The organism is Streptococcus pseudopneumoniae IS7493 (assembly GCF_000221985.1).
Taxonomy (GTDB): Bacteria; Bacillota; Bacilli; order Lactobacillales; family Streptococcaceae; genus Streptococcus; species Streptococcus pseudopneumoniae.
Genome location: NC_015875.1, coordinates 1,083,085 through 1,198,427 on the forward strand (window position 1 = coordinate 1,083,085; position 115,343 = coordinate 1,198,427).

Sequence of the window (115,343 nt, forward strand, 5' to 3'; positions counted from 1 at the left end):
TACCTTATCAATAACCTCTTGAGTCAATTGGCCAGCAGACAAGGCAGCAATAACAGGAGCCCAAACATCAACCATTGTCTTTTCTCCAACTTCTGCTTTCCCACGTTTGACAATCATATCCAAACCGCTTTGTAAGATTTCCTCTATTTTCGAATTAGAATCAGCCTTGGCCATGCCCATAAAAGCAGAGCCATACAGAGGACCAGAAGCACCGCCTACCTTACTCAGTAGTTGCATTGAGACAAGTTTAAACACATCACTGCTTGTTTCAAATTGCTTTCCTTCTAAGTTCTCCATAACTGCAGCCATGCCACGCGCCATATTTCCACCGTGGTCTCCATCTCCTATAGGAGTGTCTAACTCACTAAGGTAATCTTTCTGTTCTTGAATCTTTTCATTAAAAAGCTTCATCCATTCAAGAGCTTGTTCAACATTCATGCGACATTTCCTCCTTGAGTTTACCAAGCTGGGGTAGTAACAGGTGCATTTAGAGCATCCAACCACTCATCATCTGCCAATCGAATCAATGTTAATGACAAACCAGCCATATCGATTGAGGTCATATAGTTTCCAATTTTCTTAAATGCCAACTCAACACCTTTTTCATGGAGTAATTTAGCCACATCATTTGCAAATACGTATTGTTCCATAAGAGGTGTGCTCCCTAAACCATTGATGAGAAGGCCATAGCGTTCGCCAGCTTTAAGTTGGAAACCTTCAGATAATTTTTCAACCAATTCTGAGGCCAATTGTGCTGAAGGTTGCATTTTCTCTTTTTTATATCCTGGCTCACCATGAATACCAACTCCATATTCAAATTCATCATCTTCTAGAACAAAACCTGGTTTCCCAACCTCAGGAACGGTTGCTCCAGACAAGGCAAGACCAATTGTTTTAATTTCTAAGACAAGTTTATCTGCCAAGTCCTTCATTTCAGATAATGATTTACCAGAACGAGCTGCAGCCCCCAAAATTTTATGGACTAATATAGTACCTGCAACACCTCGACGCCCTTGGGTATAGAGACTATTTTCAACAGCGATATCATCATCAACCACAACGCTTGCTACATCAATACCTTCCATTTCAGCAAGTTCTTGTGCAATTTCAAAGTTCATAATGTCACCAGAATAGTTCTTGATGACCATGAAAACTCCAGCACCTTCATCAGCCGCCTTAATGGCTTCTAAAATTTGGTCCGGAGTAGGTGAAGTGAAGACTGCTCCACAAATGGCAGCAGACAACATTCCATCTCCTACAAATCCAGCATGACTGGGTTCATGTCCTGAACCTCCACCTGAAATGAGTCCAACTTTTCCTGTCTTTTCTGCCTTTCTAACGATAACATCAAAACCATCTAAGCGTTGAACCAAGTCATCATGCATGAATGACAACCCCTGCAACATTTCATCAACAACTTGTGTCGGTTCATTTATAATTTTTTTCATGAGAAACTCCTTTCGGCATGTATCTTTGTTTTCGATTTCATTATATACTTTTTATTGCTGGATGATAAGGGACAGATTCTATTATTTGTCCCCTTTTAAACCCGTTTCAAACATTTTTTTGGTAAAATGAAGGAAGTAAAAGAAAGGCTTCCTATGGCATCATCACTCATTACAAAAAAACGGATTGCCAAGGCATTTAGAGACCTATTAGCTACTAGAGAATTTGATAAAATCTCCATTGTAGATATCATGGAATCAGCTGGCATTCGTAGACAGACCTTTTACAATCACTTTCTTGACAAATATGAACTGTTAGACTGGATATTTGAAACTGACTTAACCGAGTATATCACCAATAACTTGGACTTCATTTCAGGCCAAAAACTATTACAAGAATTATTTCTTTATTTCGAACAAGAGCGTGATTTTTATATTCAACTTTTTGATATTCAAGGGCAAAATAACTTCTATGACCACTTTATCAGCTACTGTCGCTTGCTTGTATCAAAAATTTTAAGAGAATATGGTCAGATTGATAGCGATTCATCTGCTTATACTTGTTTTTTGCTAGATTATCACTCACATGCTCTAGCAGAAATCGTGAAGGCTTGCGTCAATAAAAAAAGTCCAGTTCCACAACCAGACTTTCTAATCATGACAATTATTGGAGAGAGACCACAATGACATTTATTTCAAATCATAAACAGAAAATTATTTCAAGTTACATTTCAGCAACTGTCAGCAGTCATCCTGAATTAGAAAAACACCCTACTTTACCACTAGTCTATCAAAAAAATCGCAACCCTCATCAGGTTCCAATCTTGTCGGGTGGAGGTTCCGGTCACGAACCTGCGCATATTGGATATGTGGGAAAAGGAATGCTTACCGCTGCTATCTATGGCCAATTATTTACTCCTCCTACAAGAACTGAAATCTTAGAGTCCATTCGTTTTTTAAACAATGGTCACGGTGTCTTCATCATTGTAAAAAATTTCGAAGCAGACATCAAAGAATTTAGCTGGGCCATTAATACTGCTAGACAAGAAGGAATTAAGGTCGGCTATAGTCTAGCACACGACGATATTTCTATTGAAGCTCACAATAGATTTCAAATTAGAGGAAGGGGGCTTGCAGGGACTATTTTACTTCATAAAATCCTAGGATATGCGGCTCAGAACGGTGCTGACATCGAGCAACTAACTGATTTAGGTTATGAACTTGCTACCGAAATCGCAACAATTGGCTTTGCAACGAAATCGGCTAGTCTCCCCCAAGCCACCCTTCCACTATTTAACTTAGAAGAAGGAAATATTTCTTATGGTATTGGGATACATGGCGAAGAAGGCTATCGTATAGTCCCATTCCAATCATCGGAAATCCTTGCAAATGAAATTATAAGTAAATTAAGATTGCACTATCATTGGAAAAAGGGTGATCAATTTATATTGCTTGTAAATAATCTAGGCACTACCAGCAACTTAGAAATGGGTATATTTATCAATGATCTCCTTCAACTCTTAGAAATTGAAGGAATCACTATTACATTTATAAAATCAGGAACATTTATGACCAGTCTGGATATGGCAGGTATATCCGTAACTCTTTGCCCTGCGAAAAATAAACAATGGTTAGAAGCGCTCAATGCTCCAACAACAGCTTTTTCATGGTAATTTGCTTGTATAACTCAAAAGGGCTACATCACTTGTTAGACCTTTGCTTTTATCTTATACTCAATGAAAATCAAGGAGCAAACTAGGAAACTAGCCGCAGGTTGCTCAAAACACAGTTTTGAGGTTGTAGATAAGACTGACGAAGTCAGTGAGCATATCTACGTTAAGGCGACGCTGACGTGGTTTGAAGAGATTTTGAAAGAGTATTAGACCATACTTTTCCAAAATGCGCCCAAAAAACCTTGCAACTAGGTTACAAGGTTGATCACACATTAATCGAAGTTAACGTATTCTTTTTGAAGTTCAAGAACTTCTTCCATTGTTGAACACTCTGTAAGGGCACGGTTTGCGTACTCTTCCATCTTAGCTGTGTCGAGTTTCTTCATCAAGCTGCGTGTACGAAGTACAGATGTTGCTGACATAGAGAACTCATCCAAGCCCATTCCGACAAGCAGTGGAACAGCTGTTTGGTCACCAGCCATCTCACCACACATACCAGCCCATTTACCTTCAGCGTGAGCTGCCTTGATAACGTTGTTGATCAAGCGAAGGATTGATGGGTTATATGGTTGGTAAAGGTATGAAACTTGTTCGTTCATACGGTCTGCCGCCATTGTGTATTGGATCAAGTCATTTGTACCAATTGAGAAGAAGTCAACTTCTTTTGCAAATTGGTCTGCAAGCATAGCTGCTGCAGGAATTTCAATCATGATACCAACTTGGATGTCATCCGCAACTGCAACTCCTTCAGCAAGAAGGTTTGCTTTTTCTTCTTCATAAACTGCTTTAGCTGCACGGAATTCTTTCAAAAGGGCAACCATTGGGAACATGATACGCAATTGACCATGAACAGAAGCACGAAGAAGGGCACGGATTTGTGTACGGAACATTGCATCTCCAGTTTCAGAAATAGAGATACGAAGGGCACGGAATCCAAGGAATGGGTTCATTTCATGTGGCATATCGAAGTAAGGAAGTTCCTTATCTCCACCTATATCCATTGTACGAACAACCACTGGTTTACCATTCATTCCCTCAAGAACAGCCTTGTATGCTTCATACTGCTCATCTTCAGTTGGGAAGTCTTGAGAATCCATGTACAAGAATTCTGTACGGTAAAGTCCAACAGCTTCTGCACCGTTGTTGTTAACACCTTCCACATCTTTTGGAGTACCGATGTTAGCAGCCAACTCGAAGTGTTTACCGTCAGCAGTCACTGTTTGAGCATCTTTCAAAAGTGCCCATTCAGCTTTTTGTTTAGCATAAGCTTCACCAGCTGCTTTAAATTCTGCCGCTTGTTCATCTGTTGGGTTGATAATCACTTCACCAGTAATTCCGTTAACGGCAAGGATATCACCGTCTTTGACGATTTCAGTGATGTTATTTGTTCCCAATACAGCTGCAATTTCAAGTGTACGTGCCATAATAGCTGAGTGGCTTGTACGTCCACCGATGTTTGTTACAAAAGCTTTTACAAAGTTTTTGTCCAATTGAGCTGTATCAGATGGTGTCAAGTCATGCGCAATCACGATTACTTCTTCATTGATAGAAGCTGGGTTTGGCAATTTCTTACCAAGAAGGTTTGCCAATACACGTTTTGTCACGTCGCGGATATCCGCTGCACGTTCTTGCATATATGGGTTGTCTTCCATGCCTTCAAAGATCGTGATGAACATATCAGTCACTTCTTTAAGACCTGCTTCTGCATTGACTTTCTTAGCACGAATTGTTTCTTTAATCTGACCAATCAATTCTGGGTCAGAAAGAACCATCAAATGAGCGTCAAAAACTTGAGCCGCTTCTTCACCAAGCGTACCTACAGCTTTCTCGCGGATAAGAGAAAGCTCGTTTTGAGAAGCTTCAAGAGCAACATCCAAACGAGCCTCTTCTGCGTTTGTATCTTCGACTGAAATAGTCTCGAATGACAAATCCGGTTGAACGAGTAGATATGCTTTTGCAACTGCAACACCGTCAGATGCCGCGATTCCTTTAAGCATTTCTGTCATTTCCCTTATGCCAATCCTTCTTTTTCCATTGTTTCTGAGATTGCAGCGATAGCGTCATCTGCATCTGCACCTTCAGCTGAGATAGTTACGTCAGCACCTTGGCCAACACCAAGACTCATAACACCCATAATTGATTTAAGGTTAACTGATTTACCTTTGTACTCAAGAGTGATATCTGAAGCAAATTTGCTAGCAGTTTGTACCAACAATGTTGCTGGACGTGCGTGAATACCTGTTTCTGCCACTACGTGGAAATCTTTAGAAGCCATAGTTTGACTCTCCTTTTGTTCTTTCTTTTTTGAGTTATATGTGATAACCCTTACAATTTGGTATTATATCATCTTCTAGGATTTTTTTCAAGCATTTTCTGGATTTTCCTTCAATTTCCTTTCAGATAACTTGCTGAAAATCTTCTATCCTAGATAACAAACACAGGATATAGTTTCTTTAAAAACAGTTTATAGGATAATCATTGCTGTTTTATAAAATAAACACTACATATTGTGTTTTGTGAGCTTGACTATAAAAAAAGACCACTATATTTAGTTCAAATCATTGACAAAATTTTATTTTCTGATATACTAAGATAGTATTAAATTTTGAAGAGGAGTTACACAATGGTAACCGTTTATTCTAAAAACAATTGTGTCCAATGTAAAATGACCAAACGTTTCTTGGACAGTAATAATGTCTCTTATCGTGAAATCAATCTTGATGAGCAGCCTGAGTACATCGATCAAGTTAAAGAGCTCGGTTTCAGCGCAGCTCCTGTTATCCAAACACCAACTGAAGTCTTTTCAGGTTTCCAACCAGGAAAACTGAAACAATTAGCATAATCTTAGTACATCATCCAGAAGAAACTGCTTCTAGGGCTAACTTAGATGCCTTTCTTTTGTAATTAGATAAGGGAAATTTTATGGGATTAAAACATCTTGAAGACGTGACTTACTTCCGTCTTAATAACGAAATCAACCGTCCTGTTAATGGACAAATCATGCTTCATAAAGATAAGGAAGCCTTGGATGCCTTCTTTAAAGAAAATGTCGTTCCAAACACTATGGTTTTTGATTCAATTAAAGATAAAATCAACTACCTCATTGAACATAACTACATCGAAACAGCCTTTATCAAGAAATACCGTCCAGAGTTCTTGGAAGAATTGTCACAATTTATCAAAGATCAAAACTTCCAATTCAAGTCGTTCATGGCTGCTTATAAATTTTACAATCAATATGCCTTGAAGACTAATGACGGTGAATACTATCTTGAAAGTATGGAAGACCGTGTCTTCTTTAACGCCCTTTATTTCGCTGATGGGAATGAAGCTGTTGCAATCGATATTGCCAATGAAATCATCCACCAACGCTACCAACCTGCTACTCCTTCCTTCTTGAATGCTGGACGTGCTCGCCGTGGGGAGTTAGTATCTTGCTTCCTAATCCAAGTAACTGATGATATGAACTCTATCGGACGTTCTATCAACTCAGCACTTCAACTTTCACGTATCGGTGGTGGTGTGGGAATTACCCTCAGCAACCTTCGTGAAGCTGGAGCTCCTATCAAGGGGTATGAAGGAGCAGCTTCTGGGGTCGTTCCAGTTATGAAGCTTTTTGAAGACAGCTTCTCTTACTCCAACCAATTGGGGCAACGTCAAGGTGCCGGTGTTGTCTACCTCAACGTCTTTCACCCTGATATCATCGCCTTCCTTTCAACTAAGAAAGAAAACGCCGATGAAAAAGTTCGTGTCAAAACCCTATCACTTGGTGTTGTAGTACCCGATAAATTCTACGAATTGGCTCGTAAAAATGAAGAAATGTACCTCTTCAGTCCTTACTCTGTAGAAAAAGAATACGGTGTGCCATTCAACTACATCGACATTACTGAAAAATACGATGAATTGGTCGCAAATCCAAATATCCGCAAGACAAAAATCAAGGCGCGTGATTTGGAAACTGAAATCTCTAAATTACAACAAGAGTCTGGCTACCCTTATGTCGTCAACATTGATACGGCTAACCGTGCAAATCCTGTTGATGGTAAGATTATCATGAGTAACTTGTGTTCTGAGATTCTTCAAGTTCAAGAACCAAGCTTGATCAATGATGCTCAAGAATTTCTTCAAATGGGAACAGACGTATCATGCAACCTTGGTTCAACCAACGTGGTCAACATGATGACTTCACCTGACTTTGGTCGTTCTATCCGTGCTATGGTTCGTGCCCTCACTTTCGTTACAGATAGTTCGCACATCGTAGCTGTTCCTACTATCGACCATGGAAATAGCCAAGCCCACACCTTTGGTCTCGGTGCCATGGGACTTCACAGCTACCTTGCCCAACAATTGATTGAATATGGATCGCCTGAGTCTGTTGAATTTACAAGCATCTACTTTATGCTTATGAACTACTGGACCTTGGTTGAGTCAAACAATATTGCGCGTGAACGTGGTATTACCTTCCACAACTTTGAAAAATCAGACTATGCTAACGGAAGTTACTTTGACAAGTATGTAACTGGTGAATTTGTTCCAACATCAGACCGTGTTAAAGAACTCTTCAAAAATGTCTTTATCCCTGGTGTTGCTGATTGGGCTGAACTTCGCGACAAGGTTCAAGAAGATGGTCTTTACCACCAAAATCGCCTTGCTGTAGCGCCAAATGGTTCTATCAGCTATATCAACGACGTTTCTGCTTCTATCCACCCGATTACGCAACGTATCGAAGAACGCCAAGAGAAGAAAATTGGTAAAATCTACTACCCTGCTGCTGGCTTGTCTACAGAAACCATTCCTTACTACACTTCTGCCTACGATATGGATATGCGTAAAGTCATCGATGTTTACGCTGCTGCGACTGAACACGTGGATCAAGGACTTTCACTCACCCTCTTCATGCGTAGTGACATTCCAAAAGGCCTTTACGAATGGAAGAGGGAAAATAAACAAACGACACGTGATTTGTCCATCCTTCGTAACTATGCCTTTAACAAGGGAATCAAGTCTATCTACTACGTCCGTACCTTTACAGATGACGGTGGAGAAGTCGGCGCCAACCAATGTGAAAGCTGTGTGATTTAGTTTCTAGCATAGAAACATTATTTTTCCCTAAGCAGCACTGATAAAATCAAATCTACTATGTCATAACATAATTTATGTAACATTTTAAAAGTCGGGCTTCCGACTTTTTGTGCGATACTCCTATAGAATTATGGTAAAGTAGAAATAATTGTGAGTTCGCAATACTAAATACAGAAAGAGATTTTAAATGGAAACTTACTACAAAGCCATTAACTGGAATGCCATCGAAGATGTCATCGACAAATCAACTTGGGAAAAACTGACGGAGCAATTTTGGCTCGATACACGTATTCCCTTATCAAACGACTTGGATGACTGGAGAAAGCTATCTAACAAAGAGAAAGACTTGGTCGGAAAAGTTTTTGGTGGTTTAACCCTTCTTGACACTATGCAATCTGAAACTGGGGTTCAAGCCCTTCGCGCAGACATCCGTACACCACATGAGGAAGCTGTTTTCAATAACATCCAATTTATGGAATCTGTCCACGCTAAATCTTACTCATCAATCTTTTCTACCTTGAATACTAAGGCTGAGATTGAAGAAATTTTCGAATGGACCAATACCAATCCTTACCTACAAAAGAAGGCTGAGATTGTCAACGAAATCTACCTAAACGGCAGCCCACTTGAAAAGAAAGTTGCCAGCGTCTTCCTCGAAACCTTCCTCTTCTACTCTGGTTTCTTCACTCCCCTCTACTATCTCGGTAACAACAAACTAGCCAACGTTGCAGAAATCATTAAATTGATTATTCGTGACGAGTCTGTTCACGGAACCTACATTGGTTACAAATTCCAACTTGGTTTCAATGAATTGCCTGAAGAAGAGCAAGAAAAACTCAAAGAATGGATGTACGACCTACTCTATACTCTTTATGAAAATGAAGAAGGCTACACAGAGAGTCTTTATGACGGTGTTGGTTGGACTGAAGAGGTTAAAACCTTCCTTCGCTACAATGCCAATAAAGCTCTCATGAACATGGGACAAGATCCACTTTTCCCAGATTCAGCTGAAGATGTCAACCCAATCGTTATGAACGGTATTTCAACAGGAACTTCCAACCATGACTTCTTCTCTCAAGTCGGAAATGGTTACCTTCTTGGCGAAGTTGAAGCCATGCAAGACGATGACTATAACTACGGTTTAGACTAATTCTCCACCACTCTCAATCATCAAAAAGTAAACTAGAAACATCAAAGTTATAACCCAACAAAAATATCGAAAGTTTTGAAAATAAACCTCGATATTTTTGTTTTTGTTTTATTTTGTTGTTTTTGTATTTGAATGATGAGCTAGTTTATGGTAAGATAGTAGTAGGAAACGAGGTGATAATATGCTCAAACAAGAAAAATTAACCAAAATTTTAGAAACAGTAAATAGTAAAGGAACCATAACGGTTAAACAGATTATGGACGAAATAGCCGTTTCAGATATGACTGCAAGGCGCTATTTACAGGAATTAGCTGATAAAGATTTGCTGATTCGTGTGCATGGTGGAGCTGAAAAACTTCGAACCAACTCCCTTTTGACTAATGAGCGATCAAATATTGAAAAACAAGCCCTCCAAACGGCAGAAAAACAAGAAATAGCCCGTTTTGCAGGCAGTCTAGTAGAAGAAAGAGAAACTATTTTTATTGGACCAGGAACAACATTAGAATTTTTTGCGCGTGAGTTGCCTATTGACAATATCCGCGTCGTGACCAACAGTCTACCTGTTTTTCTGATTTTAAGCGAACGAAAATTAACAGATTTGATTTTGATAGGTGGAAATTATCGCGATATTACAGGTGCTTTTGTTGGCACATTGACCCTACAAAATCTCTCTAATCTCCAATTTTCTAAAGCTTTCGTTAGCTGTAATGGTATTCAAAACGGGGCTCTAGCTACTTTTAGCGAGGAAGAGGGAGAGGCTCAACGCATCGCTTTAAATAATTCTAATAAAAAATATTTACTCGCAGATCATAGTAAGTTCAATAAGTTTGATTTTTATACTTTTTATAATGTATCAAATCTTGATACTATTGTTTCAGATTCTAAACTAAGTGATTCAATCCTTTTTGAACTATCTAAACTTACTAAAGTCATCAAGCCTTAATCAACTGAAAGATTCTGGGTAACAACTCAATTTCAGAAGAAAATGAAGTAAATCTTCCCACAATAAAACGCATAGTATCAAGGTTTTCAACACCTGATATTATGCGTTTTTCTGTATCAAAGACTTTTTGCCCAATTGCTTTATCTGCAACCTCAAAGCTATGCATTGAGAAACCTGCGACTCGCTTCCTAGTTTAAAGTTGCTCTTTGATTTTCATTGAGTATAAGCAAGGTGATTAGATAAGAGTTTTGCAGCGTACTAGGTATAAGATTTAACTTTTTTGGAAATTGGTTACGATTGTTGAAACGGCATAAAATCTGAATCAAAGGAGATAGTATCCCATTCTTCAGGATTGATAAAATTTAAAAATAGATTTTTAAATTCTTCCAGCTCATAGTCTGAATGACAAATCCATTCTTTACCGGTCGAGACATACCATTTCCCAAGGCTTTTCAGTTCTTCATTCGTCAAACACGGTATTTGAGAACATTTTTCAAAGTTGATAATATAAACTTTTTCATAAATAGATTGGATAAAATTTTTGAACATCTTTTTGCCTCACTAAAATTCTATATCTAATGACTCATTCTACTACTCAATCACTTGAGTTTCCGCTACTTTCTTGTACCAATGAGCTGATTTCTTCGGATAACGTTCTTGCGTTTCAAAGTCTACATAGAAGAGACCATAACGTTTCTCATAACCGTTTGACCATGAGAAGACGTCCATCAATGACCAAATAAAGTAACCTTTTATATTCGCTCCATCTGCAATCGCATCAGACAAAACCTCTAAGTGTTGTTTGACATAATCAATACGGCCATCATCGTAAACAGTGTTATCAACGAACTCATCTTTATATCCAAGACCATTTTCAGTGATGTAGATTTTCTTATAATTAGGATAATCTTTCTTCACGCGCATGATTTGGTCATACAAACCTTGAGGGTAGATAATCCAATCCCAATCCGTACGTGGTACATAATCAGGAGCTACACGACGACCAACACCTTTGATTTGGTATTTAGAACTTCCTTTCTCACCCTTACCATTATGGATGATTTCAGTTTCTCCATCAAAGGCTTCCATCCAGTCACTCATATAGTAGTTAATTCCAAGGAAGTCATTCAAGTCTTTTGCGGCTTCTAATACTTCGAAATCTTCGTCACGCAAGTCAAGCTTTCCACCATTGGCAGCCAAGATAGCCTCTACCCCTGCCAGGGTCTTTTCAGAATAGTGACCCAGATAAGTTGCATCCAAGATAAATTTATTGTGAATAATATCTTCCAACTCTGCTGCACGAACATCTGCTGGATTTTTAGGATTCAAAGGATACTTAGTTGGTAGAGCGTGAACAACACCAATTTCACCTTTATAACCTTTATCTTTATATAGCTTAACTGCACGCGCATGAGAAACCATCATATTGTGGTGCGATTGGAAAACTTTGGCAAGGTCGTACTGAATACCTGGAGGGAATTTCCCAACCAAGTATTGACCATCACCAATTGGCCCAATTTCATTAAAGGTTGTCCAATAGTTTACTTCTGGAAATTCTTCAAAACAGAAGGCAGCGTAGTCTACAAAGTGTTCGATATTTTCACGGTTTAAGAAGTCTCCATTTGAGTGGAGAGCTTCTGGCGTGTCAAAGTGATGAAGAGTTACAAAGGGCTCAACATGACGTTTGTGACACTCTGCAAATAAATTATGATAAAACTCAACACCTTTCTGATTTACTTGACCATAACCAGTCGGGAAAATACGTGACCAAGCAATAGAAATTCGAATGCCATTGACACCATACTCTTCTGCTAGCTTGAGGTCAACTGGATATCGATTGTAAAAATCACTGGCTGGTTCGGCAGTGTACCAGTAGTTATCTTCAAGATACTTATCCCACGCAACTGGTCCTTTTCCATCAGTATGTGTAGCACCTTCTGCTTGATAGGCAGCTGTTGCGCCACCGAAAATAAAATCTTTTGGTAATGTTTTTGTCATTTTTTTCACCTATTTCTTGATTTAAATAAAATAAAAGTGAGAGGAGAGGAGTCAGTGAGCCATCCTTCTCCATCTCACTTCTTGTAGCAAGTCACCGAATTGTGACATGGGGAGGTAAAAACGATATCTTTTTACCGACGAATTAATAAGGCGATTAGGAAATTCGCCATAGCGATTTCCGTAACGATAGGAGATTATTTCAGAGTCCCTATTATTAATCGAATTGTGACATGAGGAGGTAAAAACGATAATCTTTTTACCGACGAATTAACAAGGCGATTAGGAAATTCGCCATAGCGATTTCCGTAACGATAGGAGACTATTTCAGAGTCCCTAGCCTTAATCGAATCGAGCTTGTACAAATGCAAGAGCACCTTTTCCATCACGGGTTAATTTGATGTATTGAGCGCCTTCTGTTTTCGCAAGTTTAATACCGAGTTTATCAGTTTCTGCTTTCATGTCTTCAAAGTTTGAAGCAACTTGAGGAGCAAGGATAACAAGATCAAACTCTGGCAACATTTCACGGTGAGCACCATAGCCACCTGCTGCTGCTTTCACAGGGACATTGTATTCTGCTGCTGCCTTATTCAAAGCATTTGCAAGGAGACCACTTGTACCTCCACCTGCACAGAGAACGAGGACATTTGTTTCTTCAGTGATTGTATTTTGTACTGCTTCTACACCCGCTTTCTCAAGAATAGCATCTGCTTTTGCAGTGTTAAAGTTTGCAGCAACTTTTTCTTTCAATTCGTCATTAGATTTACCTGAACGTTCTTCTTCGAGAATTTGTTCATCATAGACTTTAAGGAATGGATAGTAAATGACTACGTCAACCACGATTAGGAGGGCAGCTAGAACGAATGATAGAACCTGGAAGTTCGTACCAAGAACTAGACCTAGTGGAGCTGGAGTTGTCCAAGGTAGATTAGCAGTAAATGAGTTCATTCCAAGAGTTTCGATAAAGAATTTAAAGATCCATACGTTTGCGATTGGAGCAAAGATAAATGGAATGAAGAAGATTGGGTTTAACACAAGTGGTGCACCAAACAAGATTGGTTCATTTACACCGAAGAAGGTAGGAACTACTGAAGCACGTCCGATTGCACGGTTACGTTTTGATTTTGTTAACCACATGAACATGAATGGAACAACTAGTGTCGCACCAGTACCACCCATGGTAACGATAAACATTTGTGTACCAGAAGTAAGAATCTTATCAGCATGCATCCCTTGTTGGAGAAGGTTCAAGTTGACTTCGGCATTGGCATAGGTAATCGCTGCGATTGCTGGTTCAACGATAGATGGACCATGAATACCAACAAACCAGAAGAAGGCAAAGGCACCAAAGATAATCGTAATACCTAGATAACCATCAGCTGCAGAGAAGAGTGGTGCAAAGAATTTACCGATTGATTCAGCTACACTTGCACCCACAAAATGACGAGCTAGTAAATCAAGAGCATAAAGTGAAACAACTGAGAGAGTGAATGGAATCACATCTTTAAAGACTTGTGAGATATTTGGTGGAACTTCGTCAGGCATACGAATAGTGACGTTGTTCTTAACACAGACCTTATAGATAGCTACTGTAACAAAGGCAGCAAGGAAGGCTGAAAGCAAACCTTTTGTTCCAAGGAAATCTGTTGCAAAACCACCTGCAATTGGGTCAGCTGCCAACATCAACAAACCAACAATTGCTGCCAACAATGTTGACATATAGTTGATTTGATTGGTTTTCTCCATGCTACGGTTTACTGAGTCGGTCAATGACTTAGCTGTTGTACCAGCTACCAAGAGAGCTAGAATCCCCATTGAATAGCTGTAAGGTTTCATCAGAAAATCTACAACTTCATCAGACCATTTAAAGCCCCATGAGTTTGGTACAAAGGCAATCAAGATAAAGATACTTGAGAAGAGAATAACAGGCATACCAGCAATAAAACCATCACGAATAGCACGAAGATAGATATTACGAGATAGTTTTTCAAAGAAAGGCTTTCCTTTCTCGATAAATGCAATTAGTTTATTCATTATTTAATTCCTCTCTTGTAGAGTTCGATTAAGTGGTGCATCAAATCTTTTAATAAGATAGTTGTCATCAAGTGGTCTTGGCCATGCATCATGGTTACACTATAAGCCAAATCCTCGCCAGCTGCTTCCTTAGTCAATAGACTTGTTTGCGCGTGGTGTGCCTCTGCGATACAGCTACCAGCTTCCTCTACCAGAGCGTCCGCTTTTTCAAAATCACCAGCTTCAGCAGCCTTCAAGGCTTCCAATAGTTTTGAACGAGCATCGCCAGCATAGGCCACGATTTCAAAACCTAACAATGTTACTTCTTCTCTATTCATGATAGAATTCTCCTTATATAATTTTAAATAATTTTTATGACAATAAACGTTGGATATGTAGAACTAGATAAACTCGTTCACTTTTATACAAATCAAGACCCGTATGTTGCGTAATCACATCATAGATCTTGGAACCAATCTCGAAGGCTTTTGGATAGGATTGTTTAATATGATCTTCCATATCCAGAAGTGATTGGTTATCATCTCTAGATCTGTCTAAATAATCCAAGAAATAATTCAAATGTATCATAAAGCGATCATAGAAATGGTTATTCTCTTTGGTTCGTTGAATTGCATATTCCTTTAGAACTCCCTCAACATTCCTGAGAATTTCTTTCCTCTTATCAATCGACTCCACAAGTTCCACTTCATTTTCACCTTCGGCATTAATGAAATGATAAGCAATCCGAATAATTTCATCCTCAGGAAAATGATCTGCTAACTTCTGACGGTAAATTTCAAAAGCTTCGTTTGCGATTTGAAAAGCGACAGGATACTTGGCAGAAATATCTGGCAGATTACTATCCTTGTACCTTCCTTGAGTTAGAGCTTGGTAAGAACAGTAAATATGATCTGTCAAGGTTACGTAGAGATACTCTTGAATCGGATAGTGATATTTCTTGGAAAGCTTATCAATGATTTCATAGGTCACTGTGATAAAATCAAGCGGAACATCTTTGAGGAGAGCCATAAAATTTTCTCTGGACTCTTCGGTCTTCATCCGAAAGATTTTCTCAACCTGATGTTCAGCAATCAAATCTCCCTTCTTCTTTCCGAATGCAATCCCCTTACCAATCACAATCACTTCTTCTCCTTTATCATTTCTGACAAGCGAGACATTGTGATTCATTGGATTTAGAATTCGATACATGTCAACCTCCTTTTATATTTTAAAGGTATATGAGTATAAAAAATGACCACAAATGAACTAGAAAATCAGCCGATTTCTAATTCACCTGTGATCATGCCTAATATTACTTAGTAACACTCACCTTGTATTAACTTGTGATTTAAGTATAGCACAAGTAAGTTATTTTGTAAACCTTTACATACAACTTTTTTTAAACTTAACTATGTTCTAAAATTCATCAAACAGAGGATCTGTTTTTATTTATTTTTGTAAATCAAAACAAAAACAGGAAGACAGAAAAATAAAAAAGTAGCTACATTTTTAAAATTCATTAAATCTAATAAACAAAGAACACAAGAAACTATAAAACAAAATACGGTTATTTTTTTAAACGAACTATTCATAAAGAAATAACCTTTAAGGTAAATCTATGGTGTAAACAAGGTTTACAAACGGCACTTCTACTGTAGCTACAGCAACTGTCCAATAATTTTCTACAGCAGTTTTTACAGCCCAGCCAATCGCACCACTTATTACAGCAACAAACCCAGCCGTAACAGGATTAACCGCAAATTGTTTTAAATGCCATCCAGCATATCCAGTAGCGAAAGCTCCAGCAGCCCAGCCACCCATCCCCCTCACTTGAGGACCAAGATTGAAACGAAAACCTACAGGACCTCTTTCGTAAACGTTAGGCAACTCTTTTACAGCTTCATACATCAAACTTGCTTCTTGTACAGAAATACCAATATTTTTTGCTAACTCTTCAGGAGTACCTTTTAAATTTATATTTCCAAATTTATCTACATAAAAATAATCTTCCAAAATTTGACCAGCATTTACAATATCTTCTGAAACCGAAACATTATAAAATTTATTCCCATCAACATTCAAAACAATATCATTTGCTTTATCTACTCTAGTTAGGGCACTATCTGCAAATACAGAATGACTAACCATAGGTAAGGCTGATGAGAATATTGAAACAATACCTAGTCCTACAACTAACGCTTTAAAACTCTTTTTAGTAGCCATTTATCTTCTCCTTTTATAAAACAACGAATTGAAATGTGCGTCTAAATATAGTTTATTCTGGCAATATTGTTTCCGTATTATTCCTTCCTAGCTCGTAAAATAAACTATACCTTATTTTTATTATACTTCATCTAGTTACTTTCTAATTCATATTAACTTGTGATTTAAGTGTAGCACAAGTAAGTTATTTTGTAAACCTTTACATACAACTTTTTTAAAATTTTTTTAGATTCATGTTCCTAACCTAGGAGGACTTGCTTACACGCGTTCTTTCCATGAAGTTGCTGTTGTTTGAAGAACTTTGTTGAGTTCGTCAATGTTTTCAAAACCAGTTGTGCGAAGCCATTCACGAGCTGCTGCTTCACCATCTTTGATGTATGCTTCAACTGATCCAGCCCATGTTGCACGGCCACAAAGAACTCCGTTAAAGTTTGCACCTGATTCATGAGCAAATACAAGAGTATCTTGGAAGAGTTTAGCTGATACACCAGCACTCAAGTAGATATATGGCAAGTTAGTTGCTTCATCTTGAGCTTTGAAGAAGGCTGCTGCTTCTTCACGTGTATAAACTACTTCACCTTCAGCGAATCCTTCAACATATTTAATGTTAACAGGAACTTCTACTTTCAAGACATCAATGTTAAAGCGTGGGTCTGAGAAAACTTTCATAGCACCAATAACTTTGTGTGGTTTTACTTTCGCGTATTCTACTGAACCTGCGTCAGCAATTTTTTCATCGTAAGCAAGGATTTCAAGGAAGAATGGAATATCTTCAGCCACACACTCAGAACCGATACGTTCGATGTAAGCTTGTTTTTCTTGGTTGAGTTCGTCTGAACTATCTACATCATAGTAAAGCAAGAACTTAACTGCATCTGCACCTTCTTCTTTAATACGTTTTGCAGACCAAACATCCAAGCAGTCAGGCAAGCGTTTTGTACTTGTTGTGTCATAACCTGTTTTTTCATAAGCAAGGAGAAGACCAGCTTTTTCATCAAGAGCTTTAGTTGCTGGAAGTCCATATTCAGGATCAAGAAGCATAGATGAAGCGTATTTAGTTAATTCATCTGCTACCAAAACTTTAAGTTCTTCCATTTGAGCCACTGTTGGTTCTTCTGTTTGGTGTTGAGCCATGAGGCGTTTTAAAGCACCACGTTGGTCAAATGCAAGAGCTGAGATGATACCATTTTCGTCAGAAAGTTTTTCTAAGCGTGCACGTTTTTGTTCTGTTAAAGCCATTTTATACCTCTTTTACTATTAATTGATCATATAGAGCTTGATAGTTGGCCATGTTGACATGACCAGTCATTTTTTCTTGAGCATTGAGCATACCAAGGACATTTGCCTTGATGAGTAGTTCTGCATCCGATTCTTTATGAAGTAAACCTGAAGAAATTCCAGCAACTGTAGAATCTCCAGATCCGACAGGGTTGACTACCTGAATTCTAGGAATATCTACCTTGTAGAAAGTGTCACCATGTTTGGCAAAGGCACCGTTGGCACCAAGCGAAACGATAATCCATTCAATACCTGCAAACAAGGGTTCTTGAAGGACTTCTTTTAATTCATCCAAATCCTCAGAAACTTCTCTTCCTAGAAGTTGAGACAATTCCTCATTATTTGGTTTGATGACTGTTGGTTTATGGGGTGATTCAAGAACAGCCTGAAGTGCTGCACCAGAGCAGTCCAAGACAACAGGCTTGCCAGCTTGATTAGCAAGTTCTACCAAGCTCGCATAGTAATCAACTGGAAGGCCAGCTGGCAGACTGCCTGAGATAGCTACTACTTCAACTGACTCCAAGAGTTTTTTGAAATGTTCCAAAAAGTCTTGACCTTCCTGTTCCAATACTACAGGACCTTTTTCAAGAACTTCTGTTTGGTTGTCTCCGTGAAGAATAGCGATACAGTTACGAGTTTCTCCCTGAATAGAAAAGAAATCTTTCTTAACATTATCATCAATATTTTCAACTAAAAACTCACCAAGTTTGCCACCTACTAAACCAGTAGCAAGAACTGAATCCCCAAATTCTGAAAGTACTCGGGTAACATTGAGTCCCTTACCACCAGCCGTTTTGGTTACATCCACCACACGATTGACAGTATCAATCTTCAACTCATCCAAGGGATAGGAAATATCAATGGATGGGTTCATTGTGACTGTTAAAATCATAGGTCACCTCTTAGTCGTGGTATTCTCCGCGATCCCATTTTTCAAGGAATTCAGTGAAGAAGTTTGCGTCTGTTTGTCGATTATTGTGACTTTCAAGGTGTTCAATTTTCGCAATCAATTTTTTATTTTCTTCAGATGGTTTGTATTCAGCATGGATGAAAGCTTCGATGATATCACACATAAGCAATTCACCAGTAATCTTACCACCAAAACCAATAACGTTAGCGTTCAATTGTTCTTTAGCATAAAGGGCTGTTGTCATATCACGAACCAAGGCAGAACGAACACCAGGAACTTTATTTACAGCGTTGTTGATACCAACACCAGTACCACAGATACATACTCCAAGATCAGCTTGACCGCTAGTTACAGCTTCCCCTACTTTTTTACCAAAGATTGGGTAGTGAGTACGTGTATGGTCATATGTACCAAAGTCAATAACTTCATATCCTTTTGATTTCAAAAATTCTGAAACCGCCATTTTTTCATCTGTTACGATGTGGTCACATCCAATTGCAATTCTCATTTTTAACTTACCTTTCTTACTATAATCTAATTAGCACATTTTATTCAACATGTCGACACGGATTTGATGACGTCCACCATCGTATTGACCGTTAACAAATCCTTTAGCGATATTTTTAGCCAATTCATCACCAACAAGTTGTGCACCCATAGTGATCATACGTGAGTTGTTGTGGCCACGAGTCATATAAGCTGAACGTTCGTCAGATACTTCTGCAGCAACCATTCCTTTGATCTTAGTTGCGACCATAAATGGACCAGCTCCATAAGCATCAATCACGATACCAAGGTTTTGTTCTTCTTTGTTTACTTCTGCAGCAACAGCGAGAGTCACATCAACAAAGTCTTGACCTTCAGCTGTAACATCCACAAGGTGGAAGTTTTCTTTTTCTAAGAAGTCTTTCACCACTTCTTTCAATCTCAAACCTGCAGCATCTGCACCGATAACAATAGACATATTGTATACTCCTTTTTATTTTTTCTAGGCTGGATTCCAGCAGTGTATTGGCTGTCTTTAAAAAACAGTCAATTAGTCCTCACAAACATAATATACTACTATTGTTTGAAAAAGTCAATAGTTTGTGTTTGTTTTTGTTGTTTATTTTTTTGATTTTTTATAAAACTTCTATCTCAAACCCTAATTCTTCAACCTGATTGGCTTCTAAGAGACGAACATTCTTCTTATCTTCTAAATGATTTTCTGCTGAATTTTAAGCAGAATATCATTTCTCTTTTTAGAATCAAAACGACGAGATTGTGGAATCTCTACAGGAACAATAGGTTGTTGCATTAAAATATCCTCCAATCGTTTTACTTTACGGTAACCGCACCTTCTTAATGTCGGCTTGTCCTGTAGCTTGAGCTGTATCAACAATACCTTGAGCCTCCGTAGCTTCCTCTGGTGTATTCGCATTGGCTGGCTGGTTATCGATGGCTTCTTTCTGCGCTTGAGCTTTGGCTGTTGCGTCTGCCTTTAGCTTTATCTTTTTCATCTTGACTCAACTTATCGTTGTTGTCAATGGCTTGCAGTTTGGCATCCAACTCATCTTGAATAGCTTTTTTAGCCTTTTCTTTTCCTACTGGGTTGATTGCAGTTACTTTAGAGATTGCAGTTACTTGCGCTCGATCAACTCCATCTTGATTATTGGTTTCCTTAGCTTGCTTAATAGCTTCGCCTGCTTCTCTGACAGCCGCCACAACTTTTTCCTTAGCTGCAGTTTTTTCGTCTTCTGATAATTTATCATTATCCTCTATCTCAGCCATTTTCACTGCTGCAGCGGCTGCTATGGCCTCTACCGCCATGTCTATTCCTATTGGATTCACATTGTCTATAGCTGCAGTTCCATCAGTTTGCTTAGTGGTAACGTCATCTTGAGATTGAGCATCCATTATCCCTGTCGTAGCTTTATCCGCTTCCGCCTTAGCTTCTTCCGTAGCCGCTGCTTTTTCTCTTGGGCTTAGCTTGCTATTTTTTTCAATCGCTGTTTCTTTCTCTTTAAGCTTATCTTCTATTGCTTTCTTGGCTTTGTTTTTTATTTGCTGCTCTTCGTCCAGCTGTTTCCGTTTTTCTAGAGCCTCTTCCACTACTATTTTGTAATTAGCAGTAGTAGATGTAATATCCAAATTCCCCTTAATTTTGTTTAATTTTTCTTCATAATCAGCCTTGGTTTCAGGAGTAGACCATTTTGTGTCTTCTTCTTTTTGTCTGGCTAATTCATCATAAACTTTTTTAGCTAAGTCCTTAGCTACTTTCCTAGTGTCCTGAGTAACTGAAAACCCTGTTCCAACAACTGGTAGAGCATAATGGTCCCATGGCACCTGATACCCCATACCTAAACGTAAATTATCCGCAGAACTAATACGAATCTTATAACTCGTATATCCTTTAGGAATGTCAATCGCTTTACTTGTGAAGGTTCCTGCTGTTCCTTTTGGTGTATTTTGAGTTTCCGCTAATTTCTGGTTCAAATCATTTTTATCTGTAGAAGTTCTAGAACTAGTAAAGTTAGTGCTTTGTTTCTCGCTTGCAGCCGTCACCTTCATATCATCAGTACTTTTAGTTTGTGAAGGATCGAAAGTAACATTATAAAGCGTTGCCTCTGCATTTTCTTTGTAACCTATTAATTCGACCTTATATAACGCTTTTTTCCCGTTAATATCTCCTGTATAGCCTGTTTTAAATTGAATCGTTGTACTAGTTCCTACAGTAGGTGAATATACTCCAAATGTTTTTTCTATCCCATTAAAACTTTTTATACCTTTAGCAATACCAGGTCCTTCATTATTTTCCATATATGATGTTCCATCAAAGGTTTGTTCACTTTTAGTACTTAGAGTCCTAACTTTGGACAAAAAGAGGGCATACTCATTACTACGATCAAACACAGATTCAGTTGTCCATGTTTTATTTGTTTTGGTATTTTCTTTTACTGTGTTAACCGTTTCAATTGGAAAGACACCGTCTGCTGTTTTTCTTGCAACAGCAAACTTCCCATTTCCTGCTGAATCTCTTACAGCCTTCCACCCTCCGAACTCATCTAATTCTTTTACTGTACCCGGGTCTATACTCTTGGCAGCCGCAACCTGATCTATGTTTGCAAGTTTTTTCTCATTCTCTACTGTTTCAGGTAGTTCTTTTAATTTGTTCGCCAATGTATCTACACTTGCATCATTCCCTGGAGCTTTATAAGTCTGATTTTCATCTGAATCGTCATCGGTTGGAGTCGCTGTTGGGGCAGGTGCATCACGTCTTTTACGTACTTTTGGCTTGCTGCTTGCTTCTTCTGATCTTGTACCTTCACCTTCAGATTTTGGAGAGCTAGAGTCCCCACTCACAGAGTCTTCATCCGATTGAGTCTTTGTTGTAGTTTCGCTTCTTTCAGATGAGTTGACTTCTTCCTCTTTGGTCCCTGGATGACTCTCTTGCTTGCCTTCATCCCCTGCTTCAGTATTGGTTGCAGATCCTTGTTCTTTTGCAGCAGGAGCAGCGTAGGTTAGCTGTGGATCCTCTGATTTTTTCTCTGTTTCCGAATCCTTATCAGCTGCCACCTCCTCATTTGACTGTATGGTCTGCGCTTCCGCAGCAGATACCGCTCCACTTCCCATAAAGAGATACAGCGCCGCCACGGCTACCGAGGCCGCTCCAAAACTAACCTTCCGAATCGAAAAACGTAATTGTTTTTCTCTATCGTCCTTCTCACTATAAAACATATTAGATGTTCCCCTTTTTAGTTTAAATTTTTTCAAGTGTAATTACTGAGTCCATAACTGTAACACAATGCAAAGGTTTGCCTTGTGAATCAAAAATGCACTCAATCATTCAACCTGATATGACTAAACTATTATACCTTAAATTACTTTAAAAAGATAATCATTTGACTTCTTTATCTCACTTAGTACCAAGAAAAAGACAGCCTATCCATATATATATATATATATATATGGATAGGCTGTACAAAGCTATTCTATCAAGCTTCCTGACGATTCTGTCTTGAGAAACATATACAAATCAAGGTTTTATTACAATTTGATAACATTTTAGTTACGGTTTGTTTCGAAGTGTTTCCACCTGATGTTAAGCAGATCAAAAGCTAATTGATAAAAACAAATCCTAGCATTGTATGCTTAAAAAGCCTCTCTTCTGTAGTAGCCACGCATACTCTCTTTTTTATCATTTATGGATAAAACTAAATCATAGGCCAGTTTATAGATTCTAACCCCTTGCTTAGGGATTCTTATAGATTAGATTATTAGCTAGCTAACTCCGAAATCACTATATTTTATCGAACCCTATCTAGGAGATAGAGAGTTACAAAAAACTCCAACCATGGCTTGCGAACCTCGTCTTTGCTGGTTTCTCTGTATTTTTTTAGGGCTTATTTGTATTTTTTCAATAGCTCCTCAAACTCAGCGACGGTTATGCCCAACTGCTGGCTAGCAACCTCAGAAGTCAGAAGACCTTGGCGGACTAGATTTACTAAACCTACTTTTAATCCCTGTTCTAATCCCTGTTCAAGCCCCTCTGCACGACCTCTCTCCAACCCTTTTTCTTCAGCTTGTTCCAAGGCATAGTCCTGTGCTAATAAGGCTTGTTCTTCTCGCATACGTAGTTGACTAAACATCTCCCTGTCCTCCTCGGACCAGCTCTTGTAATCTAGCAGTTGGTCTGCTTGGCTGATGGCTCGCTCAGGTTCTTGGGTAAAGGGTTTATTCCCGAAAAACTCCAACCATGGCTTGCGAACCTCGTCTTTGCTGGTTTCTCTGTATTTTTTTAGTTCCAAGAATGCCATCTTAACCAGATGGTTTTCCTGTCCATTGTTTGTAATTGTTAAAACCTCACCTGTCCTATCCTCTCGCATGCTAAAACTATGAAAAGCCAAGTCATCTGAGAAGTAGTTACTATCCACAATTGCGATAGCGTATACTGGTGAGATGTGTTTATAACTCTGATGAGTATCACCTTCTCGTTGACGAATTTTTTCAAGATTTTGATTGACCTGACTGCAAAGGTAAGCCCATAAACGATTGATGAAAAAATTCTGATGATGAACCTGAATTTCGATGATAACTTGCGTACCATTATCCAACTCCGCCAAAACATCTATACTGGTATAGAAATCTTGCGCCGAATAGGGCATGGAAGGCAAGACGTGAATGTTACTTCCCTCCAAAATGGTCACATTTTTGGCTGGTAAATCCAGCATATCGCGAATAAATTGACAAGTGATTTCCGGATTGCTAAAAATCTTCTTAGCAACCAAATCATTGGTCGGGCTAATGCCCGGATGACGTACAGTCATATTGCTTCTCCTTTCATTATAGCACATTTTTTAATCTAGATTTGATTATTCTATTTATTTATTCGAAAAAGAGAGGAAAATACAGTCAAGATATGGTCACAAATTTAAAATTTTATAGTGAAATGAAAAAATAAGAACAGGGCAAATCTATCAGGACAGTCAAATCTATTTCTAACAATGTTTTAAAAGTAGAGGTGTACTATTCTAGTTTCAATCTACTATACCATTATTTTCTCCGATTTCTTGATAGTTTATAAAAAAGCAGACCATCTAAGCCTGCTTTACGATTGATTCTTATATAAATTCCTATTAACAAGAAAAACAATTCTGATAACTTATTCTTCATCCATACTCAAGACGCTAAGAAAGGCTTCTTGTGGAACTTCTACTGATCCGATAGCTTTCATACGTTTCTTACCAGCTTTTTGTTTTTCAAGGAGTTTGCGTTTACGAGAAACGTCACCACCATAACATTTAGCAAGTACGTTTTTACGAAGGGCCTTGATATCAGTACGAGCGACAATCTTGTGTCCAATAGCCGCTTGGATTGGAACTTCAAATTGTTGGCGAGGGATGATTTTCTTGAGTTTATCAACGATGAGTTTCCCACGTTCGTAGGCAAAGTCCTTGTGAACGATAAAGCTGAGGGCATCCACCTTGTCTCCGTTGAGAAGGATATCCATTTTCACTAGCTTAGATGGGCGATATTCTGACAATTCGTAGTCAAAACTTGCATAACCACGAGTCGAAGACTTAAGCTTATCAAAGAAGTCAAAGACAATTTCAGCCAGTGGAATTTGATAGATAACATTGACACGGTTATCATCAATATAGTCCATCGTCACAAAGTCCCCACGCTTACGCTGAGCTAATTCCATCACTGCTCCGACGAACTCCTGTGGTACCATGATTTGCGCCTTAACATATGGCTCCTCAATGGTCGCAATTTTAGTTGGATCTGGGAATTCAGACGGGTTGGACACATCCATAGACTCACCGTCGGTCAAATTAACCTTATAGATAACGGATGGAGCTGTCATGATGAGGTCGATGTTGAACTCACGTTCCAAACGTTCCTGAATAACATCCATATGGAGAAGTCCAAGGAAACCACAACGGAAACCAAATCCAAGTGCCTGAGATGTTTCTGGTTCAAATTGGAGACTAGCATCATTCAGTTGCAATTTTTCAAGGGCTTCACGTAGGTCATTGTACTTGTTGGATTCAATTGGATAGAGACCCGCAAAGACCATAGGATTCATCTGTTTGTAGCCATGTAATGGCTCTGCAGCAGGATTGGTTGCCAAGGTAACAGTATCACCTACACGAGTGTCCTGAACCGTCTTAATAGAAGCCGCAATATAACCAACGTCACCAGTCGCAAGGAAATCACGACCAACAGCTTTCGGCGTGAAAATACCAACTTCCGTCACATCAAAGGTCTTGCCATTACTCATGAGTTGAATCTTATCACCAGGTTTAACCACCCCATCCATGACACGCACTTGGAGAATAACCCCACGGTAAGCATCGTAAACCGAGTCGAAAATCAAGGCCTTAAGTGGCGCCGTCACATCACCCGTTGGTGCTGGCACTTTTTCTACGATTTGCTCAAGGATTTCCTCGATACCAATTCCAGCCTTGGCAGAAGCCAAAACTGCTTCACTGGCATCCAAACCAATGACATCTTCAATCTCTGTACGCACGCGCTCTGGATCTGCAGCCGGCAGGTCAATTTTATTAATGACTGGCATGATTTCCAAATCATTGTCCAAGGCCAGATAAACGTTGGCAAGGGTTTGAGCCTCAATCCCTTGAGCAGCATCAACTACTAAAATCGCTCCCTCACAGGCAGCTAGCGAACGTGAAACTTCATAGGTAAAGTCAACGTGCCCCGGCGTGTCAATCAAGTGAAAAATATAAGTTTCCCCATCTTTTGCAGTATAATTCAGCTCGATGGCATTGAGTTTAATGGTAATCCCACGTTCTCGCTCTAAATCCATGCTATCCAAAAGCTGGGCCTGCATTTCACGACTTGAAACGGTCTCTGTCTTTTCCAAAATGCGGTCTGCTAGAGTTGATTTCCCATGGTCAATATGGGCGATAATAGAGAAGTTACGGATCTTCTCCTGTCGTTTTTTCAATTCTTCTAAGTTCATGATTCTCTTCCTTTCAGGGTATCTATTTATTATAAATTGTTTTTGACATTTTGACAAGACCATACCCTGCTAGGAGTACTAATCTTCAGCAACAAAGCCGTCATTTTCGATAAAGTGGTGTTCTGTCATTCCTTGATCTGTAAAGACAATTCCATGAAGGACACCACCATAGACAGCTCCTCCATCCATTCCAATCTTGCCATCTTCTGTAGTCCAAAGCTCAGCAGTACCACGCTCTTGCTGTAACAAACCATAGACCGGTGTATGCCCAAAGACAATGATTTTTCCAGTATGATTTTCTGCTTCGTGGAATGGTTTTCTAAGCCATACTTTCTTGTAATCTGTGGTTTCATGCCAGTCATCCAAGGTCAAATCAATACCAGCATGTACAAAGATATACTTGTCTGTCTCTACTACAAATGGCATTTGACGAATAAATTCGACCAAATCTGCCGCTTCAGTAGCAACACGCTTAGCATCTTCAACCCCGTCAACTGAGGCATCCAAGGGACGACCTAGGATAGAATTAATGGTTGTATCTCCACCATTGCGACGATAGTGGTCATAGCTTTCTTCTGGGTTATCGAGCCAAGTCAAAAACATATACTCGTGATTTCCTGACAAACAGATTGCCCCTTGATTATCGACCAAGTCCTTAACCATCTCTAGGACACGGCGACTATCTTCACCACGGTCAATCAAATCCCCTAGAAAGAGTAACTGGGTCTGACCATCCCATGTTTTGAGAAGGTCTTCTAGCATCCCAGCTTTTCCGTGAACATCTCCAATTACATAATAGTCTGTCATCTTATTTCTCCCTGTTTCTCAACAATTCTCTGGCTTGCATCAGGGCTGCTTCCGTCACATCATCACCGGCCAACATCTTAGCAACTTCTTCCACTCGCTCTTCAACCGTCAAGAGACGAACAGTCGAAACCGTTGAATGGTCATTACTAATCTTCTCAATAAAGAATTGATAATCCGCAATCGCAATCACTTGTGGCAAATGGGAAATAGCCAGAACCTGACCATGTTGGCCAATCTTGTGAATCTTCTGTGCAATAGCTTGAGCTACACGACCTGAAACTCCTGTATCCACCTCATCAAAGACAATGCTAGTCTTGCCTTCTTTACGTGAAAAGGCAGACTTAATGGCTAGCATGAGACGAGATAATTCCCCGCCAGAAGCAACCTTGACCAAGGGTTTAAAGTCTTCACCAGGGTTGGTTGAAATATAAAACTCAACCATTTCATTTCCCTCACGACTGAATTTTCCCTTGCTAAAACGAACCTGAAACTGGGCTTTTTCCATATACAGATCCTGTAGTTCTTGTTTAATCTCTGCTTCTAGCTGCTGGGCCAAATCATGACGAGCAGAGGCAAGCTGACCTGCCAAATTGACAAGATTGACTTCCAACTTCTTAAGCTCTGTTTCCATGTCCTCAGACGAAAGATTATTGCCTGTCAAGAGATTGTATTCTTCCGTGATCTTGGCAAAATAAAGCAAGACATCGTCTACAGTCCCACCATACTTACGGGTAATGGTATGAAGGAGGTCCAAACGATTCTCAACCAACATGAGACGATTGCCGTCAAAATCAAGATCCTCAATAATAGCTTCCAAACGTTTGCTAATATCTTCTAAGACATAGTAGGTCTCAGACAGAGAATTTGAAATTTCACGGTATTCAGGGTCGTACTCTTCAACACTTTCCATGTCATTCATGGCCGAACGAACATTGGCCAGACTCGAGAACTCTTCATTGTCCAACATACTGTAAGCATTAGTCAGTGTATCCGCAATATTTTTATGGTTGAGGAGCTTCTCTCGCTCTTGATTGAGAGCCAGGTCTTCTCCAGCTTGCAAGTTTGCTGCCTCAATCTCTGCCATTTGAAATTCCAACATTTCGATACGTGCCTTGTGTTCCTGTTGGTTTTTCTTAACTTCCAGAACCTGCTTACGCATTTTTCGATAAGCATCAAAACTCGTTTGATAGGTTTCTTTCAATTCCCAAAAAGCTACGTCACCGAATTCATCCAACATTTGAATATGAAGTTGAGGGCGCATTAACTCTTCTTGGTCATGCTGACCATGAATATCTACCAGATGTTGCCCAATAGCACGCAAAACAGACAGATTAACCATCTGGCCATTGACACGACTAATACTACGACCATTTTGCAAGATTTCTCGACGGATGATAATCTCATCACCCAATTCTAAACCTTGCTCATCAAAAATTTCCTGCAAAAAACGACTATTTTCAACTGAGAAAAGCCCCTCAATCTCTGCCTTTAGTGCACCATGACGAATAACATCTGTCGTAGCACGAGCTCCCAACATCATATTCATGGCATCAATGATAATCGACTTCCCTGCACCCGTTTCACCAGTCAGGACTGTCATCCCCTTTTCAAAATTGAGAGAAATAGCCTCAATAATGGCAAAGTTTTTTATCGAAATTTCAAGTAACATATAGACCTACCAATTTTTTACTTGTGCAAAGATTTCCTCAGCTAGACTTTCACTTCTGGCAATGACTAAAATCGAGCTATCATCAGCTAAACAGCTAAAAATCTTGTCCGTAAAAGTCTCGATTAACTGAGCTTTTACAAAAGCCGTATTTCCTGGAATAACTTGGAGATTAATCATCTTATCCATCAATTCAGCTGACTCAATATTGTCTTCAGCCAGTTGCAAACTTTTCACGATTGATTTTGGCAATTCATAGACATAGGTATTGTCTCTCAAAGGAATTTTGACAATGCCTAGCTCTTTGATATCTCGGGATACTGTCGCTTGAGTGGCAGTGATGCCTGCCTCTTTCAAATGTTCTACGATTTCTTCTTGTGTACCGATTTGATAATCTGTCACAAATCGTCTAATTTTTTCAAGTCTCTCTTTTTTATTCATTTTTAAATTGACTATGCGCCCTTTCTACTATTTCTTCAATCTCAGCAAGAATCTGATTGCTTGCTGACTCTTCTTTTTTCAAATACGCTAAAAACTCAATATTTCCATGTCCACCTTGGATGGGAGAAAAGTCCAAACCAAGGACTGAAAAGCCTTCCTCTACTGCCATAGCTGTGACAGATTCAAGGACATTCTGATGGACTTTGGCATCGCGAATAATTCCATTTTTCCCAATCTGCTCACGTCCTGCTTCAAACTGGGGCTTAACCAGAGCCACGACCTGACCTTGTTCAGCCAAGACGCGGTGCAAGGCCGGCAAAATCAGACTTAGGGAAATGAAACTCACATCAATGCTGGCAAAGCTCGGTTCCTTTTCGAAATCAGTCTTTTCAGCATAGCGGAAATTGAACTGCTCCATGCTGACAACCCGTGGGTCTTGGCGTAATTTCCAAGCCAACTGATTGGTACCGACATCGACTGCAAAGACCAACTCAGCACCATTTTGCAACATGACATCGGTAAAACCTCCAGTAGAAGCACCGATATCAATCGTTGTTACCCCTTCTACTGACAAATCAAAGACCTGCAAGGCCTTCTCCAGTTTCAAGCCACCACGGCTAACATATTTGAGTTTTTCACCCTTGAGTTTTAGCTCGGTGTCATCTGGAATTTTCTCTCCCGGTTTGTCAAATCGTTCTCCGTTAAGAACTGCTACGACTAGACCAGCCATGACACCGCGCTTGGCTTGTTCTCGCGTTTCAAACAAGCCCTGTTTATAAGCTAGTACATCCACTCTTTCCTTAGCCATTGATTCTCAAACTTTCTACTACACTTACAATCGATCCTATATCAAAAGGGACCTGCTGGGCAATTTCTTCTAATTTGGCATTAGCTTGATCCAAAGTCTGATTACAAAAGGCAATAGCCTCTTCCAAGCCTAACAAGGCTGGATAGGTTGACTTTTCAGCCTGCAAATCCTTTTGTGGTGTCTTGCCGATTTCCTCAAAACTAGCGGTCACATCCAACACATCGTCTCTGACCTGAAAAGCAAGCCCAAGCAATTCACCAACAGTTTTCAGCTTCACCTGCATCTCAGGTGCCAATTCTGCTAGGATAGCAGCTGCTTGGAAGGGATAGGCTAGCAGTTTTCCAGTCTTATTAGCATGAATGGTCTGGAGTTCTTCCAAAGACAAGTGCTGGTGTTCGCCTTCCATATCCAAAACCTGGCCTGCTACCATACCCAGACTTCCTGAAGCAAGGGATAAGTTGGCAATCAAGTCTACCTTAATCTGACTTGGCAAATCTGCCTGCGCTATCAAGGCGTAAGGATCTAGGAACAAAGCGTCTCCTGCCAAAATGGCCATAGCTTCACCAAATTTCTTATGATTGGTCAATCGTCCCCGACGGTAATCATCATCATCCATAGCTGGAAGATCATCGTGAATTAAGCTCCCTGTATGAATCATTTCCAAGGCTGCAGCCACCTGCGCGTGAGCAGGTTTGATAGCCACCTGCAAGGCTTCCAGAACTTCCAACAAGAGAAAAGGTCGAATACGCTTGCCACCAGCATGAATGGAATAGAGAACAGACTCTCGCAAACTAGAGGCAAACTGCTGGCCTCCATAAAAGTCTTCCAAGGCTGACTCGACAAGAGCTAATTTTTCTTGCTTCTTCATTCAAAATCACTTTCTGTTCCGTCTTCTTGCATGACCTTGACCAAGGTCTTTTCAGCCTTGTCCAGCGTCGCTTGGAGTTCTTTTGACAAGACCATGCCCTTTTGAAAGGCAGCAATCGCATCTTCCAGAGCAATTTCACCATTTTCCAAACTTTGGACAATGGTCTCCAGTTCTGCTAGATTTTCCTCAAATTTCTTTTGTTTTGACATCTTTAACCTCTAATTCTACTTGACCATCTCGCATCAAAAGCGTTACTTGGTCTTTTTTCTTCAAACTCTCAACCGAATCTACAACGGACTCTTCTTTTTTGACAATAGCATAACCACGCGCCAGGATTCGACTGGTATCCAACATCAACAAGGCTTCTGAAAGTCTCTTGACTTCAGCAACCCTGGCATCATAAACCAGCGCCATTTGGCTACGGAGGAGCTTATCCAACTGACCTAGACGGTCTTGATAGCGTTGGATTTTGGTAACAGGTGATAATTGAACCAGTTGATGCGTCCTTGCTTGGACTAATTGCTTGTTATCAGAAATCCGTGTTCGCAAACTTTGTTTCAAACGCAATTGCAGTTGATCCAAGCGTTGCATATAGCCATCATACAAACGTTCTGGTTGTCTAAAGATAACAGATTGACTGCATTTTTTCAAAGCTTCTTGTTTCTTAGATAGGACATTTCGGACCGCTGTTGCCATTCGTTTTTCTTGATTTTGCAAATGAGCTAATAGATCCAACTTGGTCACAGGTGTGGCTAGTTCAGCAGCAGCCGTTGGTGTTGCAGCTCGTTTATCTGCCACAAAATCTGCCAAGGTCACATCCGTCTCATGCCCCACACTAGAAATAACTGGCAAACGAGATTCAAAAATAGCTCGTACCACAATTTCTTCGTTAAAGGCCCAGAGATCCTCAATAGAACCACCTCCACGACCAATAATGAGTAAATCCAAATCGTCCCCTTGATTAGCACGCGCAATATTTCTAGCAATTTCCTCCGCAGAGCCTTCACCTTGCACCTTAGTTGGATAAAGTAGGATATCGACGCCTGGAAATCGCCTGCTGACGGTCGTGATAATATCTCGAATCACGGCTCCACTGCGACTGGTTACTACACCAATTCTCTTAGAAAATTGGGGTAGAGCTTGCTTGAAGCGTTCTTGAAACAGGCCTTCTTCTGTCAATTTTTTCTTGAGTTGTTCAAACTGAATCGCAAGCGCCCCAACCCCATCAGGTTCAGCCTTTTCAATGATGATGGAGTAGCTACCACTTGGTTCATAGACCTGCACACGCCCAATCACATTGATTTTCATTCCTTCTTCCAGGTCGAAGCCTAATTTCTGATAAACCCCAGACCAGATGGTCGCTTGAATAACTGCATGGTCATCTTTTAGGGAGAAATATTGGTGAGTAGGTCGTTTACGAAAGTTGGAAACTTGACCAGTTAAATAGACCCGCTCCAAGTATGGGTCTTTATCGAATTTCATTTTCAGATACTTGGTCAAAGTTGTTACCGATAAATACTTTTCCATCTCCACCTACTATTCATTTTCTTGCTCTTTCATGGGTATTATTATACCAAAAATATGCCTAAAAATCTCCATTTATGTACCATTATGAGGGAAAAATAGAAAAAGGAGGCAAGGCCTCCAATTCTGTTTATTTACTATTTCGAGCTTCTTCCAAAATCTTTGCAATCTTGGTCGTCAACAAATCGATAGCTACTGTATTGCTGACTCCCTCAGGAATGACGATATCAGCATAACGCTTAGTCGGCTCGATAAACTGATGGTACATGGGTTTAACCACACCTAGATACTGGTCAATAACGCTATCAAGGCTACGGCCACGTTCTTCCATATCACGCTTGATACGACGAATAATACGCACATCGTCATCCGTATCCACAAAAATCTTGATATCCATCAAATCGCGCAGACGCTTGTCCTCCAAGACCAAAATCCCCTCAACGATAAAGACATCCTGAGGCTCCTGACGATAGGTCTTGCTGCTCCGTGTATGCTCTGTATAGTCATAAGTCGGGATGTCCACCGGACGCCCTGCTAACAATTCCTTCATCTGCTCAATCATCAAGTCTGTATCAAAGGCAAATGGATGGTCATAGTTGGTTTTGATACGCTCTTCAAAGGTCAAATGAGACTGATCCTTGTAGTATGAATCATGCTCAATCATGGAAATCTTTTCATCAGGAAAATGCGATAAAATGGCTCTTGAAACACTGGTTTTACCACCACCAGAACCACCTGTCACTCCAATAATGATTGGTCTATTTTGCATGCTATCCTCCGTTATTTTATCCGTCGTCTATTCTATCACATTTTTTACAAAATTTATAGTCTCATCAGCAAAAAACACCAGAGCCTTCCCTCTGATGTTCGATAGTTTTAACGAAAGCCCTGTAGGGTTTGAGCAAGCATCTGCAAGAAAGCCAGTCTCCCTCTTTCCTGGCTAGGAGCTTTGGCAATCCATAAACCAAAATCAATGACAGACTTAGGTGCCTGGTAATGATGCGTCATGAGGTAAAGCGACAACCCTTGACTCAAATTGGCCATGACCGATTGGTATTTTTCATTTCTGTCTAAATTTTGTATAGCAAGACGAAACAGGTGACTCAACTCACTATTTTCATTTATTTCTTTTTGTTGAAGAAGTTGCTCCACCCTTTCTCGAAACTCATTTTGCATCATGGAATTATCACACCAAATCCTGGTCTAGGTGCCCATGGACCATAATTAATCCAGCCATTGACTATTACACTTCCCGTGTACCCCCAAAACTCTCCATGATTGATACTGCATTTTGCTCGACCTTTAACGTCTACACAATATACTCCTGGGCCTGAGTTCCCACCAGAACCTGTAATGGACTCTAAATATTTATCTGAAAGAATTTTAAATTGCTTCATTTCACACCTCTAAATTTCTATATAGATTATTTGAGTATCTACAACTCGCAACAATTGGAATATTATAATTCCCAACCCCATTCTACTATTAGTATGGGGTTTTATCAAGCAATTGTTATCTATCACCCGATTTTTATTCCTAAAGGATCTAGCTAAAAACCTTCCTTGGCTTGTAGAGTTTGTCCCGTTTTTCTAGAATGGCTAACAATGTATCATCTTCAAAGGCAGCCAGTTCTTTGTCCGTTTGGTCTAGCTCAATAAAACGACCAAAGCGAACTTCTGTAGCTTCTTCTGGACTTAGGAAAACTTTGACAAGATCACCTGTCCCAATCTCTAAAGGATGGAGAAAATCTAATTGCCCAGCCTCTACTTTTTCAGCAATTTCCTCCAAGGTCAGTGCGTCTTCTAATTGTAAGCCAGCAGCACTAGTACGAGTCAAATGGGACATATGAGCCGCATAACCAAGCTTTTCACCCAAATCAACTGACAAAGTACGGATGTAAGTCCCTTTACTGCATTTTACACGAAAAGTAAAGCGTGCAAGGTAATCATCATAAGAAATCGGACTTGTTCGATCAAATTGATAAATGGTCACCTGACGTTCTGGACGCTCCACTTCCTGACCAGCACGCGCATACTCATAGAGCTTGCGACCATTAACCTTAACTGCCGAGTACATAGGCGGAATCTGACTAATAGGTCCAGTCAAGCTCGCAATCGCTTCATCAACAATGGTTTCATCTAAAGGTGACAAAACAGGCGTCTCTGCGACAACTTCCCCACTAGCATCCTCGGTCGTCGTTGAATAGCCCAGAGTGATTTCCCCCTCATAGACCTTGCCCTCGTCCTGCATAAACTCGACCATGCGGGTCGCCTTGCCAACCGCAATGGGCAAAACACCCACTACATCTGGATCCAAGGTCCCACCATGACCAATTTTCTTGGTGCCCAAAATCTTACGCAGTTTAAAAACCGCATCATGCGAGGTCATTCCTGCTTCTTTTTTTAAGTTGATAATACCGTTCATTTTTGCTTTCTACTCCCCCTTCAATGCTTCAAATTTCGCTTTCATGGTTGGATTTTTCCGGGTCAATTTTTTAACAGAGACATCTTCCAATTTGTTGTTAGCTAAACGGAGTTGGTTTTCAGATGTAGTCAGGAATTTCTTAACCTCTTCCATGCGTTTGATGGCCTTGTCGATTTCATCAATAGCTTTTCCAAAGTTGGTCGAAGCTGAATTATAGTTCTTAGCAAAAGCTAGCTTAAAGGCATCCAAGTCTTCCTCAAAATGTGTAATGTCGATATTTTGCTCGCGAACAAGCGCTAACTCCTGCTTGTATTTTAAAGAATTAAGAGCCGCATTACGTAAGAGCCCAATCAACTGAATAAAGAATTGAGGACGAACCACATACATCTTTTCATACTCGTGACTGACGTCAACAATCCCTGTGTTAAAGTAGTCGTTATCGGCCTCAAGCATGGTCACTAAAACGGCATATTCACAGTTCTTCTCCCGACGGTCCTTGTCCAATTCCTTGTAAAAATCTGCATTCTTATGCTTTTTCTCTGTTCCGTCAGCTTCATTCTTCATCTCAAACATGATGGAAATGATTTCAACACCATTTTCATCGCATTCACGGAAGATAAAGTCCCCCTTAGACCCACGCGCTGAAACCTTATTATCCTTCTCAAAGTAAGCATTTGGAAATGCAAAACTGCGGACCTTGTTAAACTCACTCTCTGCATAGTGTTCCAGACTTTCTCCGATAGCTTTTGTAGACTGCTGGGCTTTGAAATTCTTGTAAAATTCAACCTGTTCACTAGCTGCCTTGAGCTGGGCTTCGTAGTTTTGCTTAACAGAAGCAAGAGAAAGCTCGTTTTCCTTTTCTTGCAGTAGGAGCTGATTTTTAACCTGGTCTCGTTCTTTTTCTAGGTCAGAGAGGGTCTTCTGTAGTTGATTTTCATGTTCCAAACGCAAGGTGGCCAATTGGTTTTCCAAGGCCTGTACTTCCTTGTCCTTAGCCAAGAGAGCCTGATTGCTTGTCTGTTCAACCTCTTTCTTGGCCAATTCTTTTTCTGTATCAAAGTTTTGGATTTGATTCTGCAATTGAGCAATTTCTTTGTCTTTTTGAGCCAGTTTAGACTGTTGTTCATTCATGGCCTTTTGCTCAGCCAAGGCCAGTTCCTGCTTCATGCGATCGTGCAATTCCTTATTAAACTCTGCTGTTCTCACTTGGGACAAAAGTTCAGCATACTGACTTTCATTTACTGTAAAGACTTCCCCACAGTTGGGACATTTGATTTCGTTCATATCGTTCCTCTTTCTAGACTTCTGTAACCATTATATCATGCCTGAGGGAAAATCAAAAACAGTGAGTCGAAACCCACTGTTTATCTTCTTTTTCTTTAAATTTCTTCCAAGGCCAAGCGCAAATCTTCGATCAAATCCTCTACATTTTCAAGTCCGATCGACAAGCGGATTTGGTTTGGTGTGACTCCTGCTGCTTCGAGGTCTTTTTCTGACAATTGACCGTGAGTGGTTGTTGCTGGATGGACAACAAGCGATTTGGCATCTGCCACGTTTGCTAGGTCAGAAAAGATTTCTAAATGATCAATGACCTTGCGTGCTTCTGCCTCCCCACCTTTGACATGGAAGGTAAAGATGGAGCCCACACCTTTTGGCAAGTATAGTAGATTGAAACTAGAATAGTACACATAAACTTCTAAAACATTGTTAGAAATCGATTTGACTGTCCTGATCGATTCGTCCTATTCTTATTTCATTTTACTATATTTTTATGAAAATCTTAAAAAAATCAGTGAAATTCTGGATTTCACTGATTTGTATTAATAAAATTGTTTATATGGTTGATTGAAAGCTGTTAGGATTTCATCAGATGTTTGTGAATAATCTTTTGTTTCTTTCAAATCACCTTTTACAATAATACGTTCTGTAGCAGCAAGGTCTTCACAGGTTACTAATGTAATCTCATTTACCCCATCTCTATCATCAACCTCATCAACACGATCCGGTGTCACACGTTTGACTTCACGGATTTCATAGGTATAAACTTTATTTTTATCAGTTAGATAAATCTTCATACCATTTTTAGCGTTATCTAAAGGAGAAAATAACATTTTATTAGCATTATCAACACCAAAGATATGGTGACTAGCTAGACTATAATTTCCTTCTCCCATTACTTGCTCGCGTTTCATTGTACCAGCGCCGTAGAAGAGATTAACATTATCAAGTCCTTTAAAAATCGGCAAATTCATTTCCAATTCAGGAATTGCAATTCCCCCAATAACTGGTAATTTTTGAGCATCCCATTGAGAAGCTAGAACAGCTTCCGAAGAGATCGCTTTGACCGAATCAAAATCAAAATTTCCTTCTGTATCCTGATTTTCTTCTATTTTTTCTTTTGATACCTGACTAACTTGATACTTATTGGTATTCCAGACCATGAAAATATTTCGAATTTGCGCATTAAAAATCAAAACCAGTGACAGTACTATCAGAAATCCTGCTAGGATATTTGTCAGCAGATTTTTTCGTTTGTTTTTCTTTTGATTATTTTTTTGAGACATTATGCTTCACCTTCTGTTTCATTTTCTGTCCCAACTTCTTCTTTTTCTGCCGCTGCAACCGTTGTGAAGGTCACTATCTGAGCATCTTGATCCAGGCGCATTACTTTAACTCCCATAGTTGCGCGTCCTGTTTGTGAAATATTGGCAAGATTGGTTCGAATCATGACACCTGTATCAGTGATAATCATCAAATCCTCATCCCCTTGAACAGTCATAAGACCGGCCAGCAAGCCATTTTTTTCGGTAATTTTAGCTGTCTGCATTCCCTTACCACCACGACCTTTTGTTGGATATTCAGTAGCAGCTGTACGCTTACCATATCCTTTTTCAGTAATAATAAGAACCTCATCTTGATCAGTAATTACGCTCGCTCCGACTACTGTGTCTCCATCACGGAGATTCACACCTTTCACACCAGTGGCGATACGGCTCATACCACGAACAGCTGATTGATTAAAGCGAACTGCATAACCAAACTTGGTACCAATGATAATATCCATATCTCCTTCCGCCAACAAGACATTGATTAACTCATCTTCATCCTTTAGATTCAGCGCTTTGAGACCATTTTGACGAATATTGGCAAACTCCTTAACACTGGTTCTCTTCACAATACCGTGACGGGTTGTAAAAAAGAGATAAGCATCATCACTGCGATCAGACTCAACATTGATAATAGTCTGAATACTTTCACCTTCGTCCAATTTCAAGAGATTGACTACTGGTAGCCCTTTGGCAGTTCGACCATACTCAGGAATTTCATAGCCTTTCAGACGATAGACACGTCCTTTGTTTGTGAAGAAGAGCAGGTGATCATGGGTGCTAGTTGACACTAACTCACGAACAAAGTCATCATCTTTCACTCCCGTTCCTTGCACACCACGACCCCCACGTTTTTGAGCAGTAAATTCATCCTGATCCAAACGCTTAATGTAGCCTCTGTTAGAAAGGGTAATCAAGACATCCGATTCTTCAATCAAATCTTCATCTTCAAGACTCAAGACTTCACCAACCATCAACTCTGTACGGCGTTTATCGGAAAATTTACGTTTAACTTCATCTAATTCGTCTTTTATGATTTGAGAAACACGTTCTGGTTTAGCAAGAATATCTGCTAAATCCGCAATCAGAGCCAAGAGGTCATCATACTCTGACTGAATCTTATCGCGTTCCAAACCTGTCAAACGACGAAGACGCATATCTAAAATAGCCTGACTTTGACGTTCAGAAAGCTTAAACTTACTCATCAACTCAGCTTGTGCTTCTGCATCTGTTTCACTAGCACGGATGATACGAATCACTTCGTCGATATGGTCTAGCGCAATCAAGAGACCTTCTAAGATATGCGCACGCGCTTCCGCTTTTTCCTTATCAAAACGTGTCCGACGAACAACCACTTCTTTTTGGTGTTCGATATAAGCATCCAAAATCTGACGAAGGGACAAAATCTTCGGTACACCATTTTGGATAGCAAGCATATTGAAACCAAAGTTGGTTTGCATCTGGGTCATCTTGAAGAGGTTATTGAGGATAACATTGGCTGAGGCATCGCGCTTAACTTCGATAACAAATCGAACACCTTCACGGTTTGATTCATCACGAACTGCTGTGATGCCCTCAATACGTTTTTCCTGAACCAAACGAACAATATGCTCATGTACCTTGGTTTTATTGACCATGTATGGAAATTCCGTTACAACGATGCGCTCACGGCCAGTCTTAGTTTCTTCAATTTCAGTACGAGAACGAAGGACAATAGAACCTTTACCTGTTTCATAAGCCTTATGAATGCCTGATTTCCCCATGACAAGGGCACCTGTTGGAAAATCTGGACCAGGCAAGACTTCCATCAAGTCCTTGGTAGTCACTTCAGGATTGTCCATGACCAACTTCACTGCATCAATGGTTTCACCCAAGTTATGAGGAGGAATGTTGGTAGCCATCCCAACAGCAATACCAGTTGCTCCATTAACTAAAAGATTTGGAAAACGAGCTGGCAAGACCAAGGGTTCGCGTTCATTAGCATCATAGTTATCAACGAAATCAACCGTATTTTTGTTAATATCACGAAGCATCTCCAGAGCAATCTTGCTCATGCGTGCCTCAGTATAACGCTGGGCGGCAGCACCATCTCCATCCATGGAACCAAAGTTTCCATGCCCATCTACAAGCATGTAACGGTAACTCCACCATTGAGCCATGCGGACCATTGCTTCATAGATAGAGAAATCCCCGTGTGGGTGGTATTTACCCATGACGTCCCCTGTAATACGAGCAGATTTTTTATGGGGTTTGTCTGGAGTCACACTCAATTCATTCATTCCATAGAGAATGCGACGGTGAACAGGTTTTAAGCCATCTCGAACATCAGGAAGAGCTCGCGCTACGATAACACTCATGGCGTAGTCGATAAAGCTAGCCTTCATCTCCTTTGTCAGATTGACATTCACTAAATTTTTATCCTGCATTAATAAATGCCTCATTTCACAATTAGTAAGTAACAACATTATACCATAAATTTCCATCTATTTCAGCCTCTAAACCACTAAAACGTTTACATAGAGAACTATACGGCATATTCGTGACAAAGTTTTTTAAAAGTGATAGAATGAAGTTGTCTAGGGAAAATCCCCTAATAAAATTAAGGAGATGTTTAGAACAATGACTTCAACTAAACAACACAAAAAAGTTATCCTTGTCGGTGATGGTGCTGTAGGTTCATCTTACGCTTTTGCACTTGTTAACCAAGGAATTGCACAAGAGCTTGGAATTATCGAAATTCCACAATTGCATGAAAAAGCTGTTGGTGATGCGCTTGACCTTAGTCACGCCCTTGCCTTCACTTCACCTAAAAAAATCTATGCAGCTCAATACTCTGACTGTGCAGACGCTGACCTTGTTGTGATCACTGCAGGTGCACCTCAAAAACCAGGTGAAACTCGTCTTGACCTTGTAGGTAAAAACCTTGCTATCAACAAATCAATCGTAACTCAAGTTGTTGAATCAGGTTTCAAAGGTATCTTCCTTGTTGCTGCTAACCCAGTTGACGTTTTGACTTACTCAACTTGGAAATTCTCTGGTTTCCCTAAAGAACGCGTTATCGGTTCAGGTACTTCACTTGACTCAGCTCGTTTCCGTCAAGCCCTTGCTGAAAAAATCGGTGTTGACGCTCGTTCAGTTCACGCCTATATCATGGGTGAACACGGTGACTCTGAGTTTGCCGTTTGGTCACATGCTAACGTTGCCGGTGTAAAATTGGAACAATGGTTGCAAGCTAACCGTGACTTGAATGAAGCTGACCTTGTAGAACTCTTCATTTCTGTTCGCGACGCTGCATACTCAATCATTAACAAGAAAGGTGCTACATACTACGGTATCGCTGTAGCCCTCGCTCGTATCACTAAAGCAATCCTTGACGATGAAAACGCAGTACTTCCACTTTCCGTATTCCAAGAAGGTCAATACGGAATTGAGAACGTCTTTATCGGTCAACCAGCTATCGTTGGAGCACACGGTATCGTTCGTCCAGTAAACATTCCATTGAACGATGCAGAAACTCAAAAAATGCAAGCATCTGCTAAAGAATTGCAAGCTATTATTGACGAAGCATGGAAAAATCCAGAATTCTAAGAAGCTTCTAAAAATTAATTTAACTATAGACAACTCCTTGAATCATCAGGGAGTTGTTTTTTTCTGTATTATAGTAGGTTGAAGTTGAAATAGCACCCTATCACTCTAAAACGTTGTTATAAAATGCTTTAAATTCCTAATTGATTTGTTCATATCTTATTTCAATCCATTATACATCTTCCCACAATAAAACGCATAATATCAAGGATTGTCAATACCTTATCTTATGCGTTTTTTCTGATTTCAAAGAATTTTGACTCAGCCTTCTTTTTAATTATTTTCAAAATAGGAATCAACCAACTTTTGAATGCGCCCTTCTTTAGCCGCTGGAATGGTATCTACTAAAACAAAATTCTTCCTACTGATATCTTTAGAAAGATTGCCAAATATAAAATTAGTGGAAATGTTATAGATAATCTCAGACGGAGCAAATCCATAAACTTGGTTTTCTAAGATATGTTTTAAGCGTTCTTCAGAATTTGGAAAGGCCTCTTTCAAACCTTCGCTATTATATAGTCGCTTAACAAGTTCAGCAATATAGAGACCAGACTTCATGTACAAATCAATAAATGTCTTAAATGGATCATCAAATATTCCTGGATTTTCTTTTTCAAGATCATCTACCATCCTCTTCACTACCCGTTTAGGAGTGAAAATTTGGTTGGTCTTCTGCGGTGGAATATAGTCAAAAATATCTTCTTTTTGGTCTTTAAAATAATCCGCCAACTCCTCTTTCTTACGAAGAAATTCTTGGATAGCTTCGTCAAATGTTGCTCGATCAAAGAGATGTCCTGCAAAATCTTGTCCACCATCTCTCAAATAACGAAATTGGTCAATCGTAATAGCAGTCACTTCAAAGAAAACATGCTCAGGAACAAAGGTATCAAAATTATCAAGTGTTAGAGATTGATTGCCATAGGCCATGATGAAACTTGGAATTGTTCGTGCAAATCCTCGAAGATGGTCACGAATCTCATCTTGAGCTGATTGTTTTAACTGTTCAACACGTTTTATCTCAACCTGTTCGATAAACTTCTCAGGCATTTTTTCCACTTCTTTTTTGAGTGTTTGCTCTAGTTTTTCTTTGTGAATGAGATTATTTTCTTCTAAACGTTTATCAAAATCTTCTTGAATCTTATCCTTTTGCTCCTTATCAACCGCTTCCTTGATTTGTTGCTGCAATTCTTGCTTGATATGAGCTTCAGAAATTTTTCTTTCGATATCATTTTTTCGAATTTCATTCTCAAATATTGCTGTAATTTGTTTCTTGATGTGGTCTGCTTCTCGAGTTTTAAGGTCATCATATCCAACTTTCAATTCCTCTACAATCACTGAAGAAACTGTCTTGCTCAAGTCATTGACTAGTTGCTTTTGAGTTTTATCCTCGTCCTTAGTGACCAGTTCAACAACAGACTGACCGAGTCCATAGACTTTTTCTCCAAAAAGTCGCATTTGTTGATTAACTACGATTTCATGGTCAACTACTGCATTTCCCTCATCATCGACTGTAACATCTGAAAAGTCTAATAAATCAGAACTATCTTGTACCTTCCCTTCCTTTTCAACTGGCAGCTCATTTAAAATATCTAAAACTGTTTGACTTGCTTGGAAAATACCACTAATATTATCAAATAAGAGATTGGACATAAAACCTCGTTTAAGGACTTCTCTAGCTTTTATCTGACGAGGGATGGTTAGAACTGCCTTGGCATCAATTTCAACCATCTTACCAGCACGGTCTTCGGCAATAACTGGAAAGAAGTTTAATAATTCTCTAATATTTTCTTCACGAGTTGTCGAAGTCCCGCCGCCTCCTGCAGTCGCAAGCGATAAGTTGTTGGCAAACTCATCAAAGAGAATCAAGGTTCTTTCCGGCGCAAAGTCAAATACATAGGCTTTTTCTTTGCGGAAATGATTTCCTTTGCTATCGGTCCATGAATATGGGTTCTGAGCACGAAATGCAGCCTGCATATAAAGAGCAGGTGATTTCAAATTTGATAACATCAATACACCTGTCCATTCAGGGATAGTGACCCCTGTCGTCAACTGACCAACGGAGAGGGTAATGGTTTTGTCATTCTCTGCTATCGCTTTTCTAACCAAGTCCAAGGATTTGAGTTTGACTTTATCGTCATCCTCGAACATACGCCCGTCGCCAGCAGCTAACACAATCTCATAATTTTCATAGATGGGATGTTCTTCTAGTAGAGCTTTTAAAGCTTTAGCTGAGGCTACACGTTCTAACAGCCAAAAAGTATGCTTGAGTTCGTTCCGAAGTTCTTTGGTTGAAAATGGATATTTTTCATTGCTTGACAGAGTATCTAACCAATTTCTGACATCTTGTTCATGGATAAATTTCCCTTTATCATCTGTAGCGAAAAATTCACTCAAGTCAAAAGCATAGTCGATATTTTCGCCATCCAGTTGAGCACCTTTTTCTAACTCCTCACCAATCATCTGAGACATTTGATAGGTAAAGAGATTTAACTGAGGCAAGCTTTCATAAGGATTTTCCTCTTCTTGCTCAGGAGACCAGGTCGATTTGGCAGACTGTTCATCCGCATAAGACCAGTTATAGATTTGCTCCTCGGTAAACTCTCCCTTTGCCAATGCTTTAAATGGTGTACCTGACAAATGCAGAGTAAAATTCCGTCGAATCTTGTTAAAAGCCTGGTCTGTCTTAAAGGTATCAACTCCTTCATGAGCCTCGTCAATAACCAACAAATCCCAATGCAGATCAGTCACCCATTTGAGTTTATCGTGCTCTCCACCTAAATAAACAGAACCTTTCAAGTCTTGGAGACTGATAAAAGCAAGTTGTCTTACATCGTCATCTAAAATACCAACAAATTCTTTACGTGACAAAGTTGGACGACTCTTAAGGCTATCTGATTCAGAAACAAACTTGTAAGTCGTCTGACCTGCTATGAATGTTTCAAAATCATCATACCATGAGTTAGCAATGGCAGGGCGGTTTGTTACAATTAGGACATTAACAGCTTCCATTCGACGAGCTAGGTCATAGGTAGACAAGGTTTTACCAAATCGTGGTTTGGCATTCCAGAGAAATTTGCCTCCAGCATGTTCTTGGAAATAAGCTAATGTCTTAGCAACTGCTTCTTCTTGCTCTTGTCGCAGAGTATAGTCCTGTCCTTTTCCAGGTTGATAACCAGACAAATCATGCTGAACAAATTTATCGAATAGATTTTTAGATTTTTCAGGAGTTCCATTAAAATAGAACCATTCCGTCTTAGGACGACGTTCTACATCATGGAAAGACAAGAAATGGTGGAAATCATAATCCTTGAAAGTTTTCCCCTTATCAGGCTCTTCTGTATAAGCTGCATCACCAGTCCATAAGACATCTGTAGCTATATGAGCTGTATGCGTTTGCTCCTTGATACGTTGTGTGACATCACGTTCTGTATACCCAATCTTAATCCAGCCTTCATTACTGGTTACTGTCGGTGTGGTGTAGGCATAGATTTTAGGATGAATCTCTTTAGAAGTTTTAATTTCTACTGGCATAAGTATTCCTTTTTTTAAAGAACTAAGATAATTTTTCTAACTCTGTTAAATCAATTCCCATCGTGTTTAAAATGTCATCAAACACTACAGTTTTAAATTCATCAGCATACTGATTGAATAGATTCATTAAAGCTTTATATAATCTTTGAAAATCTTTCTTATCAAGTACAATTTTTAAAAATAGAATAACCACTATAAAACGTTTATTATCATATCTTCTTATCCCAAAATGATTTGCTATTTGAGATATTCTGACATTTCTTAAATTAACATTATACAGTCGTTCATCATGTGCACAGATATTTCTAACTAGGTTAGCCACTTTCAAACATGCACTTAAATCTGCACTAGATAGTCTAAATGTATTGTCTTTATTTTGTATTCTATATTTATCTGTATAAAATTTTGCAATGATATTCTTTGTACTATCCGTTAAAATATTGTAAAAATTAGCAATGTTTCCCATTGTAAGAAAATTAACTAAAACCCAAAGTGCTACTTCCCCATGTTCCTCAATGTAATGTTTAATAGCGCCAGTTCTATCTACCTTATCATGAATCGTCTTGGTTAAGATAGAGATTTGTTGAAGAACTTTTTTAGGATCATTGTCTACAAAATTTGCAATATCTAAATAAGCATTCTTACGAGGGTGTTTTTTAGAGAATTCATATGCAACTGTGGTCTTTATTGAATTTTCGAATATCAATAAATATTTCAATAATAATATCCTTAGCTCTCTATCAAATAAAAACAAGGCCTTTAGTTCGTTAAAGTGGGTTCCTTTTTGATAAATTTCAGGTTCAACAGGTCGATTATTGCTGTCCTTTACTAAAAATAAATCTTTATAACCGTTTATAACATTGTAATAGTTTTCTTGTTCTAAAAATCTCTTTGGCTTTCCATTCGTTGGGACTACAACACCCCTATTTCTTAAGATTGTTAACTGTTGATTAAATGTTTTATGTTCCTTCAAACTTATCTCCTATAAAATAAAAAGGGTCAGGGCATCGTATGCTTCCTGACCTAATCCTATATATCTATTATAGATCATTGAGCACTATTTGTCAAATAAAAATACTTTTCTAATCCATCTCCCTTACATGATTCTCAATAAAGGAAATTTCCTCAGGAGAAAGGTCATATTTTTGATCAAGCTGGCGGTCAATATCAGCCACTGATTGTGTCCAATCAATGTCCGAATTGACCGTAAAGTCTTGGAGGGGGACGTAATACCAAGTTTTGCGTGAATTATGCTGAGTAACTTTCAAAACACCTAATAATACTCTAGCGAATTTAGTTTTAATAAATTTAATACAAGCATCGGCTTCAAATTTTGTTTTAAAATTACCAATAGATAAAAAAGTATCTGTATGCCCGATTAGGGGTTCCCCGATTAGGGGTGTTGATAAGACTTCACCTAAGGCACCACTTCCATTAGCTTCTGGTACAAAAACATTATAATTTTCGAATGTTTCCGGTAAATCTAAATATTTTTTATTAATATATCGATAAACACGTTCGGAGCCAATTCTTCCAAGTAGAGCAACATGGTCTTTTTCTTCGTTGTTTTTGAAAACAAAATCTAACTGAGTTAGTGATTTCGAAACAATTTTATTTTTTGTTCCTTTTCCTTGCAGCTTTTCAGCATTTGGATAATCAGAAAAAAGTTTATTTGAAAATCTATAAATACCTTGAGGATAAACTAAATCAGAAAAAGTTTCAAATTCTGGATGTTTTTCGATTTTTTTTACAATACCATTCAAAGTTTCAAAAATAGTAAATACTCCGATTGGTCCCAAATCTTTATCAACATCACGATAAGTTATTGCTACTCCACCCTTAATATCCGTTCCTGTAAATACTTTACCGCTTTTAAGTTCATAGAATTGAACTTTTAAATGCTTGTCTTCAAGCATCTTTTCCATCCAATTTTTAGGAGTTTGACCAGCTTTAAATAAAAACCTTGCTGGGGTGATTAGTATAGATTTATCTGCGATTTTATAAGCTTCATCAATAAAATAGTGATATATCGGCTCATCTCTAGCTTCTCCTATTTCCTGATACGGCGGATTTCCTATCACGACATCAAATTTCATTTCACTTTCCTCGCTAGATAGGCGCTCAAAACCTATCATTCTATTCTTTTTCCAGTCTTTGATATGGGTTTTAGATTCTTCTACATCTTGGACCTCTAGCTCATCCGCAAACAAACTCAATTGTTGAGCTTGCCTTTGTTTAGCTGAATAAGGACTACTTTTTTTCAATCCATCCATCTGAAAGACATTGTAAGAGATGATAGTTGCAATCTCTTTCTTCTGCTCTAATGTTGGTTGATTTCCAGTCTTAGCTAGATAATAGTCCTCAAAAGTTGCCAAAAGATTTTCACGCGCCAAAAGGAGAGAATCTCCTTGATACTCATAGCCATAAGAAGCTCGATAAGCTTTTTTTACAAATTCATAAAAGGTGACTTCATCTGAGACCTCACGACTAATGCGCTGCAATTTTCTATCAACAAAACCAACTCGTTCAGATAATGGAATTTCCTTACCAGTCACTGTATCATAGCGAGTTACCATATAAGGTGCTTCACCACAAGTTATCTCTAACCACCGTAAGTCAACATACTCTTCAAGACTTAACGAGCCTAGTTCCGATTCTACATATCCATTTTGCTTTGCGACCAACCAAGTTGGTGTAAACACTTCTGCCCTTATTTTTGTACGATCTTTTTGCTCATATTTGGATTTTTCAGATCTGGGCTGAATCAAGTTAGCATAGTTTCCAGTAACCTTACTTGGACTAATAGCATCACTAGGACTAAAGCCTTTTCCTAACAAGTTATAAGAATGCGTCGCCCAAACTATATTTTTCTTTGTTGTTCTATCTGTTAAAAGTATTTTTAATAAATCAGCAGACTCCTTAGCCAACTGCTCCTCACTAATATCTATTGCCATAAAGCAACCTCTCTTGTATTGTAAGCCCTATTATATCATATTTAAAAAAATGAAAATTTACTTGAAAAAAGTAATTCAATAAATATCTCTCCTATGACCAACTTCTAGAGTAGCAATGACTAATTCATCATCTACAATTTGTACGATAACTCGATAATTACCAATTCTATAGCACCATTGACCAACGCGATTACCAACCAAAGCCTTTCCGTGTCGTCTTGGGTCTTCCAAAACATTGGATTGTAAATAGTTTGTAATTAGCTTCTGCGTATAACGGTCCAATTTTTTCAATTGCTTGATGAATCGTCTTGTCGGAACTAATTTATACAAATTATTCATCCTCCAAGCCTAAATCATGCATCATTTCTTCCCAAGTAATGGGTTCAACTCCTTTTTCCAAGTCTTCTAAATACTCTTGATAGGCTAAATCTGCCACACGAGCATCGTATTCGTCTTCTAGAGCTTCAAGAGTTTTGGTGCGGATAAGTTCCGACAGAGAAACTCCTTCAAACTTAGCCATTGCTTTCATAAATGTTTTATCAGCTTCAGAAACTTTTAATGTAATAGTAGTCATCTTTTGCACTCCCTTTTTTAATGGTAACACCATTGTATTACTTTTTAGGTGTTCAGTCAATATAAAAAGAACACCTTCTCAGCGTTCTTTCTATATGTCCGTCAAGGGTGTTGCGGTATCTGGTGAGGTATCATAAACCTTAAAGTCCACTCCGACTCCCAGATCAGCTTGAGCCAGCTGATTGACCATGGTCATATGAGCCAGTTCCTTGATATTGTTCTCCTTAGATAAATGCCCAAGGTAGATTTTCTTAGTGCGGTTTCCCAAGGTACGAATCATAGCTTCAGCACCGTCTTCGTTAGAAAGGTGACCGAGGTCAGATAGGATTCGTTGTTTGAGTCGCCAAGCGTAAGAACCTGCTCGCAAAATCTCTACATCATGATTGGACTCAATAAGATAGCCGTCCGCATTTTCGACAATTCCCGCCATACGATCGCTAACATAACCTGTATCAGTCAGCATGACAAAACTCTTGTCATCCTTCATAAAGCGATAAAACTGCGGTGCGACTGCATCATGGCTGACACCAAAACTCTCGATGTCGATATCTCCAAAGGTTTTGGTTTTACCCATTTCAAAAATATGCTTTTGCGACGAGTCTACCTTACCGAGATACTTGCTATTTTCCATAGCCTGCCAGGTCTTTTCATTGGCATAAAGATCCATACCATACTTGCGAGCCAAAACGCCTACTCCATGGATATGGTCTGAATGCTCATGGGTAATCAAGATGGCATCCAGGTCTTCTGGCTTGCGGTTAATTTCAGCAAGTAGGCTGGTAATTTTCTTACCAGATAAGCCTGCATCTACTAAAAGCTTCTTTTTTGAGGTTTCCAGATAAAAGGAATTTCCACTGGAACCCGACGCTAAAATACTGTATTTAAAGCCTATTTCACTCATTCTAGTCTTCTACTTCGTCCTCCCATACTTCTTCTTTCACTGCATCCTTATCATAAGGGAGCACAATGGTAAAGGTTGAACCCTTGCCATATTCACTCTTGGCCCAAATAAAGCCCTTATGTTGTTTTATAATTTCTTTAGCGATAGACAGTCCTAGACCTGTACCACCTTGTGCACGACTTCTAGCACGATCCACACGATAGAAACGGTCAAAGATACGTGGTAAATCCTGCTTAGGAATCCCTAAACCCTGGTCAGAAATGGATAAAATCATCTGGTCTTCAGTTGTCTTCATTCTGACAGTGATTTTACCCCCATCTGGCGAATACTTAATAGCATTATTTAAAATATTGTCGACAACCTGTGTCATCTTATCTGTATCAATTTCCATCCAGATAGAATTGATGGGATAATCTCTCACCAACTCATATTTTTTCTCCTTTTCCTGTCCTTTCATCTTGTCAAAACGATTGAGGATAAAGGTAATAAAAGCAGTAAAGTTAATCAGTTCCACATCCAAGTGACTGGTGGCATTATCAATCCGTGAAAGATGAAGGAGGTCCGTCACCATGCGCATCATACGGTTGGTTTCGTCCAGAGACACCTTGATAAAGTCTGGTGCTACAGTTTCACACAAAGCCCCCTCATCCAAGGCTTCAAGATAGGATTTCACGCTGGTTAAAGGAGTCCGTAACTCATGGCTAACATTGGAAACAAAGAGTCTCCGTTCGCGTTCTTCCTTCTCCTGCTCCGTCGTATCATGCAAAACAGCCACCAAACCTGAAATAAAGCCAGACTCTCGACGTATCAAGGCAAAGCGAACTCGAAGGTTCAAATATTCGCCATTGATATCTTGGGAATCTAGCAACAATTCTGGACTTTGGGTAATCAAATCACGCAATTCATAGTCTTCTTCTATCTTGAGTACTTCCAAAATGCTTCTATTCAGAACATCTTCCTGAACCAACCCCAGTTGCTTCTTGGCTGTATCGTTAATCATGATAATCTGCCCCCGACGATTGGTCGCAAGGACCCCATCTGTCATATAAAACAGAATACTATTTAGCCGCTTACTTTCTTGTTCTAGATTTTCCTGAGTGAGACGAATAACCTCCGACAAGTCATTCAAATTATTGGTAATATTGGTGATTTCAGACCCACCTTGCATATCAAGAACCTTGGAATAATCTCCTGCAATCAAATCTTTAACCTTTTGATTGACTTGCTTCAATCGAATATTATCACGTCTATTCTCCAGTAATAAGAGGGTCACAACAAGGATGAAACCTAACAAAATCAGAATAAAGATAAAATCTCTGGTAAAAATGGTTTGTTTCAGTAAATCAAGCATTATTTCTCATGTAATACCCTACACCACGGCGCGTCAAGATATACTCTGGTCGGCTGGGCGTATCTTCAATCTTCTCACGCAGACGTCGGACAGTCACATCAACCGTACGGACATCACCAAAATAGTCATAACCCCAGACAGTCTCAAGCAAGTGTTCGCGCGTAATGACTTGACCTGCATGCGATGCCAAATGATACAAAAGCTCAAACTCACGGTGGGTTAAGTCTAGTTCTTCTCCATATTTTTTAGCCACGTAGGCGTCTGGAACAATTTCTAAATCCCCAATTTGGATAGGTTGAGGTTTACTTTCTGCTTCCTGCCCATCTACTGGCATAGGTTGAGAACGACGCAGAAGAGCTTTAACACGCGCCTGCAACTCACGATTGGAGAAGGGTTTGGTTACATAGTCATCTGCACCAAGCTCTAAACCGATAACCTTATCAAATTCGCTATCCTTAGCTGACAGCATGATAATAGGCACACTACTAGTCTTCCGAATAGTCTTCGCAACTTCTAAGCCATCAATTTCTGGAAGCATCAAATCCAAAATAATAATATCTGGTTGCTCTGCTTCAAATTGCTCTAGCGCTTCACGACCATTAAAAGCAGTTACAACCTCGTACCCTTCCTTGGTCATATTAAACTTGATAATATCTGAGATTGGTTTTTCATCATCTACAATTAATATTTTTTTCATATGTTCACCTTTTTCTCTACTATTATACCAAAAAAATAGCAAGAAGACACAATAGCTAGTCTTTGCTACTGTCTAAGTTGGCTTTTGCATAAGCCTGCCAGATTTTTTGTTGGGGTTTGGCAAGTGGGTAATTCTTAAACTCTTCTGGTGAAAGCCAGCGAACTTCCCTATCTGAAAAATCATGGTAGTCACTCACCTGACCTGCTACAATTTGAACATGCCATTTTCGATGACTAAAAACATGCTGGACTGTATCAAAACAAACATCAAGCCAATCAACTTCTAGGTCATAGTCCTGCTGGAAACTCTCTTCTGGACTGGGACCAAAGTTCACACTTTCTTCTGCAACCTGATGAAAGAGGTCAAACTGCTCCTCTTGCGAAAAGTCATCTACTTCTACCAGTGGGAAATGCCAAAATCCTGCCAATAGCTTTTCGCTTTCATTTTTTTCAAGTAAAAATTGTCCCTGTGTATTTTTGACCACCAAGGCTTTAAGATAAATAGGAACAGGCTTTTTCTTGGGAGCCTTGATTGGATAACGGCCCATGGTTCCATTCTGATATGCCGCGCTAAAGTCCTTCACTGGACTTTCTTCTGGTCTGGGATTTACAGGCGCCTCAATATCTGAGCCCAAGTCCATCAAAGCTTGGTTAAAGTCACCTGGCCGTTCTGGGTCAATCAGGATTTCCATTATTGCCTGAAAAATTTTTCGATTACTTGGAATCCCAATATCGTGGTTGACTTCAAATAGACGCGCCAAAACCCGCATGACATTACCATCGACCGCTGGCTCAGGCAAATTAAAAGCGATACTGGAAATGGCTCCTGCTGTGTAAGGACCAATCCCTTTTAAACTAGAAATTCCTTCATAGGTGTTTGGAAATTGGCCACCAAAGTCAGTCATAATCTGCTGGGCTGCAGCCTGCATATTGCGTACTCGAGAATAATATCCCAGTCCCTCCCAAGCCTTCAACAAACGCTCTTCAGGCGCATTCGCCAAACTTTCGACAGTTGGAAACCAGTCCAGGAATCTTTCGTAGTAAGGGATAACTGTATCCACCCTGGTCTGCTGGAGCATAATTTCAGAAACCCAGATATGATAAGGATTTTTACTTCTACGCCACGGTAAATCTCTTTTGTTTTCATCATACCAACTGAGAAGTTTCTGACGGAAAGAAATAATCTTCTCCTCCGGCCACATGACAATACCGTATTCTTTCAAATCTAACATATCTCTAGTATAACACAGAAGGTTTTAACTGTCCTTTTCCTAGTATTAATACTCTTCGAAAATCTCTTCAAACCACGTCAACGTCGCCTTGCCGTAGGTATGGTTCCTGACTTCGTCAGTCTTATCTGCAACCTCAAAACAGTGTTTTGAGCAATCTGCGGCTAGTTTCCTAGTTTGCTCTTTGATTTTTATTGAGTATAAAAAGCCTCTTCCCAAGGGAAAGAGGACTAAATTTTATTGATGAACTGCTTGCAGCAAATAAGAAATAGGTAGGGCAAAAATATTTAAACTCAAAAAACGCATAATATCCGGTGTTGAAAAACCTTGATATTATGCGCTCTATTATGAGAAAATTTACTTCATTTTCTCCTGAAATTGAGTTTTTACCCAGTCTCTCAAAGTCAATTTCAATCCACTAGAACAAGCCTAGTACAGTTCCATCGCTTTCAACATCCATGTTGAGAGCAGCTGGTCGTTTTGGAAGTCCTGGCATGGTCATGACATCACCAGTTAAGGCAACGATAAAGCCTGCACCTAATTTTGGCACCAATTCGCGAATGGTAATTTCAAAGTTTTCAGGTGCTCCAAGTGCATTTGGATTATCTGAAAAACTATATTGAGTTTTTGCCATACAGATTGGCAATTTGTCCCAACCGTTTTGAACGATTTGAGCAATTTGTGTTTGAGCTTTCTTCTCAAAGTTTACTTTGCTACCACGGTAGATTTCAGTAACAATCTTTTCAATCTTTTCTTGGACAGAAAGGTCATTATCATACAAACGTTTATAGTTAGCTGGATTTTCAGCGATAGTCTTGACAACCGCTTCAGCAAGTGCTACTCCACCTTCTGCACCATCAGCCCAGACACTTGCTAGTTCAACTGGCACATCAATAGAAGCACAAAGTTCTTTCAAGGCTGCGATTTCAGCTTCTGTATCAGATACAAATTCGTTGATTGCTACAACTGCTGGAATACCGAACTTACGGATGTTCTCAACATGGCGTTTCAAGTTGGCAAAACCGGCACGAACTGCCTCTACGTTTTCCTCTGTCAAAGCATCTTTAGCCACACCACCATTCATCTTAAGAGCACGAAGGGTTGCGACAATGACAACTGCATCTGGAGATGTTGGCAAGTTTGGTGTCTTAATATCAAGGAATTTCTCGGCACCAAGGTCTGCACCAAAACCAGCTTCAGTAACTGTGTAATCAGCCAAGTGAAGGGCTGTGCTTGTTGCCAAGACAGAGTTACATCCGTGAGCGATATTAGCAAATGGACCACCGTGTACAAAGGCAGGTGTACCGTAAATTGTCTGAACCAAGTTTGGCTTAATAGCATCCTTTAAAATCAATCCTAAGGCACCTTCAACCTGCAAATCACCTACAGAAACAGGCGTACGGTCATAGCGATAACCAATAACGATATTGGACAAACGACGTTTCAAGTCCTCGATGTCCGTTGCCAAGCAAAGAATGGCCATGATTTCAGAAGCAACTGTAATGTCAAATCCATCCTCACGTGGAATACCGTTTAGAGGGCCACCAAGTCCAACAGTTACATGACGAAGGGCGCGATCATTCAAGTCCACAACGCGTTTCCAGAGGATACGACGTTGGTCAATTCCCAACTCATTCCCTTGATGTAAGTGGTTGTCAATCAAGGCAGAAAGAGCATTGTTGGCAGTCGTAATGGCATGCATGTCTCCAGTAAAGTGAAGGTTGATGTCTTCCATTGGTAGAACTTGAGCATAACCACCGCCAGCAGCACCCCCCTTGATCCCCATGACTGGACCAAGAGACGGTTCGCGGATAGCAATCATGGTTTTCTTGCCAATCTTGTTCAAGGCATCCGCAAGACCAATGGTAATAGTTGATTTTCCTTCACCTGCAGGTGTTGGATTGATGGCAGTAACCAAAATCAATTTCCCAACTGGATTGCTCTCAACTGCACGAATTTTATCAAAGCTAAGCTTAGCCTTGTACTTTCCATACAACTCCAAATCATCGTAAGAAATACCAAGTTTCTCTACAACATCAACGATTGGCTTCAACTCAATACTCTGTGCGATTTCAATATCTGTTTTCATTCAAAACTCCTCTAACCTCTTATATGATAATTCATTATATCACAAAACAAGATTTTTAACATCCTCAAACTCTCTAAACGTTCGTAAATATCCATTTTTTTAAGATTTTTAGAGCCCTTTCTTAAATTTTATATGGCTTTATAGTTTGAAACTATATTCTTTCCTTTTACCAAAATTTTATCGCTTTCATTTTACTTACCGTTTATTTTTGTGTACAATAGTGCTATGAAAATTTTAGTTACATCGGGCGGTACCAGTGAAGCTATCGATAGCGTCCGCTCTATCACTAACCATTCTACAGGTCGCTTGGGCAAAATCATCACAGAGACTTTGCTTGCTTCAGGACATGAAGTTTGTTTAATGACGACAAAACGAGCTTTGAAGCCAAAAGCCCATCCCAACCTAAGCATTCAAGAAATTAACAATACAAACGACCTTCTCCTTGAAATGCAAGAACGTATTCAGGATTATCAGGTCTTGATTCACTCAATGGCCGTATCTGACTACACTCCTGTTTATATGACAGGGCTTGAGGAAGTTCAGGCTAGCTCCAATCTAGAAGAATTTTTAAACAAGCAGAATCATCAGGCCAAGATTTCTTCAACTGATGAGGTTCAGGTTTTGTTCCTTAAAAAGACACCCAAAATCATATCCCTAGTCAAGGAATGGAATCCTACTATTCATCTGATTGGTTTCAAACTGCTGGTTGATGTTACCGAAGATCATCTGGTTGACATTGCACGAAAAAGTCTTATCAAGAATCAAGCAGATTTAATCATCGCGAATGACCTGACTCAAATTTCAGCAGATCAGCACCGAGCTATCTTTGTCGAAAAAGATCAGCTTCAAACAGCCCAGACTAAAGAAGAAATTGCAGAACTCCTCCTTGAAAAAATTCAAGCCTATCATTCATAGAAAGGAAAGCTATGGCAAACATTCTCTTGGCTGTAACGGGCTCAATCGCCTCTTACAAGTCGGCAGATTTAGTCAGTTCTCTAAAAAAACAGGGTCATCAAGTCACTGTCTTAATGACTCAGGCTGCTACAGAGTTTATCCAACCTTTAACACTACAGGTCTTATCGCAGAATCCTGTCCACTTGGATGTTATGAAGGAACCCTATCCTGATCAAGTCAATCATATCGAACTTGGAAAAAAGGCGGATTTATTTATCGTGGCCCCTGCAACTGCTAACACTATTGCAAAACTAGCCCACGGCTTTGCGGATAACATGGTAACCTGTACAGCTCTAGCCCTGCCCAGTCATATTCCCAAACTCATCGCACCAGCTATGAATACAAAAATGTATGACCATCCAGCAACTCAGGCTAATCTGAAAACATTAGAAGCCTACGGCTATCAGCTGATTGCTCCTAAGGAATCCCTACTAGCTTGTGGCGACCACGGACGAGGAGCATTAGCTGACCTCACAATTATTTTAGAAAGAATAAAGGAAACTCTCGATGAAAAAACGCTCTAATATTGCACCCATTGCTATCTTTTTTGCAACCATGCTCGTGATACACTTTCTGAGCTCACTTATCTTTAACCTTTTTCCATTTCCAATCAAACCGACCATCGTTCATATTCCTGTCATTATTGCCAGCATTATTTACGGTCCACGCGTTGGGATTACACTTGGATTTTTGATGGGGCTGCTTAGCTTAACTGTTAACACGATTACAATTCTACCGACAAGCTACCTCTTCTCCCCATTCGTACCAAACGGAAACATCTACTCAGCTATCATTGCCATTGTCCCACGTATTTTGATTGGTTTAACTCCTTACTTAGTCTATAAACTGATGAAAAACAAGACTGGTCTGATTTTAGCTGGGGCTCTTGGTTCCTTGACAAATACTATCTTTGTCCTTGGAGGAATCTTCTTCCTATTTGGAAATGTTTATAATGGAAATATCCAACTTCTTCTGGCAACCGTTATCTCAACAAATTCAATTGCTGAATTGGTCATTTCTGCAATTCTAACCCTAGCCATTGTTCCACGACTACAAACCTTGAAAAAATAAAAACAATCTCCGCTTTCAAACCTGAAGGTGGAGATTTTGCTCTATACAGTTTCTTTTCAGTGAAATCTTTACCAATATTTATACTCAATGAAAATCAAAAAGTAAACTAGGAAGCTAGCCGCAGGTTGCTCAAAACACGGTTTTGAGATTGCAGATGGAAGCTGACGTAGTTTGAAGAGGTTTTCGAAGAGTATTAACTTAAAAACAACCTATAAACCTAAGTAAATCCTTGCTTTATTGTCTATTTTATTGTACTATACTAGTGTATATACAATAAAAAGGAGATTCTTATGAATACACGGAAAAAGACACAATTTATGACAATGACTGCCCTCTTAACAGCTATTGCGATTTTGATTCCAATTGTTATGCCTTTCAAGATCGTCATTCCACCTGCTTCTTACACTTTGGGAAGCCACATCGCTATTTTTATCGCTATGTTCTTGTCGCCCTTAATGGCTGTTTTTGTCATCCTAGCCTCTAGTTTTGGATTCTTGATGGCTGGCTACCCCATGGTTATCGTATTTCGAGCTTTTTCCCATATCTTTTTTGGGACTTTGGGGGCTCTTTACCTACAAAAATTCCCCGATACCCTAGATAAACCAAAATCTTCCTGGATTTTCAACTTTGTTTTGGCTGTTGTTCATGCCCTTGCTGAAGTATTGGCCTGTGTCCTTTTTTACACAACTTCCGGTACCAATGTAGAAAATATGTTTTATGTTCTATTTGTACTAGTTGGATTTGGTACAATTATCCATAGTATGGTAGACTATACATTAGCACTAGCTGTCTATAAAGTGCTTCGAAAACGCCGTTAAAAGGAAAAACTATGACAAAAGATCGCAAACAAGCCCTGCTCCAACTCTTGAAAGAAGCTCCTAAAGCCCTTAATGGCCAAAGTTTGGCGGAACATTTTCATGTCACACGTCAGGTCATTGTACAGGACATTGCAATTTTAAGAGCCGATGGCGCTCCTATCCTATCCACTAATCGTGGCTACGTCTATAAGCAAGTTGATGTCAATCCATACGTCCACAAACTTTTCAAAGTCAAACATGAAGTTGAAGAAATCGGTCAAGAACTCCTGGCTATCGTCGATAATGGAGGGCGTGTCCAGAATACCTTTATTGACCATCCCGTTTATGGAGAAATTGAAACCTTGCTTAAACTGTCTTGTCGCAGAGATGTGCAACATTTTCTAGAACAAGTCGAGCATTCTGACTTTAGACCTCTGTCTGAATTGACAGATGGCATCCATTACCACCTAGTCGAAGCCGAAACACAACAAGACCTCCACTATATCGAGGAGGCCTTGGATCAGCTCGGTTATTTGGTAAAGGATTAGAAAATTTTCTTTTCCCAATCGTCTTCTGTACGGCGAGGGTAGAAAAATTCAGATTTGTCCGGAGCTTCCATCATCTCCATCAGAGGTAGCATATCATAGGCCAGATTCAAGTTTGGAATCTGGTCTTTTTGAATCCAATAGCTCAAATAGTAACAATGATATTTAAAAACTACATTGAATGAAGATGAATAAGTACCTACTTATTAAATATATCACCAGTTATGTTGATCAACATTATCCTTAGTCACAAGATAAATTGGAGAAACTGTTTCTTTTTCTAGTTTTTTCCCTTGATAATGATCAATTGCTGATTGAATAGCAATTTCACCCATCTTAGCTGGTTGCTGAGCAATAGTGGCAGTAATATCACCTTTGGCAATAGCATCATGTGCATCTGGTTGACCATCAATACCAACAATTAATACATTGCTAAGACCAGCTGCTTTTACTGCTTGTGCAGCTCCTAACGCCATCTCATCATTCTGTGCAAAGATTACTTGTACTTCTTTGTTTCCTTGAATCATATTTTGCGCTGTATTCAAAGCTTTTGCGCGATCAAAATTAGCGGATTGACTAGAAAGAACATCTAAATTTGTCTTTGAAATTTGTTCAAATCCTTTACCTCTATCTACTGTTGCAGAAGCACCAGGAACTCCTGATAATTCAAAAGTTTTTGCTTTTTCTCCCAATTGCTTGGTAATAAATTCGGCAGCCATTTTACCTGCTTCTACGTTATCAGAAGCAACAGTTGTCAAGACTTCACCACCATTACTACCGCGGTCAATTAAGATTACTGGAATATTTGCATTATTAGCAGCTTTAATAGATGTAACAATTGCATCAGAATCAACTGGATTAATTAGTAAAGCATCTACATTTTGACTAATAAAATTCTGAATATCATCTGCTTGTCTAGCAGCATCATCTTGTGCATCTGCTATCTTCAAAGTTACTTCTTTTTCTCCTGCAGCTTTTTCAAGACCATCTTTCATAGCCACAAAATAGGGATTGTTAGTAGTCGAAATAGAAACTCCTAATTTTAATTCTTTTGCCGACTTTTGAGTCGTAGATTTATTATCATTTGATGAATTTCCTAAACCAGTTTTTCCACAAGCTGCTAAAGCAAAAATAAATGTTACAAACAAAGCAAAAATGCTAATTTTTTTAATAATTTTCATGTTATTACTCCTCGTAATATATATCTATAGGGATAGTTTCCATCCCGATTATTGTACGTCATCTAATAAATTGTTGCTATTTCCAAAAAAATTGAAAATGATTCTACTGTTTTACAACTTTAAAACGATCAATCAGAACAGCAATTAAGATTACAACTCCTTTTACTACTTGTTGCCAAAATGCTGACACACCGATAATATTAAGTCCATTATTCAAAACCCCAATAATTAAAGCACCTATTAAGGTCCCCAGTATACGACCTTTACCTCCTGATAATGAGGTTCCCCCAAGAACAACAGCTGCAATAGCATCCATTTCATAACTAGCACCTGCTGTTGGTTGAGCAGAACTTAAGCGTGATGTTATAATCAATCCAGAAATTGAAGCCATCATACCTGATATTGAATAAATGATAATTTTCACTTTATTTAATTTCACACCTGATATATATGCTGCTTTTTCATTCCCCCCTATAGCATATACAGATTTACCAAATGCTGTTTTATGAAGTAAAACATATAAAACAATAAATACAATAAACATAATAATTACAGGAAATGGAATTCCTACTATGTAACCTTGCCCCAAAAATTGAAATAAGAATGTATCACTTAATCCTTTTGTAATAGGATTCCCATTTGTATAAACAAGTGTTGCGCCTCTAAAAATAGTCATAGTTGCTAAAGTAACGATAAATGGAGCTAATTTCCCGTAGGAAATCAATAACCCATTCATCATCCCCAGAATGCAACCCAAAATTAAAGAGCTGAGAATTGCTAACGCAACAGGCATTCCAGATCCTAATAAACCAGCTGTTAGCGCACTGGATAAGGCTAAAATTGATCCTACTGATAAATCGATTCCACCTGTTAGAATAACAAAAGTCATTCCAAAAGCAATCAGTGCATTTGATGTTACTTGCAATAGTAAATTTAACAGATTATTTGCTGTTAAAAAATTTGAATTGATAATAGTGATGACAGCCATTAAAATTATCAATGCTATTACTGTTGTCAATTCTGACATATACTTCATAGTATTTTTCACACTATTGTCCTCCTGTAGCTAGTTGCATAACTTTTTCTTGTGTAGCTTCTCGACGTGTTAATTCCCCACTAATTCTACCTTCATGCATGACCATAATGCGATCACTGACTCCAATCACTTCTGGTAAATCTGAAGAGACCATAATAATCGGTACACCTCGTTCAGCCAATTCATTCATTAATTGGTAAATTTCACGCTTAGCACCAACATCTACCCCACGAGTTGGCTCATCTAAAATCAGTACTTTTGGTGCAATACCTATCCATTTTGCTAAAACTACTTTCTGTTGATTACCACCAGAAAGTGTTCCAACTTCCTTATCTGGATAACCTGATTTAATTCGTAGCCTATCAATTAAACGTTGTACAAATATATCACTTGTTTTATTATCAAAAATACCATTTTTAACAAAATCTCGAGTACTAGGTAAAGTCATATTATCTTTAATAGAAAAATCTAAAATCAATCCCTCATCTTTACGATCTTCTGTTAAGAAACCAATTCCATGCTTAATTGCTTCAAAAGGATTTTTAATTATCAGTTGTTCTTCGTTTATTATAATTTGACCAGATTTTAAAGAATCAATTCCAAAAATTGCTCGCATTATTTCAGTACGACCAGCACCCATCAAACCAGAAAAACCAAGAATTTCCCCTTGACGTACATAGAAAGAAATATCCGTAAAAGCATCACCAGAAAGATTCTTAGCTTGAAAAACAATATTCCCAATCTCAGCCTTTTTTTCTGGATAATAATCTTCTAATTCACGACCTACCATCTTCTGAACTAATTCATCCGCATTGGTTAACTTCGTTTTCTTGGTATCAATTACAAACCCATCCCTCATAACAGTTATAAGATCTGTAATCTTAAAGATTTCTTCCATCCGATGTGAAATATACACAATACCTACACCATCAGATTTTAATCCTTCTATCACTTTAAAAAGTGTTTCAGTTTCACGATCAGTTAAAGCTGCTGTGGGTTCATCCATAATTAACAAGGAAACTTCTGATAATAAACATTTTGCTATTTCTATCATTTGTTGTTGTCCGACTGATAATTGACCAATGATTGCATCAAGAGGAATAGAGATATTAAGACGTTTAAATGCTTCTTTAGCTTTCCTTTCCATACTAGCTTTATCTAAAAACCCAATCGAATTTTTTATTTCTCTTCCTAAAAAAAGATTATCAAGTACAGTCATATCTGGCCAAGTATTCATTTCTTGATGAATAAAACTCAGTCCAAACCGTTCTGCCTCTTGAGGATTAGAAAATGTTTTTTCTTTTCCATCAATAAAAATAGTTCCTGAAGTAGCTGGAAAAAGTCCAGTTAAAATATTCATTAAGGTTGATTTGCCTGCACCATTCTCTCCCATTAAAGCATGAACTTCTCCTGAATTAAGAACCAAATCAATACTTTCTAAAACACGATTATTCCCAAAAGATTTTGAAATGTTCTTCATTTCAATTTTCATAGGCAACCCCCTTCTAAATAATAACTCCTGATTGCAAGATTATATTCGAATATGGTGTATCTTCCCCAGTGCGAATAACTGCCTTAACTTTAGTATTCATAGCTTTCAATTCTTCGTGACTAATATATTCAATAATTATATTCGATTCTAAAAGATCTAAAACTGCTTGCCACTGTTCTTTGTTTTTTTCCTTAATTTCTTCTGCTAAGAAAATTTTTTCAATAAGTACATGATCTGAATATTCTTTTAAAACTTCTAAAAAACTTGGACTACCTTTTCTTAATGCTAAATCAATTTTGTCAACACCTTTTGGAACTGGCAATCCTAAATCTCCGATACAAACCAAATCCATATGACCTAAATCATCAGCTAGTTTTGCTATATTACTATTTAAAATCCCATATTTCTTCATATCCTGAATGCTCCTTTATTTCTTTCAAACTCGGCATGCCTCCTTGCGCTCCAAATCTTTGAACAGAAAGATGTGAAGCAATCGTTGCAAAGGACAATGCAACATTCATCTCTTTTCCTTTTGAGATAGCATAAGCAAAAGCACCATTAAACGTATCTCCTGCTCCTGTAGTATCAACTACTTCTGCTTTTATAGCAGGAATCTTCTGAACTACTGTCCCATCATAATAAATAGAACCTTCAACTCCTAATGTCACAATCATTTTATTAGGATAAATTTTAATAATTTCTTCTAATTTCTTATCTGGAAAAAGCTCTGAACATTCATGCTCATTAGGAGTCATAAAATCACAAAAAGGAATCATCTCTATGTCTGTTTCTCTAGCTGGTGCAGGATTGTAAAGTACCTTAACTTGATTTTCTTGACAAAATTTAGCTATAGATAGGTTGGCTTCATGTGGTATTTCATTCTGTAATACAACAATACTTGCATCACTAATTAATTCCCACTCATTTTTCCAATCATTTGTTTTAACTAAATTATTCGCTCCGGGATAATAAATAATCCTATTATCACCTCCATATAAAGTAATTTGTGCAGCTCCTGTATATTGTGGTACCGTTCCCACATATTCTGTAGAAATATTATTATTTTGCAGATTACTTAATAAATCTGCTGAAAAAATATCTTCTCCGACATTTCCAAATATGTAAATATTATCTTCTACACTGGATAATCTACCAATAGCTACAGCTTGATTTGCACCTTTTCCACCTGGAACTATATTAAACGAATCCCCAAAAATCGTTTCACCTCCTTCTGGAATCCTTTTTGTTCTCATAACTAAGTCCATTGAAATACTTCCAACAACAACAATTTTACTCATTACTTTCTCCTTAATGTATTTCTTTCTACGTATCTAACAGGTAGTTTAATTTTAGCTTCATCTATAGAGAACTTATTTGCCATATTATAGATTAGCTTTGCAGCCTGTTCTCCCATTTTATATGATGATTGGTGAATAGTTGATAAAGAAGGGTAAATAAATTGACTAAGTACAATATCATCATAACCAATGATTTGAATATCATCTGGAATTTTTTTACCAATTGCTAAAATTTCATGAATATAAGCTATCGCATGAATATCAGAAGGTGCTATAATACTATCGATATTTGGATTTCTTTTTAGATTCTCTTTAGCTTCTTTTTGAATTTTTTCAAAGTCAAACGTTTCACTTTCTTCAATACAAATTTCTAAAGATTTATTCCTCAAATAGTTTAAACTTGCTTCAAACCGTTCCGCGATATTCTCGGCTTTATCATCTAAAACTTTAATAATCAGAACTTGTTTAGCACCTGCATTACAGATTGCTTCAGCAGCCAAACGACCACCTGACTGATTATCAGAAAAAACACCGTAACCTGTATCTTTACTAATTCGGTCAACTACAACAACAGGTAATGATAAATCTGGATATTCTTTTGTGAAGTCATGTGTAGTAATAATGCCAGCAGCATTTGTTTTCAACAGTAAGTTAACATATTCACTCAAAGATTCTTGGTCTGAAATCGTACCAACCATAATTCTATAACCTTTATCTTTCAAATATGATTCAGCGCCTCGAACCAATCTTGGGAAGAAGGGATTTGAAATATCTGGCAATAAAAGTCCTACCATTTGGTTTTTTTTGGTTTTCAAAGATTGTGCTAATACATTTGGTGTGTAATTTAATTTTTTAATCGCATTTTTTATTTTCTCTCTCGCATCATCTCCAACATAACCTTTTTTTGATATATATCTTGAAACCGTTGATTTTGATACTCCAGCTTCTTCAGCAACCTGTTTTATTGTAGTCATCACTCCTCCTTCTTACGTTGTGGAACCGTTCCCTTATTCTATAGTAAACGTTTTCTTTTTATTTGTCAATACTTTTCTAAAAATATTTTAAATTTATTTCATAGTACATATATTTTTCCAAATATATTATTACTATTACACAAGAAACACAACAAGACCTCCACTATATCGAGGAGGCCTTGGATCAGCTCGGTTATTTAGTAAAAGACTAGAAAATTTTCTTTTCCCAATCGTCTTCTGTACGGTGGCGGTAGAAAAACTCTGACTTATCCGGAGCTTCCATCATCTCCATCAAAGGTAGCATATCATAGGCCAGATCCAAGTTTGGAATCTGGTCTTTTTGCACCCAAGAAACTTCTCCCTCTTCTGAAGATTGAAGGGTACCAGAGAACTCAGTTGCCTTATAACAAACGACAATGTAGCGCCCGCCTGTATCTAGTGGCCAGTTCTTGATACCGACCAGTTGAGGATTTTGGATAGTCAATCCTGTTTCTTCGTAGATTTCACGAATGACAGACTCCGCGAAAGACTCGCCATTTTCTACATGGCCTCCTGGAAAGGCATAACCAGACCAGCGATTGGTTTCAGGAGAGCGATACTGCATCACCACGCGCTGAGTTTCTAAGTCTTCAATCAGACAAATGTTTGTTAAAATCGTTAATTGGAAACGGGACATAAATTTACTCGCTTTCTAAGTTATTAAATTTTCAGACTTGGTACCATATTAGCTTTTACTTTTGAGAATTATTTAGAATAGAATACCATCCGTTTTTCCTTCATAGGCTTTCCAAGTTCAAGTATTTTTTCTTGTCCATCAAAAGTAAAACCCATTTTTTGATAGAAAGCAATGGCTCGCTTGTTATCTTTCAATACCCATAAGAAAATTTCAGAAAAATGATTAAGAGCAGTCAAAGCCGCTTTCATTAACTTTTGTGCTATGCCTTTTCCGTAATAGTCTTTTAAAACATAGAAAGCAATAATTTCACCAGCTTGAATAGTCTCATCACGAAAGTTACCATAACTGATAAAACCAACTACCTTCAGATCATCTATCGCAATCAATGTATTTTCTGGATACTTTTGACTAAAGAGTCGACATCTTTCTAATGTCATTGTCTCCTGAAATTCTGCAGGCAAAAGGTCATCATAAGCCTCTCTCCACGTTTGCCAGTGAACAAGGGATTTACCTTCTATCTCTTCAGGAGTTTCCATTGATTTGATAATAACCGTCATTTATTTTCGCCCAGTCTTCTCTCAAAATACCATATTTAATACTATCAAAATATTTACCTTGATAATAACGAACTTTTGGAATATGAGCTTCTTTTTTCATTCTTAATTTTTCAGCAAGTTTCATCATACCAAGATTTCCTGACCAAGTTGTCAAACCCAGATGCTCCAACTCCAAGTAATCCTGAAACGTCCTATCTATCCACTGCAACATAGCAACTTTCCCAATACCAGTGTTCCAGAATTTTTTATCATAAATACCAATTCCCAATTCCATCCATCTTGTTTCTTTACATACCCAATAACGCGAAACAGTCCCAACTAGTTTATCATCAACAAAAATACCAAGGCGATTTGAGTTGCTTAAAATGGATTCTGATTTTTGTAGTTCGAATTCTTTAAAATTTGAAAAATACTGATAATCATCATAATAGGGAGCATCATACTGTTTCCAAACTGGATTAAGTTGTGAATAATCCATTTCCTATAAAGACATCAAATCTTCTCTCTTTAACTTTCTTAAATAAATCATACTATTCCCCTAATCCAAGGCCTTGACTTCCAACATCATATCACGGATCTGAGCCGCCAGTTCAAAGTCAAGCACTTCGACGGCTTCTTGCATTTGTTTTTCTAGTTTCTTGACCAGTTCTTTGCGCTCTTGTTTGTTGAGGCTATTGATGTCAACTTCCTTGTCTTCTTCCTTAGCAACTGCCTTGGTCACAGCAATCAGGTCACGGATTTCTTTCTTGATTGTCTGAGGCACAATACCATGTTCTTCATTATAGGCCATCTGGATTTTCCGACGGCGGGCAGTTTCATCGATAGCACGTTGCATAGACTGGGTCATTGTGTCCGCATACATGATGACATGACCTTCGCTGTTACGGGCAGCACGACCAATGGTCTGGATAAGACCACGTTCGTTACGAAGGAAACCTTCCTTGTCAGCATCGAGAATAGCTACGAGGCTCACTTCAGGAACGTCAATTCCTTCACGGAGCAGGTTGATTCCGACCAAGACATCAAAGACACCCAAACGCAGGTCACGGATAATCTCTGTCCGCTCTAAAGTCTTGATATCCGAGTGCATGTACTTGACCTTAATACCCATTTCTTTAAAGTAGTCGGTTAAATCCTCTGCCATTTTCTTGGTCAAGGTGGTGATAAAGGTACGCTCGTTCTTTTCAACACGGGCATTGATTTCACCTAAGAGGTCATCAATCTGTCCCATAGTCGGACGAACTTCCACCTCAGGATCCAAAAGACCTGTTGGTCGAATGATTTGCTCAATCACTGTCTCGGTCTGTTCATTTTCATAGTCACCAGGTGTCGCTGAAACGTAAACAATCTGATGCACATGGCTTTCAAATTCTTCACGACGGAGAGGACGATTGTCCAGAGCAGACGGCAAACGGAAACCGTAATTTACTAACATTTCCTTACGAGAACGGTCTCCATTGTACATGCCTTTGATTTGTCCCATGGTCATATGACTCTCGTCAATCATAATCAAGAAATCATCTGGAAAGAAGTCGAGAAGCGTATAGGGAGGCTCACCTTCGCTACGTCCATCCATGTGGCGAGAATAATTCTCAACCCCGTTGGTATAGCCCATCTCACGCAACATCTCAATATCATACTCTGTCCGCTGTTTCAAACGCTGGGCTTCAAGCAGTTTGCCTTCCTTTTCAAAGACAGCTAGTTGCTCTTCTAATTCTGCTTTAATCTTTGCAATGGCAACTTCCATGTGGTCGTCATTGGTCACAAAGTGAGTTGCAGGGAAAATCGCTAAATGATCCACTTCTCCCAATACCTGACCAGTCAGGGCCTCAACCTCACGGATACGGTCAATTTCGTCTCCAAAAAATTCTACTCGAAAGGCGTGTTCATCACGAGAGGCTGGGAAAATCTCCACCACATCCCCACGAACGCGAAATCTTCCCCGTTGGAAATCAATATCATTACGTTCAAACTGAATATCGACCAAGTCATTCAAGAGTTTATCACGAGAAATTTCAAGACCTGGACGGAGACTAACGACACTATCTGCGTATTCCTTGGGCGAACCCAGACCATAGATACAAGAGACCGAGGCCACGACAATAACATCATTACGCTCCAAAAGGGCTGAAGTCGCTGAGTGGCGGAGCTTGTCAATCTCGTCATTGACAGAACTATCCTTCTCAATGTAGGTATCACTAGAAGGGACATAGGCCTCAGGTTGGTAATAATCATAGTAAGACACAAAGTACTCAACTGCATTTTCAGGGAAAAATTCCTTAAACTCCCCATAGAGCTGGCCTGCTAGAGTTTTATTGTGGGCAATAACCAGAGTTGGTTTATTGACTTTGGAAATGACCTGACTCATGGTATAGGTCTTCCCTGTTCCGGTCGCCCCCATCAGAATCTGAGCTTTTTCTCCACCCTCAATGTTATCAACCAACTGTTCGATAGCTTGTGGTTGATCTCCTGATGGTTGATATTTTGATACTAGTTTAAATTGATTATCTGTAATGCGGTTAATCATAAGAATCCTCTCTCCATGTGCTATTCCTATTTTAGCATACTTATAGCATTTTCACGAAGAAAAGGACGGACCGAAGTCACATCCTTTCATTTTCTTTCTTTAATTGATAAGCGAGATAAAGAATCAGCACAAACAAAATAATACTGGACACGATGGAACCCTCAATACCAAAAGACCCACCAGAAAGCCAGTCTTGATTGCCTTGTGGAGTAAATTTCATGATTGAGGTTCCTGAAGACTGACCACTAACTAATACTCCAAAGAGGTTTCCCTGTGCGAAATTCCAGGCTCCATGAATACCACCTATACCCCATATAGTATCTGTTTTAAGAAGATATAGGGACATGGCAACCCCAAATAAAAAGAGATCAATTGCAGATAAGAAAGTTATGCCTGAATTTCCTAAATGAAGTAAGGTAAAGAGACTACTAGATATGATAATAGCGACTTTAAGATTGGTTCTCTTAGCCAATTGTGGAATCAACCAAGCACGAGTAACCAATTCTTCTGCCGTTCCCTGTAAAATCCAAAAAGGTATTGTAAATAAAGTAAAAGCTAGCGAATAAGTATCCAAGTGAATGGAATCAAATTGATACTGCCCCAACACTACTAGTCCAGCCAAAGCAAGTATAAAGAGGGATAGACCAAGACCGTATCCTTTAAATAAGGCACTTAAAAAATTTTCTTTATAGAATCCCAAGGTTCGAATCGGTCTTTTCTCTACTTTTCTAGTCCATCTAAACACAGTTAAGATGATAAAACCAAAGGACAGTAATTCAAATATCAAATGGATGTCACTTGATTTATCAGATAAATTCTGAAATAACATTTGAAGGAAATCTGCAATTCTTTGACCACCCATACCAAGATTGCTAAATAGCCCGATCAATGCTAAAAAACTAAGGCCAAAAAATAGAGAAGATATGAACTCAGATATATAGACGAAAAATAAAGCTAACAAGGGGCTTGTGTAAATGTTTAAACTCATTTTAGAAGTTTCAAAGTCTTTTAAGATTCTTTTGTCTTTCATAACTTTATCCTCTTTTACTATATGATATACCTTTATTATAGCACTTCTGTTGTGTGATTCAAGACAAAACAAGAATTATGGATGTTATATTTTCTAACACAGAAATATAAAAATTTGCCTTTTTTTACTTTTTCTGATATAATGGGAAAATATTCGGAAAAGGAGACTAAAAATGAAGAAAAAATTTCTAGCATTTTTGCTAATTTTATTCCCAATTTTCTCATTAGGTATTGCAAAAGCAGAGACGATTAAGATTGTGTCTGATACCGCCTATGCACCTTTTGAGTTTAAAGATTCAGATCAAACTTATAAAGGAATTGATGTTGACATTATTAACAAAGTCGCAGAGATTAAAGGATGGAATATTCAGATGTCCTATCCTGGATTTGATGCAGCGGTCAATGCGGTTCAAGCTGGTCAAGCTGACGCTATCATGGCAGGGATGACAAAGACGAAAGAACGTGAAAAAGTCTTCACCATGTCTGATACTTACTATGATACAAAAGTTGTCATTGCAACTACAAAGGCACACAAAATTAGCAAGTACGACCAATTAACTGGCAAAACTGTTGGTGTTAAAAACGGAACAGCCGCTCAACGTTTCCTTGAAACAATCAAAGATAAATACGGCTTCACTATTAAAACATTTGACACTGGTGATTTGATGAACAACAGCTTGAGTGCTGGTGCCATCGATGCCATGATGGATGACAAACCTGTTATAGAGTATGCCATTAACCAAGGGCAAGACCTCCATATTGAAATGGATGGGGAAGCTGTAGGTAGCTTTGCTTTCGGTGTTAAAAAAGGAAGCAAATACGAGCACCTAGTTACTGAATTTAACCAAGCCTTGGCTGAAATGAAAAAAGATGGTAGTCTTGATAAAATCATTAAGAAATGGACTGCTTCATCATCTTCAGCAGTGCCAACTACAACTACTCTAGCAGGATTAAAAGCCATTCCTGTTAAAGCTAAATACATTATTGCCAGCGATTCTTCTTTTGCACCTTTTGTTTTCCAAAACTCAAGTAACCAATTTACTGGTATTGATATGGAATTGATTAAGGCAATCGCTAAAGACCAAGGTTTTGAAATTGAAATCACCAACCCTGGTTTCGATGCTGCTATCAGTGCTGTTCAAGCTGGACAAGCTGATGGTATCATTGCTGGTATGTCTGTCACAGATGCTCGTAAGGCAACTTTTGACTTCTCAGAATCCTACTACACTGCCAATACTATCCTTGGTGTCAAAGAATCAAGCACCATTGCTTCTTATGAAGATTTAAAAGGGAAGACAGTTGGTGTTAAAAACGGAACTGCTTCTCAAACCTTCCTAACAGAAAATCAAAGCAAATACGGCTACAAAATCAAAACCTTCGCTGATGGTTCATCAATGTATGACAGTTTAAATACTGGTGCCATCGATGCTGTTATGGATGATGAGCCTGTTCTCAAATATTCTATCAGCCAAGGACAAAAATTGAAAACTCCAATCGCTGGAACTCCAATCGGTGAAACAGCCTTTGCCGTTAAAAAAGGATCAAATCCAGAACTGATTGAAATGTTCAATAACGGACTTGCAAACCTTAAAGCAAACGGAGAATTCCAAAAGATTCTTGACAAATACCTAGCTAGTGAGTCATCAACTGCTTCAACAAGCACTGTTGACGAAACAACTATCTGGGGCTTGCTTCAAAACAACTACAAACAGCTCCTTAGTGGCCTTGGTATCACTCTTGCTCTAGCTCTTATCTCATTTGCTATTGCCATTGTCATCGGGATTATCTTCGGTATGTTTAGTGTCAGCCCCTACAAATCTCTTCGTGTGATCTCTGAGATTTTCGTTGATGTCATTCGTGGTATCCCATTGATGATTCTTGCAGCCTTCATCTTCTGGGGAATTCCAAATTTCATCGAGTCTATCACAGGACAACAAAGTCCAATTAACGACTTTGTAGCTGGTACCATTGCCCTATCGCTCAATGCAGCCGCTTATATCGCTGAAATCGTTCGTGGTGGTATTCAGGCCGTTCCAGTTGGTCAAATGGAAGCCAGCCGAAGCTTGGGTATCTCTTATGGAAAAACCATGCGTAAGATTATCTTGCCACAAGCAACTAAATTGATGTTGCCAAACTTTGTCAACCAATTCGTTATCGCTCTTAAAGATACAACCATCGTATCTGCTATCGGTTTGGTTGAACTCTTCCAAACTGGTAAGATTATCATTGCCCGTAACTACCAAAGTTTCAAGATGTATGCAATCCTTGCTATCTTCTATCTTGTAATTATCACACTTTTGACTAGACTAGCGAAACGCTTAGAAAAGAGGATTCGTTAATGGCAAAACTAAAAATTGATGTAAATGACTTACATAAGCAATATGGAAAAAATAAGGTCCTAAAAGGGATTACAACTAAATTCTACGAAGGAGACGTTGTCTGTATCATCGGGCCTTCAGGTTCTGGTAAGTCAACTTTCCTTCGTAGTCTCAATCTCCTAGAAGAAGTTACGAGTGGTCATATCACTGTGAACGGTTATGACTTAACTGAAAAAACAACCAACGTTGACCACGTCCGTGAAAATATAGGCATGGTTTTCCAACACTTCAACCTCTTCCCACACATGTCTGTTTTGGACAACATCACCTTTGCTCCTATTGAGCACAAGTTGATGACTAAGGAAGAAGCTGAGAGATTAGGAATGGAGTTGCTTGACAAGGTTGGACTAGCAGATAAAGCTAATGCTAACCCAAATAGCCTATCAGGGGGTCAAAAACAACGTGTGGCTATCGCTCGTGGACTAGCAATGAATCCTGATATCATGCTCTTTGATGAACCAACTTCTGCCCTTGACCCTGAGATGGTCGGAGACGTACTAAACGTTATGAAGGAATTGGCTGAGCAAGGTATGACCATGATTATCGTAACCCATGAAATGGGATTTGCTCGTCAGGTTGCCAACCGTGTTATCTTTACTGCGGATGGTGAATTCCTTGAAGACGGAACACCTGATCAAATCTTTGATAACCCTCAACACCCTCGTCTGAAAGAGTTCTTGGACAAGGTCTTAAACGTCTAAACTCAAACTGTAAGGATTTCCTTGCAGTTTTTTTCTATCTCGTATTGGATTTTTTGATTTTTCGGAAAATTATGTTAGAATTAAGTTTATGAAATGAGGTTTCCTCATACCTAGCAAGACTAGGAATAAAAATAGAAATTAGGTAGCTAGATGTCATCTAAGGTTATTGTTACAATTTTCGGTGCGAGTGGAGACCTGGCTAAACGCAAGCTCTACCCTTCCCTATTTAGACTATATAAATCCGGCAATCTTTCCAAACATTTTGCCGTTATTGGAACTGCCCGTCGTCCTTGGAGCAAGGAATATTTTGAATCTGTAGTAGTCGAATCAATCCTTGATTTGGCAGATAGTACCGAACAGGCTCAGGAGTTCGCTAGCCACTTCTACTATCAAAGTCATGATGTCAACGATACAGAACACTACATTGCTTTGCGTCAATTGCAGGCTGAACTAAATGACAAGTACCAAGCTGAACACAACAAGCTCTTCTTCTTGTCTATGGCGCCTCAGTTCTTTGGAACTATAGCAAAACACCTCAAGTCTGAAAACATTGTTGACGGTAAAGGTTTTGAACGTTTAATCGTTGAAAAACCATTTGGTACAGATTACGCAACTGCAAGCAAGTTGAATGACGAGCTCCTAGCAACATTTGATGAAGAACAAATTTTCCGTATCGACCATTATCTTGGTAAGGAAATGATCCAAAGTATCTTTGCAGTTCGCTTTGCAAACTTGATTTTTGAAAACGTTTGGAACAAAGACTTTATCGACAATGTTCAAATTACCTTTGCGGAGCGCTTGGGTGTAGAAGAACGTGGTGGCTACTATGACCAATCTGGTGCCCTCCGTGACATGGTACAAAACCATACACTACAACTTCTTTCTCTCCTTGCCATGGACAAGCCAGCAAGCTTCACAAAAGACGAGATTCGTGCTGAAAAGATTAAGGTCTTTAAAAACCTCTATCATCCAACAGATGAAGAGCTTAAAGAACACTTTATCCGTGGTCAATACCGTTCAGGTAAGATTGATGGCATGAAATACATCTCTTACCGTAGCGAGCCAAATGTAAATCCAGAATCAACAACTGAAACCTTTGCATCTGGTGCTTTCTTTGTAGATAGCGATCGATTCCGTGGTGTTCCTTTCTTCTTCCGTACTGGTAAACGTCTGACTGAAAAAGGAACTCATGTCAACATCGTCTTTAAACAAATGGACTCTATCTTTGGTGAGCCACTTGCTCCAAACATTTTAACCATCTATATCCAACCAACAGAAGGCTTCTCTCTCAGTCTAAATGGGAAGCAGGTAGGAGAAGAATTTAACTTGGCCCCTAACTCACTTGATTACCGTACAGATGCAACCGCAACTGGTGCTTCTCCAGAACCATACGAGAAATTGATTTATGATGTCCTAAATAATAACTCAACTAACTTTAGCCACTGGGATGAAGTTGGTGCGTCATGGAAATTGATTGACCGTATCGAAGAACTCTGGGCTGAAAATGGTGCCCCACTTCATGACTATAAAGCTGGAAGCATGGGACCTCAAGCAAGCTTTGACTTACTTGAAAAATTCGGTGCCAAATGGACTTGGCAACCAGATATCGCCTATCGTCAAGATGGTCGTTTAGAATAAAAAAAATTCCTGCAAGTTTGTTCCTTGCAGGATTTTTGTTTCTGATTAGATTAAGCCTTCCAAGAGACCCTTCATAAAGTTTTCTGAGTTAAACTCTCCAATATCATCGATTTTTTCACCAAATCCAATCAATTTTACAGGAATATTGAGTTCTTCACGGATGGCTAGAACCACACCACCTCGAGCAGTTCCATCAATCTTAGTCAAGACAATTCCTGTCAAAGGGGTAATTTTTGAAAATTCTTTGGCCTGTACCAGGGCATTTTGACCTGTTGATGCATCAAGAGCCAAGAAAGTTTCATGTGGTGCTTCTGGTACAACACGTTTGATGATACGACCAATCTTTTCCAACTCAGCCATGAGGTTATCCTTGTTTTGCAGACGACCAGCGGTGTCAATCATAAGAATATCGATACCTTCAGCTACAGCACGTTCCATGCCATCAAAGACTACACTGGCTGGGTCAGCTTTTTCAGGTCCAGTCACAACTGGAACATCCACACGGCGTCCCCATTCTGCTAGCTGTGCAACTGCACCTGCACGGAAGGTATCTGCCGCAACCAGCATGACCTTCTTACCAGCTTGTTTGTAGCGGTGAGCTAGTTTCCCGATAGAAGTTGTTTTCCCAACACCATTCACACCAACAAAGAGCATGACCGTCAAGCCATCTTGGAAGTGGATGCTTTCATCGTAGTTGCCATCCTTTTCATAAAGCTCAACCAATTTCTCAATAATGACACGGCGTAGTGCATCAGGTTTTTTGGCGTTTTCAAGCTTGGCTTCGTAGCGGAGCTCCTCTGTTAAGTTTGAAGCTACCTGCACACCGACGTCGCTCATGATCAGTAGTTCTTCCAGTTCCTCGAAAAATTCCTCATCAACAGAGCGGAAATTAGCAAAGAAGGCATTCAAGCGGGCACCAAATCCTGTACGAGTTTTCTTGAGACTGCGGTCATATTTTTCCTGAACAGTTTCTTCTACTTGAGGCCTTTCTGGTTCAATAACTTCAGAATTATTTTCTTCTACAGTTTCTAGGAGCTCAGTATTCTCTTCCTCTGGGACTTCTTCTGAGTTTGGAAATTCTTCGACTTCTTCTTGTTGAACTTCTACAACTGGCTCTAAATTGTTATTTTCTTCAACTGTCTCTTGATTTTCCTCTTCTTCAAACACAGCTGATTCAGAACTTTCAACCTCTGCTTCTTCTTGAGGAACTTCCTCAGCTTCTGTGAAGGCAGGCTCAATATCTTCAGACAAATCAAGATTTTCCAGAGCTTCTTTTACAACTTCTTCGATTTTAGGTTCTTCTTTTTTTCCGAATAGACGGTCAAATAATCCCATATCTTAGTTCTCCTTTAGCACGTATTCTTCGATAGCCCAGACGACAGCTTCCTCATCATTGGTCATTGGAGTTACCACATTTGCGACTGACTTAACTTCAGGAACAGCGTTTTGCATGGCAACACCGAGCCCTGCCCACTCAATCATAGAAAGGTCATTGGCCTCATCTCCACAAGCCATGACTTGGCTTTGATCGATTCCAAGATGGCTGATTAGTTTTGCCAAACCTGTTGCTTTGTGAACATTCTTTGGTGACCACTCTAGCAACATTTCACGTGATTTAAAGATTTCATATTGATCAAACAATTCTGGAGAAATCTTCTGAATGGCTGCATCCAAGGGTTCTTGAGCAAAGGCAGTCACGCATTTGTTGTAGGTCATTTGACTAGACAAGTCTGCAAAGTCCACTGGAACAAAGGTCAAAGCTGGATTGAATTTGGCATAAAGACTTTCTTGGTCCGATTGGATTTGATAAACAGTTCCTTCTGAAATAGCATCAAGAGGCAGTGATAATTTCTCTGTTTCCTCATACAAGCGTGCCACATCATCATATGAAAAGACTGTCTTATCAAGGATTTCACCTGTATTTTTCTGAACTAATCCACCATTAAAAGTAATGGTATACTCATCTTCGTGGCCGTCAGTCCCTAGCTCATGGAGGAAGAAATCCATGGCTTTTAAGGGACGACCAGTGGTCAATACAACCTTAATACCACGATCACGCGCAGCTTTTAAGGTTGCCTTGGTACGATCCGTCAGCCTTTTATCAGTAGTCAGCAAGGTCCCATCCAAATCCAATGCAATCAATTTTATATCTGCCATTATAAGCCCTCCATATAAGCTATAACCGACTGGTCCTTATGGTGACCAATCACAGTCTCTGCTAATTCTAAAATTTCTGGTCGTGCATTTTCAGGAGCTACAGGATGTCCCACAACCTGCATCATATGCAAGTCATTTAGATTGTCTCCAAAAGCCATGACCTGATCCATCGTGATGTCAAGTTTTTTAGCTAATTCAACAATAGCCACTCCCTTATCGACATAGTCCAGAACAATATCAATAGATTCAAAGCCAGTTGTCATGGCCTTAACACCAGGGACATTTTCATTGACCCAAGCTTCCCCAGTTTCCAGAGTTTCTTCTGTGAAGTTGGTCGTAAATTTGAAAATGTCATCTGTAATATCTTCCAGACTCGTTACTTTTTGGATATTTTCATTATAATGCTGACTCTGTTTCAAATAGGTCGTATCAACCGTATCTAGAACATAAGAGCCTTTTTTACCCGTCAAGAGCAATTTATTGATATCTACATAAGGTGATGTTTTCAGCTTTTCAAAAGTCGTCAGATAAAACTCACGAGACATGGTCGCTTCATACAAGTTCTGACCTTGATATTCGACCAAACTACCATTTTCTGCGATGAAAATAATGTCATCACGAACATCAGCAAATAATTTTTCTAGTGACAGAAATCCGCGCCCCGAAGCCACTGCAAAGTAAATCCCTTTTTCCTTATAGGAAACCAAGAGAGACTTGAGGCGGTTCATATCAAAGCGTCCATTCCCATCTAGGAAGGTTCCATCCATATCCGTTGCTACTAGTTTAATCATAAATTCTTCATACTCCAATTAATAAATCCATCTTCTATTATACCATAGAAAAAGCAAATAGCGCCTAATCCATTTGAGATTAGACGCTTGATAAACATAAGCGCGTCATAACAAGGTATCTATCATTCATGGAAGACCTCCTGTATACTATTAGTAAAGTAAAACTATTGGAGGATATTGTAATGCCACAACCTATTGTTCCTGTAGAGGTTCCACAATCTCATCGTTTTGATTCTAAAAAGAGAAATGATCTTCTGCTTACAGTTCGTATTGGAAAGCTTGAACTCAGTTTTTTCAAGCTCTCAATCAAGAAATGATAGAAAAACTTTTGGATAAGGTGTTGCTCTATGGCAATTCATCTATCTAGCCTAGGGCAGGTCTATCTCGTTTGTGGGAAAACCGATATGAGACAAGGCATTGATTCACTAGCTTATCTCGTTAAAACCCACTTTGAATTAGATCCCTTTTCAGGTCAAGTCTTTCTCTTTTGTGGTGGACGTAAAGACCGCTTTAAAGCCCTTTACTGGGATGGTCAGGGATTTTGGCTACTTTATAAACGCTTTGAGAACGGTAAACTGACTTGGCCAAGTACAGAAAAGGATGTCAAAGCTCTCACACCTGAACAAGTAAACTGGCTTATGAAAGGCTTTTCTATCACTCCCAAAATAAATTCATCAGAAAGTCGTGATTTCTATTGAAATGAGGACTTTCTTTTTAGTATAGTGAATTGAAATAAGATATGAACATCTCTATCAGGAAAGTCAAATTAATTTATAGAAATATTTTAGCAGTCAAGGTGTACTGTTATAGATTCAATACACTATATAATAAAGTTAGGAAATAAGGAGGAAAGTCTATGGGAGAAGATTGAAAATCATTCAACAACAGAGTGCTATAATTGATAGTCTCACCAATGAACTTGCCCTTCTGCGTGAACAAGTGGCTTATCTAACGCAAAAGCTCTATGGAAAATCCTCTGAGAAAAGTGTTTGCCCCTCTGGACAACTCAGTCTTTTTGAGGAGGAACAAAATCTGGAAGAAGACTCTGACTTACCCAGTTGAAAGAGAAGAAATCACCTACAAACGTAAGAAAGTTAAAGGGAAACGTCAATCTCTTCTTGCCCAATTTAATTCAGAAGAAGTTCATCATCGCTTAGAGGTCTGCATTTGCCCTAACTGTCAGGGAGAGCTAAAAGAAATTGGAGCGAGCCTTCAAGGACAAGAATTGGTCTTTATTCCTGCGCAATTAAAAAGAGTTGATCATATTCAACACGCTTACAAGTGCCAAGCATGCAGTAAGAATAATCCAAGTGATAAAATTGTAAAAGCTCCTGTCCCTAAAGCCCCTTTGGCGCATAGCCTTGGCTCAGCCTCTATTATCGCTCACACCATCCATCAGAAGTTTAATCTGAAGGTACCCAATTATCGCCAAGAAGAAGATTGGGCTAAGATGGGTTTACCAATCACACGTAAGGAAATTTCTAATTGGCATATCAAGACGAGTCACTATTATTTGGAGCCCCTTTATAATCTTTTACGAGAAAAGTTGTTAGAACAATCTCTTCTTCATGCGGATGAAACCTCTTATCGGGTTTTAGAGAGTGATAGCCATCTGACCTACTATTGGACCTTTTTGTCAGGGAAAACTGAGGAACAAGGCATCACTCTTTACCATCATGATCAGCGTCGGAGTGGTTCGGTAGTACAAGAATTCCTAGGAGATTATTCTGGATATGTGCATTGTGATATGTTGCGGCAGTAACTTAGGACTTTAGTCCTCTAGTTCTGCCTATGCGATAGCAGTCCAAGGTTTAGGAGCAAGGCGACGCTAAGCTTGGTAAACTGCGAACCGCTAGAAGCTTATCGTCAACTGGAAGAGGCTGAACTTGTTGGATGTTGGGCACATGTGAGAAGGAAGTTTTTTGAAGCGACCCCCAAGCAAGCAGATAAATCATCCTTAGGAGCTAAAGGTTTAGCTTATTGTGACCAGTTATTTGCCTTGGAAAGAGACTGGGAGGTTTTGCCAGCTGATGAACGACTACAGAAACGTCAAGAAGAGCTCCACCCCCTAATGGAAGACTTCTTTGCTTGGTGTCGGCGTCAGTCAGTTTTACCTGGTTCAAAACTAGGAAGGGCAATTGAATACAGTCTCAAGTATGAAGAAACCTTTAAGGCCATTTTGAAAGACGGGCATCTGGTCCTTTCCAATAATCTAGCTGAACGTGCCATTAAATCATTGGTTATGGGACGTAAAAATTGGTTGTTTTCTCAAAGTTTTGAAGGAGCTAAAGCAACAGCTATTATTATGAGTTTGTTGGAAACAGCTAAACGTCATCAACTAAATAGTGAAAAATATCTATCCTATCTTCTAGAATGTCTTCCAAACGAGGAAACTCTCGTAAACAAAGAGGTTTTAGAGGTTTATTTACCATGGATTAAAGTTGTACAAGAAAAGTGCAAATAAGAAATCTCCAGATTAGGAACTGTCAATGAGTTCTCTAGTCTGGAGATTTTTCAATATACTTCGTTATTGGGCGCTTACAAAGATTATTACTAGATGTTTTGAATATATTCCTATTTTTCAGTTAAGACACCTAACACCAATAATTTTTTGATAATTTTTTCTAAATCTTTTTCGGCTTTCTTCTCCTTTACATCATAATTATTTAATATTTCTGCTAACAAATACTCCCTAGAGATTCCATTTCTGATGCTTTCCCAAATAAATGGAGCAATACCTGTAAGGATGTGAACCTTATTATTATAAATTAGGAATAAATTGTTGTCCTGATATTTTTCAGTGACAAAAGGATTCTTTTCTAACATTCTTAGTTCTCCTCTCCTTTTGATGATTTAAATTACAATATTTTAATAAAAAACTTTATTTCACTAATGCCACAAAATAGATTTATTCTGTGTATTGCGCAATTAATTTTTCGCACTCTAAGTTTATTTTTTGACATTCTTTTAATACTATGACTGTCTTAGCCTTTAAACTTAGTTCATCCGAAAAATCAATCTGATTGTATGATATCACCATTGATTCACTTAAGCTGATATTCAGCTGGTTAGATTTCTCAAGTCTGTGTATTTTTTTAATTAACCATTTTTTATTTGGATTAGTCTCACCAAAAAGTGAAAGGTAGGAACTAATGCAGTCTTCTAACAAAGACAATGCCATATATAGAGAAGTGTCATATGCTCCTTCTTCAAAAGCTCCTTGAATATCTGTAACTCTAATACTATAATACATCCTCACTCCTAGAGGGACAATCAAATTATACTTGTTATAGTCTATAGAATTTTTTAATTTTCTAAAAAATTCTACTCCACCAAGTGGTTGCGCAAATTTTAATCGATGAAAAAAATCATAATAAGGACTATATTTCGATCCTTGTCCTCTATTAACAAGCTCTGCATAATTCTGGATAGCATCTACTTCATGTAACTCAATGTCATAATCAACCTCTCTATATGTAATCGTTAACATTCTTTTATGTTCACGTTTGAATAATGAAAAATCTTGATTTTGATTGACAAAACTTGTTAGAACTTGATCATCAATTCTATTTAAAATTATGAATATATCTATATCAGAGCGACTATTACCAAAACCTTCAAAAATTGAACCTGCAACAAATACTGTATTTATATTAAGAATATTGAATTCCTCGTAGATACTAAATCTCGATAATAAATTTTCTGCTAATTTTTTAGCATTATTATTTAAATGATTCATTAAAACACCTCATTCTTTTGTTTTTTGCTATAAAGGTACATTCTATAATTAGTAACAAACCAAGGTATATTACACAATACATGGAAAATAATTGAATAAATAATATTATGTGTAAAATAGTATATTAGAAATGAGAATAAAGATAGGATGAATAGTTTCAAGTGAAATGTTATATCATTACTCTGTCCAATATAATGAGCTAGATTAAACAATAAAGTTGTTAGTAAAAAGATAATCAATATTTCCTTTATAGAGCCTGTGATTGGGATTGTTCCTCTATAAAACAGTTCCTCTATAAGAGGCATCACGGTAACCTCGCTAAAACGTGATAATAATTGTTCTTTCCTGACCTCCCCAAAATATGAAAATATTGCAGGATTATTTGAATAAGATAAATTTTTAAAATCAATAAGAATATATATGATACTTAAAATAATTGGTAATAAAATCATATAATTTATAAAAAAACTATATGATGGATACTTTATAATAAGAAATATAGCTAGATATGGAATATTAATACTTAATATCCTGACAATACGTAAAAGTAAATCACCTCTAATTTTGCTTTGAATTTGATAAGATAGAGGCAAAGCAATCCAAAATACAACAATTATTGCTAAAACTAGTCTAATCAATGATTTCTCCTGTTTTTTAAAAAAAGATAAAACCATCTTAAGTATTAGACTTAAGATGGTTTTTAAAATTAACTCTATAACACAATCCTGTTAAGCCTTAACATTAATTCCAGCTGCTGATTTTAACTCAGATACTTTAGGTGTTTGGTATTTTTTCTTTGCCATACACTATACTCCTTTCTAAAAATTAAGAACTACACTCTTATTATATATGATTACTATACAAGTATACTATAAATAGCAATAAAAGGCAAGTCTTTCCGTTAATATTAATAGAAATCGATACTACCATTTTTCCTTAAATGAGCCTCTCCAAGTTTTAGCACAACTATTGTAGTTAATATTATTAAAATATTAACTACTAAAAACACAAAGAAAATTGATGATATTTTTAGTAAGGATTGACCAATTAGTATTTCCCTTAGTAAAGAGATTGTATATGATAGAGGGAATAAGCTTCCAATAATTCTTACAAATTTTGGGGATATGCTCAAAGGTACTTGGACACCACTAAAAGTATCTTGTGGACCTTGAATTAATACAAATAATAATGTCCCGTCTCGCATTATTATGAAAAAGCTTGCAATGAAGGCGGACCAAATCCATACCGCTACTATCATTATTATAATAGCTAACGTAATTTTAAGAACGGAAATAAAATCCTTTTCGCTATATAAAAAAATACCTAAAATAAACAATAATATGAAAAACCATGAGTTACTCAAAACTAGTGAAAAACTTCTAATATATATCCACCTTATTTTGTTAATTGGAGCTAAAAATATTTGGCTTAATGTACCTTGAATTCTTTCCGAACCAAGACGCCATGAACTTTGCACAGCATTTGAAAATAGTATAAAAACACAATAGCCTATAAAAATAAAATAATATAGCTGCTGTTCTGAATTAATATTGTCAATTTTTAATTTTTCAATAGGAAACAAACTCAAATTATAAAACGTATGGATAAAAGAAAAAAGTGGCCAAATAATAAGTGAAAATAAATAGAAGCGATTTATACTATCGTTTAATAATGTTCTCCTCAATTCAGCCCTAAACATACTAATCATCTTTATTCTCTTTCTTTAATTTAATTATAGCGTCTTCAAGAGACGGTTCAATTACTTGTAGTTTATTGAATTTGTACCCATGTGACGTTAAAGTACTTAGCACTTCTGTAACCTCTCGATCTTTTAACTTCAGCCTAAATACACACTCTCCATCCACATCAGTTATTTCACTTTCGGGAAATATATTATTCAGATTTAGTATAGACCGATCATCTGTACCAGTCTCGATAAGATTAATAATAACTTCCTTATCTAAAGAAAGCTTCTGCAGTACTTCGTCTTTCGTTCCTTCTAGTATAATTCTACCCTTGTTCAGTATATAAATATAATCACATAATTCTTCAGCTTCTGCCATATAGTGTGTTGTGAGCAAAACTCCCTTATTTTTATTATTAGCAATATCTTTAATTCTTTCTCTTAGATCCCTAGAAACACTAACATCTAATCCAATTGTAGGCTCATCTAGAAAGAGGTAGCTAGGATTGTTAAGTAATCCTTTAATGATTTGAAGACGCTGTTTCATTCCCTTCGAATATTGTTCAACTGGAATATCGCGACTTTCCCACAGACCGAACTCAATTAGTAATGGTTCTGAGATACTTAATGCATCATCCCTCGATATATTATATAGCGAGGCAAAATATACAAGATTTTCAATAGCTGTAAGACGCCAATAAAGATTTCGTTCACCACCGTTAATAACATTGATTTTTTTTCTTGTAAGAGCCAGGTCATCATTAATATCATTACCATCTAGTAAAATTTCTCCACTATCCGGTAGAAGCAATGTCGTCATCATTTTAATTAGAGTAGTCTTTCCTGCACCATTTTCACCCAAAACTCCTATAATTTTTCCTTTAGGTATATTTATTGATACATTCTTTACTGCATTCTTTTTAATTTTAGAACTGCTAAAAATTTTGCTTCTTTTTTTTATAACATAATGCTTACTTACATTTTTTACTTCTAACAACTTTTATCTCCCCTTATTTTTTAATATGAGATGTATCCAATAACTTTCTGCTCCACTTTCTTGTAGTAAAATAAACCAACAAGATAATATATTACTGCCCCTATCAAACCTTTTAAAACCACATTAAATATGTCGTTATAAGTATAGTTAGAAGTCATAAGCATACGGATAAATTCTAGTGCATGAGTCAATGGAATAAGTTCACCAATAAAGCTCAATGGTATTGGCAATATATGTCTTGGAAATGTTATACCTGATAATAAAAATATTACTACAAAGAGTGTATTTTGACTAAGAAATGTGTCTCGCAACCACAGCATAATATTAGAAAGTAACACTCCCATACAAAACGAAATAAGCGAAACATACACAGTTCCTAATATCCATACAACAGGAGATATACTTAAAATTTCCGCCCCTAACATCAAAGCAAGAAGGATTGTACACATACATTCTATACAAGTTCGTCCCAATTGTTCGATAAAAACCCCAAAGTAATATTTTCTAACTTTATAAGGTGTTATTAGTAAACTTTCTAGAGTACCTTCTTTGACTTCTGTAATTAGCGACCTACCAACATTCATTAGAACCGCTACAGACACATTATAAAATATCATTCCTATAGCAGCGTAGGTGAAGTAGTCTTTAATAAAATAACCAGAGCCAATCTTTGATTGATTAGTAAACATATAATTAGCTATCAACCAAAATACTATTAGTTGAAAAAATGCATCTAAGATTCTATTCAAAAATAAAGTAATTGGAAAGTATCTCTTGTACATTTGCCAATTTCGTTTAATTACAGCTAGAATCATCTGTCTCCTCCTTCATAATAGATCTTTTCATAATAAATATTATGTAAGTAGCTTTCTATGGCTACTTTGTTTTGTGGAAGTATATTTTTAGGTAAACTATAAAGCTTGGACCAAAATAAACCTTTTATTTGATTAGGCTCGTTTATACGATATTTAATTTCTCCATCAATTGGGAGATCATAAAGAAAATAAGTATAAATATAATTATCTCTAACATTTTGTATCATCGTAATGAATTTCAATTTTTCTGGAACAACTTCCAAATTTAATTCTTCATGAGCTTCTCGAACTGCTGCATCCCTTAATTCTTCCTGATTTTTAACATGTCCACTGACACCTAAATCCCAATATCCGTCCATATAGCCCGTCTGATCACGTAACTGAAGAAGCACCTCATCCCCACTCTTTATAATTATTGAAACTGTCAATTTAAAGTTTCCGTCTTCCAAAATTATCAAATCAATTTTCCTCTTTGTTTAACATCCAATATTCCCAAATATAATAAACCTGCAAAGATTTATTACCACTCCAATTGTTTGTTACACTATTCACATTTATTTTGGATATACTTCTTTCAGGTAAATTATATAGATATTCAATAGCCCGATGCAAGCCTAGATCAGCAACTGGTACAATATCCGGGGCTGTAAAATAAAACAAACCTAACATTTCAACTGTCCATTTACCTATACCTTTGATACAGATCACAATATCTTTCAATTCACTATATGAATAATCATCTAAAGGTTTCTCCATTTTGCGTACTTTAATAGCTAAACTAATGATAGCGTCTGCACGTGTTAAGGGAATTCCAATTTCCCTTAGTTGAGTAACGGTTAAACTTGTAGCAATGAATTCAGCTGTAGGAAATTGAAAGTAGTGAGTTCCTTCGAATTCTATGCTATCTCCATAATACTCAATAAATCTTCTAACTATATTTGAGGCAGCCTTCAAACTAACTTGTTGGCTAATAATCGTTCGTATTATACAATTCAAGATGTTTGTATCCTTTATGATTCGGAGTCCCTTTAATGATTTAAACAATATTGTGGAGTCTACTGTTCCGTAAGCATAAGCATCTATTTTATTATAATTATTATTATGTAAATCAAAAATACTAAATACTTTGTTAAACATCTGCTGAGTCTCACTATCACTTAGTTCACCTAATAGCATAGTGACTTGAAAATCATTACCACATTGTGAGACTTCAAATAAATAATTAGTATCATTATTTCTAATAAAAATTCTACAAGCACTGTCATCAATTCTCACAATTGGGAATAATTTCCCCATCCTCTCAAGACAGTCCAGTGATTTACTCAAAGAATAATTAGTTACTCTAACTTTTTTTATTGTTTTCATTGTTTTCATTATTTTCTATCTCTGTCATAGCCCAGTTCTTGCTCACATATTTAGGGACGCTACAATATTGTAATGTCCATACACTTTCATATCTATGAGTACACTCCCTTTCATCATACTCAACGACTTGTCTAAAATACTTAACTTTATTCCTTATTATGCTATAATACTTATCTGCGGGTTCAAATATCTGACATTCGATTAACTTATATACTGGCACAGTCACACATGTGATTAAAGGTACATACCCCTCTTCAAATGCCTTTTGTTTTACCCAATCAGCATATTTAAAATATTTGTCATCCAAGTCTAATAGTAGGACACTCCTCAATTGATTTGTAAGAAAAATTGTCTGTTCCAATTCTTTGCATTTTTCCCTATTTAATAGTTTGTATACTTCGTCACATGAGTAGTCAAATTCATTAAGCGATAAAACCCATTCCCCTGAAAAAAATTTTTTAACTATATCAATCGGGATAATCTTCACATTAGAGCCCTTATTAGCTTTCCATTCTAAAAATTCAAATATCACACCTTCAGGTAATTGGTGATTTTCATTATCAGAAAAAATCCAAAGCTCATCACAAATTAGCTCAAGAGATACACAATCTTTGACACATTCAAACTTATTATTCTCATAATAAGTAGTTGACAAATAGTAACCCAAATTGTTAGTTGGATTGACAGGAATATTGCCAGTATTTAATACAAAACTTATAAAAAGTTCAATTAAATGGATGTTATCACCATCGTAAGAAGTATATATCAGCTTTTTCATCCTTTTTGTTCTCCAATTTACTACGTTAATTAATATCAGCAATATGAGTTAATATTATCTTTCGTACTCGTATAATCCACTTATAATCAGATGTATTACTAATGTGAGCTTATTGTCTGACATTAAATAATTAAATCTATCGTATCTTTTGCTATCTTTCTTTCATCTAAGATAATTGCTGGTACTTTTCTTTCACGCAAATGAATACTCAAATGACCTAACACGGAGCCTGATTTAAAAATAAATCCCGATACTTTATTTAATAAAGGAAATAAACTTATATCTGGATAAGGTGCTAGCAATATAGGATTGGAAACTGTTGATATTTTCATTTCTAATTCTTTCAATATAGAGTTATTCTCAACATTTTCCATTTCGTTTACACTAGGTACAACGCTAACTAAGGTTTTATTTTGCATCGCTAGCTTAGAAAATAAAATCTCATCCAGCTCTATAATATTTCCAGATAAAGATCCAGTGGAAATCACACGATACCCTTCAATAGTTTGATAGTTATCATTGATAACTGATTTATCGTCGGACATATCATATACTAAAACCCCTCTATCAGTTAATACCCACTCTACGACCACACCCCTATATTCTATATCTAAGGTTGTCGTTATATCTCGTATTTGATTCAAATGTTCATTTGAGATTTTTGGTACCGGTTCATAATAATCCACTCTAACCGAATTGTTTGTTTGATCAAAAGAATACTGTATTTTCTGTTCAGAAATACACTCATGTATTTTAATCCCATTAACAGAAAGAATAACCTCAGACATATAATTTATCACTTCATTCTTCAAGCCAATCAAATCACCTACAATGTATTCTATTATAATGTTCTGGTTTAATATTTTAGAATAGCCAGACAAAATTGGTTTATGAAATTCAGTTACCCAAACTATGCTAATCCCACCCAACATAGCAATTGAATCTATTGAAGTGCTAAATTCACTTCTATTTATTATCTTATTTTGTTTTTTCCCATCCTGAGTCTCAAATATAAGTAATAATTCTTGACTTGAAAATATCCTATCAATCTCACTCTGAATTGTAACCTCACTTGCTCTAACTTTATCAAATACTAAGAATCCAAGTCTATAATCTCTGTTGATACCTGCATTACGGAGGATTTGTTTCATCCAATGTCGCTTCTTCCATTGCTTAGAAATCAGCCCCTTTTGAAATTTCGGGAACCCCATTTTATGCACTTCGTCTGAATCTAAATCGATGAAAAAGCACTTATCCTTTTGAGCTCTTTCAAAAAATAAAGGTTTCGTTGTGATTGCTCGTATTTGAAATACAAATAATTGACCATCTTGACTAAGTCCCCATTCTAAATCTACTCCTGTCTTACTAAATCCAGCTAATTCTTCAACTTCATAAATTAACTCCTGAATCTTATCTTTATATTCATTATCTTCTTTAAATTGCTTTTCTTCTTGCGTCTCTTCCACTTGCTCGTTATCTATGCTATATATCGAAACATAGTTAATTTCTCCATTAACAACAGATTTATTACTTTTTCCTATCTCTAGTATAAATTCATTTTCCATAGTTAACGGGTTTCTAGAGAATGCCACCCCATTGTATTTTAAGTCAATATACTCTTGAATTAATACCGGAAATATGACATGTTTTTCTTTCCATGTATATTTGTATTTTATATAAGACTCGAATACTCTCATTACTCCACTAACTATGTCAAAATGATTCATTTTGACATTTAACACTGTAGTGTAATTACCCGCACTTGCTGTATCAGTATTATCTTCATTTAATGAGGTACTTCGAATTGCAATCCTTTTATTAACACCATAAGCATCTTCAATCTCATTGAATAAATCATTCCAAAGTGGATTATACTTTGAATCTATTAATTTCTTCTGTAGTAAATTTCCCAAATTTGTAGAATCACTATTAACATCAAAGAAATCACTCCCTATTAAATCCATTAAAAACTCTGAAGAAATGGCGTAAGAATGTGGGGTTTTGACTTTTATTTTTTCTAATAAATTTACATAATAGGCCTTATTACCTATCGTCTTTTTAGTTATATTATTTGCACCATTTAAATTAATTAAGTATTTTTTCATAGATTACCCTTTAAATAAATTTTTATAAATCTTCTTTGGAATAGGACATGTATATTTTGCCGCAGATAAATTATCTGGCTTATGTCCTAAAACTCGCTCTGTATTTTTAAAAGAAAGCTCCCATAAAGCATCTTGCTTCCTTGGTTCTATCATATCTACTGGCATATCAGCATTGTGAGCATCACTAACATTTTTAGCCTTATGATACATGCGTCCAGTATCTTTAACCTTTAACCTTATTACGATTTGTGTAATTGGACATTGCCTAGTTGCTGGAAAATTACTAAACGGTCCCAGTGCCATTATCCATGAGTTATTTTTATTACCCGAGATATCCAGTCTGAGTGAAAGTAATATTAATTCCTCAGAATATTCTTGAGTATTTTCAATAAAAAATGGAGTGTACTCTACTAGTGACTGAATTAACTCTGCAAATCTAACATCAGAATCAATATTTGGAAATAATATTGATAGTACCTCATCTCCTGAAGCTTGCAAATGTTCATTAATTCTACCATATAGCTTACTTATTGAAGATTTAGTGTACTCAGATTCTTTCTCAACAATAAAACGCCAACCGAATTTATCAGCATCACCTGCCATATATTGCGCAAATCCACAGCCAACTTGACCTTGCTTAAACCAATTTTGTGTTAACTCGATAACTAACTCGTCATTCTCCAAAACCTCGTTTTTAGGAATATTATATTTCTTGGAAATATACTCTATATAATCATCTCTATCAGAATAAAATTTACCACTTATATAGTTAGATCTCTTCAATTTTTTAAACTTTTCCATTACAATACCCCGCTTTTTTATATCTTTATAATAAACTATTTTCAGAATATCTTCAACTGCAGCTCTTATTTCATGGTTTAGATAAAAATTAAATATTGTATCAATTTCCTTATCCCGATTTCTGTTGCTACTAGTTTAATTGTCATCCTTCAATACTTTCTAAATCTTTTAACTTAACCGAAACAATTTTTGAGACACCTGACTCTTGCATGGTCACTCCATAGATAGAATCAGCCGCTGCCATGGTTCCCTTACGGTGGGTTACGACGATGAACTGGCTGTCCTTGTCAAAGCGGTTGAGGTAATCCCCAAAACGCTTAACATTAGCTTCGTCCAGCGCAGCTTCTACCTCATCCAAGATGACAAAAGGAATGGTCTTGACACGAATAATGGAGAAAAGCAAAGCAAGAGCTGATAAGGCTTTTTCACCACCACTCATGAGGTTAAGAGACTGGATTTTCTTACCTGGAGGTTGAACAGAAATCTCAACCCCAGCTGTCAGCAGGTCTCCTTCAGTCAAAATGAGGTCCGCTTGACCTCCGCCAAACATCTGTTTGAAGGTCACTTTAAAGGACTCACGAATAGCTTCAAACGTTGATTTAAAGCGTTCCTTTACCTCATCATTCATCTCTGTGATGGTTTCAAGAAGCAGATTTTTCGCTGACAAAATATCATCTCGCTGGCTATTTAGGAAATCCAAACGGTTGTGGACTTCTTCGTACTGGTCAATAGCATCCAAATTGACAGGACCCAGTGAGCGAATAGCCTTCTCTAATTCCTGCACCTCTTGCTCTGCCAGATTGAGGTTTTTCAATTCATGTGCCTTTTCTAGTGCTTCAGTATAGCTAATCTGATACTGGTCTGTTAATTGACTTTGTAAATGGCGTAAGCGCTCGCTGACCTTTTCTTTCTTAGCTTCAGCACGTGTTTGCTTGCGAATCCACTCTTCATTCTGCTGGCGAGCCTGATCCAAATGACTAGCAATATCATCCAGTTGACCTTCAATATCATCCAACTCAAACTGCTTGCGAATTAAACCTTGTTGGAGGTTTGTTTTCTGAGTTTTAGCTTCTTCGGCCTGCTGACTGAGTAAATCCGTATCAACTTTCTCAAGATTGTCAACCTTTTCTTGAAGAAGGCGCTGAATTTCCTCTTGCTCGATATCTAAATTGTCCAATTCCTTGCCTAAACGTTCAATATCTGCAACTCCATAACGTTTTTGTCCTTGCAGTTCTGTCTTAAGCAAGCGAGCTTGCGCTACCTCTTCCTGCAAGTTTTGATAGCGTTCTTGGATAGCATTTTTGTTAGACTTAATTTCTTCAATCTCAGTTTCCAGATTTTGCTTGTCACTGGCAATGGTAGCAAGACGCTCTTGGCATTTTTCCTTATCTGCTTGCCAATCTCCGTCAGAAAGACGATTTAATTCCTCTTCTTGGAGTTTCCAAAGAGTTTCTAGTTCCTCAACTAGCTGACTGGTCTGCTGATAAGCGAGGGATAAGCCCTGCTCCTGAATACGAGCCTGCTCACCCTGAGATTTGATGGCTTCTAATCTTTCTGTCAGTCTAGCCACCTCCTCTTGCAAGGTCTTCAAACTCTCTTCATCTTTACGCAAGCTTGCTTCTTCTTCAGCAATTTCTTTTTGTAATTGCTCCAGTTCTGGCTTGATGAAGATACTATTATTCTGGCGATTGGCACCACCTGCATAAGAACCACCTGTGCGCAACTCTGTACCATCCAATGTCACCATACGAACCTGATAACGAACCTGGCGCGCTGCTGCACGCGCATGTTCTACGGTATCAAAAATCGCTGTCGTGGCTAGCAAGTTTTTGAAAATGGCTTCTAGTCTCTTATCAAACGACACCAACTCATCTGCCATCCCAAGAAAACCTGGGCTTGCAGCGATAGCATCTTGATTCTGGCTAGAAATCGTACGCGCCTTGATCGTTGTCAATGGAAGGAAGGTTGCACGACCGGCTCTGTTTCGTTTAAGGAAATCAATGGCTTTGGTTGCCGACTCTTCATCTTCTACGATGATATGCTGGCTGCTGGCTCCAAGCGCAATCTCTAGGGCAGTTTGATAATGCACATCAAAAGTCAGGTGCTCACTGACTGCACCAATAATCCCACCAAGGCGATCTTTTTCTTGGAGAACACTCTTAACACCTGCATAAAAGTTACTATGATTTCTCAGAATATTTTCCAAACTCTGAGCTCTGGCCTGCTTGTTTTTGAGATTATCCAGACGGTCAAATAGTTGACTTTGTTGAGCTTGATAGGAAGCTTTCTGCTCCTCTTGCTCCTTGGCAATAGCTTGATAATCGGCCAATAATTTTTGAACCTGCTCCTTGGCAGTTTCAAGCTCTTCTTTTTGCTGACTAGCCTTCTCTTTAGCTGTAGTCAGCTGTTCTTTCAGCTTTTCTAGTTGATCTGCTTGTTTTTGAGAAAGCTGACGACTATTTTCCAACTCGTTTTCGATACGGGTCAGCTGGTTTGAGACATCAGCTTCTTCTTGTAAAAGCGCCACAAAGCGTTCACGCAAAAGCTCAATCATCTGATCAGGATCATCTGAAAAAGCTAGCAATTCAGCTTCTAAACGATTGAGTTTTTGATTATTTTTGACTAGATTTTCCTCTAACAGAGTTAAAGAGCTTTCTTTATCAGATTTTTCTTGACTTAGTAAATTTCTCTTATCCTCCAAAGCAGCCAAACGAGCTTGTGCTTCCTGTTGATTCAGGGCTACTTGCTCAAATTCTAATTTCGATAGGGCTAATTTTCTCTCTAAATCACTAATCAGACTAGCCAAGTCCATCAAACTGCCCTGATCTTTGGTCATTTCAGCTTGTAAATCTTGGCGTTGCTTTTTAAGAGTTTGGTTTTCTTCTTCTAATTTTTCACGCTTTTGGTAATAGCTAGTTAAGAGTTCCTGAACCTGTGCCAACTCTTCTGCTGTCGAGTCTAGTTCAGCCTTATTTTCCTTGATTTGAGCAACAAGGACATCCAAGTAAATAGCCTTGCGTTTACCTTCCAAATCTAGAAACTTACGGGTATTTTCAGCTTGCTTCTCAAGAGGCTTGATTTGATTATCCAACTCGTAGATAATGTCCTCAAGACGGTCCAGATTATCCTGAGTTTGCTGCAGTTTACTCTCTGTTTCTTTTCTACGAGTCTTGTATTTCAAAACTCCTGCAGCTTCTTCAAAAATAGCTCGGCGTTCTTCAGGCTTGGAGTTGAAAATCTCCTCAACCTTCCCTTGGGAAATGATAGAGAAGGAATCTCGTCCCAAACCAGTATCCAAGAAAAGGTCATGAATATCACGCAGACGGACTTTCTTGCCGTCAATCTTGTATTCGCTATCTCCGCTACGATAGATATGGCGTTCTACCCTGATTTCTTGACCTGCATCCTTGATAAATCCATCATTATTATCCAGAGTCACAACTACAGAAGCATAATTGAGCGGTTTACGACTCTCTGTTCCGGCAAAGATGACATCTGGCATCTTGCCCCCACGGAGACTCTTAACACTTGACTCCCCCAGGGCCCAACGTAAACTTTCTGTAATATTAGACTTTCCAGATCCATTGGGACCAACGACTGCCGTCACACCTTGGTCAAAGACGACCTTGGTCTTGTCAGCAAAAGACTTGAATCCCTGAATTTCGATTTCCTTTAAATACATGAATCCAGCCCTTTCTCAACGGCATTTTTGGCAGCTTCCTGCTCTGCTAATTTTTTCGAACGACCTTGACCTTGACCAATGCTCTTGCCTTCAACAAGAACTTCTACATCAAAGACCTTATCGTGGGCAGGACCCGTTTCAGAAATCACCTGATAACGGATAGCCACATCGCCATTGACCTGAAGTAACTCTTGGAGATGGGTTTTGTAGTCTGTAATCATCTCAAACTCTCCTGCTTCAACCTTAGGAATCATGACTTGATAGATAAATTCCTTGACCTTGGTCACGTCCTTATCCAAAAGGAGGGCACCAAGAAAGGCTTCAAAGGCATCACCAAGAATGGTATCACGATTGCGACCACCAGACTTTTCTTCCCCCTTACCAAGCTTGATAAACTGATCAAACTGGCAATCACGCGCAAAACCAGCCAAACTTTCCTCGCGGACAATCATGGCACGGAGTTTAGACAGGTCACCCTCAGGCTTTTTAGGATATTTTTTATACAGATATTCTGAAATCAATAACTGTAGAACAGCGTCTCCTAAAAATTCCAAGCGTTCATTGTGTGAAATTTTTAAGAGGCGGTGCTCATTGGCATAACTCGTATGAGTAAAGGCAGTTTCCAGTAAATTTTTGTCTGCAAATTCGATTGCAAAATGGTTCTTTAGTACAGTTTGTAATTCTTTCATACCAACCTCTTTCTAACTGATAACAGTCCTTTTTATTATATCAAAAAAAGCCCCCTGAGTCACTTTAAAACGGGACTGGAAAGCATTTGGGAATTCTTTAAAAAGAGATTTTCAATTTTAAGGGCCAATTTAGGGCTGTGTAAAGAAAAAAGCCCTATTAAAGGCTTTTTTAGGATGTTTACATCCACCCTGAGGGAATCGAACCCCCATCTCAAGAACCGGAATCTTACGTGATATCCATTACACTAAGGGTGGAAACTTGTTTTATTATAACAGAAATTTGCTCTAATAACAAGTTTTTTTCTAGACGGATAGCCCATCTTAGTGGGAAGCATCCCCATTCCAGATTGAGTTTTTCACGATAACATAATCAACGTGTTTAAGGTCAGCAACCTGACGTCCACCTGCATAAGAAATAGCACTTTGAAGGTCTTGTTCCATCTCAGTTAAAGTGTCTTGCAGATGACCTTTGGCAGGAAGCAAGATACGTTTGCCTTCCACATTTTTGTAAGCACCCTTTTGATATTGTGAAGCTGAACCATAGTATTCTTTGAACTGTTCACCATCGACTTCAATCGTTTTCCCTGGACTTTCGATGTGTCCTGCAAAGAGGGAACCAATCATAACCATGCTGGCACCGAAACGGATAGACTTAGCAATATCACCGTGAGTGCGAATCCCTCCATCAGCGATAATCGGTTTACGTGCAGCCTTAGCACACCAGCGTAGAGCAGCCAACTGCCAACCACCTGTACCAAAACCAGTCTTAACCTTGGTAATACAAACCTTACCAGGACCGATTCCGACTTTAGTAGCATCCGCACCAGCATTTTCCAATTCGCGCACCGCTTCTGGTGTTCCTACATTTCCAGCAATGACAAAGGTATCTGGCAATTCTTTCTTTATGTGTTGAATCATAGAAATCACGCTATCCGCATGACCATGAGCAATGTCAATCGTGATGTATTCTGGAGCGTCAGCCTTGAGCTGGCTAACAAACTCATATTCATAGTCCTTAACACCGACAGAAATGGAAGCAATGAGCCCTTGATCGTGCATGCGTTTAATAAAAGGAATGCGTCCTGCCTCATCAAAACGATGCATAATGTAGAAGTAACCCCCTTTAGCCAGTTGCTCTGCTACATTTTCATCCAAAATCGTCTGCATATTAGCTGGCACAACAGGTAGTTTAAAGGTGTGATTTCCTAGAGTGACACTTGTATCTGCTTCTGCACGGCTTTTAATCACACATTTATTTGGAATCAATTGAATATCTTCGTAATCAAAAATTGGAAATTCATTTAACATATCGATGTCTCGTTTCTTTTGTAATGACCTACCTATGCTTGCGCATCACTACGCCTTTTCCGGCGTATCCTTAATTAATTATAAATCAAAGTACAGTTTTTGTCAAATAATTTTATAAATTAAAATATAATGTTCGGATTTTGCTGTATAAATAACAATAAAAAGAGGAGAGATTATTTTCTCCCTACTTCTTTAGTAATATTATTTTTAAAAATTTCTTCGGAGTTTTCCATCATTTCACAAAATTCACTATAGGATGAAGACTTCTGAGGAATTTGGATAGACCATTTCTTTAACAAAGCTCCATAACCTGCTAGCTTTCCTATCTCATTATCAACAACCTTGTCCTTGCTCGGAAAAACAAGACCAGCCTTCTCAGCTTTCAAAATATAAGAATAGGAAATCAGCTGGAATAAGTCCTCACGGTTGATTCCCTTTTCAGTCAATTCCAGTTTTTTATATTTAGTATCTAAGACGATTTTTAACTCTTTATGATAAAAATCTGGATATACTTTTCTTTCACGATTAGAAAATACTGAAATACCGTCCGTCTTATCCTTATTTCTAGGATGTATGAAATCTTTTGGCAACAAGGTATGAACATATTCTTCCCAAAGCCAAGCAACATCAAAGAGAATGCCATGAATTTTTTGCTCTTGATATCCAAAACCGTGCTTTTCTCTGTTTAATATCATCAGACAAAGTTCTTGCAATTTTCTGTACTCTCGAAAGTAGGCATGACGAAGAGGTTTTGTTTGATTTAGTCTTATAATCTTAGCACGATCAGCTTGTTTATACGAAGGTGTTACACGAATTATTTCTGTAATATTTTCACGATTAGTATAAATGATGCCTCTTCCTAGAGATTTTTGATTTTTAATGTACTCGATAGTATGACGAATCAGCTGCATCATCGGATTGTCATAAGTAAATTCTCTTGTAGTATAAGCAATATTACCTGTGAAAGGAAGATTTTTCTTGAGATGATTTACTACATCAATCACTCCCTTGATATGACTATCATTATGGGAAAACCTCTGGTATTCCTTATAAAGTCCCTTTCGCATAGCAGCTTCCAAATACTTTGGAAAGAGGTAGATTAAAAGCTGATAGAGTCTTTCCTCGCGCGATAAAACAACATCCAAACTAGTGAGATTGATATTTAGAACTTTCTGCAATAGATAATGCAAAAAATAGTCATCACTTTTACTCGAAAAGCGAGAAGAAATGGTTAATCTCTCCTGACCACACCCCAGAAATCCAATCACATTCCCTGTCTTAATTTTCTGATTGACTGTTTCCAAAATCTTTTGGTCCTTATCCAAATCAGGAGAATTTTTCAGGTCGTTTGGAAATATAAAGATACTATCTTCTTGAGAAAGATTATCTAGAGTTCTATCTAAAAGAACTTGACTAATTTTAGGATATTCTGTGATAAACTCTTCTTTGTTTAAGGCCTGTTGATTGTCAGTTAACTGCATCGTCATCACCAATATCTTGCTGATTTCTCAAATCATATGCTTTTTTCAAAGTATTCAGTATTTCGTCTTCTTCATAAGAACCACGTAGATAATCTTCCAAAAGTGGTTTGAGGTAATCAGACCAGAGTAATTCATAGTCAAAATCTACATCCTTCAACTTAAGGAAATAACTTGGTCCGATATGATAATGACTGTTTAGCTCCTGAACATTTTCGATAGCAGCATTTAAGTTTCTTAAACGTTTTTTCGCTTCTTTTGCTTCATCACCGAGAACATCGTCTAGCATACCAACTTGACTCTCAGCAGTAATTTCAACAAAACGGAAACGACGACGCATAGCAAAATCAAAGGTATCCACTGAGCGGTCAATATCATTCATAGTCCCAATGATATAAACATTTTCAGGGATATAAAATTTCTCATCAGTCTCATGTAAATTAGCATACTGGGTAGAAACACTTCCCTTTTCACCACGATAACCAGAATCGATAGAGAAAAAGAGTTCACCAAAAATCTTAGAAATCTCCCCACGATTGATCTCATCGATGATGAAAACGAAGTTTTTGTCTGTTTCAACCTCTTCTGGAGAAATATAGTCTTTCAAACCAAATCTTTTCTTTAAAGTTTCAAGGACTTTTTTTCCTTGGTTATGATAATAGGGCTGTTTCAGATAGTTTTCATCTTTATATAGTTCATAAACATAAGATTTTGTTAAGACAGTTCCTTGGGCTTTAGTTTCATAATTGATATTAAAATTATTTCGACTATTTACTGTTAGATAGGAAAATTCTGTCAAATATTCTTTTTCATCTCTGTTATTTATATACTCAAGATAAAGATCCCAAGCTTCATCAAAATTATCTTGACCTCCAATCTTCTTAGAATCTATAGCATTCTGACAAAACTTCTTAAAAATACCTTCTTTTAATTTAAAAAATATACTGCCATCCTCATTTGAATCCGGTCTTAACCCCTCAACAAAATCCGTATAATCATAAGATGGATGAAACTGTACAAAGCCGATTTGATCTTCGTTGCCATCCGTTAATTCTTTAGCAATTTCTTTAGCAAGATAAGTTTTTCCCGTGCCAGGAGCACCGCGGAGGATGAGGTTTTTGGATTGTAATAAGATATTCTTATACTCGTTGATATTTTCTGACATGTTTATCTCTTCCTTTTCTGATTCTCTATAAAAACTAGTGAAATTATCATAAAACTCTTTTAAAATATCGTTAGGTTCAGCAGTTGATTCCAACTCTAAGTCCTTGACAAAGTATTTATACTCTAAATCTTCATCTCGATTATTACTATACCATTTTACAATTTTAAATTCTGTGAGTTTAAATCTCTGAAAACCACACCTTATATTTATCCATGAGTTATCAATGTCACTCAGCCGATAGCCAAAGTAAGGTGACTTAATATATCCATCACCACTCTTTGGACCAAAATGACCTGTGTTAAGCATTTCAACTTTGTACGGAATACCCTCAATAGTCAGAGCAGGATAAAGATATTCAGCTCCATCTAATTTTTGAGAACGTTTCATTTTTATATCTTTCGAATTATAGATATTTGCTTGATTCACAAATTTAGACAAAAATTCTCTGAAGACTTTATAACGCTCTAAGTTAACTCCACTTTTTACAAACTCATAAGATTTATTTATAAAAGGTAAAATCTCATTTAATGAATTTTCGTCCTTAATAAAATACTCAGCATCAAGTGTCCAACCGAATGAATCAGGCTTCTTATTAAACAACAAAATATCTGAATCACGAAGACTCTTAGAGAGAACGGCAATCTTTATTCCTTTATTCTGAAAATTAATCTCTATAAAATTTTGCAACTTCCCTTTCCTATTCTTAACCTGAAAAGAAATATAACTTTTTGTTTGATTTTCAATTGCATCTGGGAATTCTTTTTTTATCCTGTCAATGAAAGTTTGTTTTGAAACCATTGTGTTTTCCTTGCTTATTAAAAATTTATTGTTAGACGTAAATTATATTTGTTTCGTTCAAAGTAAGATATTTTACTTTGCAGAAACCACATTCTATTAATATATTCTGCATCTAGCATATCATATCTATCAAAAAAAGAAAAGAATTTCTAAAGAAAAAGTCTAGTGTAGAAAGCTTTATTCCCTCGTTACACTAGACTTCTTTTTATCTTAATAATACTCTCCCTGGCGGTAGTCCCATGAGTTAAAGGTGTCTGACAGATGCATCATAATCTTATCAATATCAAGCCCTTTGCGGATTACAACTGGAGCTGGTGAAGTTGAGCGAGCTCCTCCTTGTTCTGGAATGAGTTTGCCGTCTTTATCGACCATAGAGACCATCACACCTTGCTCGTAGCGTGTTTCAATCGTTTTGTCAGGTTGGATAGATGCCACATAGTCATCTGCTTCAATGACAAGGTCCACTGCTCCTTCGATGCGTTCTCCGATACCTTCTACCTTACCACGGTTTCCTTTTCCAGATGGGTTTGCAGATGAGGCATAGACCATCTTGCCTTCTTCCCAAAGTTTGGCAGCCAATTGTTCACCAGCTTTCCCAAACTTGATAACGAAACAGCTAGTACCACGAACGTCAGTCATCAGTTCTTCACGGCCATCCCCATAAGCTTTCAATTTCTCAAAGGCTTCTGGTTTCCAAGGAAGGATACAACCAAGAAGAATATCTTCATCCCAATGTTTTTGGTAGAAGGCTTCAATTTCTGGATTGAGTTGTGCTAAAGCACGAAGCTCATCCATGCTACCGCAGAGAACAACACCTGGTTTGTTACGATTACGCTCTTTGGCTGCGAACTTGCGTTCAAGACCTGCCTTGTCACTAGTCATAATAATGTAACCAACTTTTGTAGGGCAAACGATACATCCGCCCTCACCTTTTAAAATGTCATAGCCTTCTTGTGAAAGTGTTCCGTTCCATTGAATGTGTTTTGTCATAGTTCTATTTCCTTTTCTATTTTTCTTCTAATCCTGCCAGTAGGCTGGTCGTTGTTTTTCATAAGCAGCAATCAAATCTTCATACTGCAAGGTAATACCGATATCATCCAAACCATTTAAGAGTTTGTGTTTCCACTCACTATCGATTTCAAAAGTGAATTCTCCAATTGGTGAGATGATTTTTTGTTGTTCCAAGTCCACAGTTATCTGGTCACTTGGTTTTAGCTGTGCTAGTTTCTCTCTAACCTCTCTGGGCTGTACAATAGGCAACATGCCATTATTGAGTTCATTATTGTAATGAATATCACCAAAAGATCCTGCAATTACGACCTTGAAACCATAGTCCGCTAGAGCCCAAGCTGCGTGTTCCCTCGAAGACCCTGCCCCAAAGTTATCCCCTGAAATGAGAATACTAGCTTTACGATATTCAGGTCGGTTAAAGACAAAGTCTGGGTCCTCAGTATACTTGTCATCCAAATAACGCCAAGCATACATGAGGTACTTACCAAAGCCTTTTTTATCAATTAACTTGAGAAACTGCTTGGGAAGGATTTGGTCGGTGTCGATGTTATCATTCATGAGAGGAACGGTCGTTCCCGTATAAACTGTAAATTTCTCCATATCCTCTCCTTACTGGGCTTCTGGCATTTTCCGAACATCTACAAAGCGCCCTGCGATAGCTGCTGCAGCTGCCATGGCTGGACTGCAGAGGTGAGTCTTAGCACCAAATCCCTGTCTGTCTTCAAAGTTGCGGTTGCTGGTTGAGGCACAGTGAACGCCATCTGGAACCTTGTCAGGATTCATCCCCAGACACATGGAGCAACCAGGGTCTCTCCACTCAAAGCCAGCATCTAGAAATACCTTGTCCAAGCCCAACTTCTCAGCAGCTCGTTTGACAGGACGAGAACCTGGGACTACGATAGCCGTTAAGTTGGGGGCTATTTTCTTTCCTTTGACAAATCGCGCAGCCAGTTGCAAGTCACTGAGACGAGCATTGGTACAAGAACCGATAAAGATATAGCCTAGTTCAATATCAGCTGGCTTTTGACCAGGCTCCAAGTCCATGTAATTGTAGGCTCGCTCATCATTCATATCCTTAATTTCTGGGAAACTGCTGTCAAAGTCAACTCCCATAGCAGGATTGGTTCCCCAGGTTACCATAGGAGCTAAGTCTGAGACATCCATCTGGATAACCTTATCGTAAACAGCATCATCATCGCTGACAATTGTTTTCCAATCAGCCACAGCCTCCTCGAAATCTTCGGGAACACACTCGCGTCCCTTGAGATAGTCATAGGTGGTTTGATCTGGATTCATGATTCCCATCTTAGAGCCAAACTCGATGGACATATTGCAGATGGTCATTCGCTCTTCCATGCTCAGTGCATCAATCGCTTGCCCACGATATTCCACCACATAGCCAACACCACAGGCAACACCGTACTTGGCAATCAAGGCGAGAATATAATCCTTAGAATAAACTCCTTTTTGAGGAACACCTGTAAATTCCACCAGCATTTTCTTAGGTTTGACCTGCCAGAGGGTCTGGGTAGCAAAGACATGCTCGACCTCGCTGGTCCCAATTCCAAAGGCGATAGCTCCGAAAGCTCCGTGGGTTGCCGTATGGCTGTCCCCACAAACAATGAATTTTCCTGGTTGCGTCCGTCCTGTTTCTGGACCTACCATGTGCACGATTCCCTGTTTTTCAGAACCGTGGGCCGCATGTTCAATCCCAAACTCCTCAACATTTTCAGCCAGCTTATCAATTTGAGCCTTGGAAATGACATCTCTAATATCGTAGATATTGACCGTCGGGACGTTGTGGTCAAAGGTTCCAAATGTCAAGTCTGGCCGTCTCAATCTGCGACCTGCATCTCGTAGTCCTTGAAAAGCCTGAGGGCTGGTCACTTCATGAATATAGTGCTGGTCCACATACATGAGTTGGGGTTGCCCCTCTTCTCCTGTGATGACATGACGGTCCCATAATTTATCAAAAATCGATTTTCCTGCCATCCATTACCTCCAAATAAAATATAAGGCTACTAGTGTGGACACCATCCCGAGAAACCAAACTGTTTTAAAATACCATTTTCGAGTCTTGTGGTGAAAGATGATTCCTGCTAGCCAGGCACCAAAACCACCACAAGTAAAGGCTAAAATAAGTAAGATTTTCTCAGGAATGCGCCAAGCTCTTCTCCTCGCCTTGGATTTGTCAATGCCATAAATGATGAAAATCATGACATTCCAAATCAAGAGGGCAAGAGTAATTTTTTCATCTAACTTCATAACCTTGCAATAATAGCTTCCGTCATTTCCTTAGTCGAAGCCTGTCCACCTATATCTCTTGTTAAAACACCAGCTGCCAAACTTGCCTCAACAGCATGCTCGATACACTCCGCATCCTTATAACGTCCAAAACTATCTCTCAACATCATGGCCACTGATAAAATCATGGAGATAGGATTGGCAATTCCTTGACCAGCAATATCAGGTGCTGAACCGTGAATAGGTTCATAGAGACTTGGTCCATTTTCAGAATGACTGGCTGATGGCATAACTCCAAGTGTGCCAGATAGAACGCTTGATTCATCAGAGAGAATATCTCCGAAAAGATTTTCTGTCACGATGACATCAAACTTAGCAGGATTGGTAATCATGAGCATGGCAGCTGAGTCCACCAACTGGTGCTCCAAGGTTACATCTGGAAAATCCTGTGATACCTTCTCAGCTACTTTCCGCCAGAGTTTTGATGTCGCTAGAACATTTTGCTTATCGATACTAGTAACGATTTTTCTGCGATTTCTTGCAATTTCAAAGGCCTTGCGAATAATCCGCTCTACTTCCTCATAGCTATAGTCGTTAATATCACGCGCTTTGCGCTCTTCAAGGATATGATCCCCAAAATAAATCCCACCTGTCAACTCACGCACCACGACAAAGTCTACACCAGCAATTCGTTCCGGTTTGAGTGGTGACAAATGCTTGAGACTGTCAAAGATTTTTACAGGGCGAATATTAGCGTAAAGATTGAGTTCCTTACGGAGAGCTAGCAAGCCTTGTTCAGGCCGAACCGTTGCACTATCATACTGGGGACTACCAATAGCTGCTAGGAGAATGGCCTCTGCTTCTCTACTTGCCTTGAGGGTTTCATCAGGTAAGGGATGCCCTGCAGCATCGATACCTGCACCTCCAAAAGGTCGTCTATCAATCTCATAGTCAAAACCTGTTTTTTCAGCTAGAGCTTCCAGAACCTCTAAACCAGCCTCCATGATTTCTGGGCCAATTCCATCCCCTGCTAGAGCTACTATTTTCTTTGTCATAGTATTCTCCTTTACACACTAGGCATATCGCGATAGGAAACGCTACGTCCCATCTCACCAGCATTCTCTTTTTGAACAAAGGTATTGGCATTGATGTAGGCAATAGCCGAAGCCTTCAACACATCGAAATCAAGACCTGCTGCGTTAAAGATGGTTTCTGTATCTCTGTTTTCAACAGTGACCAAGACCCGAGCTTGAGCATCGATTCCATCCGTCACCGCATCGATAGTGTAGGACACCAAGCGAACGGATTGATTGAAGAATTTGTCAATAGCGTTGAAGATAGCCTCAACAGAACCTTGTCCTGTCGCATTAAATTCGACTTTCTCACCATCCATATTAGCCAGGCTAACAAGCGCTTCAATGTCATTATCTGCATGGGTTTGCAGTTGTAAATCATCAAAATGGAAGCCTTCTGGGTTTTCAATCATAGTTCCAGCGACCAGCGCTCGAATATCTGCATCTGTGATTTCTTGCTTCTTGTCTGCCAGTGCCTTGAACTTAGCAAAGAGTGGTTTGATGTCCTCTTCTGTAAAATCTAGGGCCAATTCTCTTAGTTTCTCAATAAAGGCATGGCGACCTGACAATTTTCCAAGCGGAAGACTGTTACTCTTGACACCGACCAATTCAGGAGTGATGATTTCATAAGTGAGAGGATTTTTAAGAACTCCATCTTGGTGAATACCAGATTCATGAGAAAAGGCATTACCACCAACCACAGCCTTGTTTTTAGGAACTGGAATTCCTGAGAAGCGAGAAACCATTTCTGACGTATTGATTGTCTCATTTAGGACAATACTGGTTTCTGCTTGGTAGTAATCTTGGCGAATATTGAGGGCTACTGCAATTTCTTCCAAGGCAGCATTTCCAGCTCTCTCCCCAATACCGTTGATAGTTCCTTCAACACGTCCTGCCCCATTCTTGACGGCAGCAAGGCTATTAGCTACTGCCATTCCGAGGTCATCATGACAGTGTGGTGAATAGATAATCTGACGATCTGTATTGACATTCTCAATCAAGTGTTTGAAGATAGCTCCGTATTCCTCTGGTGTGGTGAATCCTACCGTGTCAGGGATATTGATATAAGTTGCACCTGCATCGACCGCTGTTTGAACAACTTGCAAGAGGAAATCCAACTCTGTTCTGGTCGCATCCTCTGGAGAGAATTCGACCACTTCAAACTTAGAACGGGCATAAGAAACATGCTCCTTAATAGCTTCCAAAATCTCTTCCTTGCTCTTATTGAGCTTATACTTACGATGAATGGGACTGGTAGCGATAAAGACGTGAACCTGTGGATATTTGGCATCCTTGAGGGCTTCGTAACAAGCATCAATATCAGACTTGACCGAACGTGCCAAACCAGTCACCGCCGTTTTCTTCAAGACCTTAGCAATCTCCTGCACTGCCGTAAATGAGTCTGGACTCGCCGCCGGAAAACCAGCTTCGATGGCTGAAATACCCCATTTCTCCAGTTGCCTTGCAATGGCAATTTTTTCCTTGATTGAAAAGTTAACACCGGGTGTCTGCTCTCCATCCCGAAGACTGGTATCTAGAAATTCAACTGTTCGCATAAGATTTCCCCTTTTCCAAATGTGATTTTAAAAAAACATCTCGCTCAGAAACCCAAGCGAGATGTTGATTCACTCCCGCTTGGTAAGCCAAACAGGACTAATGCTTTTTGCACTAGCCCGAGTACCTCAACAACAAAGCAAATTGATTAAACTTAGCTGTTTTCATGTTTGACTTTCTCCTTCGTTTGATATCTTGTTTAGTATTTTAGCACAGGCAAAAGCACTTGTCAAGAAAAAATCAAATATTTTCTGAAAATTTCTTCAGTATAGAATATTTAGCTAATTGAAAGTTATTGAAAATCCTTGAAATATTTCATTTTTTAGAAGTTAAATTCCAACTTTTTTCTATCAATTCTAGTACTTCTTTATCTGATAAAGTATCATCAAGCGCCACACTAATCCAGTAGCGTTTGTTCATATGAAAGGCTGGATAAATGCCCTTTTGTGAAAGCAAGTCTGCTACTTGGTCGTGTTTGAGGTTGACTGCTTCCACCTGTCCTTCTCTGCCCTTTTCCAGCTTATCCCAAGAGATTTTCATCAAGACAGCATACCACTTTTGATTACCTTCATGTCTTAAGACTGCCGTATCAGGTGATTTTTCCCACAGATATTCCAACTGGTTTCCATACTGTTCCTGAACTTGAGTCAGGATTCGCTTAGTCTGAGGACAGATAAAATCTTGCACCTCAAAACAAGCCTTCCGAATCTGGTAGAGAATCTCCAGACAAGCCTCACGGACACTTGCAACAAAACTTCCTGTCATACTTTCCATATGAACTTGAGGATAGAGGTCGCCCGTTTCCTGGTCAAAGACTTGAAAACTCACATTATCAGCAGTGATGGATACAATCATGACAAAGTCACCCTGCAAAATCTGGCAACTATAGGTCCAGACTCCACTATTTTCTACAAAACCAAAAGCTTTAGCCTTTTCGTGATTAAACTGATAGGATTTAAAAATTTCAAACATAAGTGAAAACTGCTACCCTAAGCAGCAGTCCCTTTCTATTTTTTAAAAGACAACCTTAGTACCATGTAGTTGTGTCACACCTAGCTGGTCGATAAAGGTTTGACGGTTGTCAAGGTCAATCCCCCCACCTGGTAGAATTTCAATCTTACCTTTAGCATGTTCCAAAATTCTGTGATAGTGAGGAAAACGTTTGTCTAGTGAATCGCCAGACACACCAGCGCGAGTTAGGATACGAGTGACACCGGCTTGGCTGAGCCAGTCAATAGCTTCTAACTGGTCTTCTTCGCTCAATTCATCAAAGGCCATATGAAAGACAATTTCCATTCCTTTTGACGCAGCTATCAACTTCTCCAGATTAGGTTTATCCAACTTTTTGTCAGCAGTTAAAGCTCCAAATACAACTCCTTGACTTCCAGCCTGAGCAGTCAAGCGAATGTCTTCTAGCATAATAGCAATTTCCATATCATTATAGACAAAGTCGCCACCACGTGGGCGAATCATGGTCATGATGGTCGTATCATAGTTAGCTGCCAGTTCAACTGCTGCCTTAGTTACTCCATAGCTTGGTGTTGTCCCACCAACTGCTAGATTATCACAGAGTTCGATTCGACGAGCTCCAGCCTCCATAGCTTTTTCAAGCAAGGTCACATTTTCAGCACAAAATTCGTAAACCATTTGATTCTCCTTGAAGATTACTTTAAATTTATTATATCATATTATTGTGAATATGCTTTCAATTTTATCAAGGGAAATAGTTACAAATTTTACTTATTCTTTGTCTGGAATAACCTTAAAGAGATAATAGGTGATAAAGATGGTCAAAGCACCCAGACTGATTTTGACTGGTAAGAGAGGGGCAAAATAAATGGAAATTCCCATCAAGATGTAGATGGATACGATGATTTTTTTCTTACGTTCACGCGCAATTGACTTGGTTTCCCGAAAATCAGCTACATATGTTTGATAGAGCTTGGTATGATAAAGCCAGTCTTCGAAACGTTTGGAACTTCTGGAGAAACAAGCAATAGACAACAAAAGGAAAGGCGTTGTCGGCAACAAGGGCAAGACAACCCCAATAATAGCCAAAGCCAGTGATAAAAAACCAATTATCAGATAGATAAGACGCATAACTACTCCTAATTAATACTCTTCAAAAATCTCTTCGAAAAACGTCAACGTCGCCTTACCGTAGGTATGGTTCCTGACTTCGTCAGTCTTATCTGCAACCTCAAAGCAGTACTTTGAGCAACCTGCGGCTAGTTTCCTAGTTTGCTCTTTGATTTTCATTGAGTATAAAATAATCTTCTTCTAGTTTCGCATAAAATGATGAATTTTGTCAAGTTCCAACCAAAAGAGCCTGAAATTCACTTTCAGGACTCTCTTCTTATTTAATCTTTTCTTCTTCGTAGTCACCCTTGCTACAAACAATCTGCTTGCCACCACCACGGACTTTTTTCTCCATGAGGAAGTTGCCACATTTTGGACAGTCACGACCAACAGGCTTATCCCAAGAGGTAAATTCACATTCTGGATAGCGATTGCAACCATAGAAGAGACGATTACGTTTGGTTTTACGTTCAATGATTTGTCCCTGATGACAACTTGGACACTCTACGCCGATTTCTTTCACGATTGCTTGGGTATGGCGGCAATCTGGGAAATTGCTACAAGCGTAGAACTTACCAAAACGACCAAGTTTAATAACCATTGGACTGCCACACACTTCACAGTCAAATCCAGCTGCTTCATCCTTAATCTGGATTTTTTCCATTTCTTCTTCAGCCTTGGCGACTTCTTTAGAAAATGGTTTGTAAAAGGCATCAATGACACGTTGCCACTGCTCTTTTCCAACTTCGACGTCATCCAGCTTGCCTTCCATTTCAGCTGTAAAGGTCACGTTTACGATATCTGGGAAATATTCAACGATGAGCTTGTTAACAATTTCTCCCAACTCTGTTGGTTCAAATCGTTTGGCTGCAAGGCGAACATAATAACGTTTCTGAATGGTTTCAATGGTTGGTGCGTAGGTTGACGGACGACCAACACCATTTTCCTCCAAGGTCTTGATCAGTGTCGCTTCAGAATAACGAGCAGGCGGTTGGGTGAAATGTTGCTCTGGTTTGCTATTGACCTGTTTGACCACATCTCCAACAGCCATATCTGGTAACATCTTATTCTTATCAGAATCATTATAAATGGCAAGATAACCATCAAACTTAACCTGACTACCATTGGCAGCAAATTGAACTCCATTTTGAGACAATTTAACGGCCATAGTATCAAAGACAGCAGCTGTCATCTGACTCGCTACAAAACGATTCCAAATAAGAGTATAAAGCTTGAGCTGATCCTTATCCAGATACTTAGCAATACTTTCCGGTGTGTTAAAGACACTAGACGGGCGAATAGCCTCGTGGGCATCCTGAGCACCTGATGCATTTTTGACCTTGCTACCATGCTTAGAATACTTGCTACCAAAACGGTCCGTAATGAAACTTGCTGCTTCATTTTGCGCTACAGGACTGATACGGGTCGAATCGGTACGCATATAGGTAATCAAACCTTGAACACCAGAACCGATATTGATCCCTTCATAGAGCTGTTGAGCAACCATCATGGTCTTTCGAGTACGGAAATTGATTTTATTGGCAGCATCCATCTGCATTGATGAAGTGGTATAAGGTAAAGGAGCATTTCGCTTGCGCTCTTTCTTATCCACCTGATCTACTGAAAAATCTTTACTGGTCAGACGAGACAAGACTTCCTTAACCTCATCATTGCTAGTCAGTTTCAGCTTTTTACCATCCACTCCATAGAAGGAAGCCTGAAATTGCTTGGTTCCCTTTTTAAAGATAGCATCAATTGTCCAGTATTCTTCTGGCTGAAAAGCATTGATTTCATTTTCACGGTCAATGATGAGTTTAAGGGCAATGGACTGTACGCGACCTGCTGACAAGCCCTTCTTGACCTTTTTCCACAAAATAGGCGAAATCGAATAGCCTACCAAGCGGTCCAAAACACGGCGTGCCTGTTGAGCATCGACCAAGTCCATATCAATCTTGCGAGGTTCTTTAAAAGCATTTTTGACCGCATCCTTGGTGATTTCATTGAAGACCACACGGTTGGCATCATTTTCATCCAAGTTGAGAATGTGGGCCAAATGCCAAGAAATCGCTTCTCCTTCACGGTCCGGGTCACTTGCGAGAAAGACTTTATTAGCTTTTTTGGCTTCTTTTTTCAAGTCATTGATAAGAGGACCTTTTCCTCGGATATTGATATATTGTGGTTCGTAATTATTTTCAATATCGACTGACATACTGGATTTCTTCAAATCACGGATATGCCCGACACTGGCTAAAACCTTGTAGTTTCTGCCTAGGTATTTTTCAATCGTCTTGGCCTTAGCAGGTGACTCCACGATTACTAGATTTTTTTTAACTGTTGATTTTTTCTTTTTTGTTGCCGTAGCCACAGTATCACACCTTTTCAAAGTAATAAACTTTATAAAGTGTAAACCATTTTGCCATAACTGTCAAGACTTAGCTACTATAATAGAAGAAAAGTTTTATGCTTAAGACCGCATCTTCCTTTGATATACATAGAAGACTCACGAGAAAAACCAGCTATTCTCAAGAAATTATTGATCCTCAGACTCTGTATCAAATTTCTTGGCTTTTTCCTTTTCTTTTGCTTCCTTATCCTTGATATACTGGAAGAAATATTCTACCAGTTCTTCCTTGCTAAGTTGTTCTGAATCAGACAATTGTGAAACTTGAACAGAAACATCACTTAAACCATAGTCCCCCCTCTTACTGGAAATCATATCAAGCTCCTCTTCTGTTAAATAATTTCCTGAAATGGTTAGCTTTAGGGTATGATTCTTTTTAGAATAGGTTTTTTTCAAAATATTATGCCCCTGAAACTGCTCTGATATAAATTTATTAAGGGACTCTTTTTTCAACGTTTCTCTGACTAAAGTCGTTGCAGAGATGAAACTCGGAATCATCAGCAAAACAGCAACTAGAAGCAAAATCCTGCGCATTTTAGAGTCTTCTTCATTATCTCTAAAATAGTGCTTCTTAACCATCATCAACCTAACACCTATATAAGTCGCAATGACAATAAAACTACAATTGATGAGGAATAGGTAAGAGGAGCCTATGATAAATTTTAGATTAGCAGAAGCAATAGCATAACCTACCGTACAAAGAGGAGGCATCAAGGCGGTTGCAATAGCGACACCAGGGACAATATTATTGGTCTCTTTTTTCCTAGCACCAATAATACCTGCTATCCCTCCTACAAAAGCAATGAGAACATCCCAAATAGTCGGAGAGGTTCTAGCAACAATCTCCGAACTAGCATACGAAATGGGAGAGAGATAAAAATAAAGTGTTGAAGCTATTAAACTGGCAAGTATTTGAATAGCTAATATTTTAAAAGATTTTCTTAACAATTTAAAATCAAATATAGCTAGAGAGAGCCCCACTCCCAGAATAGGTGTCATCAAAGGAGAGATTAACATGGCTCCAATAATCACGGGAGTCGAATCCATATTTAATCCGATAGAGGCGATAAGCATGGCACATAGCAAAATCACTAAATCACTTCTGGAGAGTTCTAATTCTTCGTATATTTTATTTCTAAATTCTACCAACGAATACAGTTTATTATTTGTCACAAATATCTTCCTTTCCTAGCTAACTAGTCGCCAATACTCTTCGAAAATCTCTTCAAACCACGTCAGCTTCACCTTGCCGTATAGATGTTACTGACTTCGTCAGTTCTATCTGCAACCTCAAAACAGTGTTTTGAGCTGACTTCGTCAGTCTTATCTACAACCTCAAAGCAGTGATTTGAGCAACCTGCGGCTAGCTTCCTAGTTTGCTCTTTGATTTTCATTGAGTATAAAATCCTAACAAACTCAATGCTTTAGTAGTCTGATATGCCAATCTCATGAGGTCTTTTTATCATTTTCCATAATATCCTGACGCAAATGTCTACTGCTATCTCTCATCAGCTTCATTTCTAGTAAATGAAAATCAAACTCGGAAACTCACCGTAGCCTGCTCGAAACACAGCAAGGCAAAGCTGAGCTGATTTAAAAAGATTTTCCAAGAGTGTCATCATAACTTTCAGACCATTTTTTATAATAACCATTTTATTTTTATCTGTCAAGGTCTTTGAATTCTTTCTTAACAAACCGCTTACAACCTCTACTCTTGAAGAATTTATTTTTCCTCACTGACAAGATTTTAGATGATAAGCCCTCTTGACAGTAAGCTGACCAAGATTAGTCGCAAGCAACTCTCCTTTCTCAATTACACTAAATTACTTTCCTTCCTATGAGAAAAATCCTCTACTCTACTTCTCAACTTAGAAAAAACGCATAATATCAGGTGTGAAACACCTGATACTATGCGTTTTATTGTGGGAAGATTTACTTCATTTTTTATTAAAAATTGATTTTTTCTCAGAATTCTAGCTTAGGTCATTTTTAAAATTCAAATTCCGCAAGAACATCCTTCCCACTTGTGACCAATTTTGCTCCTTCTTGGATCAAATGATGGCAACCGTCTGATAGTCCATCTAAAATGCTACCAGGAATAGCAAAAACATCACGCCCTCCTTCCATTGCTCTCTCACAGGTAATAAGACTACCTGAGCGCATCTTGGCCTCTGCTACAATCACGCCACGACAAAGTCCAGCAATGATGCGATTACGGGCAGGAAAATGAAATTTCAGAGGTTGTTCGCCAGGTCCATATTCACTAAGAACCAGATGGTCATTGCCGATGTAGTCTTGCAAGCGTTTATTGGCTTTAGGATAAAACACATCCAGTCCTGTCCCAATCACTGCAATGGTTTTTCCGCCATTCTGAAGAGCTGCCATATGAGCTGCTGTGTCAATCCCCTTGGCTAATCCACTGACGATAACTAGTTCATTTTCCAAGCCCTGAATGACTTTTTCAACTGACTTAGCTCCCTGTTTGCTACAAGCACGACTACCCACAACCGCTACCTTCGGGAATTTCAAGAGGTCAAGATTTCCCTTGTAAAATAAAAGTACAGGCGCATCGTATATTTCACTCAAATCCCAAGGATAACAGTCGTCTAAAATAGAGAAAGATGGAAATTTTTGAAACTCCTTCTCCAAATGCGCATCGTCTATCTGAAAATAACGTTCCATAAAAACGGCTGGATTACGGCAACCTGATATATCTGCAATATCACCTAACAACAGTTCTTGATCGAAATTTTCGCCATATTCTAGGACCTTCAAAACCTGTTGATTGGTCAAACCTGATTTTTTCAACTTATAGATTTCATAGTTTGTGATTTTCATAAATATCTCCATTTCTTTTTCTACTCATCTATTTATTCGTAAAAAAATCAAAAAAATCAAAAAACATCGTAACCGTCCAATAACGAATTATATTGAAAAATCTCCAGACTAGAGAACTCACTGATGGTTCCTAATCTGGAGATTTCTTATTTCCTCATCATAGCTACAAACCTACTCACTCAGTTCCTGAAAGTAGTGTTTTCTTCAAAACTAGACTTCTTCTTTGAGTTGACTGAGAACAGTCTTGATTTTAGAAATTAGTTCTGCTTCTTTTTGAGAATCTTTTTGATGGCTATCTACAAAGAGTCGTGCTTCATCAGCTAATTTCTTAGCCTTGTTTAGAACTTTTTTATCCTTGTCGCTAGCCTCTAGCTCAACTACAAGCTGGTGCAATTCTCTTGAAAGCTTATCTAGTTGAGAGGATTTTTTACGAACTACTGCAAAGAGGAGAGCTCCTAGAAGAGAAAGAACTGCAGCTCCTAAGACACCATATAGAGGGACTTCTGTCTCATTTTTAGCTCCCTTGGCACTTTCTGCTTCTTTATTTAAGTTTGACGCAGACTGACTCTTATCAACTGATGTACCAGCTTGTATAGAATTAAGAGCCTGTCTAACTTTGGCAAGGAGTTCCGCCAATTCTTGAGCTGTCAAGGAGTCATTAGCAAGAGCTGCTTGCGCCTCTCTCAAGATACGCTGTGCTTCCTCAAGTACCTCAGGGGATAGACCTTCTATATCTTGCAGGCGACGTTCCAGATCCTCTACTAGAGACTGAAGTTCTGACTTGTCCACAATCGATGGATTTGTACCTGTTTGGGAATTTCCTACAAATCCTACACTTCTACGAGCACGGCGCGGAGGAGTTCTGCGATTTCTTGTAGCGGTTGGATTGATGTTGTTGATGGCATCGAGTCCAGCCTGCTTAGCTCTCTCAACGCCTGCTTGGTCAGTCGCTTCATTGACCTTGCGTTTCGCTTCTGCCAAGGCGTCTTCAACCTTCTTAATCGCCGCTTTCTTCTCTTCTGTTGTTAAGTGCTGAACCGTGTCAAATGACGCTTTCTTCGTATTCGCTGTACTTTCCAGAGAGGTAATCGCGTTGCTGTTGGTCGTCGCTGTGGCGGTAATTTGGTTAATCGCTGATTCTCCAGCCTGCTTAGCTCTCTCAACGCCTGCTTGGTCAGTCGCTTCATTGACCTTGCGTTTCGCTTCTGCCAAGGCGTCTTCAACCTTCTTAATCGCCGCTTTCTTCTCTTCTGTTGTTAAGTGCTGAACCGTGTCAAATGACGCTTTCTTCGTATTCGCTGTACTTTCCAGAGAGGTAATCGCTCCATCCCTATCCACCGGATTCGTCGGCCTGATAGAATCGTTAGAAAGAGGTGAAATAAAGTCACTGCTGCTTATATTATTTGTATTTTGCTGAACATAAGCAGTAACCAAGCGCAAGGGTTGATCACCTATAGATTCTTTTAGATATTGAGTTGGATAGATTGGTGCCGTTCCGTTTCCTCCAACTATCCCCCACGCAACAATGTCATAACCCTCTGCATTAGTTGCTACATCGCCAAATTTTTCATTTCTTCCACCTCGAACCAAGAAGACTCTCAGCTGACCATTATTAGGAATATTAGCTGAAGTTATGCTCCCATTTGGTGGCAAAGGAATTTTTGTTTGAAGTAAAGGCCTGTCGTTCCCCTTGGCTTTGGCTTTACCCTCCACATCTTGCTGAGCTGTATGCCCATTCCCTAATGGAGATAAGTCAAATTCCGCTTGTGGAAGTTGGTACCTAACTTCCTGGTTCTTACTCTCTACATGTCCACTATTTAAGGTTACAGCTACGTTTACATTGTATAGTCCGTATATATTTTTTGGTGTTTTACCCTTAACCGTTATCAAGGCTCTTTTTCTATCATTAGAATAAGTTGTAGTGATGGTCGCCCATTTCTTACCTCCAACAGTATCCGGAAAGCCTGTTAATGTAAACTCGCGAATTCCTCCAGTTGATACAGTAGCAATAAATTTCAACGGTACGTCGTTCAGATCAGAACCATTCAATAGTGCTACATTATCTTTTTCATTGCCGTTCGAATTCGTCGATCTTCTCTCTCTCCCTGGACCTCCAGTAGCCAGCCCATAGACAAGTCCAGAAACACTTCTTCGACCCCTAGTTTTTCCAGTTTCCTCTGCATCTTTTTTCAGGTGACTAGCTTTTTTATACTCCTCAAGAGCAGCATTAAAGACCTCCTGGTCAACAAACCCATCTTCCTTTGTCTGAAGTGCTTCATTTAGTTTATCGTATGCTTCTTTCAGTTTTTGGACTTGTTCTGGATTTTCAGTACTGGTCTTCAGCTCTTGGAGGAGTTTATGGATGTTTTCTGATAGAGGATAACTACCTGACCCATTTGTGTAGTCTGTAGCCTCCTCCGCTGTCTCCTCCTTTTCTTGGTTTTCTGTTGACACTGGTGCTGCAGGAGAGGTTAGCGATCCCCTACCACGTCGCCCCCGTCTAGGAGCCGGGCTCGGTTCACTCAGAGTCGCACTCCTTCCTTCTCCCAGCTCAGCTGGAGAAGTGACTCCACCAGCCAAAGCCTTGTTGACTTCCTCAGTCAGCTCCCTCATGGCTTGAGTCTGGGCATTGACCTCCTCTTGACTAACCTGTGGATTTTCAAGGACAGCTTTAGCTTGTGCTAGACCTGCTTCTACACGAGCGTGAAGTTCTTTCATAGAGTCCAGTGTCAGATTGGCAAGCAAGGCTTGTAGCTTGGATTGTGCAGACTGGGCTAGCGACTTATCTACAGTAGGACGGTTTGCCTCTGCTGGCTTTTCTTCCTTGCCTTTCTCGCTAGCGTTTGTCAGAGATTGGTTTTCATTAGATGTCTCTTGAGGCTTTTGATTACCTTGACCAGAACGCTCTAGGCGACTGGGGTCTGTGACAGAACTTTCTTCACTTAGCTCTTCAGATACCCCCCCCCGAGGAATCGCTTACAAGGGCGCTGGTTCTAGTCGTTCCGCTTTCTGTCGCTGGAGAAATGTCAGGTGTTTGTGCCTGTACTGTCCCGTTGGCAAAAAACATCAGCGCAGCAACGGCAACGCTGGCAGCACCAAAGTGGTACTTCCTTATTGAGTAACGAAAAACCTTTTCCCCTTTGCGCTCTTCTTTACTTTTTAGTTTCATTCATTCTTCCTTCCTTTTTCTATTTGATTTCTTCTGTATAGTCTAGTGCGATCCAGCCCCTACCCGACTTCAACAAGCCCCAAGTATAGCCATCTGCTTCTTCTACCTGCATGATGGTAAAAGTCCCAAGAGGACAAAAACCTTGGTCAGGATAAGCCAGACCTGGGCCTGTTCGGATGTAGAGATCATCATCTACCACACGCACTAGATACTCTCCATTCCCATCTCGAGGCTGTTCCTCTTTTGAGACTTGGAAACTATCGCCAGCATGAATCTCAGCCGCCATCTGGATGAGTCGATTTAGATCAATCCCCCCAGGGCAATCTGTAGCAGTAAATTCCTGGTGAGGATGGATGGTCTCACGATTGATTGGCAAATTATAACGATCACAAATATCTGCAATCAAACGTGCTGAGTTCCAGTAGGTTTCCTCTGCAATAGTCCAGTCAGGTTCTCCACGGTTATTTAAGTGTTCAATACCAATCGAACGCCGATTGACCTCATAGTCACCAGCATGATAGGCGACACTTTCTTCACCAACACATCCCCATATCTTATCAGGAGTCACCTGGTAGTGAGCAGATGTGCCCTGCCCTGTGGAGACATACCAAGTACTTCTAGCCCCTTCATCACTCAACCCTCCATTGTGGTGAATGACAATAGTGTCAATATCAAGACGATTCTGATCGCTATTCATGATTTCCTCATCTACATCTGTGATCAGTCCTGAAAACAAATCACCATTCACTCTTTTTGTCGCAAACATTCTCCCCTCCTAGTCATTTTCTACCTTATCTTCTACCTGAGGATAAAGAGTCGTTCCCCAAATAGAAATCGTCCGCTTACGCACTAGTGGCAAATCGGTTTTTTCATAAACCGTACGCCACCATTCCCAGGCAAGTCCGGTACACTCCCTAATTTTGATAGAGAGATTGCGAACATTCCCTTTTAAAGGAATACTAGTGGTAAAATGAGCCGTCAAATCCTGCCCATTTCTGTCCCAAGTCTTAGGAGTCAAGACTTCTTTACCTTGATAATCATAGGATAATTCATCCCAAGTAATGTAATATTGGGCAACATAGGCACCACTATGATCCAAGAGTAAATCTCCGTTTCTGTAAGCTGTCACCTTAGTCTCAACATAGTCTGTACTGTTTTGAAAGGTCGCAACTACATTGTCCCGTAAAAAAGAAGTTGTATAAGAAATCGGCAAACCTGGATGATCGGCTGTAAAGCGACTGCCTTCTTGAATCAAGTCCTCTACCATATCCACCTTGCCTGTTACAACTCGGGCACCCGAACTCGGGTCCCCTCCTAAAATAACCGCCTTCACTTCTGTATTGTCCAAAATCTGCTTCCACTCTGTCTGAGGAGCTACCTTGACTCCTTTTATCAAAGCTTCAAAAGCAGCCTCGACTTCATCACTCTTACTCGTGGTTTCCAACTTGAGATAAACCTGACGCCCATAAGCAACACTCGAAATATAGACCAAAGGACGATCGGCAGAAATTCCTCTCTGCCTCAAATCCTCTACCGTT

Annotated in this window: 108 protein-coding genes, 1 tRNA gene and 6 pseudogenes (2 of these 115 only partly in view); 21 read left to right on the top strand and 94 right to left on the bottom strand. The window is 38.7% G+C overall.

Annotated elements, in window-relative coordinates:
* Both dhaL and dhaK read right to left on the bottom strand, forming a co-directional pair.
* A protein-coding gene (gene dhaL / locus SPPN_RS05640; RefSeq protein WP_001100265.1) for a dihydroxyacetone kinase subunit DhaL crosses the window boundary here: on the bottom strand, positions 1–438 show its 5' portion. It extends 138 nt beyond the left edge of the window; 438 of the gene's 576 nt are visible here — the first part of the coding sequence; the start codon lies at positions 436–438; its stop codon lies beyond the left edge, outside the window.
* Between the two features lie 20 nt (positions 439–458).
* A complete protein-coding gene (gene dhaK / locus SPPN_RS05645) occupies positions 459–1,448 on the bottom strand; it encodes a dihydroxyacetone kinase subunit DhaK (RefSeq protein WP_000720685.1) in 990 nt (329 codons plus the stop codon).
* A gap of 153 nt (positions 1,449–1,601) precedes the next feature.
* Between dhaK and dhaS the strand changes: the two genes are divergently transcribed.
* The 3 genes from dhaS (at position 1,602) to SPPN_RS13915 (ending at position 3,328) form a co-directional block, all read left to right on the top strand.
* Positions 1,602–2,132, top strand: a complete 531-nt coding sequence (gene dhaS, locus SPPN_RS05650) for a dihydroxyacetone kinase transcriptional activator DhaS (protein WP_000168610.1) — start codon at positions 1,602–1,604, stop codon at positions 2,130–2,132.
* Complete coding sequence (dhaQ, locus tag SPPN_RS05655; RefSeq protein WP_000142829.1) at positions 2,129–3,118, top strand: DhaKLM operon coactivator DhaQ; 990 nt, start codon at positions 2,129–2,131, stop codon at positions 3,116–3,118. Before dhaS ends, dhaQ begins: the two co-directional genes overlap by 4 nt.
* Positions 3,119–3,181: 63 nt before the next feature.
* On the top strand, positions 3,182–3,328 hold the full coding sequence (locus SPPN_RS13915; protein ID WP_023941215.1) for a hypothetical protein: 147 nt from the start codon (positions 3,182–3,184) through the stop codon (positions 3,326–3,328).
* A 62-nt stretch (positions 3,329–3,390) separates the two neighbouring features.
* Here the strand turns inward: SPPN_RS13915 and ptsP are convergent, their stop codons facing one another.
* Positions 3,391–5,124: a phosphoenolpyruvate--protein phosphotransferase gene (gene ptsP, locus SPPN_RS05660; RefSeq protein ID WP_000138121.1), complete on the bottom strand. Its 1,734-nt coding sequence runs from the start codon at positions 5,122–5,124 to the stop codon at positions 3,391–3,393.
* Between the two features lie 5 nt (positions 5,125–5,129).
* A complete protein-coding gene (locus tag SPPN_RS05665) occupies positions 5,130–5,393 on the bottom strand; it encodes a phosphocarrier protein HPr (protein ID WP_000146947.1) in 264 nt (87 codons plus the stop codon).
* A gap of 348 nt (positions 5,394–5,741) precedes the next feature.
* Between SPPN_RS05665 and nrdH the strand changes: the two genes are divergently transcribed.
* The 4 genes from nrdH (at position 5,742) to SPPN_RS05685 (ending at position 10,293) form a co-directional block, all read left to right on the top strand.
* The gene (nrdH, locus tag SPPN_RS05670; protein ID WP_000259247.1) at positions 5,742–5,960 is read left to right on the top strand and encodes a glutaredoxin-like protein NrdH; all 219 of its coding nucleotides are present in this window, start codon (positions 5,742–5,744) and stop codon (positions 5,958–5,960) included.
* Positions 5,961–6,040: 80 nt separating this feature from the next.
* Positions 6,041–8,200 (top strand): class 1b ribonucleoside-diphosphate reductase subunit alpha, encoded by a 2,160-nt coding sequence (gene nrdE / locus SPPN_RS05675; protein ID WP_000523257.1) that lies wholly within the window; start codon positions 6,041–6,043, stop codon positions 8,198–8,200.
* Positions 8,201–8,387: 187 nt separating this feature from the next.
* Positions 8,388–9,350, top strand: coding sequence for a class 1b ribonucleoside-diphosphate reductase subunit beta (nrdF, locus tag SPPN_RS05680; protein ID WP_000451369.1), 963 nt, complete (start codon positions 8,388–8,390; stop codon positions 9,348–9,350).
* Between the two features lie 181 nt (positions 9,351–9,531).
* Positions 9,532–10,293, top strand: a complete 762-nt coding sequence (locus SPPN_RS05685) for a DeoR/GlpR family DNA-binding transcription regulator (RefSeq protein WP_000917605.1) — start codon at positions 9,532–9,534, stop codon at positions 10,291–10,293.
* On the opposite strand, the gene SPPN_RS13435 is transcribed toward SPPN_RS05685, so the two are convergent.
* The 29 genes and pseudogenes from SPPN_RS13435 to gyrA form a co-directional block, all read right to left on the bottom strand.
* Complete coding sequence (locus SPPN_RS13435; RefSeq protein WP_014017259.1) at positions 10,283–10,459, bottom strand: hypothetical protein; 177 nt, start codon at positions 10,457–10,459, stop codon at positions 10,283–10,285. The two genes, SPPN_RS05685 and SPPN_RS13435, sit on opposite strands and share 11 nt — an antisense overlap.
* A gap of 125 nt (positions 10,460–10,584) precedes the next feature.
* Positions 10,585–10,842, bottom strand: a complete 258-nt coding sequence (locus SPPN_RS05690) for a DUF3884 family protein (protein ID WP_000475754.1) — start codon at positions 10,840–10,842, stop codon at positions 10,585–10,587.
* 42 nt (positions 10,843–10,884) lie between these two features.
* On the bottom strand, positions 10,885–12,291 hold the full coding sequence (gene lacG, locus SPPN_RS05695) for a 6-phospho-beta-galactosidase (RefSeq protein ID WP_000169282.1): 1,407 nt from the start codon (positions 12,289–12,291) through the stop codon (positions 10,885–10,887).
* Between the two features lie 339 nt (positions 12,292–12,630).
* Complete coding sequence (locus SPPN_RS05700) at positions 12,631–14,322, bottom strand: lactose-specific PTS transporter subunit EIIC (protein WP_001037356.1); 1,692 nt, start codon at positions 14,320–14,322, stop codon at positions 12,631–12,633.
* The gene (locus SPPN_RS05705; protein WP_001078330.1) at positions 14,322–14,639 is read right to left on the bottom strand and encodes a PTS lactose/cellobiose transporter subunit IIA; all 318 of its coding nucleotides are present in this window, start codon (positions 14,637–14,639) and stop codon (positions 14,322–14,324) included. Before SPPN_RS05705 ends, SPPN_RS05700 begins: the two co-directional genes overlap by 1 nt.
* 34 nt (positions 14,640–14,673) lie before the next feature.
* On the bottom strand, positions 14,674–15,510 hold the full coding sequence (locus SPPN_RS05710; protein ID WP_000285714.1) for a PRD domain-containing protein: 837 nt from the start codon (positions 15,508–15,510) through the stop codon (positions 14,674–14,676).
* Between the two features lie 396 nt (positions 15,511–15,906).
* Positions 15,907–16,524 (bottom strand): hypothetical protein, encoded by a 618-nt coding sequence (locus SPPN_RS05715; protein WP_000201672.1) that lies wholly within the window; start codon positions 16,522–16,524, stop codon positions 15,907–15,909.
* 258 nt (positions 16,525–16,782) lie between these two features.
* The gene (lacD, locus tag SPPN_RS05720) at positions 16,783–17,763 is read right to left on the bottom strand and encodes a tagatose-bisphosphate aldolase (protein WP_001229114.1); all 981 of its coding nucleotides are present in this window, start codon (positions 17,761–17,763) and stop codon (positions 16,783–16,785) included.
* A 1-nt stretch (position 17,764) separates the two neighbouring features.
* Entirely contained in the window at positions 17,765–18,694 is a 930-nt protein-coding gene (locus tag SPPN_RS05725) for a tagatose-6-phosphate kinase (protein ID WP_000604287.1), read from the bottom strand.
* Between the two features lie 10 nt (positions 18,695–18,704).
* Complete coding sequence (gene lacB / locus SPPN_RS05730) at positions 18,705–19,220, bottom strand: galactose-6-phosphate isomerase subunit LacB (RefSeq protein WP_001216912.1); 516 nt, start codon at positions 19,218–19,220, stop codon at positions 18,705–18,707.
* A gap of 30 nt (positions 19,221–19,250) precedes the next feature.
* Positions 19,251–19,676, bottom strand: a complete 426-nt coding sequence (gene lacA / locus SPPN_RS05735) for a galactose-6-phosphate isomerase subunit LacA (RefSeq protein WP_000029273.1) — start codon at positions 19,674–19,676, stop codon at positions 19,251–19,253.
* Between the two features lie 358 nt (positions 19,677–20,034).
* The gene (locus SPPN_RS13185) at positions 20,035–20,211 is read right to left on the bottom strand and encodes a hypothetical protein (protein ID WP_014017262.1); all 177 of its coding nucleotides are present in this window, start codon (positions 20,209–20,211) and stop codon (positions 20,035–20,037) included.
* The gene (locus SPPN_RS05740; protein ID WP_014017263.1) at positions 20,144–22,429 is read right to left on the bottom strand and encodes a DUF1542 domain-containing protein; all 2,286 of its coding nucleotides are present in this window, start codon (positions 22,427–22,429) and stop codon (positions 20,144–20,146) included. The genes SPPN_RS13185 and SPPN_RS05740 overlap by 68 nt, the downstream gene beginning before the upstream one ends.
* A gap of 665 nt (positions 22,430–23,094) precedes the next feature.
* Positions 23,095–24,018: an Rpn family recombination-promoting nuclease/putative transposase gene (locus SPPN_RS05745; protein ID WP_000218323.1), complete on the bottom strand. Its 924-nt coding sequence runs from the start codon at positions 24,016–24,018 to the stop codon at positions 23,095–23,097.
* A 335-nt stretch (positions 24,019–24,353) separates the two neighbouring features.
* Positions 24,354–26,177, bottom strand: coding sequence for a translation elongation factor 4 (lepA, locus tag SPPN_RS05750; protein WP_001047207.1), 1,824 nt, complete (start codon positions 26,175–26,177; stop codon positions 24,354–24,356).
* A 78-nt stretch (positions 26,178–26,255) separates the two neighbouring features.
* Complete coding sequence (locus SPPN_RS05755; protein ID WP_000133357.1) at positions 26,256–26,984, bottom strand: metallophosphoesterase family protein; 729 nt, start codon at positions 26,982–26,984, stop codon at positions 26,256–26,258.
* 1 nt (position 26,985) lies between these two features.
* Positions 26,986–28,653 (bottom strand): DNA repair protein RecN, encoded by a 1,668-nt coding sequence (gene recN / locus SPPN_RS05760; RefSeq protein ID WP_000923562.1) that lies wholly within the window; start codon positions 28,651–28,653, stop codon positions 26,986–26,988.
* Positions 28,654–28,659: 6 nt separating this feature from the next.
* On the bottom strand, positions 28,660–29,091 hold the full coding sequence (locus SPPN_RS05765; RefSeq protein ID WP_001034400.1) for an arginine repressor: 432 nt from the start codon (positions 29,089–29,091) through the stop codon (positions 28,660–28,662).
* Positions 29,084–29,899 (bottom strand): TlyA family RNA methyltransferase, encoded by an 816-nt coding sequence (locus SPPN_RS05770; protein ID WP_001041085.1) that lies wholly within the window; start codon positions 29,897–29,899, stop codon positions 29,084–29,086. The genes SPPN_RS05765 and SPPN_RS05770 overlap by 8 nt, the downstream gene beginning before the upstream one ends.
* Positions 29,892–30,767 (bottom strand): polyprenyl synthetase family protein, encoded by an 876-nt coding sequence (locus tag SPPN_RS05775; protein WP_000743838.1) that lies wholly within the window; start codon positions 30,765–30,767, stop codon positions 29,892–29,894. The genes SPPN_RS05770 and SPPN_RS05775 overlap by 8 nt, the downstream gene beginning before the upstream one ends.
* Positions 30,764–30,976 (bottom strand): exodeoxyribonuclease VII small subunit, encoded by a 213-nt coding sequence (locus tag SPPN_RS05780; RefSeq protein ID WP_000043226.1) that lies wholly within the window; start codon positions 30,974–30,976, stop codon positions 30,764–30,766. Before SPPN_RS05780 ends, SPPN_RS05775 begins: the two co-directional genes overlap by 4 nt.
* The gene (xseA, locus tag SPPN_RS05785) at positions 30,954–32,294 is read right to left on the bottom strand and encodes an exodeoxyribonuclease VII large subunit (RefSeq protein ID WP_000417490.1); all 1,341 of its coding nucleotides are present in this window, start codon (positions 32,292–32,294) and stop codon (positions 30,954–30,956) included. The genes SPPN_RS05780 and xseA overlap by 23 nt, the downstream gene beginning before the upstream one ends.
* 127 nt (positions 32,295–32,421) lie before the next feature.
* A complete protein-coding gene (udk, locus tag SPPN_RS05790; protein ID WP_001181366.1) occupies positions 32,422–33,060 on the bottom strand; it encodes a uridine kinase in 639 nt (212 codons plus the stop codon).
* Between the two features lie 107 nt (positions 33,061–33,167).
* Positions 33,168–33,470, bottom strand: coding sequence for a bacteriocin immunity protein (locus SPPN_RS05795; RefSeq protein ID WP_000983427.1), 303 nt, complete (start codon positions 33,468–33,470; stop codon positions 33,168–33,170).
* Between the two features lie 366 nt (positions 33,471–33,836).
* Positions 33,837–34,715 (bottom strand): tRNA pseudouridine(55) synthase TruB, encoded by an 879-nt coding sequence (gene truB / locus SPPN_RS05805; protein ID WP_001013277.1) that lies wholly within the window; start codon positions 34,713–34,715, stop codon positions 33,837–33,839.
* A gap of 9 nt (positions 34,716–34,724) precedes the next feature.
* Entirely contained in the window at positions 34,725–35,999 is a 1,275-nt protein-coding gene (locus SPPN_RS05810; protein WP_001002647.1) for a DUF2130 domain-containing protein, read from the bottom strand.
* A 95-nt stretch (positions 36,000–36,094) separates the two neighbouring features.
* Positions 36,095–36,376, bottom strand: a pseudogene (locus SPPN_RS05815) (PLP-dependent transferase); the annotation flags it as partial.
* Positions 36,377–36,535: 159 nt separating this feature from the next.
* Entirely contained in the window at positions 36,536–37,279 is a 744-nt protein-coding gene (gene srtA / locus SPPN_RS05820) for a sortase SrtA (RefSeq protein WP_000078850.1), read from the bottom strand.
* A complete protein-coding gene (gyrA, locus tag SPPN_RS05825; protein ID WP_001153004.1) occupies positions 37,279–39,747 on the bottom strand; it encodes a DNA gyrase subunit A in 2,469 nt (822 codons plus the stop codon). Before gyrA ends, srtA begins: the two co-directional genes overlap by 1 nt.
* 193 nt (positions 39,748–39,940) lie before the next feature.
* Between gyrA and SPPN_RS05830 the strand changes: the two genes are divergently transcribed.
* Positions 39,941–40,909 carry an L-lactate dehydrogenase gene (locus SPPN_RS05830; RefSeq protein ID WP_000204723.1) on the top strand — a complete coding sequence of 323 codons (969 nt, stop codon included), beginning with the start codon at positions 39,941–39,943 and terminating at the stop codon, positions 40,907–40,909.
* A gap of 270 nt (positions 40,910–41,179) precedes the next feature.
* On the opposite strand, the gene SPPN_RS05835 is transcribed toward SPPN_RS05830, so the two are convergent.
* The 11 genes from SPPN_RS05835 to SPPN_RS05885 all read right to left on the bottom strand — a co-directional run bounded on the left by SPPN_RS05835 (position 41,180) and on the right by SPPN_RS05885 (position 54,230).
* A complete protein-coding gene (locus SPPN_RS05835; RefSeq protein WP_001143835.1) occupies positions 41,180–44,437 on the bottom strand; it encodes a DEAD/DEAH box helicase family protein in 3,258 nt (1,085 codons plus the stop codon).
* 22 nt (positions 44,438–44,459) lie between these two features.
* A complete protein-coding gene (locus SPPN_RS05840) occupies positions 44,460–45,410 on the bottom strand; it encodes an Abi family protein (protein WP_000658131.1) in 951 nt (316 codons plus the stop codon).
* 109 nt (positions 45,411–45,519) lie between these two features.
* Positions 45,520–47,391 carry an Eco57I restriction-modification methylase domain-containing protein gene (locus tag SPPN_RS05845; protein WP_000963214.1) on the bottom strand — a complete coding sequence of 624 codons (1,872 nt, stop codon included), beginning with the start codon at positions 47,389–47,391 and terminating at the stop codon, positions 45,520–45,522.
* Positions 47,392–47,466: 75 nt separating this feature from the next.
* Positions 47,467–47,721 (bottom strand): type II toxin-antitoxin system RelE family toxin, encoded by a 255-nt coding sequence (locus SPPN_RS05850; protein WP_014017264.1) that lies wholly within the window; start codon positions 47,719–47,721, stop codon positions 47,467–47,469.
* A gap of 1 nt (position 47,722) precedes the next feature.
* Positions 47,723–47,965, bottom strand: coding sequence for a type II toxin-antitoxin system RelB family antitoxin (relB, locus tag SPPN_RS05855; RefSeq protein WP_000208079.1), 243 nt, complete (start codon positions 47,963–47,965; stop codon positions 47,723–47,725).
* A gap of 90 nt (positions 47,966–48,055) precedes the next feature.
* Positions 48,056–48,865 (bottom strand): MBL fold metallo-hydrolase, encoded by an 810-nt coding sequence (locus SPPN_RS05860; RefSeq protein WP_001289495.1) that lies wholly within the window; start codon positions 48,863–48,865, stop codon positions 48,056–48,058.
* 1 nt (position 48,866) lies between these two features.
* Entirely contained in the window at positions 48,867–50,216 is a 1,350-nt protein-coding gene (gene vicK, locus SPPN_RS05865) for a cell wall metabolism sensor histidine kinase VicK (RefSeq protein WP_000886221.1), read from the bottom strand.
* A complete protein-coding gene (gene yycF, locus SPPN_RS05870; RefSeq protein WP_000722069.1) occupies positions 50,209–50,913 on the bottom strand; it encodes a response regulator YycF in 705 nt (234 codons plus the stop codon). Before yycF ends, vicK begins: the two co-directional genes overlap by 8 nt.
* Positions 50,914–50,968: 55 nt before the next feature.
* Positions 50,969–52,144, bottom strand: a complete 1,176-nt coding sequence (mutY, locus tag SPPN_RS05875) for an A/G-specific adenine glycosylase (protein WP_000886139.1) — start codon at positions 52,142–52,144, stop codon at positions 50,969–50,971.
* A 45-nt stretch (positions 52,145–52,189) separates the two neighbouring features.
* Positions 52,190–52,360, bottom strand: coding sequence for a hypothetical protein (locus SPPN_RS13190; RefSeq protein ID WP_158083587.1), 171 nt, complete (start codon positions 52,358–52,360; stop codon positions 52,190–52,192).
* Between the two features lie 199 nt (positions 52,361–52,559).
* Positions 52,560–54,230: a formate--tetrahydrofolate ligase gene (locus SPPN_RS05885; RefSeq protein WP_000845266.1), complete on the bottom strand. Its 1,671-nt coding sequence runs from the start codon at positions 54,228–54,230 to the stop codon at positions 52,560–52,562.
* A 225-nt stretch (positions 54,231–54,455) separates the two neighbouring features.
* Here SPPN_RS05885 and coaB point away from each other — a divergent pair, with 225 nt between their 5' ends.
* From coaB to SPPN_RS05910, 5 genes are all read left to right on the top strand, one after another.
* Complete coding sequence (coaB, locus tag SPPN_RS05890) at positions 54,456–55,145, top strand: phosphopantothenate--cysteine ligase (RefSeq protein ID WP_000699528.1); 690 nt, start codon at positions 54,456–54,458, stop codon at positions 55,143–55,145.
* An 11-nt stretch (positions 55,146–55,156) separates the two neighbouring features.
* A complete protein-coding gene (gene coaC / locus SPPN_RS05895; RefSeq protein WP_001284126.1) occupies positions 55,157–55,708 on the top strand; it encodes a phosphopantothenoylcysteine decarboxylase in 552 nt (183 codons plus the stop codon).
* Entirely contained in the window at positions 55,692–56,255 is a 564-nt protein-coding gene (locus tag SPPN_RS05900) for an ECF transporter S component (RefSeq protein ID WP_000747405.1), read from the top strand. Before coaC ends, SPPN_RS05900 begins: the two co-directional genes overlap by 17 nt.
* A gap of 290 nt (positions 56,256–56,545) precedes the next feature.
* Entirely contained in the window at positions 56,546–57,073 is a 528-nt protein-coding gene (locus tag SPPN_RS05905) for an ECF transporter S component (protein ID WP_001097399.1), read from the top strand.
* Between the two features lie 11 nt (positions 57,074–57,084).
* Complete coding sequence (locus SPPN_RS05910; protein ID WP_000159188.1) at positions 57,085–57,600, top strand: transcription repressor NadR; 516 nt, start codon at positions 57,085–57,087, stop codon at positions 57,598–57,600.
* Here the strand turns inward: SPPN_RS05910 and SPPN_RS05915 are convergent.
* The 7 genes and pseudogenes from SPPN_RS05915 to SPPN_RS05945 form a co-directional block, all read right to left on the bottom strand.
* Positions 57,597–57,737: pseudogene (locus SPPN_RS05915) on the bottom strand (8-oxo-dGTP diphosphatase); the annotation flags it as partial. The gene SPPN_RS05910 and the pseudogene SPPN_RS05915 sit on opposite strands and share 4 nt — an antisense overlap.
* Positions 57,738–57,812: 75 nt before the next feature.
* Positions 57,813–58,778, bottom strand: a complete 966-nt coding sequence (locus SPPN_RS05920) for a substrate-binding domain-containing protein (protein WP_000691493.1) — start codon at positions 58,776–58,778, stop codon at positions 57,813–57,815.
* Positions 58,779–58,881: 103 nt separating this feature from the next.
* The gene (locus SPPN_RS05925; RefSeq protein WP_000799270.1) at positions 58,882–59,826 is read right to left on the bottom strand and encodes an ABC transporter permease subunit; all 945 of its coding nucleotides are present in this window, start codon (positions 59,824–59,826) and stop codon (positions 58,882–58,884) included.
* 1 nt (position 59,827) lies between these two features.
* Positions 59,828–61,306, bottom strand: coding sequence for a sugar ABC transporter ATP-binding protein (locus tag SPPN_RS05930; protein WP_000687782.1), 1,479 nt, complete (start codon positions 61,304–61,306; stop codon positions 59,828–59,830).
* Between the two features lie 13 nt (positions 61,307–61,319).
* Entirely contained in the window at positions 61,320–61,718 is a 399-nt protein-coding gene (rbsD, locus tag SPPN_RS05935) for a D-ribose pyranase (protein ID WP_000759834.1), read from the bottom strand.
* On the bottom strand, positions 61,693–62,604 hold the full coding sequence (gene rbsK, locus SPPN_RS05940) for a ribokinase (protein ID WP_000036809.1): 912 nt from the start codon (positions 62,602–62,604) through the stop codon (positions 61,693–61,695). The genes rbsD and rbsK overlap by 26 nt, the downstream gene beginning before the upstream one ends.
* Positions 62,604–63,578: a LacI family DNA-binding transcriptional regulator gene (locus SPPN_RS05945; protein WP_000207600.1), complete on the bottom strand. Its 975-nt coding sequence runs from the start codon at positions 63,576–63,578 to the stop codon at positions 62,604–62,606. Before SPPN_RS05945 ends, rbsK begins: the two co-directional genes overlap by 1 nt.
* Positions 63,579–63,712: 134 nt before the next feature.
* Here SPPN_RS05945 and SPPN_RS12845 point away from each other — a divergent pair.
* Positions 63,713–63,790: pseudogene (locus SPPN_RS12845) on the top strand (DNA-binding transcriptional regulator); the annotation flags it as partial.
* Here the strand turns inward: SPPN_RS12845 and SPPN_RS05950 are convergent.
* From SPPN_RS05950 to SPPN_RS05970, 5 genes are all read right to left on the bottom strand, one after another.
* On the bottom strand, positions 63,787–64,254 hold the full coding sequence (locus SPPN_RS05950) for an 8-oxo-dGTP diphosphatase (protein ID WP_000086065.1): 468 nt from the start codon (positions 64,252–64,254) through the stop codon (positions 63,787–63,789). The pseudogene SPPN_RS12845 and the gene SPPN_RS05950 sit on opposite strands and share 4 nt — an antisense overlap.
* A gap of 68 nt (positions 64,255–64,322) precedes the next feature.
* Positions 64,323–64,811 carry a GNAT family N-acetyltransferase gene (locus SPPN_RS05955; RefSeq protein ID WP_000216015.1) on the bottom strand — a complete coding sequence of 163 codons (489 nt, stop codon included), beginning with the start codon at positions 64,809–64,811 and terminating at the stop codon, positions 64,323–64,325.
* Complete coding sequence (locus SPPN_RS05960) at positions 64,777–65,289, bottom strand: GNAT family N-acetyltransferase (protein WP_000386636.1); 513 nt, start codon at positions 65,287–65,289, stop codon at positions 64,777–64,779. Before SPPN_RS05960 ends, SPPN_RS05955 begins: the two co-directional genes overlap by 35 nt.
* A 60-nt stretch (positions 65,290–65,349) precedes the next feature.
* Complete coding sequence (gene uvrB / locus SPPN_RS05965) at positions 65,350–67,338, bottom strand: excinuclease ABC subunit UvrB (protein WP_000610424.1); 1,989 nt, start codon at positions 67,336–67,338, stop codon at positions 65,350–65,352.
* A gap of 76 nt (positions 67,339–67,414) precedes the next feature.
* The gene (locus SPPN_RS05970; protein ID WP_000653468.1) at positions 67,415–68,368 is read right to left on the bottom strand and encodes a CPBP family intramembrane glutamic endopeptidase; all 954 of its coding nucleotides are present in this window, start codon (positions 68,366–68,368) and stop codon (positions 67,415–67,417) included.
* 172 nt (positions 68,369–68,540) lie between these two features.
* Between SPPN_RS05970 and SPPN_RS05975 the strand changes: the two genes are divergently transcribed.
* The 3 genes from SPPN_RS05975 (at position 68,541) to zwf (ending at position 73,084) form a co-directional block, all read left to right on the top strand.
* Positions 68,541–70,706: an ABC transporter substrate-binding protein/permease gene (locus SPPN_RS05975; RefSeq protein ID WP_000726247.1), complete on the top strand. Its 2,166-nt coding sequence runs from the start codon at positions 68,541–68,543 to the stop codon at positions 70,704–70,706.
* Positions 70,706–71,446 (top strand): amino acid ABC transporter ATP-binding protein, encoded by a 741-nt coding sequence (locus tag SPPN_RS05980; protein ID WP_001096325.1) that lies wholly within the window; start codon positions 70,706–70,708, stop codon positions 71,444–71,446. Before SPPN_RS05975 ends, SPPN_RS05980 begins: the two co-directional genes overlap by 1 nt.
* A gap of 150 nt (positions 71,447–71,596) precedes the next feature.
* Complete coding sequence (gene zwf, locus SPPN_RS05985) at positions 71,597–73,084, top strand: glucose-6-phosphate dehydrogenase (RefSeq protein WP_000096150.1); 1,488 nt, start codon at positions 71,597–71,599, stop codon at positions 73,082–73,084.
* 45 nt (positions 73,085–73,129) lie between these two features.
* On the opposite strand, the gene ftsY is transcribed toward zwf, so the two are convergent.
* Genes ftsY through SPPN_RS06000 form a run of 3 tightly spaced genes read right to left on the bottom strand, consistent with a single transcriptional unit; the run spans position 73,130 to position 76,032 of the window.
* Positions 73,130–74,419 (bottom strand): signal recognition particle-docking protein FtsY, encoded by a 1,290-nt coding sequence (gene ftsY / locus SPPN_RS05990; protein WP_000522299.1) that lies wholly within the window; start codon positions 74,417–74,419, stop codon positions 73,130–73,132.
* Positions 74,420–74,422: 3 nt separating this feature from the next.
* Positions 74,423–75,241 carry a Cof-type HAD-IIB family hydrolase gene (locus tag SPPN_RS05995; protein ID WP_000763435.1) on the bottom strand — a complete coding sequence of 273 codons (819 nt, stop codon included), beginning with the start codon at positions 75,239–75,241 and terminating at the stop codon, positions 74,423–74,425.
* Complete coding sequence (locus tag SPPN_RS06000; RefSeq protein WP_000594112.1) at positions 75,241–76,032, bottom strand: Cof-type HAD-IIB family hydrolase; 792 nt, start codon at positions 76,030–76,032, stop codon at positions 75,241–75,243. The genes SPPN_RS05995 and SPPN_RS06000 overlap by 1 nt, the downstream gene beginning before the upstream one ends.
* A gap of 182 nt (positions 76,033–76,214) precedes the next feature.
* Between SPPN_RS06000 and SPPN_RS13920 the strand changes: the two are divergent.
* The 4 genes and pseudogenes from SPPN_RS13920 to SPPN_RS13925 all read left to right on the top strand — a co-directional run.
* A pseudogene (locus SPPN_RS13920) lies at positions 76,215–76,399 on the top strand (hypothetical protein).
* Positions 76,380–76,730: an IS66 family insertion sequence element accessory protein TnpB gene (gene tnpB, locus SPPN_RS06010; protein WP_000974360.1), complete on the top strand. Its 351-nt coding sequence runs from the start codon at positions 76,380–76,382 to the stop codon at positions 76,728–76,730. The pseudogene SPPN_RS13920 and the gene tnpB overlap by 20 nt, the downstream one beginning before the upstream one ends.
* 169 nt (positions 76,731–76,899) lie before the next feature.
* Positions 76,900–77,094, top strand: coding sequence for an IS66 family transposase (locus tag SPPN_RS13300; protein ID WP_014017266.1), 195 nt, complete (start codon positions 76,900–76,902; stop codon positions 77,092–77,094).
* A pseudogene (locus SPPN_RS13925) lies at positions 77,078–78,493 on the top strand (IS66 family transposase); the annotation flags it as partial. The gene SPPN_RS13300 and the pseudogene SPPN_RS13925, both read left to right, overlap by 17 nt.
* A 113-nt stretch (positions 78,494–78,606) precedes the next feature.
* On the opposite strand, the gene SPPN_RS06030 reads toward SPPN_RS13925, so the two are convergent.
* The 35 genes and pseudogenes from SPPN_RS06030 to ply form a co-directional block, all read right to left on the bottom strand.
* Positions 78,607–78,858 carry a PqqD family protein gene (locus SPPN_RS06030; RefSeq protein ID WP_000890592.1) on the bottom strand — a complete coding sequence of 84 codons (252 nt, stop codon included), beginning with the start codon at positions 78,856–78,858 and terminating at the stop codon, positions 78,607–78,609.
* Positions 78,859–78,940: 82 nt separating this feature from the next.
* Entirely contained in the window at positions 78,941–79,771 is an 831-nt protein-coding gene (locus tag SPPN_RS06035; protein ID WP_001016194.1) for a hypothetical protein, read from the bottom strand.
* Entirely contained in the window at positions 79,771–80,409 is a 639-nt protein-coding gene (locus SPPN_RS06040; protein WP_000620476.1) for a CPBP family glutamic-type intramembrane protease, read from the bottom strand. The genes SPPN_RS06035 and SPPN_RS06040 overlap by 1 nt, the downstream gene beginning before the upstream one ends.
* Positions 80,410–80,678: 269 nt before the next feature.
* Positions 80,679–81,479 (bottom strand): ABC transporter permease, encoded by an 801-nt coding sequence (locus SPPN_RS06045; protein WP_000624863.1) that lies wholly within the window; start codon positions 81,477–81,479, stop codon positions 80,679–80,681.
* On the bottom strand, positions 81,472–82,452 hold the full coding sequence (locus tag SPPN_RS06050) for an ABC transporter ATP-binding protein (protein ID WP_000895179.1): 981 nt from the start codon (positions 82,450–82,452) through the stop codon (positions 81,472–81,474). Before SPPN_RS06050 ends, SPPN_RS06045 begins: the two co-directional genes overlap by 8 nt.
* Positions 82,453–82,472: 20 nt before the next feature.
* Complete coding sequence (locus SPPN_RS06055; RefSeq protein WP_000599441.1) at positions 82,473–83,267, bottom strand: ABC transporter permease; 795 nt, start codon at positions 83,265–83,267, stop codon at positions 82,473–82,475.
* The gene (locus tag SPPN_RS06060; RefSeq protein WP_000584689.1) at positions 83,264–83,725 is read right to left on the bottom strand and encodes an NUDIX hydrolase; all 462 of its coding nucleotides are present in this window, start codon (positions 83,723–83,725) and stop codon (positions 83,264–83,266) included. Before SPPN_RS06060 ends, SPPN_RS06055 begins: the two co-directional genes overlap by 4 nt.
* Before the next feature lies 1 nt (position 83,726).
* A complete protein-coding gene (locus tag SPPN_RS06065) occupies positions 83,727–84,641 on the bottom strand; it encodes a DNA-3-methyladenine glycosylase family protein (RefSeq protein ID WP_000855624.1) in 915 nt (304 codons plus the stop codon).
* On the bottom strand, positions 84,610–85,410 hold the full coding sequence (locus tag SPPN_RS06070) for a hypothetical protein (protein WP_000734059.1): 801 nt from the start codon (positions 85,408–85,410) through the stop codon (positions 84,610–84,612). Before SPPN_RS06070 ends, SPPN_RS06065 begins: the two co-directional genes overlap by 32 nt.
* A 122-nt stretch (positions 85,411–85,532) precedes the next feature.
* On the bottom strand, positions 85,533–87,515 hold the full coding sequence (locus tag SPPN_RS06075) for a PEP/pyruvate-binding domain-containing protein (RefSeq protein WP_000760347.1): 1,983 nt from the start codon (positions 87,513–87,515) through the stop codon (positions 85,533–85,535).
* 3 nt (positions 87,516–87,518) lie between these two features.
* Entirely contained in the window at positions 87,519–88,316 is a 798-nt protein-coding gene (locus SPPN_RS06080; RefSeq protein ID WP_000410458.1) for a hypothetical protein, read from the bottom strand.
* A 142-nt stretch (positions 88,317–88,458) separates the two neighbouring features.
* On the bottom strand, positions 88,459–91,998 hold the full coding sequence (smc, locus tag SPPN_RS06085) for a chromosome segregation protein SMC (protein WP_000280969.1): 3,540 nt from the start codon (positions 91,996–91,998) through the stop codon (positions 88,459–88,461).
* On the bottom strand, positions 91,989–92,687 hold the full coding sequence (gene rnc, locus SPPN_RS06090; protein ID WP_000661493.1) for a ribonuclease III: 699 nt from the start codon (positions 92,685–92,687) through the stop codon (positions 91,989–91,991). The genes smc and rnc overlap by 10 nt, the downstream gene beginning before the upstream one ends.
* A 183-nt stretch (positions 92,688–92,870) precedes the next feature.
* Positions 92,871–92,942, bottom strand: a tRNA-Arg gene (locus tag SPPN_RS06095).
* 66 nt (positions 92,943–93,008) lie between these two features.
* Positions 93,009–93,995 (bottom strand): GMP reductase, encoded by a 987-nt coding sequence (locus SPPN_RS06100; RefSeq protein WP_000931173.1) that lies wholly within the window; start codon positions 93,993–93,995, stop codon positions 93,009–93,011.
* A 173-nt stretch (positions 93,996–94,168) separates the two neighbouring features.
* Complete coding sequence (locus SPPN_RS06105; protein WP_001177513.1) at positions 94,169–95,476, bottom strand: McrC family protein; 1,308 nt, start codon at positions 95,474–95,476, stop codon at positions 94,169–94,171.
* Entirely contained in the window at positions 95,463–97,436 is a 1,974-nt protein-coding gene (locus tag SPPN_RS06110; RefSeq protein ID WP_000253880.1) for an McrB family protein, read from the bottom strand. The genes SPPN_RS06105 and SPPN_RS06110 overlap by 14 nt, the downstream gene beginning before the upstream one ends.
* 210 nt (positions 97,437–97,646) lie before the next feature.
* Positions 97,647–98,426 (bottom strand): L-threonylcarbamoyladenylate synthase, encoded by a 780-nt coding sequence (locus SPPN_RS06115; protein WP_000160498.1) that lies wholly within the window; start codon positions 98,424–98,426, stop codon positions 97,647–97,649.
* Positions 98,427–98,453: 27 nt separating this feature from the next.
* Complete coding sequence (gene leuD, locus SPPN_RS06120; protein ID WP_000410620.1) at positions 98,454–99,047, bottom strand: 3-isopropylmalate dehydratase small subunit; 594 nt, start codon at positions 99,045–99,047, stop codon at positions 98,454–98,456.
* Positions 99,048–99,056: 9 nt separating this feature from the next.
* Positions 99,057–100,439, bottom strand: a complete 1,383-nt coding sequence (gene leuC, locus SPPN_RS06125) for a 3-isopropylmalate dehydratase large subunit (RefSeq protein ID WP_000907566.1) — start codon at positions 100,437–100,439, stop codon at positions 99,057–99,059.
* A gap of 3 nt (positions 100,440–100,442) precedes the next feature.
* On the bottom strand, positions 100,443–100,712 hold the full coding sequence (locus tag SPPN_RS06130; RefSeq protein ID WP_000762420.1) for a DUF1294 domain-containing protein: 270 nt from the start codon (positions 100,710–100,712) through the stop codon (positions 100,443–100,445).
* Positions 100,709–101,746 carry a 3-isopropylmalate dehydrogenase gene (gene leuB, locus SPPN_RS06135; protein ID WP_000162520.1) on the bottom strand — a complete coding sequence of 346 codons (1,038 nt, stop codon included), beginning with the start codon at positions 101,744–101,746 and terminating at the stop codon, positions 100,709–100,711. The genes SPPN_RS06130 and leuB overlap by 4 nt, the downstream gene beginning before the upstream one ends.
* Before the next feature lie 11 nt (positions 101,747–101,757).
* The gene (locus SPPN_RS06140; protein ID WP_001261084.1) at positions 101,758–103,320 is read right to left on the bottom strand and encodes a 2-isopropylmalate synthase; all 1,563 of its coding nucleotides are present in this window, start codon (positions 103,318–103,320) and stop codon (positions 101,758–101,760) included.
* A 313-nt stretch (positions 103,321–103,633) separates the two neighbouring features.
* Positions 103,634–104,290 carry an MmcQ/YjbR family DNA-binding protein gene (locus SPPN_RS06145; RefSeq protein WP_000461556.1) on the bottom strand — a complete coding sequence of 219 codons (657 nt, stop codon included), beginning with the start codon at positions 104,288–104,290 and terminating at the stop codon, positions 103,634–103,636.
* Positions 104,291–104,332: 42 nt separating this feature from the next.
* The gene (locus SPPN_RS06150) at positions 104,333–104,965 is read right to left on the bottom strand and encodes a copper homeostasis protein CutC (RefSeq protein WP_000262412.1); all 633 of its coding nucleotides are present in this window, start codon (positions 104,963–104,965) and stop codon (positions 104,333–104,335) included.
* 93 nt (positions 104,966–105,058) lie between these two features.
* A complete protein-coding gene (locus SPPN_RS06155) occupies positions 105,059–105,418 on the bottom strand; it encodes a YbaN family protein (RefSeq protein ID WP_001237210.1) in 360 nt (119 codons plus the stop codon).
* A 12-nt stretch (positions 105,419–105,430) separates the two neighbouring features.
* The gene (locus SPPN_RS13930; protein WP_000693333.1) at positions 105,431–105,577 is read right to left on the bottom strand and encodes a hypothetical protein; all 147 of its coding nucleotides are present in this window, start codon (positions 105,575–105,577) and stop codon (positions 105,431–105,433) included.
* Positions 105,578–105,674: 97 nt separating this feature from the next.
* Entirely contained in the window at positions 105,675–107,762 is a 2,088-nt protein-coding gene (topA, locus tag SPPN_RS06165) for a type I DNA topoisomerase (RefSeq protein ID WP_000179654.1), read from the bottom strand.
* Between the two features lie 165 nt (positions 107,763–107,927).
* Positions 107,928–108,971 carry a TIGR00341 family protein gene (locus tag SPPN_RS06170; protein ID WP_014017268.1) on the bottom strand — a complete coding sequence of 348 codons (1,044 nt, stop codon included), beginning with the start codon at positions 108,969–108,971 and terminating at the stop codon, positions 107,928–107,930.
* A 68-nt stretch (positions 108,972–109,039) separates the two neighbouring features.
* Positions 109,040–109,192 carry a hypothetical protein gene (locus SPPN_RS13935; protein WP_014017269.1) on the bottom strand — a complete coding sequence of 51 codons (153 nt, stop codon included), beginning with the start codon at positions 109,190–109,192 and terminating at the stop codon, positions 109,040–109,042.
* 595 nt (positions 109,193–109,787) lie between these two features.
* Complete coding sequence (gene dprA / locus SPPN_RS06180) at positions 109,788–110,636, bottom strand: DNA-processing protein DprA (RefSeq protein ID WP_000705319.1); 849 nt, start codon at positions 110,634–110,636, stop codon at positions 109,788–109,790.
* A 210-nt stretch (positions 110,637–110,846) separates the two neighbouring features.
* Positions 110,847–113,354: a DUF1542 domain-containing protein gene (locus SPPN_RS06185; RefSeq protein ID WP_148255718.1), complete on the bottom strand. Its 2,508-nt coding sequence runs from the start codon at positions 113,352–113,354 to the stop codon at positions 110,847–110,849.
* A 54-nt stretch (positions 113,355–113,408) separates the two neighbouring features.
* Positions 113,409–113,805 (bottom strand): annotated as a pseudogene (locus SPPN_RS14460) (YSIRK-type signal peptide-containing protein); the annotation flags it as partial.
* A 19-nt stretch (positions 113,806–113,824) separates the two neighbouring features.
* Positions 113,825–114,571, bottom strand: a complete 747-nt coding sequence (locus SPPN_RS06195) for a peptidoglycan recognition protein family protein (RefSeq protein ID WP_000458340.1) — start codon at positions 114,569–114,571, stop codon at positions 113,825–113,827.
* A gap of 9 nt (positions 114,572–114,580) precedes the next feature.
* On the bottom strand, positions 114,581–115,343 hold the 3' portion of the coding sequence (ply, locus tag SPPN_RS06200) for a cholesterol-dependent cytolysin pneumolysin (protein WP_014017272.1). It continues 653 nt past the right edge of the window; 763 of the gene's 1,416 nt are visible here — the last part of the coding sequence; its start codon lies off the right edge, out of view; the stop codon is at positions 114,581–114,583.

Bases quoted from the DNA above. Each gene is read 5' to 3' on its own strand.
- SPPN_RS05830 (WP_000204723.1), top strand. From the start codon at position 39,941: ATGACTTCAACTAAACAACACAAAAAAGTTATCCTTGTCGGTGATGGT.
- SPPN_RS13935 (WP_014017269.1), bottom strand. From the start codon at position 109,192: ATGAAAATCAAAGAGCAAACTAGGAAGCTAGCCGCAGGTTGCTCAAAT.
- SPPN_RS05980 (WP_001096325.1), top strand. From the start codon at position 70,706: ATGGCAAAACTAAAAATTGATGTAAATGACTTACATAAGCAATATGGA.
- rbsK (WP_000036809.1), bottom strand. From the start codon at position 62,604: ATGAGTAAAATTGTTGTTGTTGGAAGTATTTCAATGGACTTAGTTATG.
- SPPN_RS05920 (WP_000691493.1), bottom strand. From the start codon at position 58,778: ATGAAAATTATTAAAAAAATTAGCATTTTTGCTTTGTTTGTAACATTT.
- coaC (WP_001284126.1), top strand. From the start codon at position 55,157: ATGGCAAACATTCTCTTGGCTGTAACGGGCTCAATCGCCTCTTACAAG.
- SPPN_RS06035 (WP_001016194.1), bottom strand. From the start codon at position 79,771: ATGAATCATTTAAATAATAATGCTAAAAAATTAGCAGAAAATTTATTA.
- SPPN_RS05665 (WP_000146947.1), bottom strand. From the start codon at position 5,393: ATGGCTTCTAAAGATTTCCACGTAGTGGCAGAAACAGGTATTCACGCA.
- SPPN_RS05700 (WP_001037356.1), bottom strand. From the start codon at position 14,322: ATGAATAAACTAATTGCATTTATCGAGAAAGGAAAGCCTTTCTTTGAA.
- SPPN_RS13930 (WP_000693333.1), bottom strand. From the start codon at position 105,577: ATGAAAATCAAAGAGCAAACTAGGAAACTAGCCGCAGGTTGCTCAAAG.
- dhaK (WP_000720685.1), bottom strand. From the start codon at position 1,448: ATGAAAAAAATTATAAATGAACCGACACAAGTTGTTGATGAAATGTTG.
- dprA (WP_000705319.1), bottom strand. From the start codon at position 110,636: ATGAAAATCACAAACTATGAAATCTATAAGTTGAAAAAATCAGGTTTG.
- SPPN_RS05860 (WP_001289495.1), bottom strand. From the start codon at position 48,865: ATGAGTGAAATAGGCTTTAAATACAGTATTTTAGCGTCGGGTTCCAGT.
- SPPN_RS05955 (WP_000216015.1), bottom strand. From the start codon at position 64,811: ATGACGGTTATTATCAAATCAATGGAAACTCCTGAAGAGATAGAAGGT.
- zwf (WP_000096150.1), top strand. From the start codon at position 71,597: ATGTCATCTAAGGTTATTGTTACAATTTTCGGTGCGAGTGGAGACCTG.
- leuC (WP_000907566.1), bottom strand. From the start codon at position 100,439: ATGGCAGGAAAATCGATTTTTGATAAATTATGGGACCGTCATGTCATC.
- SPPN_RS06080 (WP_000410458.1), bottom strand. From the start codon at position 88,316: ATGGAAAAGTTTAAAAAATTGAAGAGATCTAACTATATAAGTGGTAAA.
- SPPN_RS05975 (WP_000726247.1), top strand. From the start codon at position 68,541: ATGAAGAAAAAATTTCTAGCATTTTTGCTAATTTTATTCCCAATTTTC.
- SPPN_RS06155 (WP_001237210.1), bottom strand. From the start codon at position 105,418: ATGCGTCTTATCTATCTGATAATTGGTTTTTTATCACTGGCTTTGGCT.
- SPPN_RS05970 (WP_000653468.1), bottom strand. From the start codon at position 68,368: ATGAAAGACAAAAGAATCTTAAAAGACTTTGAAACTTCTAAAATGAGT.
- SPPN_RS06145 (WP_000461556.1), bottom strand. From the start codon at position 104,290: ATGTTTGAAATTTTTAAATCCTATCAGTTTAATCACGAAAAGGCTAAA.
- SPPN_RS05780 (WP_000043226.1), bottom strand. From the start codon at position 30,976: ATGTCAAAACAAAAGAAATTTGAGGAAAATCTAGCAGAACTGGAGACC.
- SPPN_RS06195 (WP_000458340.1), bottom strand. From the start codon at position 114,571: ATGTTTGCGACAAAAAGAGTGAATGGTGATTTGTTTTCAGGACTGATC.
- SPPN_RS05775 (WP_000743838.1), bottom strand. From the start codon at position 30,767: ATGAAGAAGCAAGAAAAATTAGCTCTTGTCGAGTCAGCCTTGGAAGAC.
- SPPN_RS05745 (WP_000218323.1), bottom strand. From the start codon at position 24,018: ATGACTGTACGTCATCCGGGCATTAGCCCGACCAATGATTTGGTTGCT.
- SPPN_RS05705 (WP_001078330.1), bottom strand. From the start codon at position 14,639: ATGAATAGAGAAGAAGTAACATTGTTAGGTTTTGAAATCGTGGCCTAT.
- srtA (WP_000078850.1), bottom strand. From the start codon at position 37,279: ATGTCTCAAAAAAATAATCAAAAGAAAAACAAACGAAAAAATCTGCTG.
- ftsY (WP_000522299.1), bottom strand. From the start codon at position 74,419: ATGGGATTATTTGACCGTCTATTCGGAAAAAAAGAAGAACCTAAAATC.
- yycF (WP_000722069.1), bottom strand. From the start codon at position 50,913: ATGAAAAAAATATTAATTGTAGATGATGAAAAACCAATCTCAGATATT.
- udk (WP_001181366.1), bottom strand. From the start codon at position 33,060: ATGCAAAATAGACCAATCATTATTGGAGTGACAGGTGGTTCTGGTGGT.
- SPPN_RS05810 (WP_001002647.1), bottom strand. From the start codon at position 35,999: ATGAACGAAATCAAATGTCCCAACTGTGGGGAAGTCTTTACAGTAAAT.
- SPPN_RS06030 (WP_000890592.1), bottom strand. From the start codon at position 78,858: ATGTTAGAAAAGAATCCTTTTGTCACTGAAAAATATCAGGACAACAAT.
- dhaS (WP_000168610.1), top strand. From the start codon at position 1,602: ATGGCATCATCACTCATTACAAAAAAACGGATTGCCAAGGCATTTAGA.
- SPPN_RS06185 (WP_148255718.1), bottom strand. From the start codon at position 113,354: ATGAAAGAACTTCACGCTCGTGTAGAAGCAGGTCTAGCACAAGCTAAA.
- vicK (WP_000886221.1), bottom strand. From the start codon at position 50,216: ATGCTTGATTTACTGAAACAAACCATTTTTACCAGAGATTTTATCTTT.
- truB (WP_001013277.1), bottom strand. From the start codon at position 34,715: ATGAACGGTATTATCAACTTAAAAAAAGAAGCAGGAATGACCTCGCAT.
- nrdE (WP_000523257.1), top strand. From the start codon at position 6,041: ATGGGATTAAAACATCTTGAAGACGTGACTTACTTCCGTCTTAATAAC.
- SPPN_RS06140 (WP_001261084.1), bottom strand. From the start codon at position 103,320: ATGCGAACAGTTGAATTTCTAGATACCAGTCTTCGGGATGGAGAGCAG.
- SPPN_RS05690 (WP_000475754.1), bottom strand. From the start codon at position 10,842: ATGTTCAAAAATTTTATCCAATCTATTTATGAAAAAGTTTATATTATC.
- leuD (WP_000410620.1), bottom strand. From the start codon at position 99,047: ATGGAGAAATTTACAGTTTATACGGGAACGACCGTTCCTCTCATGAAT.
- SPPN_RS05755 (WP_000133357.1), bottom strand. From the start codon at position 26,984: ATGACAGACTATTATGTAATTGGAGATGTTCACGGAAAAGCTGGGATG.
- relB (WP_000208079.1), bottom strand. From the start codon at position 47,965: ATGACTACTATTACATTAAAAGTTTCTGAAGCTGATAAAACATTTATG.
- SPPN_RS05905 (WP_001097399.1), top strand. From the start codon at position 56,546: ATGAATACACGGAAAAAGACACAATTTATGACAATGACTGCCCTCTTA.
- SPPN_RS05770 (WP_001041085.1), bottom strand. From the start codon at position 29,899: ATGGCTAAGGAAAGAGTGGATGTACTAGCTTATAAACAGGGCTTGTTT.
- SPPN_RS06100 (WP_000931173.1), bottom strand. From the start codon at position 93,995: ATGTTAAATGAATTTCCAATTTTTGATTACGAAGATATTCAATTGATT.
- SPPN_RS05685 (WP_000917605.1), top strand. From the start codon at position 9,532: ATGCTCAAACAAGAAAAATTAACCAAAATTTTAGAAACAGTAAATAGT.
- SPPN_RS06045 (WP_000624863.1), bottom strand. From the start codon at position 81,479: ATGATTAGTATGTTTAGGGCTGAATTGAGGAGAACATTATTAAACGAT.
- tnpB (WP_000974360.1), top strand. From the start codon at position 76,380: ATGGCAATTCATCTATCTAGCCTAGGGCAGGTCTATCTCGTTTGTGGG.
- SPPN_RS13435 (WP_014017259.1), bottom strand. From the start codon at position 10,459: ATGCATAGCTTTGAGGTTGCAGATAAAGCAATTGGGCAAAAAGTCTTT.
- SPPN_RS05995 (WP_000763435.1), bottom strand. From the start codon at position 75,241: ATGGCAGATATAAAATTGATTGCATTGGATTTGGATGGGACCTTGCTG.
- SPPN_RS05740 (WP_014017263.1), bottom strand. From the start codon at position 22,429: ATGTTTTATAGTGAGAAGGACGATAGAGAAAAACAATTACGTTTTTCG.
- SPPN_RS05715 (WP_000201672.1), bottom strand. From the start codon at position 16,524: ATGGCTACTAAAAAGAGTTTTAAAGCGTTAGTTGTAGGACTAGGTATT.
- lacA (WP_000029273.1), bottom strand. From the start codon at position 19,676: ATGTCTATTGTTATCGGTGCAGATGCTGCAGGTTTGAGATTGAAAGAA.
- SPPN_RS05885 (WP_000845266.1), bottom strand. From the start codon at position 54,230: ATGAAAACAGATATTGAAATCGCACAGAGTATTGAGTTGAAGCCAATC.
- rbsD (WP_000759834.1), bottom strand. From the start codon at position 61,718: ATGAAGAAATATGGGATTTTAAATAGTAATATAGCAAAACTAGCTGAT.
- SPPN_RS06115 (WP_000160498.1), bottom strand. From the start codon at position 98,426: ATGACAAAACACATTCAATGGAACGGAACACTTTCACAAGAAGGCTAT.
- SPPN_RS06150 (WP_000262412.1), bottom strand. From the start codon at position 104,965: ATGGTTTACGAATTTTGTGCTGAAAATGTGACCTTGCTTGAAAAAGCT.
- nrdF (WP_000451369.1), top strand. From the start codon at position 8,388: ATGGAAACTTACTACAAAGCCATTAACTGGAATGCCATCGAAGATGTC.
- lacG (WP_000169282.1), bottom strand. From the start codon at position 12,291: ATGACAAAAACATTACCAAAAGATTTTATTTTCGGTGGCGCAACAGCT.
- uvrB (WP_000610424.1), bottom strand. From the start codon at position 67,338: ATGATTAACCGCATTACAGATAATCAATTTAAACTAGTATCAAAATAT.
- nrdH (WP_000259247.1), top strand. From the start codon at position 5,742: ATGGTAACCGTTTATTCTAAAAACAATTGTGTCCAATGTAAAATGACC.
- SPPN_RS06105 (WP_001177513.1), bottom strand. From the start codon at position 95,476: ATGCAGTTAACTGACAATCAACAGGCCTTAAACAAAGAAGAGTTTATC.
- SPPN_RS06070 (WP_000734059.1), bottom strand. From the start codon at position 85,410: ATGAAAAAGCTGATATATACTTCTTACGATGGTGATAACATCCATTTA.
- SPPN_RS05795 (WP_000983427.1), bottom strand. From the start codon at position 33,470: ATGATGCAAAATGAGTTTCGAGAAAGGGTGGAGCAACTTCTTCAACAA.
- SPPN_RS13185 (WP_014017262.1), bottom strand. From the start codon at position 20,211: ATGAAAAAGATAAAGCTAAAGGCAGACGCAACAGCCAAAGCTCAAGCG.
- leuB (WP_000162520.1), bottom strand. From the start codon at position 101,746: ATGACAAAGAAAATAGTAGCTCTAGCAGGGGATGGAATTGGCCCAGAA.
- lepA (WP_001047207.1), bottom strand. From the start codon at position 26,177: ATGAACTTAGAAGAATTGAAAAAACGACAGGAGAAGATCCGTAACTTC.
- rnc (WP_000661493.1), bottom strand. From the start codon at position 92,687: ATGAAAGAATTACAAACTGTACTAAAGAACCATTTTGCAATCGAATTT.
- SPPN_RS06110 (WP_000253880.1), bottom strand. From the start codon at position 97,436: ATGGTTTCAAAACAAACTTTCATTGACAGGATAAAAAAAGAATTCCCA.
- gyrA (WP_001153004.1), bottom strand. From the start codon at position 39,747: ATGCAGGATAAAAATTTAGTGAATGTCAATCTGACAAAGGAGATGAAG.
- SPPN_RS05765 (WP_001034400.1), bottom strand. From the start codon at position 29,091: ATGAATAAAAAAGAGAGACTTGAAAAAATTAGACGATTTGTGACAGAT.
- dhaQ (WP_000142829.1), top strand. From the start codon at position 2,129: ATGACATTTATTTCAAATCATAAACAGAAAATTATTTCAAGTTACATT.
- SPPN_RS05910 (WP_000159188.1), top strand. From the start codon at position 57,085: ATGACAAAAGATCGCAAACAAGCCCTGCTCCAACTCTTGAAAGAAGCT.
- SPPN_RS05950 (WP_000086065.1), bottom strand. From the start codon at position 64,254: ATGTCCCGTTTCCAATTAACGATTTTAACAAACATTTGTCTGATTGAA.
- xseA (WP_000417490.1), bottom strand. From the start codon at position 32,294: ATGGAAAAGTATTTATCGGTAACAACTTTGACCAAGTATCTGAAAATG.
- coaB (WP_000699528.1), top strand. From the start codon at position 54,456: ATGAAAATTTTAGTTACATCGGGCGGTACCAGTGAAGCTATCGATAGC.
- lacD (WP_001229114.1), bottom strand. From the start codon at position 17,763: ATGGCTTTAACAGAACAAAAACGTGCACGCTTAGAAAAACTTTCTGAC.
- smc (WP_000280969.1), bottom strand. From the start codon at position 91,998: ATGTATTTAAAGGAAATCGAAATTCAGGGATTCAAGTCTTTTGCTGAC.
- SPPN_RS06055 (WP_000599441.1), bottom strand. From the start codon at position 83,267: ATGATTCTAGCTGTAATTAAACGAAATTGGCAAATGTACAAGAGATAC.
- SPPN_RS05845 (WP_000963214.1), bottom strand. From the start codon at position 47,391: ATGGCAATAGATATTAGTGAGGAGCAGTTGGCTAAGGAGTCTGCTGAT.
- SPPN_RS06130 (WP_000762420.1), bottom strand. From the start codon at position 100,712: ATGAAGTTAGATGAAAAAATTACTCTTGCCCTCTTGATTTGGAATGTC.
- SPPN_RS05960 (WP_000386636.1), bottom strand. From the start codon at position 65,289: ATGGATTATTCACAACTTAATCCAGTTTGGAAACAGTATGATGCTCCC.
- ptsP (WP_000138121.1), bottom strand. From the start codon at position 5,124: ATGACAGAAATGCTTAAAGGAATCGCGGCATCTGACGGTGTTGCAGTT.
- SPPN_RS05930 (WP_000687782.1), bottom strand. From the start codon at position 61,306: ATGAAAATTGAAATGAAGAACATTTCAAAATCTTTTGGGAATAATCGT.
- SPPN_RS13915 (WP_023941215.1), top strand. From the start codon at position 3,182: ATGAAAATCAAGGAGCAAACTAGGAAACTAGCCGCAGGTTGCTCAAAA.
- SPPN_RS06075 (WP_000760347.1), bottom strand. From the start codon at position 87,515: ATGAAAAAATACTTAATTAATTTAAATGGTGCAAATAATATAACTAAA.
- recN (WP_000923562.1), bottom strand. From the start codon at position 28,653: ATGTTACTTGAAATTTCGATAAAAAACTTTGCCATTATTGAGGCTATT.
- SPPN_RS06000 (WP_000594112.1), bottom strand. From the start codon at position 76,032: ATGATTAAACTAGTAGCAACGGATATGGATGGAACCTTCCTAGATGGG.
- SPPN_RS05725 (WP_000604287.1), bottom strand. From the start codon at position 18,694: ATGATTTTAACAGTCACAATGAACCCATCCATTGATATTTCCTATCCC.
- SPPN_RS05945 (WP_000207600.1), bottom strand. From the start codon at position 63,578: ATGACTACAATAAAACAGGTTGCTGAAGAAGCTGGAGTATCAAAATCA.
- SPPN_RS05900 (WP_000747405.1), top strand. From the start codon at position 55,692: ATGAAAAAACGCTCTAATATTGCACCCATTGCTATCTTTTTTGCAACC.
- mutY (WP_000886139.1), bottom strand. From the start codon at position 52,144: ATGTTAGATTTGAAAGAATACGGTATTGTCATGTGGCCGGAGGAGAAG.
- SPPN_RS06065 (WP_000855624.1), bottom strand. From the start codon at position 84,641: ATGAAAACAATGAAAACAATAAAAAAAGTTAGAGTAACTAATTATTCT.
- lacB (WP_001216912.1), bottom strand. From the start codon at position 19,220: ATGAGAATTGCAATTGGATGTGACCACATCGTAACAGATGAAAAAATG.
- SPPN_RS05710 (WP_000285714.1), bottom strand. From the start codon at position 15,510: ATGTATCGAATTCTAAATCCAATGAATCACAATGTCTCGCTTGTCAGA.
- SPPN_RS05835 (WP_001143835.1), bottom strand. From the start codon at position 44,437: ATGCCAGTAGAAATTAAAACTTCTAAAGAGATTCATCCTAAAATCTAT.